Origin of the sequence: Williamsia sterculiae, assembly GCF_900156495.1 — a bacterium.
GTDB classification, from domain to species: domain Bacteria; phylum Actinomycetota; class Actinomycetes; order Mycobacteriales; family Mycobacteriaceae; genus Williamsia_B; species Williamsia_B sterculiae.
In genome coordinates this window covers 1-115,343 of sequence record NZ_FTNT01000001.1, presented here as the reverse complement: position 1 = coordinate 115,343, position 115,343 = coordinate 1, and the positions used below count along the sequence as shown (strand labels likewise).

Below are 115,343 nucleotides of genomic sequence, written 5' to 3'. Positions count from 1 at the left end.
TGGTGCTGGCCACCGGGCGGACACCGTTCGATGATGTCACGATCATCGACCCGACGGTCCCGGCCGGCTCCCGTGACCACCGTCCGGCCGGAGTACACGATCCAGTGGAACGTGCGACGGCCACCGGCGACAACGCCGCGTACGTGATCTATACCTCGGGTTCCACGGGGCGACCCAAGGGAACCGTCGTATCCCACCGCTCGGCGGCCAACCGACTGCTGTGGATGCGGGACCGATACCGGGTGGCGCCCGATGACCGCATCGTGCAGAAGACCCCCGCCGGATTCGACGTGTCGGTGTGGGAATTCTTCCTGCCCTTGCTGACCGGTGCGTGTCTGGTGGTCGCCGAACCGGAAGCCCACACCGATCCCGATCGCATCCGCGACCTCATCGACACCGAGGGCGCGACCATCGTCCACTTCGTTCCGTCCATGCTCGACGCCTACCTGACCGCGGTGGCCCACACCACCGACCATCCCACTCTGCGGCTGATCGCATGCAGCGGTGAGGCACTGGGCGCGGGCACGGCGATGCGCACGCTCACCGGCTTCCCGGCGGCCGAGTTGGTCAACCTCTACGGACCGACCGAGGCCGCGGTGGACGTCACCGCCTATCGGGTGACCGAACAGACCACCTCACCGGTACCGATCGGTGCGCCGATCGACAACACCACCGCTCATGTCCTCGATCACGCGCTGCGGCCCGTACCGATCGGCGCCCCCGGTGACCTCTACCTGGGGGGCATTCAGCTGGCCCGGGGATATCCGGGGTCACCTGCACTCACCGCCACCCGTTTCGTCGCCGACCCGCTGTCCGACGGCGGCGCCCGGCTCTACCGCACCGGTGATCGCGCATGTTGGGACAGTCGAGGCGACCTGGTGTACCTCGGCCGCGATGACGACCAGGTCAAGATCAACGGCCAGCGGGTCGAATTGGGCGAGATCACCGAGGCGCTCATCGGACTCGACGGCGTCGACACCGCCGCGGTGATCGCACGCGACGGGGTCCTCATCGGTTACGTGGTGGGCACACCACCCAACGGACATCCGGACTGGACCGACACCCTTCGTGACCACCTCGCGGTGACGCTGCCCCGACACATGGTCCCCACCCACCTGATCCATCTGACTGCACTACCGACCACGGCCAACGGCAAACTCGACCGCCGGTCGTTACCGGCGCCCACCGTCACCGACGACGACGAACCGGCTCGCGAGGGCACCGAGACGGTGATCGCAGAGATCTTCCGTGACGTCCTGGGCGCCGCGACTGTCGGCCGCGATCGCAGCATCATCGAGATGGGTGCGCACTCGCTGACCGCGATCCGCATCCTGACCCGGTTGCGGCAGCAGTTCGACGTTCGGATCCCGCTTGGCCACTTCATCACCGATCCGACCATCGCCGCGGCCGCCCGTCACATCGATGCCGTCACCGCTGACGAGGGTGCCACCCCGGTGCACACGGATGAGCAACCGTCGACTCGCGGGCAGCTCAGCTCGGGGCAGTTACGGATGTGGGCGGACTCCGTGACCCGCGGGCCCGATCCGACCTACAACATCCCGCTCGTATGGCGTCACTCCCTGGGCACCGACAGCGACGACGTCACCGATGTCCTCGACCGGGCGTTGCGCGACGTGGTCGAACGACATGAGATCCTGCGCACGATCTACCCGGCGGTCGAGGGCAGACCGACCACACGGGTGATCGACACCCCGGAACAGATCGTCGAGACCAGCGCCGAGACCGCCGAACACCTGGTCCGGATCCCGTTCCGCCTCGACCGCGACCTGCCCGTCCGAGGGTTCGTCACCGACACCCATGTCGTCGTGGTGATCCATCACATCGCCTTCGACGAGTGGTCGCGATCCATCTTCGAGGCCGACCTGCGCACCGCCTTCGCGGCCCGCAGCTCAGGTGATACCCCGACCTGGCCCGCACCGGCGCCGCAGTTCGCCGAGGTCGCACCCATCGACGACGAGGACCCCGCCGCCATCGAGGCCGCATGCCGTGCCGTGGCCGGACTCCCTGAATCCACTGACCTACCCGTCGACCGTTCCCGCCCGGACGGATTCGCCGCTCCGCGCCCCGGTGGGGTGATCGATGGCGTGCTCGACCGGTCGGCGACCGCCGCACTACGCAGGGTCGCAGCCGGAGCCGAGGCGACCATGGCCATGACCACCGCGACACTGGCCGCCGCCGCGGTCCACGCGGTCGGCGCCGGCGACGACCTGGCCCTCGGCGCGCCGGTGTCCCTCCGCGACCGCCCCGGGTCCGATTCCGCCATCGGATACTTCCTCAACTCACTCGTCCTACGGGTCGGTCTGGACGGCCACCCGACCTTCGACACCCTGCTGTCGCGGATGCGATCGGCGACGATCGGGGCATTCGACCTCGCACACGTACCGTTCGACCGGATCGTCGCCGCCACCGCAGCCGACCGAGCCCCCGGCGCCAGCCCTCTCTTCGACGTGATGGTCGTCCATCAGAACGCCGCCGACGACACCGCGACCTCGGTGTTCGGCGACAGTCGCATCGTGCCGGAGACCATCACCACCGCCACAGCGAAATTCGATCTACTGGTCGAGTTCACCGAGAACCCCGACACCGGGACCATCGGGATCTCCGTCGAATACGGTGCCGACGTGTTCGACCGGGACACCGTCGCGGGCTTGGTCGATCGACTGGTGCGGATCGCCGGTCAGGTGGGCGGCGCTCCCACGACGTCATTGGCCGAACTCGACACGCTCGACGCCGACGAGACCGACCGATTGCGGGAGTGGAACGACACCGCGGTACCCACCGACTCCGCGACCCTCGTCGATCTGCTGGACGCGCAGGTGCGGGCCACCCCGGACGCGTGTGCGGTCCGCGACGGGGAGTCCTCGCTGACCTTCGCCGAACTCGCCGCGCGCAGTACGGCACTGGCCGGCCGGTTGTGCGGGTTGGGCGCCGTGCCGGACCGGGTCGTCGGGGTGTGTCTATCGCGTTCGGTGGATCTACTGGTCGCCCTGATGGGGGTGGTACGTTCCGGCGCAGCGTATCTCCCGCTCGACCCGGATTACCCGGCCGAGCGCCTGCGTTTCACCGCCGACGACGCGCGGCCCGTCGCGGTCGTCGCGCAACGCGACATGGTCGGTTTCCTGCCCGCGGATGTCCCCGTCATCGATGCCGTGAGCACCACCCACAGCCCGGTGGCGACGATTGCACCGAGTCCCGACGACCTGGCCTATGTCATCTACACCTCGGGTTCCACCGGTCGACCCAAGGGCGTCGGCAACACCCATCGGGCCCTGGTCAGTCATCTGCGATGGATGCAGCGGGAGTACACACTCGACGCCGACGACGTCGTGTTGCAGAAGACACCGGCCGGATTCGACGTGTCGGTCTGGGAGTTCTTCCTCGCCGCGACCGTCGGCGCGTGCACCGTGATGGCCGAACCCGGGGGCCAGCGTGACCCCGGTTACCTGCACCGCACCATTCGAGAGAACCGGGTGACGACGATCCATTTCGTCCCGCCGATGCTCGAGGCTCTGCTCGCGGCCACCGACCTGTCCGAGTGCGGGTCGCTGCGTCGGATCATCTGCAGTGGTGAGGCATTACCCGCCGACGTGGCGCGCGCGACCCGGCGGGCCTTGCCCGGGGTACGGCTGGACAACCTGTACGGACCCACCGAGGCGGCCATCGACGTGACCCGCCATACCGTCGGCACCGATCCGGGCGCCATCGTCCCCATCGGTGGGCCGGTGGACAACACCGGATTGCGGGTCCTGGATCGTGAGCTGCGCGACGTCCCGGTGGGGGTGGCCGGCGAGCTGTACCTGACCGGCACCCAACTGGCCCGCGGATACCATCGGCGTCCCGGGCTCACCGCCGCGCGGTTCGTCGCGGATCCGCGCTCCACCTCCGGTGGTCGGATGTACCGCACCGGTGACGTCGCCCGGTGGAACCGCCGCGGTGAGGTCGAATACCTCGGTCGCAGTGACGATCAGGTGAAGATCCGAGGCCAACGGATCGAGCTCGGTGAGATCTCGGCCTCCATCGTCGCGGCGTGTCCGGCGGTGGACCAGGCTGTCGCCGTGGTCCGGGACGGACGCATCATCGCCTACACGGTCGGCTCGGCCGCATCGGACGAGGTGCTGGCCTCGATCGGTGGCCGGCTGCCCGAACACATGCTGCCGTCGGTGGTGGTACCGCTCACGTCACTGCCCCTCAGTCCCAACGGAAAGCTGGACCGTCGGGCCCTGCCCCAGCCCGCCCCTGTACAGCCGTCGGAGTCGCGGCCGGCCACCGAGGCCGAACGTCGCCTGCTGGAGGTGCTCGACCGCGAGCTCGGTCTGACCATGGGACCCACCGATGACTTCTTCCGCCACGGCGGGGACAGCATCAGTGCGGTGCTCTGGGCGGCAAAATCCGCATCGGCCGGCTTCTCCTTCGGCATCCGCGACGTCTTCGAACAACGTACGCCCGCCGCCCTTGCCGAACGGTTCGCGCCGACACCTCGCCGTCGGACGGACGCAACCGATTCCACGGACACCCCCGTGGCGGTTCCCCCGCCGGTGCAGGCGGCACGGAAAAGCCGTACGCCCGAGCAGACCTTCCGCGCCCAGGTGGCGGCCGACGGAGTGGCGGACACCGTGGATCTCGAGTCGGTGGAAACCGCTCTGCGCGAACAGCATGAGGGTCTCCGACTGGCCGTCGACACCCGACGACGCACGCTCTGGCGGGCACGGCTGGTGCCGCCACCCATCCCCGCCGCCGAACCCCTGGACTGGGCCGCCGGTCGTGGGTACTCGATCGACCTCACGACCACCGACGGCGGCGACCGCGTGATCGAGGTCGCGGTGCACAGCCACATCGGTGACCAACACGCCGCCGACGATCTGGCCCGGGCGGCCCTCGCCCTGATCCGCGGCGCGGACCGGTCGTCGGTCGCGCTGCATCACATGCCCACCTCAGAAGGAGCCGAACAGCATGCCTGACCAGTCGATCGGCACGTCGGACCCCGGGTCGGATCATGTTCGACCGGATCTTCTGCGGCTCAACGCCGCACAGACCGACATGCTCCTCGCGGAGCACGCCTCGCCGGACACCGGCCTGTTGGTCACCGGTTACGTGGTGGACTTCGATCTCGATACCGACCCGATCGTGTTGCACCAGGCCATCACCGCGGTCATCACCGAGTTCGAGCCCGCGCGGGGGCGATTCGAGGTGGACGCCGACGGCCACCCGTTCGTGGTGTCGAGCGGGATCACACCGGTCACCGACAACATCGACCTACGCGCCGACGCCGATCCGGACGGAGCAGCCGAGACGCTGATGACCGCAGATCTGCGGACCCCCATCGATGTCGGCGCCGACCCCCTGCTACGCAGTGCGCTGCTGTGGTTGCCGGACGGATATCGGTGGTATCTGCGTGCGCATCACACGATCATGGACGCTGCCGGAGCGATCCTGCTGGCCGAGGCGGTCCTCGCCGTGTATCGGGGTGGGCAGACCCCCCGGTGGGACTTCGCCTCGGTCGTCGCCGACGACGACACATATCGCGGGTCGGCGGACCTCGACGCGGACCGCCGCTTCTGGGCGGACCGGATGCGCGAGCTCGGCCCGCCGCTGACCCTGCTGCCCACCCCGCCGGTCCCCTCCGGTCGCGCTCATCGCCACGACGTCGACCTCGGTGTCGACACCACCCGCTCGATCGCCGATCTGGCGGGCCGACTCGGTGTCCGTCCCGCGCATCTGCTGTTGGCCGGGTACGCCGCTTACGTGCACCGGTGGACCGGTGAGCCGGTGGTCACGCTCACGGTGCCGACTGCGGCTCGAGCGACCCCGACGCTCCGGGCCACCCCGGGGATGGTGTCCACGAACCACCCCCTCACAGTGGGTGTCGACGCCGCCGACACCGTGGCCACCCTGGCAGGCCGCATCCGCGATCATCTGGACGAGGCACGGTCGCACCGTCGTTACCGGGGTGAGGACATGCTCCGCGATTTGCAGGCTGTCGAGGGTGGCAGTCGGGGCTTCTTCGGGCCCGGCGTCAACATCATCCTGGCCGAAGGGGAGTCCTCGCGGGCACCCGCGTGGCGGGCCCGACCCCTCGATGTCGGACCGTTCCGGGACCTGGAGGTGGTGGTCTCGGCGATCGGCACGGATCCGCCGACGGTGCTCACCACGCGCGGTGACGCCGCCATGACCGAGGAGATCGACAGCCACGGTGACACGCTGGCCGCGTTTCTGCGCGGCCTGCTCACCGAACCCGATGCCCCGATCGGTGAGGTGGACCTGCTGTCCACCTCCGCGCGGGAACGAATCCTGGAGCACTTCAACGACACCGACACCGACGTCGACCGCACACCGGTCATCGATCGGTTCACCGTCGCCGCGGCCATCGATCCCGCGGCGGTCGCGATCGTCGACGGGTCTCGGAGGATCTGTTACGCCGACCTCGAGCGGCGAGTGGACGAGTTGGCCGGTGCACTGCTCGACGCCGGACTACATGCCGAGGACGTCGTCGCTCTCGGCATGCCGCGATCCGCGGAGATGGTTGTCGCCCTTCTCGCGGTTCTACGGGCCGGTGGCGCCTTCGTCCCGGTGGACCCCGGGTGGCCGGCCGACCGTCGCAGCAAGGTGCTCACCGACGCGCGGGCCCGTCACGTCCTGGGCTCCCCCGACTGGCCGATCGACCTCGACGACTGGGCCTACGCCGGGGCGGGCACCGACGGTCGGCGGCCGGTGATCCGACCCGATCAGCTCTCGTACGTGATGTTCACCTCCGGGTCGACCGGTCGACCCAAGGGGGCGATGATCCGGCATGCCGCCATCGCCGAACGGTTGCAGTGGCAGGTAGACGACATTCTACGATTCGGCTCCGACGACGCATCGTTGTTCAAAGCACCACTGGCCTTCGACATCTCGGTCAACGAGATCCTGCTGCCCCTCGTCACCGGCGGGCGGTTGGTCGTCGCCGAGCCCGGTGGCGACCGCGATCCCCGCTATCTGCTCGACCTCATCGAGCGGGAGGGGATCACGTTCGTCTACCTGGTCTCCTCGATGCTCGACGCGTTGCTGCAACTCGATGACGGCGGGCGGATGGCCGGGTTGCGGCACGTCTGGTGTGGTGGGGAGGTGCTCACGCCGAACCTGTTCGCGCGGTTCCGGCGGGCGCTGGACACCACGCTCTACCACGGGTACGGACCGGCCGAGACGACCATCGGCGTGTCGCATGTGGTCTACCGCGACTCGAGCGATCGGATCGCGACCTCGATCGGTCGACCCAATCCGAACACGTCCCTCTACGTGCTGGACTCGCGACTCCGACCGGTACCCATCGGTTGCGGTGGCGAACTGTACGCCGCCGGTTCGCTACTCGGCCGCGGATATGTCTCCGCGCCTGAACTGACCGCCGCACGATTCGTCGCCGACCCGTTCGCGGCCGACGGCAGCCGCATGTACCGCACCGGTGACCTCGTCCGCTGGCGACCCGACGGTAGTCTCGACTTCCTGGGTCGCGCCGACAATCAGGTCAAGATCCGCGGTATGCGGCTGGAACTCGAGGACGTGGAAGCCGCGCTGAGTGCTCATCCGAGCGTCCGTCACGCGGCGGTCATCGTCATCAACCGGGGCGGTGACGACGCCCTCGCCGCCTACGCGGTACTCGACGGCCGCACCGACGACGCGGCTCCCGACCTGCGCGGGTGGCTGCGTGATCGGCTGCCCGAGTACATGGTTCCGGCACACATCACCGTCCTGGACCAGTTCCCGCTGACGGCGAACGGAAAGCTCGACCGCCGCGCCCTGCCCGAGCCCGCAACCACCACGTCGCGAGGAACGTCGGCAGACACGGTCGCACCTCGCACGGACTCCGAGCGACGACTCTGTGCCGTGTTCGCCCGGGTCCTCGGGCGCGATGACGTCGGTGTCACCGACGACTTCTTCACGCTCGGTGGACATTCGTTGATGGCCTTTCGATTGGCCTCGGCCATCGAATCGGAATTCGGGACCAGCGTTTCGCTGGCCACCCTGTTCGACGGGCGTACGGTGGCCGCGGTCGCGTCCACCGTCGAGCTCGACGGCAACACGGCCGGCGCGGAAACCGCTCCCGGCGACTTCCCGTCCGACACCACCGGACCCGTGTCCGCGGGTCAGCAGCAGCTGCTGTTCCTCGACGAGTTGTCCGGTCCCAGCACCGATTACCTGCTGGTCGCCGATCTCGACCTGCACGACCCGCTCGACGCCGACCTACTCCGTGCGGCGCTGCTCGACGTGACCACCCGACATCCTGTGCTGCGCACCGTCTACCCACGCAGCGACGGCAGGCGGGAACAGCGGGTCCTCGACCCCACCGACATCGGCGACCTCGTCGACGTGCACGATGACGTCACCGTCACCCCGTTCGATCTCACTGCCGACCTGCCCATCCGCATTGCCCTGGACAACGGCGCGACGCCGCCGAGGTTGCGGATCACACTGCACCACATCGCCTGTGACCAGGAGTCGGTGCCGATCATCCTCGCTGACCTCGCCGCCGCCTACACCCGGCGGCACGACGAGGAACCGACCGTCGAGCACGCGGAGAACCCGGCGGCCGATCAGGTGCAGTTCGCCCGTTGGCAACACCACCTGCTCGGCGGACCGGACGACACGACGTCGCGGGCGGCAACCGAACTCGACTTCTGGTCCCGCCGGCTCGCCGACGTGCCACCCATCGCCCCCCTGCCCCACGACTTCCCCCGACCCGAGGTCTCGACCGCACAGGGTGAACTTCTCACCGCCGCTCTGGCCGGGGACATCGTGGCGGGATTGCGGAAGCTGACCGATGACATGTCGGTGACGCCGCTGATGGCGTTGCACGCGGCGGTCGCGCTGTCGCTGGAGGCCTGCGGCACCGGTGACATCGTGGCCCTCGGCACCGCCGTCGACGGTCGCACTCACCATCAACTGGCCGGCACCGTCGGCTACTTCGTCAACACCGTCGTGCTGGCCACCCGGGTCGACGTCGATGACACCTTCACCGACGTGGTCCGACGGGTTCGACGCGACGACGTCGAGGCCTACGACCACCGCACAATTCCTTTCGAGCGCGTGGTCGAGCAGCTGGCGCCGCCCCGGCCGTTGGGTGTCAACCCCTTGTTCCAGGTGATGATCGCGCAGTTCGACGACCGGCCGCTGACCGCGGACTTCGCCGGAGACCTGGCCCGGTCGCGGTTCGGGGGCGGTGGGGTGTCCGCCAAGTTCGACCTCACCTTCGGTATCGGACGGACCCACGAAGGGACCGACGCGATCTCCCTCGTCTACGACACCGAGCTGTTCACCGACATCACCGCACAGGGACTGCTCGACGCGGTGCACATCGCCCTCGCCCACGGTGTACGGCATCCCGACGAACGGGCGTCGCGTCCCGTGCCGATCGCCGCGGCCACCGATGGACCGCTGCCCCTGGCCGCCGACCAGCGACGCCTCGTCAACGCGGACATCGGCCCCGAAGCCACGCTGCAGCACACCATCCCGGGCGGGAGTGCCGAACTCGTCTATCGGATGGCGAGTCGGAACGATGCGCTGCGGATGGTCCTCGACACCGCTGGTGCGGAGCCACGACTCCGGGTGCGGGACATCGCCGAGGTGATCGCCGACGATCCGCTGTCCCCGGTGACCGTCGACATCGAGAACCGGGGGTTCGTCGCCCGGCTCGCCGACGACGGCCTGCACCTACAGGTCCATCCCCTGCTCATCGATCCCGAGTCGTGGTCGCTGATGGGAATCGACAGTTCCGACGCCCGGTTCACCGACTATCTGCGAGGCGCCGCTGCGACGGCCGCCGACCTCGACATCGTCGAATCGGGTGAGATATGGCTCGATCAGGGAGATGCCGCGGCCGAGGCGCTGGAGAGTCGTCCCCGCGCCCTGCCCACCGTCGGCAGCACGACCGGTGACCAGCATGCCCCGATCACCCTGCGTCGACGTATCGACCGGCCCCGGGTGTCGCTCGATCTGACCGACACCACCACCGGTGCCCTCATCGCGCTGGCCCGTGCATTGCGCTCGGATGCGTCCGATTTCGCCGAACTGGTCGAGGTGGACGAACCCGACCGCGACCGTCGTCCGGGCCTCGTCGGTCACCTGCGCCGGCGGTATCCTCGCCTGCTCACCCCCGAGCTGGCCGGCTCCTCACTCGACGATGCCAGGGCGCAACGAGATTCCGGTGACATCCCGCATCCGTCCACATTCGACATCGCCGGGTTGGTCAGCCCGCACACCGAGGGGATCTTCGAGGAGTTCCCCGCCCCGACGGCGTCGTTGACCGTCAGTCATGGTGGTGCGGCGTTCCGACTGCCGACGTCGACCCCTGTCGACGCCGCACTGGTCGTCGACGCTGAGGCGCTCGAACTGGTGGTCACGGTGGCGGCACCGTCGTCACCCCACGCGGTCACCCATCTCGTCGACCGCTGGATCGACGAGTTCGCCATGCTCCTGCCCGAACTCGCACGACCGGAAGACCCCGCCGATCTGCTGCCCCGGTTGTCCGACGCCGAGATCAATCGGCTCGAGTCCGTGGTCGGGCCGGCCCGACGCGTCTGGCCACTCTCCCCGCTGCAGACCGGACTGCTGTTCCACCTGCAGGCCGCCGACGACTCGGACGTATATCTCTCACAGACCACCGTCGAGATCCGCGGCGCTCTGGACCGGGATCGACTGGCCGTTGCCGCCGACGCCGCCGCCGACGCCTATCCCAATGTCGCCGTGGCTTTCACCGAACTCGGCGGTCGCACCGTGCAGGTGGTCCCCGAGCGCACCGTCATACCGTGGACGTACGCCACCGGAACCGACCTGGATGCGTTCACCGCGGCCGAACGTGCCAAACCGTTCGACCCGCACGACCCTCCGCTGTTCCGCTTCGGTGTCCACACCGAAGGGCCGCACCGGCATCATCTCGTCTTCACCGCGGAACACATCCTGCTCGACGGGTGGTCGATCTGGCGCTTCCTGATGAGCGTGCTGGACTCGTACACCGACACGGCTGCCGCGCGGTCCCGCCCGGTGACGCCCTTCAGCACCTATCTGTCCTGGCTGCAAGGTCGCGATGTCGCCGAGGCCAAGGTGGAATGGTCCGAGTATCTCGGCGGCATCGAGGAACCGACGTTGGTGGCGCCGCGTGAACAGTCACTCGGTGCCACCACCGCCCGCGAGTCACGGGATCATCGGTTCCGACTCGAACCGGAACTCTCGCGACAACTGTTCCGGACGGCCGAGCAGACCGGGGTGACCCTGTCGACGGTCTTCGAGGTGGCCTGGTCGCTCACCCTGCGGCACATCACCGGATCCGACGATGTGAGTTTCGGGTCAGTGGTGTCCGGTCGACCCGCCGAGATCGACGGGATCGACACCACCATCGGCCTGTTGTTCAACACGGTGCCCACCCGCTTCGTCCTCGACCGCTCGGCGTCGATGACGCAGACGTTGCGGGACGCTCAGCAGCGCAAACTGTTACATCTGGTCCACCCGTATGTGACGCTGTCGGAGCTGTTGCAGCTCTCCGGTCACCGTGCCCTGTTCGACACGTTGTTCGTGTTCCAGAACACGCCAGTGTTGTCCCCGGACAAACCCTTCGGACCGCCCGGTCGGGAGATCTACGTCGACGACGTACGACTCGACGACGCCACCCACTACCCGATCACGGTGGTGGTGAATCCCGCCGATCCGGCGGTGTCGCTGCGGGTGATGTACCAGGCCGACGTCATCTCCGAAACCCGGCTGACCCGTTGGTTGGACACCTACACCCGGATCCTGACCGCCATTGCCGAACACCCCGACGGCGCGGTGAGCCGGCTCGATCCACTGTCCCCCGCAGATCGTCACCTGGTGCTCGACACCGTCAACCGGACCCGCCACGAGGTGCCCGAGGAAACCGTCTATGACCTGCTGAACGAGCAGGCCGTCCGATCGGCGGAGCACCCGGCCGTCCGCTCGGGTGCCACGATGCTGACGTATGCCGACCTCGTCGAGCGGGCCAACCGACTCGGACGGGTGTTACTCGCCCACGGCGCAGGCCCGGAACAACGGGTGGCCCTGCTGCTGCCGAGATCCGAGGCGATGGTGGTCGCCCTGTTCGCGGTGTTCGCCGCACACAGCGCATATGTCCCCATCGACGCCGAGCATCCCGCCGAGCGCATAGACCACATGGTCGACGCAGCCGAACCGACGGTGATCCTCACCGACTCGTCGCTGGTCGACCGACTACCCGCACATCTGCGTGACGATCCGCGGACCCTGTTGTTGGATCGGATCGACGATCAGCTTTCCGCGGTGTCCGGCGATCACGTGACCGACATCGATCGAGCCACACCGAGCTCACCGGATCAACTCGCCTACATCATCTTCACCTCCGGATCGACCGGTCGACCCAAAGGGGTGGCCGTGCCGTACCGCGGGTTGACGAACATGTACTACAACCACGCGGAGACGATCTTCACCCCCGTCTTGCGCGAGCAGGGTGGTCGACGGATCAAGATCGCGCACACCACCTCCTTCTCCTTCGACGCGTCCTGGGAGCAGTTGCTCTGGTTGTTGGCCGGCCACGAGGTGCACGTCATCGACTCCGACATGCGCCGCGACCCACCAGGGTTGTTGTCGTACTTCGACACCCAGCGCATCGACGCATTCGACGTGACCCCCACCTACGGGGATCTCCTGGTGGATTCGGGTCTGTTGAACCGACCTCGGTGTCGGGGACGCAACGATGCCGACGACACCGGTCTGATCTTCGTCTCCCTGGGCGGTGAGGCGGTCGGTGAGAAGCTGTGGACGGCCCTGCGTGACGCACCCGGGGTCGGCGGGTACAACCTCTACGGGCCGACGGAGTACACCATCAACGCTCTCGGCGCCGACGTCGCCGACACCGTCACTCCGAGTGTGGGACGGCCGATCTGGAACACGCGCGCCTACGTCCTCGACTCCACGCTGATGGCGGTCGGCCCGGACGGTGTCGGCGAGTTGTATCTCGCCGGCGCCGGGATGGCCCGCGGATACGTCGCGATGCCCGACCGCACCGCGGAACGGTTCGTGGCCTGCCCCTTCGGCGACCCGGGCGAGCGGATGTACCGCACCGGGGATCTGGTCCGCCGGTGCCCCGACGGCACCCTGGACTATCTCGGTCGTGCCGACGACCAGATCAAGATCCGCGGTCACCGCATCGAACCCGCCGAGATCGCGAACGTGCTCACCACCCGGCCCGGCGTCGCGCGGTGTGCCGTCGTACCGATGACCGGGCCGTCGGGAAGCCCCGAGCTCGCGGCCTTCGTCATCGCCGACGACGAGCAGACGGCGTCGGACGACTTCCTCGACGGCCTGCGGAGGATCCTGCGCGAGACGTTGCCGTCGTACATGGTGCCGGCGGCGGTGACCGCCGTGACGGAGCTCCCGTTGACGGTCAACGGCAAACTCGACGTCCGGGCCCTACCCGAACCGCGGTGGGCCGGAGCCGAGGGTGCCCACACCGAACCGGAATCCGCACTCGAACAGGCCATCGCCGACATCGTCGCCGATCTGCTCGGGGTCGATCAGGTCGGCCGCGACGACGATTTCTTCGTCATCGGCGGACACTCGCTGCTGGCCGCGCGACTGGCCGGGCGAATCGGGTCGGTGGTCGGACGGTCCCTGTCGATCCGGGACGTCTACCAGAACCCGACGCCGGCGGGGTTGGCCGCGGCGTCGCTGTCGTCGTCCGATGGCGGCTCGCTGCTCGCGCCCGTCCTGACCCTGCGGGAGGGATCCGGGCCGACGGTGGTGTGTTTCCAACCGGCAGGCGGATTGGCCTGGTCGTACATGGGATTGGTGCGCTTCCTGACCGGTGACGAATCGGTGATCGCCTTGCAGGACGCATACCTGACCGACGGCACGACCGAATCCGAGACCTTCGATGCGTTGGTCGACGATCAGTACCGGCGGCTGCGGGAGGCTGTTCCGTCTGGTCCGTACCACCTGCTGGGTTGGTCGTTCGGCGGCCAGCTCGCCCATGAGGTGGGTTCCCGACTGCAGGCCGCCGGCGAGGAGGTGCGGTCGCTGACCCTGCTGGACTCTTTCATCGTCGGTGACGTCGCCCCCGAACCGGATCCGGAGATCAGCGCGGCCTTCGCCGACCACGTACGGACGGATTCGCTGCTCTCCACTCTCGACACCGAGGTGCAGGACCGGTTGATCTCCACCCATCGCCGGCACCTGAGGTTGACGGCATCACAGCAGAGTTCCCGGTTCGGGGGTGACGCGTTGTTGATCTGCGCGACCGAGGGCCTCGACGCCGAGCTGGATCAGCAGCGTGTTCGCATGTGGTCCCAACGCGTGGACGGCGAATTGCGGGTCGAGCGGGTGGATCTCCCCCATCTCGCCCTCGGTGAGGCTCGTGGTTGGAATGCGATCGGTACCACCGTGGCCGACCACATCACCCGGGAGCCGGGAGGCAGCACGGATCGGCGGTGAACGAGATCAGGCATCGACGTCCCCATCTCGGTGCGGGCGCCGACGAACCAGCGGGATGACCAGGGGCGTACCGGACTCGGGGTCGGTGATGATCCGACACCCGAGTCCGAAGACGTCGTCGACCAGGTCTGCGGTGATGATGTCGCGTGGTGGGCCCTCGGCGACCACGGCACCGTCTTTCATGGCGATGATGTGATCGGCGTAGCGGCAGGCGTGGTTCAGGTCGTGGAGGACTGCGACCAGGGTGCGTCCACCCGCGGTGTTGAGTTCGGCACACAGGTCGAGCAGGTCTATCTGATGCGCGATGTCGAGGAATGTCGTGGGTTCGTCGAGCAGGATGATCGGCGTCTGCTGAGCGAGCACCATGGACACCCACACCCGTTGGCGCTGACCTCCGGACAGTTCGTCGACCAGCCGATGCGACAGGTCGGTCACCCCGGTGGCGGCCATGGCCTCGACGACCGCGGACTCGTCGGCCTCGGACCACTGCCGCAACAAGCTCTGGTGCGGATAGCGACCGCGCGCGACGAGGTCGGCCACCCGGATTCCGTCCGGGGCGATGGACGTCTGCGGAAGTAGACCGAGCTGGCGGGCCAGCGGTTTGGACTGATAGCTGCTGATGGCCTTCCCGTCCAACAACACCGACCCGTGCTGCGGGGCCAGTAGGCGCGACAACGCCCGCAGCAACGTGGATTTGCCGCAGGCGTTCGGTCCCACGATGATCGTGAACGCACCGTCGGGGATCTCGACGGTCAGCTTCTCGCTGATCACGTTCTTGTCGTAGCCGATGGTGACGTCGTCGGCGCGCAACCGCGCCGTGCGACCGGTATGTACCGGCCCGCCATGATCCGCCATCGTCGTGCGACCCTCCGCCGCTTGCTGATCTGATCGCTTCACTGTCGTCGCGCCTCCCTGGCCAGCAGCCATATCAGGTAAAGGCCACCGATCGCCACGGTGATCACACCTACGGGCAGTCGGGCCGAGAACGTCCGCGCGGCGATGAGATCACCGGCGGTGAGGATGACCGCACCCATCGCCCCCGCGGGCAGCAGCGTCACCCCGGCCGATCGGGTGAGGACACGGGCCAGTTGCGGTGCCGCGAGGGCGACGAAGGCGATCGGGCCGGCCACTGCCGTGGACAGGGCGGTCAAGGCCACGGCGATGACGATCATCGTCAGTCGGGTCGGCTCGGCCCGGACGCCCAGGGCCTGTGCGGTGTCGTCGCCCATTGCCAACACCGGCATCCGATGGGCGGCGAATGCCACCCCGACCGACAGGACCGCGGCACCGATGAGGGCCGGACGCGCCTGATCCCAGACGATCCCGTTGAGGGTGCCCGCACCCCAGGTACTCGCCGACATGGCGTTGGCCAGATTCGCCTTGAGGATCAACCAGGTGTTCACCGAGGCGAGTACGGCGCTGATGCCGATGCCCACGATGATGAGCCGAAACCCCTGCACCCCGCGCTTGAAGGCGAGCAGGTACACCGCCAGCGCGGTGGCCACCCCACCGATCAACGCACCACCGCCGATGGCGTAGTAACTGGTCTGGTTCAGCGTGAGGATCACGATCAACGCCCCGGTGTAGGCGCCGGTGTTGAAGCCGATGATGTCGGGGCTGCCCAGCGGGTTTCGGGTCAGGGATTGGAAGATGGCGCCGCTGATACCCAATGCCCAGCCCAGCACGAAGGCCATCAGCACCCGCGGCAACCGCCAGTGCAGGACGACGAGACTCTCCGCCTCATCGCCGTGACCGACCAGGGCGGCGAGCACTCGCCCCGGGGCGATCGGAAAATCACCGCTGCCCAACGCCACCACCGAGATCGCTGCCGCGGCGAGTACCAACAGGGCGACCACGAGCACGGTACGCAGATCCACCCGCGCCGAGAGTCTCGACGCCGTACGCACGGTGAGCAGGCGCCGACCGAAATCGACGGCGTCGCTCGATCGTGCGGTCACAACCCGCTCACGCGGGCTCGTCGGATCATGACGATCAGCACCGGTGCGCCCACGAAGGCTGTCACGACGCCGGCCGGCATCTCGCCCGGCCGCACGATCAAACGGCCGGCGATGTCGGCCAACAGCACCAGGATCGGTCCGCCGACCAGTGAATAGGCCATGATCCAGCGTTGATCCGTACCGACGATCCGGCGGGCGAGATGCGGGATCATCAGCCCGACGAATCCGATCGGCCCCGCGGCCGCTGTCGCCCCACCGCACATCAGGGTCACCGCGACCAGACCGAGTACCCGGGTGCGGGTGATGTTCGCACCCAGGGCGCGGGCGACGTCGTCGCCCATGGCCATCGCGTTCAGCGACGGTGTCACCGCAAAGGCCAGCAGCAGACCGACCATGACGAACGGGCTGATCGATCCCGTCAGCGACAGCGCCCGGTTGGCCAGCGAACCCGAACTCCACCACCGCATCTGCTCGAAGGCTTGCGGATCGAGCAGCGTCAGGCCACTGGTCACGCCGGTCAGCAACGCCCCGACAGCCACCCCGACAAGGGTCAACCGCACCGGGGTCGCTCCACCGCGGCCGCGGGAACCGAGAACGTAGACCACGACGGTGGCGATCACCGCGCCGAGGAAAGCGAACCACACCTGCGACAACATCCCGCTGAGGCCGAGGGCGCCCACGGCCAGCGCCACACAGAACGCGGCACCGGCGTTGACGCCGAGCAGACCCGGATCGGCGAGCGGGTTGCGGGTCATGGCCTGCATCAACGTTCCCGCCGCCGCCATCGCAACTCCCACGAGCACACCGAGAGCGGTTCTGCCGACGCGCAGGTCGTGGACGAGCAGTTGGTCGTGGACCGAGGGATCGTAGGCGAACAACGCATCCCACACGACCGGCAGAGCAATGTATTTGGTGCCCACGGCGATGCTCGACAGGCAGACGGCGAGCAGCACACCGACCCCGGCGACCCAACCCACGACTCGGGCGGAGTTCGCCAGCGCAGACGCCGACGCCCCCGTGGGCACCTCATGGTGCCCACGGGGCGCGCGGGAATCGACGACGTCCACGAGATCTCGGGGGAAGACGATGCTGCCCTAGGTGACCTTCTTGCTCTTCTCCAACGCATCGGCGAAGGCATTGATCGTCTTGGTGTAGCGGGGGTAGCTCTTGTTGGCGCCGTAGTCCCACAGCACCATCTGTTTCGCGTTCACCGCGGCACTCTGTTGGAACACCGGGAACTTCTGCCCGACGTCGGCGAGCTTCACGTTCGCCGAGTTCGCCACGTCGTGGTAAACGAACGCGAGGTCGGCGGCTTTCGGCGGGAAGGTCTCCCACGAATACTTTCGCCAATAACCGTCGTCGGTGCGGTCCGGCGTGAACATCTTCAGACCCCACCGCGTGTAGTCGCTGAAGTCGGGATCGGCCTTCGGGTCCAGCACGTAGGCGACCTCCAGTGGCCAGACCCCCATCCCGGTGACGTCCTGCCGTTCAGCGGCGACCTTCTTGAAGCGTTCGACGGCGGTGTCGAAATCAGCCTTGATCCGCTTCTGGTCGTCGCTGTTCTCGTTGACACCCAGCGCGGTGTCGAGCTTCTGGTAGTTCTCGATCGTCGCGGTCGTCGAGGTGGTGTCGAGGGTGACGCCCAACGTAGGCGCGATCTGGTCGAGCCGGTCGGCCTTCGACGAGTCGGACGCGGAGGTGAGCTTGCCGAACTGCTTGAATCGCGGGTTGTACTCACCGACGAAGAGATCCGGCTTGAGCGCCAGCACCTTCTCCATGCTGATGTCACCCCACTTCTCGCCCACCGCCTGCACGCCGTCGAGGTCGAGGCACTTGAGGATCGGGCTCACGCTCAGCGGCGTCGTCGACCAGATCCCCACCGGCTTGATACCGGCCGCGTACAGCGCAGCCGCCGACTCCTCGTCCGCGATGATGCGCGTCGGCTGCTTGTCCAGCTTGACCGTCTTACCGCGGCCGTCGGTGAACTCGAAGGATCGGTCGGCCCGCGCGGGCGGAGCGACCTTGTCGGAATTCGCGCAGGCTGCGGGATCGGCATTCAGATCGACAGGCTTCTGCGTGTCGGACTCGTCCGATCCACCACACGCTGTGGCGAACACCAGCACCACCGTTGTCATGACGGTCGCACCCAGTGTCCAGACCGGACGGCGCGTTGCTCGGGGTGTCTCACTCCGGGCCTGTTTCATCGAACTCCTCCGTCGTCGGCGACCAAACCAGGTGAGCGTACCCTAACCAATGTGCGCTGGGAAGCGCACGCCCGGGCGGTCGTCGGCGCGAAAGCAGTGCCCACCAAGAGGTTTTGTCACCACCGCCGCGCCATTGAGCCCGAATCGTCCCATTTGGACGGCAGCGCTCGCGATGCTATGAAGGTAAGCCTAAGCACATGCCCGGTCGGGTTCGGCAGTTCGACGAAAGGACACCATGCGCGTCGTCATGTTCGGCTACCAGACCTGGGGCCACAAGACCCTCGAGGCGCTGATCAAGTCCCGGCATCAGGTGGAATTGGTGGTGACACATCCACCGAGCGAACACGCCTACGAGACCATCTGGGCCGATTCGGTGGAGGATCTGGCCCGGTCGGAAGGTATCGATGTACACCTGGCCAAACGGCCGACCGACGAGCTCATCGCCCGGGTCACCGAGATCGCCCCGGACATCATGGTGGCCAACAACTGGCGCACCTGGCTGCCTCCCGAGCTGTTCTCGATACCGACACACGGGACGCTGAACCTGCACGACTCGTTGCTGCCACGCTTCACCGGGTTCTCGCCGGTCATCTGGGCACTGATCAGTGGGGCAACCGAGACCGGCCTCACCGCGCACCTGATGGACGACGACCTCGACACCGGCGGCATCATCGCCCAGCGATCGGTCCCGATCACCGAATCCTCCACCGGCACCGGCCTCGTCCAGGAGACCATCGACCAGATCCCCGAGGTGCTCCTCGACGCTCTCGACCGGATCGAGGACGGTACCGCGACCGTCACCCCGCAGGATCTGACGCAACGGTCCTTCTTCCACAAGCGCGCCGAGGTCGACAGCCTCATCGATTGGCACAAGCCCGCCGATGAGATCGAACGCTTCATCCGTGCCCTGCAGGACCCATACCCCAACGCCTACACCCACTTCCGGGGTGAACGACTTCGGGTCGTTCGGGCGCACGTGTCCCGCAGCATCTACGGTGGCACCCCAGGACGGGTGTTCATCGGCGAGGACGACGGCATGGTGATCGTCGCAGGCGACGAGGCCTACCGCGGCGGGTCGCCCGGGCTGGTGATCGACCGGCTCCGCACCGACGACGGCACCGAACATGGCGCGCTGGACTACTTCCGTCATGGCGGCGGGTATCTGACCGACCATCCGTGAGGTGCGAACTCAGGCTCCTGGTGAAAGTTAGGTGATGGTATCCTAACGACCATGCCGAAGAAGGTGTTCACACCGCGCGGCCCCCGCGCATTGTCCCTGGTGGTCGCTACGCTGTTGAGCGTCGGACTCCTTGCCGCCTGCGGGGGGAGTGACTCGTCCATGGCGTCGGGATCCACGACCACCGTCGCGCACAAATTCGGCGAGACCAAGGTGCCCACCGACCCGAAACGGGTTGTCACAGTGGGCTACAACGACCAGGACTTCACTCTCGCGCTGGGCGTCGTACCGGTGACGACCCGCTCGTTCTTCGAGTCGTACAACACGCTGCCGTGGGTCGAGAGGGAGACCCGCGGCAAGGGCGTAGCCACGATGCAGGGTGATAGCATCAACTTCGAGGAGATCGCCAAGGCCAAGCCCGATCTGATCCTCGCCATCTACGAGACGATCGACAGGAAGACCTACGACCGACTCTCGCAGATCGCCCCGACGGTGATCCAGTCCGACAAGTACAAGGACGAGGAGACGCCTTGGGACGTACAGCTTCTCACCACCGGCAAGGCGCTCGGCAAAGAGAGGGAGGCCCAGGGCCTCGTTGATCAGGTGAAGAGCAAGCTCGACGCGGCCACGACCGCTCACCCCGAGTTCGCGGGCAAGACTCTCGTGGTCGACTACGGACCGGAGAACGGTGGCCACTACCTGATCGGTGGGAACGACCCGCGGCGCGCACTGTTCGACGCCCTGGGATTCAAGGCGCAGGACACCGTGGGCGACCTCTCCGAGGAGAAGCTGTCGCTGCTCGACCGCGACATCCTGTTCGTGGAGGGCGCGACCAAGCAGGAGCTGATCTCCTCACCGGCGTTCTCGCGATTGACCGTGGTGCAGAAAGACCGTGCGCTATACACGAAGTTCGACTCTCCTCTCAGCGGGGCGCTGTCCTACAGCGGACCCGATGCGCTGCTGTACGCGATCGACGTGGTGGTGCCGCAGCTGAGCAACGCCCTCACCGGCAAACCGGTGGCTGATCTCGCGTCCGCCTGACCGTCGATCACCACGGTCACCCGAACTCGACGCCATTGTCACGCGGTGCGTCGTGCCTGGATCACCAACAGCCACACCAGGTACAGACCGCCCACCGACACGGTGACTGCGCCCACCGGCAATTGCGCCGGGGCCAAAGCGATCTGCGCCACGAGGTCACTGAGCAAGAGCAGGAACGCCCCCATCACCGCCGCCGAGCACATGCTCACCCCCGGTGCCCCGGTGAGTCGACGGGCCAGCTGCGGGGCGGCCAACGCGACGAAAGAGATCGGCCCGGCTGCCGCGGTGGCGACCGCCACGAACACCACCCCGATCACGAAGTAGGCCAGTCGCGCCCGTTCCGGCCGAACACCCAGGGCGCCCGCGGCGTCGTCACCCATCTGCAGGACGGGCAACTCGGTACCGACGGTGAGCAACGCGAGCAGCGCGACGCCCACACAGATGAGGACCGGGTACAGCTGCCCCCACTCCAGTCCGTTGAGCGTGCCCTGGTTCCAGATGGATGCGGTGATCGCCTGATGCAGCTTGATCCTGATGACGATCCATTGATTGACCGAGCTGAGTGCCGCCCCCACCGCGATGCCCACGATGATCAACCGAAATCCGGCGATGCCGCTCTTGTAAGCCAGCAGGTAGACCAACGCCGCCGTGATCAGGCCGCCGACCACCGCGCCGAGCGCGGTCAGGTAATAGTCGGCCCCGAAAGCGGCGATGGCCACCAGGGCACCCGTGTAGGAGCCGAAACCGAAGCCGATGACGTCCGGACTGCCCAGTGGATTGCGCGTGAGGGCCTGGAAGATGGCTCCCGAGATACCCAGTGCCGCACCGAGGACGAGGGCGAGCAGGATGCGTGGAAGCCTGAAATCCAGTACCACCACCCTGGTGAACGACGAATCCTGTCCGGTGATCACGTTCACCACGTCCATCGGTGTCACCGGATAGTCGCCGACACCGAGGGCGAGGACCGCCAACAGCATCGCACCGACGACCAACGCGGTGATGACCAGCACCGAGCGCAACGGCATCCGCGTCGAATGTCTCGGACCAGGACGGAGCACCCACTGCCTCCGGCCGAAGTCGACGGCGGTCACAGGCCGCTCGCATCGGATCGGCGGATCAGCCAGACCAGTACCGGCGCTCCGATGAACGCGGTGACGATACCGACCGGGAGCTCGCCGGGCGGGATGACGACCCGCCCGACGATGTCGGCGGCCAGCATCATCGACGGTGCCGCGACCACACAGTAGACGCATATCCACCGCCAGTCCGGACCGGTGAACCACCGCACCACGTGCGGCACCATCAGTCCGACGAAACCGATCGGTCCCGCGGCCGCGGTGGCCGCGCCGGCCAACAGGGTGACCGCGACCAGACCCAGTACCCGGGTGCGGGTCACGTTGCCGCCCATGGCGGTGGCCAGGTCGTCGCCCAGGGCGACGGCATTGAGCGAGCGGCCGACGTAGACCGCCAGCAGCACCCCCACCACGACGAACGGCAGGATGGTCCAGACCACCGACAACGGCCGCGCGTCGAAGGCACCCGCGTCCCAGAATCGCAGTGTGTCGAATGCCCGTGGGTTGCGCAGTCGGATGGTGTAGCCGATCCCGTCCATGACGGCCCCGATGGCGACGCCTGCCAGCACCACCCGGACCGGCGTCGCCTCCGTGCGTCCTGTCATCCCGACGAGGAACACGAACATCATGGCCACGAGTGCGCCGAGGAACGCGAACCAGATGTACGAGACCACCGACGTGAACCCGCCGAAGGCGATGGCCGCGACCACACACAGGCTCGCACCCGAGTTGATTCCCAGAATCTGTGTGTCGGCCAGTGGATTCCGGGTCACGCCCTGGATGAGTGCGCCACACAGTCCGAGCGCGACACCGACCACCACACCGAGCACTGTGCGCGGCACCCGCAGGTCGTGGACGATCCACTGATCACCGGTGTCGGTGAAATCGGTGAGCGCACCCCACACCGTGCCGAGCCCCACCGTCTGCGTGCCGACCGCCAGGCTGAGCACGCACATGACCGCGAGTACGACCACCGCGACCACCAGACCGACCGCGCGCCGCCGTGAGACGCGCGCGAGGTACCGGTGATCGGGGACCTCACCGTCGGCGAGTTCGTCTGTCGCCGTCGTCGCGACCACGGACAGTTCCTAGAGACCGGCGCGTTCGAGCGCCAGATCGAACTCCTCCGAAGCGATCTTGTCGCTCTTGCCGTCGGCCAGGGCCTGGGTGTACACGGCGACGAGTTCCTCACTGACCCGCTCGAACTTCGCGTCCCACTTCTCCGAGTCGAACCGCCAGTAACCGACGATGTCGAATTGATCGGCCACCCATCCGCACTCGCGCCGGAAGTACTTTCGGATGTCACGCGACGCACCGGATTCCGTCGCCGACCAGCAGTACCCACGTCCCTGCGGCTGCGCGAAGTCGCGCACCAGGTCGGTCAACGCACTGGCCGCATGACCGTTGCCGGTGCCGACCGAGCTGATCACCTCGATGCCGTCACGAGCGGGAAGGTAATCGAGATCCCTCTCGTCGGCCACCTCGACGATCACCGTCGCCCGGGCGTCGGCGGGGAGTCCTTCGACGATCCGGGCGACCGCGGGCAGGCCGGCGAGGTCCGCGACCAGCAGCTGCCAATCGGCATTCGGATCGGGGCGATACCAGCTGCGCGCGGTACTCAGTACCACCTGACCGCCGATCTGCACGCTGCGGGCCCAGTCACTGGCCACGCCCCGTTCGTGCAGCACCAGGTCGACGGTGAGCTGCTTGCGGCCGGGCCCGGCCGTTCGCACCGTGTAATTGCGACCTTGTGGAACGGTGTCGGGGTCGTAGTACTGCCACACGCCGTCGCGGCACTGCATGGCCGGCGGGGCCGCCGCGCCGGGTGCGGGAAACCACACACAGAGCGCCTCGTCGCCGACTCCGGGTAGGCCCAGATCGTCGACGAACGGGACGTCCAGCACGACCCGGCGTATCCGCGGCCCTGGATCGGAGATGGCGACAACGGCGCCGAAGACGGTTCCCATGCGGGGAAGGGTACCCTAATAAAGACTCCGGTCGAGCTGCCGGGTCGGGGGTCTGGCAGCTCAACCGGAATCATCTGGTTCATCGGCGTCGATCGTGGATGCGTTACACAACCCGCCGATGCCTTCTCGGCAACACGTGTCGGTGGTGGTCAGGCCTCCAGAATGGCGGTGACGCCCTGGCCGCCCGCCGCGCAGATCGAGATCAGTGCGCGACCGCCGCCACTCTCGTGCAGTTGTTTGGCGGCCTGGGCGACGATCCGACCGCCCGTCGCCGCGAACGGGTGTCCCGCCGCCAACGAGGAACCGTTGACGTTGAGCTTGGTCCTGTCGATGGAGCCCAACGCCCCGTCGAGACCCAGTCGCCCCTTGCAGTATTCCTCGGACTCGAAGGCGGCCAGGGTGCAGAGCACCACCGAGGCGAACGCCTCGTGGATCTCGTAGTAGTCGAAGTCCTGCAGGGTGAGGTTGTTGCGCTCGAGCAGACGCGGGATCGCGTACGTGGGGCCCATGAGCAGCCCGTCGGGGCCGTTGACGTAGTCCACGGCGGCGGTCTCGGTGTCGACGAGGTAGGCCAGCACCGGGTGCTTGTGTTCCTCGGCCCACTCGTCGGTGGACAACAACACCGCCGACGCACCGTCGGTCAGCGGGGTCGAGTTGCCCGCGGTCATGGTGGCGTCGCCGAGCGAGACCCCGAAGACCGGCTTGAGCTTGGACAACTTCTCGACGGTGGAATCGCCGCGCAGGTTCTGGTCCCGGGTGAGCCCGAGGAAGGGAGTGACCAGGTCGTCGAAGAAGCCGCGGTCGTAGGCCTTGGCCATGTTCTGATGACTGGCCGCGGCGATCTCGTCCTGCGCCTCGCGGGCGATGCCGAACTCCTTGGCCGTGATGGCCTGGTGTTCGCCCATGGACATCCCCGTGCGCGGCTCGCCGTTGCGGGGGATGTCGATACCGAGCTGGGTGGGCAGTTTGGCGACGGCCAGCAGCCGGTCGACGGTGGACTTGGCCCGGTTGACCTCCAGCAGCTGTCGCCGCAGGCCCTCGGAGACGCCGATGGGCGCGTCCGAGGTGGTGTCCACTCCGCCGCCGATGCCTGCCTCGTACTTGCCGGTCGCGATGCCGTCGGCCACCAGCGAGATCGCCTGCAGACCGGTGCCGCAGGCCTGTTGGATGTCGAACGCCGGGGTGTAGGCCGACAGCACGGACCCGAGTACCGACTCCCGCACCAGGTTGAAGTCGCGCGAGTGTTTCAGCACGGCGCCACCCGCGACCATCCCCAGCCGCTCACCCTGCAGGTTGAACCGGCTGGCCAGCCCGTCGAGGGTGGCGGTGAACATGTCTTGATTGGAGGCGCGGGCATAGGCCTTGTCCTGCCGGGCGAACGGGATCCGATTGCCGCCGAGGATCGCGACCGGCTTGGTGCTGCGGGTCTTGGGTGTGTAGGCCACGTGAGATCTCCCAGGGTGTCGTCGGGTACCTATAGCGTATTCTTACTCGCGAGTAAGTTCGTTGTCGAACCCGACCCTTCGAAGGAGTTGCGACATGTCGTCACCAGGAAACGCCGGGCTGTACTCGGCATTCGTCCACTCGGCCCCCGGTTCGTTCATCGCCAAGCAGGCGGGCCTGCCGATTCCGACGCCTCTGCGCCGGTACAAGCCGTCCGAACCCGCGCTGCCCGGGCCGGTGTTGCTCGGCGGGTCGGGACGTCTCGTCGAGCCGCTCCGGGAGATCCTGTCGTCTCCCGACTACGAGCTCATCCACAACGCGACCACCGGGAAGTCGGCCGACAAATACGGCGCGGTGGTGCTCGACGCGACCGGGATCACCTCCCCCGCCGACCTGAAGGAGCTGTTCGAGTTCTTCGGTCCGACGCTGCGGTCGGTCACCCCATGCGCCCGCTTCCTCGTCATCGGCACCACACCGGAACGCGTCAGCGACCCCGACGAGCGCGTCGCACAACGCGCCCTGGAGGGATTCACCCGGTCGCTGGGCAAGGAACTGCTCAAGGGCGCCACCGCACAGCTGGTCTACGTCTCGCCGGACGCCACGACCGGACTCAGCGGCCTGGAGTCGACGGTCCGGTTCATCCTGTCGGCCAAGTCGACCTACGTCGACGGCCAGGTGATCCGCGTGGGTGATGCCGACGCGACCGCCCCCGCCGACTGGGACAAGCCGTTGGCCGGGCGGGTCGCCGTGGTCACCGGTGCGGCCCGCGGCATCGGAGCCACCATCGCCGAGGTGCTGGCCCGCGACGGTGCGCACGTGATCGCCGCCGACATCCCCGCCGCCGGCGAGGCGCTCTCCCAGACGGCGAACAAGGTCAAGGGCACCGCCTTCCCGATCGACGTCACCGCCGAGGACGCCGGTGCGAAGCTGGCCGAACACGCTCTGGAACGTCACGGCGGTATCGACATCATCGTCAACAACGCCGGCATCACCCGCGACAAGTTGCTCGCCAACATGGATGCCGCTCGCTGGGATGCGGTGATCGGGGTGAACCTGATCGCGCCGCTACAGCTGGTGAACACACTGGTGGAGAAGGGCGCGCTGAAGTCGGGTGGAGCCGTGGTCGACGTCTCATCGATCGCCGGTATCGCGGGCAACCGCGGCCAGACCAACTACGGCACCTCCAAGGCCGGCGTCATCGGGCTGGTCGACGCCTACGCCCCGGTGCTCGCCGAGAAGGGCATCACGATCAACGCCGTGGCCCCCGGGTTCATCGAGACCGCGATGACCGCGGCCATCCCGCTGGCCACCCGCGAGGCGGGCCGGTTGATGAGTTCGCTGCAGCAGGGTGGTCAGACCGTCGACGTCGCCGAGACGGTGGCCTATTTCGCCAACCCGGCGTCGAGTGCGGTGACCGGCAACGTCGTCCGGGTCTGCGGCCAAGCGCTGCTGGGGGCCTGACGTGCCGAAGACCGTCGAGCTCACCAGCCTCCCGGGTGTGGTGGACCTGTATCCGCGGGCGGTGTCGGCGATGCTGCCGGTGATCGGTAAGCCCGGACGGGTACGCGCCGACGCCACCATCCCCGACACCGTGTTCACGATCGAGGGCCTGAAGGTCGATCAGCACAAGCTCGGCGACTACTGCCTGGCCACCGGTCAGCAGTTCGGCGAGACGCTGCCGCTGACCTACCCGTTCGTGCTGCAATTCCCACTGGCGATGTCGGTGATGGTGGCGTCCGACTTCCCCTTCGGTGCGGTGGGATCCGTGCACATCGGCAACACCATCCACCGGTACCGGCCGATCGGCGTCACCGAGCCGTTGAACATCCGCACCCACGCCGAGAATCTGCGCGAACACCGCAAAGGCATGTTGGTGGACATGGTGTCGAGGGTGAGCGTCGGAGGCGAGGTGGTCACCGAGCAGATCGCCACCTTCCTCAAACAGCAACGGACCAGCCTGTCCGACTCCGAACGCGGCCCGGCGCCGAAGTCTCACCGGCCACCGCCGCCGGACCGGGTGGTGTCGGTGGACCAGGGTCTGACCCGCCGCTACGCCGAGGCGTCCGGAGATCGCAACCCGATCCACATGTCGGGGATCAGCGCGATGGCGTTCGGCTTTCCCAAGGCCATCGCGCACGGGATGTGGAGCGCGGCCGCGGCATTGGCGAACCTCGAGGGGCAGGTGCCCGGGGACGTCACCTACGCGGTGCGCTTCGGCAAGCCGATCCTGCTGCCGTCCAGGGTGTACGAGTACACCACCCAGGTCGACGGCGGTTTCGACATCTCGCTGCTGGACCGCAAGAAGGGTTCCCCCTTCCTGACGGGTACTTTGCGGGGCTGACGCCCGCCCGGACCACGAAAACTGCGGGAGATCGGGTTTCCCGCAGTTTTCGTGATATCCCGCTGTTGCATCAGCGGTACATGACCGGAACTGCGGGAGATCGGTTCTCCCGCAGTTGTCGAGGGGTGCGGCGGAGGCCTGTCCGACGGCGCTCAGGCGTCGGCGGGTTTACGGTCACCGGCCAACCCGTGCCAGCCCATCCGGATCATCAGGTCCGTGGCGGCCTCGAGGCCGATGTCACCCTCGGAGATCCGGTCGGCGACGGCCTCGCCCGCACCCACCAACGCTACGGCCATCAACTCGAAGTCCGTGTCGTCGGCGTCGACGGTGGTACCGCGACGCAGCAGGTCGGCGACCATCTCGATCAGCCGCTGCCTGCTGTCGGCGACGAGTTTGGCGAAGTTCGCCTGCCCCTGCGCCACCCGGTACAGCACTCGCCACGATTCACGATTCTGATCGACGAAGGACAAGAAGCCGTGGATCACCGTGCGGGCCTGGTCCCGCTGTTTCAGGTGAGGGTCGAAACCACCGCTCATCGCCTCGATGAACCGGCCGGACTCGCGGGCCAGACAGGCGCTGAAGAGTTCTTCTTTGGAGCCGTAGTACAGGTAGAGCATCGGCTTGCTGATCTGCGCCTGTGCGGCGATGGCGTCCATCGACGTGTCGCTGAACCCGTTGGCCGCGAAAACCCCCACCGCGGCGTCGAGCATCTGCTGTTCGCGGATCGCCCGCGGGAGCCGTTTACTGCCTCCGGCCATCTGCCACCCCCGCTCCGGCCCGTACTGCGGACCACTGTCGATGTCGTCCTAACTTACCAGGCAGTAAGTTGCATCGGGGGGATCAGACGGTCAGCAGGTGAGGCCTTTGGCGGTCAGCACCCGTCGCACCGACGCGTCGACCCGGGCCTGCGACAAGCCGCCTGATCGAACGGCCGCCTGCAGCGAATCGAGCACGGCCGGGACCTGGTCGGTGCTGAGCCACAGCGCGACGTCGGCACCCGCGGTGAGGGCCAGTTTCACCGCCTGCACCACCCCGTACTTGGCGGTGATGGCGGCCATCCCGCTGAGGTCGTCGGTGAAGATCGGTCCGTCGAACCGCTTGCCGCCGTATCCGGTTCCCGACCGCAGCAGAGCCATCGCCTTGGGGCTGATGCTGGCCGGGGTGTCTGGGCCCGTGAGGCCGGGAACGATGAGGTGCCCGACCATGATCCCGCGATGGGCGTCAGCCTCCGTACCGGTCACCAGGGTCTTGTAGGGCATCAGATCGTCGCGGATCAGCTGCGGGAACGGCGGCGTCAGCACGGTGCCGGTGTGCGAATCACCCGACCCGTGGCCGTGACCGGGGAAGTGTTTGAAGACCGGCATGATCCCGGCGTCGCCGAGCCCTGTCGCGAAGGCATCGGCGTAGCGCGCGACGGTCTGCGGATCGTCGCTGAACGAGCGGTCGCCGATCACCTCATCGGCCGATTCGTCACTGACGTCGGCGTCGGGAGCGAAATCGACGGTGATTCCCAGGCGTTTCAGCTTCGCTCCGATCCCGCGAGCGGTGGCACGAACCTGGGCAGGGGATTGCGATGCCGCCAGTTCGCGCGCGGAGGGCGAGTCGACGCCCAGCGACCGCAGCCGCGACACCCGACCACCCTCCTGGTCGACGGTCACCATCAGCGGCAGTGGGGATGCCTTCTTGGCCGTCGCGAGGCCACCATTGGTCAGCATCGACCTGTCGGTGAAGCTGCCGACGAAGATCCCGCCGACGTGACTCTGCGCGACCACCGATCGTGCATCGGCGGCGCCGGACACGCCCACGGTCAACAGTTGAGCCAACTTGTCGCGGACGCTCATCGTGGCCATGGTCCGGCCGACGCAATCCACCGGCGCGGCCGCAGGGGTGGGACGCGGCGATGACGACGTGACCGACGACGACCGGGCCGACGACGCGACCGTGGACACCGGCGGCGTGCTCGCCGACCCCTGATCGGCACCGCTGCTGCATCCGGCCAGCGCACCCAGCACCCCCGCCGTCACGAGTAGCTGCAGCCGACGAAGGTGTCCCATAGCCATCGGGCCAGTGTCGCGCACGCCCGCACGCGCACACAATCGCTCCGGCGACTTCGATGTCACCGGGCGCGGTACGCGGTGGACAGGCACACGGCCCGGGCCATCGCGGTGGGCGCATCGTCCCGATCGTCACCGCGGCCGTGCGCGGCGAGGATGTCGGCGATGGAGTCGCCGGTGACCTGCCAGCCCTGATCCGTCAGGCACGTCTGCGCGTCGAACTCCGACGACTCGAACAACAGATCGGCCACGTCGACACCGAAATCGACGGTTGCGTCGGTGTCGAAGCCGGAGAGTTCGGTCCCCGCGGGCGCGGTGTCGAACACCAGGACGCTGCCGACGGGCGCGCTCGAGCTGATCGTCGACAACAGCCGCTGTTGGTCCGCTCCCCGCAGGTACGGCAACAACCCTTCGGCCAACCAGATCGTCGGCTCGGTCTCGGAGAGCCCCTCCTCGCGCAATGCCGTCAGCCAGTCGTCGCGCAGGTCGCATCCCACTCGCGTCGACGTCGACGCCGCCCCCTCCGCGGCGAGCACGGTGTCCTTGAACGCGACCACCGCCGGTTGGTCGACCTCGAAGACGGCCGTGCCCGGCGCCCACGGCAGCCGCGCGGCCCGTGCGTCCAGACCGCTCGCCAGGATCACCACCTGCCGGCATCGCTCGGTATTCGCGTCGACGACCGCCTCGTCGATCCGCAGCGTGCGTGCCGCCATCATGTCGACCAGGAAGTCGAGCATGCGCGCCATGGCCGGGTTGTCCCGCGCGGACTCGCCGATGGCGTCGGGCAGCAGGTCGGGCTCGCCCGCTGCCGCGACGAACTTCTCGGCGAACGGGTCGTCGATCAGCGCATCGGATCGACGGGACTCCAGCGCCCTCCCCAGAGCGACCAGCAACGCCGTCCGCCCGACACCCGACGTGATCGTCCAGTCATCATCATTTGTTCGCATACCTAACGATATCGGTTCGGCGGTCGTCGGAGCCACCATCACAAAACGGTCTACAAGGCCCCCGGCCACACCCGACGCGGTCATCATGGAATGCGACAGATGCCGCGATCGCGACTCAGGAGGCCCGCCATGGGCAGACCACAGTGCGACACCATCATGGTCGCCTACGACGGTGGACCCAACGCCGACCGCGCGATCGGGTACGCCGCGCACTACCTGTCCGCGACCACGTGTCACGTGGTCACCGCCTGGGAGACGGGTATGCAGCAGAGTGCGCGGTTGTCGACGTACTCCGGCGGCATGCAGCCGTTGCTCGACACCCGGTTCGATTCCCAGGTCGATGCCGCACTGCTGGCCGAGGCCGAGCAGACCAACGCGCGGGGTGTCGATCTTGCACGACAGGCGGGGCTGACCGCGACCGGCCGCATGGTCGAGGTGACGTCCACCGTCTGGGGCACCCTGGTTCACGCCGCCGACGATCTCGACGTCGATGTGCTGGTCATCGGGACGCGCGGCGCCTCCGGCCTCAAGGCCCTGCTGCGCAGCAGCGTCGCCGAACGGGTGCTCAAGCACTGTCATCGGCCGGTGCTCGTGGTCCCGGCCGGGTGTGGGGCGGTGGAGGAGACGGCCGGTCAGAACTGACCGCTCGCGGGTACCCCGGTTCCGGGACGCTCGGATGGTAGTTTCGTGACCGAACCGATCCCGACCCCCAGGAGCACCCCGCATGAAGAGCAATCGCCTCATCGCCGGAGCGATCGCGGGGATCCTCGGACTTGTCGTCGCCATCGCCGCGGTGTTCCTGGGCGGCTACCTGGCCACCGACACCAAGCCGTCGACCAGTGTGAACAGCTTCAACGCCGACAACGGCTTCGTGAAGGGTTCGGTCGACTACGGCACGCGTGACAATGCCGGAGTGAACAACTGACAGCTGCCTCCGACGAGGTGGTGCGTCCGGAGCGTCGGCTCTCGCGCCGCGGCTGTTCGATCATCATCGGTCTGACGCTGCTGGTCTCGTTCCTGCAGTCCCCCGGCCGGATCGCGGCCGACACCAAGCTCGACCTGACCGCCGACCCGGTCGGCTTCCTGTCGCGGGCCGCCCATCTCTGGTCGTCACAGGCACCTCTCGGCCAGGTACAGAACCAGGCCTACGGATACTTCTTCCCGCACGGCGCGTTCTTCGCCCTCGGTGACGTGGTCGGGCTACCCGGCTGGGTCACCCAACGGTTGTGGTGGGCGACGTTGCTCGCCATCGGGGTCATCGGGATCGTCCGACTGGCCGAGGCTCTGCGCATCGGGTCACCGGGGTCGCGGTTGTTCGCTGCGGCCGCCTTCGCGCTCAGTCCGCGGGTGCTGACCACTCTCGGATCCATCTCGTCGGAGACCCTGCCGATGATGTTGGCCCCGTGGGTGCTGGCCCCGGTGGTCAGTGCGTTTGACGATCCCGGCACCCGATTGTCGCTGCGACAGTTGGCGTTCCGGTCGTCACTGGCCGTCGCGTTGATGGGAGCGGTGAACGCGGCCGCGACGCTGGCCGCGGTGATGCCCGCGCTGATCTGGTGGCTGACCCGATGTCGCGGGCGGGGCCGGAACTGGCGGGTGTTCACCGGTTGGTGGGCGCTGGGCGCCGTGCTGGCGTGCGCGTGGTGGTTGGTGCCGCTGGTGATCCTGTCCCGGGTCAGCCCACCGTTCCTCGACTTCATCGAGTCGTCGCGGGTCACCACCGAGTGGACCTCGCTACCGGAGGTGTTGCGCGGCACCAGCTCGTGGACCCCGTTCGTGTCACCGGAGCGGGTGGCCGGGTCGGTGCTGGTGGGCCAACCCGCGGCGGTGGTGGTGACCGGGCTGCTGGCGACGGCCGGGCTGGTGGGACTGAGCATGCGTCGGATGCCGCATCGGGGGACGCTGGTCCTCGTCGCGGCGATCGGATTGTTGGCGTTGTGTTCGGGATTCGCCGGTGAGCTGGGATCTCCCGTCGCCGAACCCGTACGGCAGTTCCTCGACGGCGTGGGCGCACCGTTGCGCAACGTGCACAAGTTCGACCCGATGATCCGGATCCCGCTGGTGCTGGGGATCGCACACCTGCTCGCCCGGGCGCCGCTACCGGGATCGGTGCCGTGGCGTACCGCCGTGTCCGCCTTCGCGCGACCCGAGCGCCGCCCGGTGGTCGCCGTCGCGATCGCTCTCACCGTCGCACTGGTGGGTTCGGGATCGCTCGTCTGGACTGGTCATCTGGCCCCGCAGGGCAGCTATGACAGCGTGCCCGACTACTGGTCGCAGACCGCGCGCTGGCTACAGGATCGATCCACCGGCCCCGGCTCCACGCCCGCCACCCCGGCCCGCGCGCTGGTGGTACCCGGATCGCCGTTCGCCGATCAGGTCTGGGGGTTGACCCGCGACGAGCCGCTGCAGGGGTTGGCCGGCTCCCCCTGGGCGGTCCGCGACGCGATCCCGCTGGTGCCACCGGAGGCGATCCGCGCGATGGACGCCGTGGAACGCGACATCGCCGCCGGACGTGCGACGCCGGGTCTGGCCACCACCCTGGCCGGGCAGGGAGTCGCCTTCGTGGTGTTGCGGGCCGACCTGAGTCCGGCGACCTCCCGCTCGGCGCGACCACTGCTGGCGCAGCAAGCACTCGTGGGATCGCCGGGTCTGCACCGGGTGGCGCGGTTCGGCCCCGACGTCGGCCCGCCGCCGGTGCGCGGGTTCGTCGGTGACGACGGCCTGCGACCCCGGATGCCTGCCGTTCAGATCTTCGCGGTCGACGGGGTGGCACCGCGCACCGCGGGTGGTCCGGTGGTCGGTGATCTCGACACCATGCCCCGGGTCGACGGCGGGGCCGAGGCGGTGGCGCGGCGTGACGACCTGTTGGCCGCGGAGTCGGGTGCGAGCCGCCCCGATCCGGTGCTGATGAGTGCCGATGCCCGCGCCGCAGGCCTACCCCCCACCGGTCGCGGCGGACGCATCGTCACCGACACCCCGGTGGCGAGGGAGACCGACTTCGGCCGGGTCGACGACCACAGTTCAGCGATCCGGGCCCCGGACGACGCCCGGCAGACCCAGAACGCCGCACCCGATTACCCTGTTGCGGGACAACCGGATACGGCAGCGCAATGGTCACTCGACGGCACCCCCGGAGCGGTGTCGGTGTCGACGTCCGGATCGGCGGCCGACGCCACCCAACTGGGACAGACGGCGCCGGCGAACGCCGCGGCCGCGGCCTTCGACGGTAACCCCGGGACCGCATGGGTCAGTCGCGGGTTGGACTCGGCGGTCGGGCAGTGGATGCAGGTGAACTTCCGCGATCCGCGCCGCGACCTGTCCCTGTCGATCACCCCGGGCAAGGCCCTGGGTCCGGCCGTCACCGGGCTGTTGATCACCACCGAGGCCGGGACCACGGTGGCCCAGGGCATCTCACCGGGGAAGAAGACCACCGTCGCGGCCCCCAGCGGACCCACCCGGTGGGTCCAGGTCCGCGCGATCAGCACCGAGGACAACACCGCGGGCAATCAGTTCGCGATCGCCGAGCTCACCGTCCGGGATGCGTTGGCCGACCGCCCGCTGACCATCACCCATCGCACGGTGTTGCCGGAGCTGACGGCGGGCGAGCAGGTCTCGGGGTGGTTGCTGGGCCAGGACCTCGACGGTCGGGCCGCCTGCGTGGACGGCACCGACGAGACCCGTTGTTCCGGAGCGCTCTCGTTGATCGCCGAGGAGCCCGGCACATTCCGGAGGGTGCTGTCGGTGCCCGCGCCGACCACCGTGACGCCGCGGGTGGTGCTGCGGTCGGTGCCCGGTGGTGCGCTCGATGCATTGTTGCGGCAGCCGGACACGATGACCGCGTCGGCACCGGCGTTGGTCACCGATCCCCGCGGTAACGCGTCCGCGGCTGTGGACGGCGATCCGTCGACGGTGTGGACCGCACCGGACTCGTCCACGGTCCCGGGGGCCGGCGCCCCCACCGTGCGGATCGATCTCGACCACGTGCGACTCATCGATGGCGTGCGGATCCGTGTGCCCGCTGGTGCCTACCCGGCTCACCCCACCCGGGTCGCGGTGGATCTCGGTGACGGGCGGCAGGTGCGGACGATCCCGGCCGAGGGTGTGATCGCGCTGGCGCCGGCGCGCACCGACCACATCACCGTCACCGTGCTCGACTCGACCGATCTGGTGGACGTGAACAGTCTGGGGTTCGCCCGTCCCGCACCCGTCGGGCTGGCGGAGGTCACCCCCACCGGCCCGGACGGACCGGTACCGGTGGCATCACCCGACGCCCCCGTCACCATCGGCTGCGGCGCCGGTATCGGCCTGGCGGTGTCGGGACGGACGGTGCCGATGACGGTGACCACCACCCGGAGGGCGCTGCGCAAACAACAGCCGGTGGTGGCCACCCCGTGCGACTCGAATCCCGTACCGCTGGCCGCCGGGTCGCAGGAGCTGTCCGTGAACCCCGGAGCCGGGTTCACCGTGCAGGCGGTGTCCTTGCGCGCGGCCTCATCCCCGACGATCCCGTCCCCAGGTCAGGCATCGCCACCGGCCCTGCAGACCCCACCCACGCCGGTGACCGTGCGGTCATGGACCGCGGATCGGCGGGTGCTGGACGTACCCGCGACCGGCAACGACCGATTGCTGTGGTTGCCGGAGGCGCAGAATCCGGGATGGCATGCGACGGTGGCCGGTCGGGAACTCACCCCGACCGCGGTGAACGGGTGGCAGCAGGCGTGGGTGGTACCTGCCGGGGTGGGCGGCACGGTCACCCTCGACTATCCCCTCGACACGCCCTACCGGTGGTCTTTGCGGATCGGGCTGCCACTGGTGCTGCTGGTGATCGCCGGGGCATTCTGGCCGTCACGACGCGGTCGCGCGGCCCCGGTGTCGACCGCCGACCGGTCGACGGTGGGCCGGGGGGCGGCGCTGGTCGCGGTGCCCGTGGGGGCGTGGGTGCTGTGCGGGTGGGGCGGCCTGGCGGCGTCGTTGATCTCGGGCGGGGTGGTGCTCGCGTGTGTCCGGTGGGGACGTCCGGCATGGGTGAGCGGGTTGGTGGCCGCCTCGTCGTCCGCAGCGGCCGTGGCGCTGGCGACGGCACCGTGGGGCACGGCCGGATATGCCGGGTTCGCCTGGTGGAGTCAGTTACCGGCGCTGGTGGCGGTCTGCTTGGTCGGCTGGCGTGCGGCGGACGTCTCGGGTGTGATGGATGTCCGGGCGTCCGTGCGTCGATGGGCCTCCCGCTTGCTCAGCCACAGGCGCGCGGGTTCCTCGACCAGCCCATAGCTCGCCGCGGCGATCCCCGTGCTCAACAGAGCGGTGAGCACCCAGACCAGCGGCATCGAACCGTCGAACGGCACGATCCCGAACAGCGAGAACACCGCGGAGAGCATCACCAGATGCCAGATGAAGATGCCGTACGACCATCGGCCCAGGGCCTGCATGGCCGCGGAGTCGAGTAGGCGGTGTCGGGTGGTGGCGAGTACCAGTGGCGCCAGCAATGCGAAGGCGAGGACGGCACCGAGTGCGATCTTGCCGACGAAGGCGGCCGCCGACACCGCACCGAGTCCGGTCGGGCCGGCCAGCGGAGTACATGCGGCGGCGTAGGCGGCCACCGCGACCACCGCCATCGGTCCGCGTCGCGCGCCGAAGCGGACGAGCAACGTCGGACGTCGTCCGGAGTCGCGGGCCGCGACCACCTCGGCGAGTAGGACACCGGCGACGAACCAGGGCAGATGCCCCGGCAACCAGCCCATCGCGGACACGCCCGGTGTCAGCGGGAACATCTCCGAGATCGGGGCCCAGGCGAACGCGAGCAGCCCGACCACGAGCACCAGTGGCGTCCGCCATCGGGCGCGTGGTCCATGCAATCGGCGCATCGCGACGGCCGCGAACGGCAGCACCAGATAAAAGGACACCTCCACCGCCAGACTCCACATCTGGGTCAGACCCGCGGTGAGGGTGAGCGGGACATAGATCTGCGTCAGGGTGAGGTTGGCCAGCCAGACGGTGGAGCTGTCGCCCCGTGCGTCCGGTAGGAGCAGCAATGCCACCACGACCACCACCAGGTAGGCGGGCCAGATGCGGATGACGCGGTGCCGGGCGTAACGCAGCAGACCCGGCGCCCGCGTGCCCGGGGTTCCGTGTGCCACCTCGGCGTGCGGACGCCAGAGCAGGAAACCCGACAGCGCGAAGAACACGGCCACCGCGAGGTCCAGTCTGCCCAGTACGGGGCCGAGCACCGGGGTGCCGACCATCCCGGTCTGGAAGGCGACGTGTGTGGTCAGCACCCCGATCGCGGCAACCGCGCGCATTCCCTGCAGGGACGACACAAATCCGGCACCGGCGGCTGACGCAGACATCAGCGCCAATCTACCCAGCAGTTCAACTGTTAATGTCGCAGCAATCGAGTTCACACCGTCCGGCGGTTCCGACCGACCGACGGTTCACATCGACAGCCGACCGGCACGACGAGGGAGCGCACTGATGGCAGCAGGCCGATTGTCGGTCAAGGACTTGGTGGGCCCCGCGCTCATCTTCCTCGGCGTCCTGCTCATCGCATTGGCCATCGCCCTCCCCCTCTACTTCGTCGGGGTGTTCAAGAAGACGCCGATGGACTACGACCTCACCACCGTCGCGACGTCGGAGAAGATCGATGGCAGCGACGGCACCGACGCGCTGCCGGCGAAGCTGCTCAACCCGTGTTCGATCAAAGCCCGCAAGTCGGAGGTGTCGCCTGCCAACCTGACCCGCCAACAGCGGGTGGTTGCCGTGGAACCGGCCAGCGGAAGCAAGGTCACCCTGCAGGCCGGTCAATCGACACAGCTCAACCAGATCCAGAACGGCAACGACACCGTGTCGCCCACCGGAGACGGCACGGATGGTTCGTGCCCCGGGTCCTTGCTGGGTGCCACCGTCGACCGCGTCACCGTCGATCGGGAGACCGGTCGGCCGAACTCCGCGGGCGGCGGCAGTTCGGAGCTGCAGGTCACCCCGCCCACGTCGTCGGGGGATGCCGCACCCACGGTGTCGGTGCCCGACCGCACGGGCTTCCAGTACCGCTTCCCCTTCGACACCAAGAGGTCGAACAAGTACAAGTACTTCGATCTGACGACTCGCAGCGCCCACGACCTCAAGTACGTCGATTCGGCCGAGGTTCGCGGTGTGAAGACCTACCACTTCACCCAGGACGTGCCGGAGACGGATCTCAGCCAACTGCAGGACGCCAACGGCCAGCAGGTGCAGGGCACAGTGCTGAGCAAACCCGCGTCGTGGTTCGGCACGTTCAAGGGTGTCGATCCCAAACAGGAACTGCCTGCGACGTTGTTCTACCAGGCGACGCGCGACCTGTACGTCAATCCCGACACCGGGACGATCGTGAACATGGTCGAGCACGTGCAGGAGAACTACAAGTTCAGCGGGTTCAGCGACGACGCCCCGGCCGCGCTGAAGAACTACTCACTGACAAACCTCGATGCGAAGTTCGCCTACGACCAGAAGACACAGGAGGCGACCGCCAAGCAGGCGCGTGACCTCGACAGCCCACTGTCGCTGTGGGGTCGTTGGTTGCCGATCGTCGCCGCGATCCTGGGCGTGCTGGCCCTGCTGGCCGGTCTGTTCTTCCTGTTCCGCGGTGGTCGCGGCAACGGTGGCGGCCAGGGCCGATTCGGCCGGGTGGCGAGCGGTGGGCAGACCGCGGCGGTCACCGGGGCGGCGGGCGCTGGTGCGGCAGGCGCCGGTGCCGCGGTTGCGCACTCACGTCCTCATGACGACACCACCGTGGTGTTGGACAAGGGCCGGGACGTCCACGGTAATCCGGGTGCGCAGCAGAATCCGGACGTGTACCGCGCGGATCCGGATGCCACCCAGAACATCCCGCGTGTGACCGACGAGCACGGAGCAGACTGGGACTACCGGCACCCCGATCACGGCACCGGTCACGAATCCGACGACGACTGGCGTCCGCCGACGTCCTGAGGCTCGACGTCTCACGCTGCGCGGCGTCGCGTTCATCGTCACCGGCGCACTCTGTCGGTGCGACGCACATCGCTCGACGACCTCCCGGCGACGATGTAGATGCGGCCCGGCCCGTCGCCGACCGCGAGCTCCGCACCCCACACCGCAGCGTCCAAGGTGCGGGTGACGTAGACGTGGTTCGCAATTCGCTCGGCTTCGAAGTTCGACGGTCGACCCGCTGTCAGCAGGTCACCGATGCCGAGATCGGCCTTGGTCCCGTGCAGAAGCGCACCGGACTCGTCGAGATCACGCGCTGCGACCGGCGACTCCGCTTCCCGTGCCGCCTCGGCCCCCGGGCTCGGAAGCGATGCGGACGATGAGATCAGCCCGATGACGAGTGTCCTCGACGAGTGCCGCGTTCACCTCGTCCACGCGCATCACCCAGTCCCCCGCCTGCTCGGTGGTGTCACCGTACGACCGACGACGGGTCATCAGTCTCTCCCGCCGGTCGACGGGTGCGACGTCGAGGAACCAGGTCTCGTCCAGCAGCCCGGCTACCTCTGCCCACCCGAAGGCGTCGTACAACAAATAGTTCCCCTCGGTCACCACCAGCGGCGCGGACTGTGGCACGGGCACCGAACTGCCGATGGAGATCTCGCTTGACCGGTCGAACTCGGGCGCGTAGACGACATCATCGGACTGACCCCGCAACCGCCGGAGCAGTGCGATGTATCCGCCGACGTCGAATGTGTCTGGCGCTCCTTTGCGTTCGCGCCTGCCCAGGCGACGCAACTCGTCGTCGGAGAGATGGAATCCGTCCATACCCACCACCGCGACACGTCCATCGAGAGCGGTGCGCAGGGCTGCGCAGAGAGTCGACTTGCCTGCGCCCGGACTCCCGGTGATGCCCAGCAGTCGCCGTTCCCCGGTGGACGAGAGGTCGTGTGCCCGGTCGACGAGCTGTCCGATGTCCATCGTCGTCGGCGGGCCGGGCGGCGGATGACCGGTCATCGCGATCGACGTGGTGATCGTTCCGCGGCACCCCACATGGCAAGGTTCAGGGTCAGCGACGCCGACAGTGCCGCAGCCGTCACAGTCACCATCAGCAGCCCGAGCACGGTGTGCGCCACGGTCAGCACCGCGACGATCTCGAGAACCGCGACCGCCCACGGGATCACGCTCACCCGGGTGCGGTCACGGGCGATGGCACCCAGCAACCCCACCTGTAGCAACGCCAGCACCCCGCCCGCGAGCGCGAACAACCACAGTAATCCCGCGACCGGGCGGTACGCCTCGCCGACGAGCACCGGGACCAGCGGGCCGGCCACCGCGGCGCCCATCACCGACAGCGCGACCAGTGCACCGGTGAGCATGAGCGCGGTGCGCAGCGCCCGCCGGGAATCGACGGGATCGGCGAGCCGGGGGAAGAACACCACACCCACCGCCTGCGGCAACCAGAACGCCGCCTTGGTGGCGACTGTGCCCAGCGCGTAGACCCCCGCGTCGTGATCGGACAACACCGTCCGCGAGAGCAACAGATCCACGGAGGTGAGTACGGTCAACACGAGTTGTACCGACGATGCGGCCAGCACAGTGCGAACGGGAAGCGCGGAGGTCCGACCCCCGTGCAGATCCGATCGCAACGGCAACCAGAGCCCCACCGCCGCCATCACACCGCCGACCAGCATCGCCGACAGCGCACCAGTGGCGCCGGCGCCCAGCACCAGGCCGACGATCGCGGGTAGCGTGCGGGCGATGCCGACCCAGGCGACCACCAGCGCGAGCTCGGAGAACCGCTGCCGTCCTTGGTAGATGCCCTGACCCACCGCGATCGCGACCAGCACGGGTGCGGACGCAGCGGCCACGGCGGTGGCAATGAGCCCCGTGTGCGCGACCGCCGAGATGATCGGCACCGCCACGATCGCGGCGACGACCACCACACCGATGGTGACCGCACCGAGTCGCAGCACCGCCGTGACCTCCCGACCGCGCGCCACTTCGCGCGCGGTCACCGCCTGCAGAGCCAACGCCGGCACCCCGAGCAGCAACAGCGCCTGCAGCAGGACCGCGAACTGGCCGTAATCGTCGGGGGCCAGGAACCGACCGGCGGGGATGTGTACCAGGTAGGCGCACACGTTCGCGACCATCGTGCCCGCGGCGACCCGACCCAACGTCCGCGCACCGGTGGCGTGGGTGGTCGAGGTGGTCGCCATCGTCACAGTGTCCCATCGCCGGCAGGACAGATCCGCGGGGTGGCCAGGGCGCGGTCGAACCCGGCTGTTCGAGCGAGGGCAGATCGCGGGCGCGCGGCTGAAGCCACACGTCATCCGTCGATCGACGCTCTCTTCGGGATCCGCACCAGCAGGATGGTCATGACCGCTCCCACCAGAGCCAACACGACGCTGCACATGGAGGCGCCGGCAAGCGCTGTCGCGTAAGCGTGGACGCCGGCTCTCTTCCCTGGTCCCAGTACGGCGAAGAAAACGGTCCCGATGGCAGCGATGCCGATGGCACTCGAGAACTGCTGCGCTGTGGTCAGAACACCCGCTGCGGAGCCGGCGTGCTGGGGGCTGATCGTGGTGAGCACAACTCCGATGAGTGCCGGCACCGCGACGCCGTTACCGAAACCGATGAGGATCATCGGACCGATCAGCATGGGTGCCGACAGACGGACGTCGACCCCGTAGGCGACGATGATGAGAGCTGTCAGCCCCAGGATGACGATGGCGGTGCCGACAGCGATGACGACGGGGCCGTGCTGCACAATCTGCTTCTTGGCGAGCACGGATGCGACGGCGAACGCCATCCCCAGCGGAGCGAATGTCAACCCCGCCATCAATGGGCTGATACCCAGGCCGTTCTGCATGACCAGCGTCAGTGTGAACACCACGCTGAAGAATGAGGCGAACAAGGCGATCGAGGTACCCAATCCGAGGTTGAAGGCCCTCTCGGTGAACAGGCTCAGCGGGATGATCGGGCGCCCACCGTGGTGCTCCAACCTGCGTTCACGTACCACAGTCACGAGAAGGAGAGGGATCGACAGCGCAAGGCAGATCCATGTCCAAGGCGCCCAGTGCTCGCTTCGTCCCATCACCAACGGAACGAGTATCGACGTCAACGATGCGGTGATCCCCATCGCACCAAGGACATCGAACGACGCGGGACCGGTCGCTACGTGGTGGGGAAGAATTCTCAGTCCGAGTAGCACGGTCACGACGGCGATAGGGACATTGACCACGAAGATGACACGCCAGCCCAGACCCAGGATGTCGACATTCAACAACACCCCACCGAGTACCTGGCCGGCAACCGCTCCGACGCCCATCGTCACCCCGAACCAGGACAATGCCCTGGATCGCTCGACCGGCGGAAAAGCACGGGTGATCAGCGCGAGAACCTGCGGCACGAGTATCGCTGCGGTCGCCCCTTGAATCAGGCGGAAGGCGACCAGCTGAGCGGATGTCTGTGCGACCCCGCACAACAGCGAGGCCACACCGAACAGCAGCATTCCGATGAGGAACACGTTTCGGTGTCCATAGTGGTCTCCTAGTCGGCCTCCGGTGATGAGGCCGGCCGCGTACGTGAACGCGTAACCGCCGACGATCAACTCGAGTGACGCTTGGGATGCGTCGAGTTCGTGTTGGAGCACCGGCAGGGCGACGTTGACCACGTAGAGGTCGAATTGCGCCATGAACATCGCCACGAGCACCACCGGAAGCATCGACCAACGGTGCAGGTGACCTGAAGGACTGGGAGACGGCGAGGACGCGGGCACCGGTCCGGTAACCCGAGACGCTGAGTGGGGCGAAGTCGGCATCGGAACTCCAATAATGTTCGTCGAACGTCGTATTAACAGCACACGCTACCGCTCAGTACGATGGTTGTCGAACGGTTGTCGAGATCCCAGAGAGGTCTTCATGCGGACGCGGTTACGAGGGCAGATCGATCACCCATCGGTCGAGGAGATCGACCTGCTGGATGTTCTCCATGCGCTCTCGGATCCGACTCGGATGGAGATCGTCCTGACACTTCTGGAGGATGTCGAGCGGCCGTGCGGCACCTTCGATGTCGATGTTGCGCCTTCGACGCTGACCCATCATTTCCGCGTGCTGAGGGAGTCGGGCGTGATCCGTCAACGCGAAGAGGGCCGGAGGAAGTGGACCACACTCCGACTCGACGATCTGGAGTCGAGGTTTCCGGGTGTCATCCCCGCCATCACTCGCGCTTATCACGCTGACATCGAGAAGTCCTGACATCAGGAATCGGCTCACCACTTGACATCTGGTCCACGGCGACGGCACGACGGCTCGCCCGATACGGTGGCAACGATGAGCACACGGCGGCGGGTACCGATCATTCGGCGCGCTCGTCTGATCCTGGCTCTGACCGGCGCGACAGTCGCGACAGTGATCTTGTGGCCCGTCCTCGGTGGCGGTTACCTCCTGCACGCCGATGCGGTCTCGACCCCACGATCGTTCGTCACCGACACCGCTCTGGGTCTGGCCGACTCCGCCCCGCGTGCCGTGCCGCAGGACTGGTTGGTCGCGGTGGCGAGCGGGTTGGTCGACGGTGGTTGGGTGGTCGCCGGGATCACCTGGGTGGCGATCGCCCTGGGCGCGATGGGTTTCGGATGTCTGGCCGCGCGGGTACTGCCCGCCGCGGGGACCCCGGGTGCGGTGGCCGCGGCGGTGCTGTCGATGTGGAATCCGCTGATCGCCGAGCGGTTGTTGCAGGGTCAATGGAGTCTGCTCGCCGGTTATGCGGCCCTCGGTTGGCTGGGGGTGATCTCCCTCGACCTGCGCTCCGGTGAGGCGCGGTGGTCGTCGTGGGTGTCGTTGGCCGGGTGGTTGGCCGCAGCCGGGTTGACCCCCACCGGATCGGTGGTGGGCCTGATCGTCGTCGTCGCCCTGCTGGTGGTGCCCACGACGGCTGACGGCAGGCGCGGCACCGGTCTGACCGCGGTGGGGATCTGGGTGGTCTCCGCGATGCCGTGGATGCTGGCCGCAGCTCTGGGGGGTGCGCCGGCGACTTCCGACCCGGGTGCGGTGTCGGCCTTCGCGATCCGGGCCGAACCAGCCCTCGGCGCGGTCGGCGCCGCGCTGGGACTGGGTGGGATCTGGAACGCCGGATCGGTGCCGGCCAGCCGTACCGGCGCCTGGGCGGCGGTGGCCACCGCCTGCCTGTTGCTGCTGGTGGTGGCGGGGTCGACGGTGCTGTGGCGGCGGCGACGGATACCGGCGGTCCGCGCGTGTGCGGTGGTGGCTGTGGTCACGCTGGTCGTGGTGGTGGTCGCCGCGACCCCACCGGGCCTCTCGGTGCTGCGATGGGTGATCGACACGATCCCGGGCGCGGGACTGTTCCGCGACACCCAGAAGTGGCTGGGTTTGGTGCTGCCGCTGTACGCGCTGGCCGCGGCCGCAGGGGTGCAGTGGCTGGGCCGATGGGTGCCGCGCGGCGCCGCGCTGGTGCCCGCGCTGATGCTGATCGTGCTCCCGCTGCCGGATCTGGCGTGGGGGGTGGGCGGACAGCTTCGTCCGGTGCACTATCCCGCCGACTGGGCGCGGGTGGCCGCCACCGTTCCCGACGACTCCGGCGACGTGGCGGTGCTGCCGTCGGGTTCCAATCGTCGCTATGCGTTCACCGACCGGCGGGTGTCGCTGGACCCCGCTCCCCGGTTGCTGCGGGCGGACGTGGTGGCGACCGGTGAACTGTCGGTGGACGGCCGGGTGGTCGACGCGGCAACCGGGCGGGCGCGGCGGGTCGTCGACGCGCTGCGCGGCGGCGCACCGCCCGCGGTGTTGGCCCGGGAAGGCGTGGGCTGGGTGCTGGTGGAGACCGATCAGTCGCCGGTCACCGCACCGATGCGGCGCACGCTGGCCCAGGCCACGCCCGTGCTGCGAAGCAATGATCTGGCGTTGTACCGACTATCGGGCCCCGCCGACCATCGTGCAGGCACAGCGGCTCGCACCGCCATGTGGGTGGCGCACCTGGTGTGGCTCGCACTGCTGGCGGCAGGGGTTGTGGGTACCTGCCGAAGAACGCCATCACCGAGACGTCGGTCGGAGAGCGCGATAACCGATGCCGCGTAGACGTTGTCACCATCCGGCAGCAATGCGCGGGTCGAACGTGGCGTCGCCGATATGGGTGGCGTCGCATCCGACGTCCTCCACCGCACAACAACCGGTGGGCCGGGCCGGTCACCGCTGTCACCTCCGAAGCCCGGCGGAATAAACGGACCCCGGTCCGGTTATATCCCATGACCGACTTCACCAGCACCCGAGGAGGACGCTGTGCCCGCAATCTCCGCCGACACCCTGCACCTACCCCATCTCACCGCCGCCGACCCGGGTGACACCGAGCGTCCGGTCCACGCGATCACCACCGGCCCGCGCGGGTTCGAGGGCGAGGGATTCCCGGTGGTGCGGGCCTTTGCCGGCGTGTCCGCCCGCGACCTCGATCCGTTCGTCCACATGGACCAGATGGGCGAGGTGGAATACGAACCCGGCGAACCTCGAGGCACCGACTGGCACCCCCATCGGGGCTTCGAGACGGTGACCTACATGATCGATGGTCAATTTCAGCACCAGGACAGCCACGGCGGCGGCGGCGTCATCACCGACGGCGCCACCCAGTGGATGACCGCGGGCGCCGGCATCCTGCACATCGAGACCCCACCTGCCGAACTGGTGGAGTCGGGCGGAACCTTTCACGGTATCCAACTGTGGGTCAACCTGCCCGCCGCGGACAAGTTCGCCACCCCGGCGTACCAGAGCCTCGAGGGCGCACAGGCGATGTTGCTCACCAGCGCCGACGGCGGTGCGCTCATCCGGGTGGTGGCCGGTGACATCGACGGTCATCGCGGGCCCGGGGTCACGCGTACGCCCATCAACTTCGTCCATACCTCGATCTCGCCAGGGGCCGCGGTGTCGCTGCCCTGGGAACGCGACTACAACGCGCTGGTCTACGTCCTCAGCGGTCGCGGAACCGTCGGCCCGGCGGCACAGCCGGTCCGACAAGGACAACTCGCTCGGTTGGGACAGGGCGACCGGATCACCGTCCGGGCGGACGTGACGCAGGACGCGCACCGACCGGCCATGGAAGTCCTCCTCCTGGGCGGACGACCGATCCCGAACCGGTCGTCCAGTACGGTCCGTTCGTGATGAACACGAAATCCCAACTCGTCGAGGCACTCGAGGACTTCCAGGCCGGACGATTCGGCGTGATCCCGCCGGACGCACTGATGCCGCACACCACGGGTCGGTCGTGAACCGGCTCCGCGCCGGGGCGACGAGCCCGCATACGGAGGAGTAGACGGTGCCAACTCTTCTCGACAAGGCTGCCCCCGCGGCATGGGCTGCGGCCCAGTCCGTCTCGAGTGTCGTCCACGAGCAGGTCGCCGAACACGGATTGACCCGCGGCGAAACCGAACTGATCAACGTCCGGGCGTCACAGCTCAACGCCTGTGCGTTCTGCGTGGACCTCCATTCCAGACAGGCCAGACACGCGGGGATCGTGCAACAGAAACTGGATCTATTGCCGGCGTGGCGGGCCAGTGGCCTCTTCACCGACCGCGAATCCGCGGTCCTGGCCGTCGCGGAGGCGTCCACCATACTGCCCTTGACCGACGACGCTCGGGCCGACCTGCTGGCCGCACACCGGGTTCTGGGCACCGAGGCGTTCGTTGCGGCCGAATGGGTTGCCGTGGCGATCAACATGTTCAACCGCATCTCGGTGCTCAGCGAGCATCCGGTTCGCCCACGCGGACCCGACGACAAACCTGTGTGACACCACCCCAGACCACCCGCTCGCGGGCGCGAGTCGCGGGCGACCACCGAACGTGAGGATGACCGTGAACGACGAGACAGTCGACGTACGAGACCGCCCAGAGGAACAACGCTACGTACTCACCACCATCGAGTCCCGAGCCGCGGTGATCGGCGAAGAGATCTACACCGATCTGACCCCCGCCGCCGGACGCGCACAGCGTGTGTTGATCCACACCGGTGTGGACGATGCGTACGGCGGACGAGGGTTGGCATCCGTACTCGTCCAGCGTGTGCTCGACGACGTGATCGACCAAGGCCGCGACATCGTTCCCATCTGCCCCTATGTGGTGAGGTGGCTGTCCCGACACCCCGAGTACGCCGACCATGTGATCGAGCCGACGGAGGAGCATCGTCGCGCCGCGAAGGCACGTCGGCAGCAATCGTGACCGCTTGCGATAGTGATCGCGACCACCACTGCAGACCCCACGCACAGAGGAGCACCTGATGACCAAGCTCGCAGTGATCTACTACTCCGCCACCGGACACGGCACAACGATGGCCCAGGTCATCGGCGCAGCAGCCGAGGAACTCGGGGCCGAAGTACGTGTCCGGCACATCGCCGAGACTGTCGACCCATCGGTGTTCGACGGCAATCCGGCATGGAAGGCGAACTACGAGGCCACCGCGAATCTGCCCGCGGCCACCGGTGACGATATCGTCTGGGCAGACGCCGTCATCTTCGGGTCGCCCACCAGATTCTCCAACGTCGCCGCACCCTTCCAAGCCTTCCTCGACGGTCTCGGTGGCCTGTGGTCCCAGGGAAAGCTGGCCGACAAGGTGTACGCGGCCTACACTTCCAGCCAGACTCTGCACGGCGGCCAGGAGACCACGTTGCAGAAGATCTATCAGGTGGTCATGCACTTCGGCGGCATCGTCGTGGCGCCGGGATTCACCGACGGCAGCAAGTTCGTCGACGGCAATCCCTACGGCGTCAGCCACGTGACCGGGCCCGACAACAAGCAGCAGATCGACGAGACAACAATCACCGCACTGCAGCACCTGACCACGCGAGTGATCACCCTGGCCGCCAAGCTGACCGCCTGACGCGTCGTCCTCATGAAGCCGCCCCCTGTCATCCGACATGAATCCGTTGTGCCACCGGCAGCGCTGACCAGGCCGTTCCGGTGACCACGTCGCGCGTCATCCGGGCCGACGACCGGTATCACTGGTCCAACGAGTGGCTCGAGTCATGGCAGTCGTTCCCCATGGCGGGCAACTTCGATCTGCGGACGGGCGCGCACGGACTCCTCATGGTGCACAACGACGACATCGTTGAGTCCGGTGAAGGTCTGGATCGTCATCGTCACCAGGACGTGGAGGTCGTGACCTGGGTCGTGGAGGGTGCGCTCGAGCATCGCGACTCCGGCGGGAATACCGGAGTGCTGACCCCCGGCACCGTCCAGGTCATGTCGGCGGGTAGCGGAGTCGACCACTCCGAACGCAACGCAGCCGCGAGATCGACACACGAGCGGCTCCGCGTCATTCAGATGTGGGTACCGCCGGAGTACCCGGGCGGGAAGCCCGCGTACGCGGAGCGCGATGTCGCCTCGCTGCTGGCATCCGGTGAGCTGATCATCCTGGCGTCGGGCACCCCGGGTACAGACCCAGGCGTACCCCACATCCGAAACCCGTACGTCACGCTGCATGCGGCTCGATTGACCGGAGGCGCATCAATATCCTTGCCGGAAGCACGTTTCGGCCACATGTTCGTCGTCACGGGCCGGGTCGACGTGGACGGCGACCAGTTGAGTGCGGGAGACGCCCTACGGACCGTCGCGGCGGGTGCAGGCCTCACGGTCACGTCCCTCGACGACTGCGAACTACTGTTCTGGCAGATGAGCAGAGGGTTCGCCGGTCAGACCTGGGCCGCCACGCCTGCCGATGTCGAATCTCCCCATCGGGTGACGGGTGTGGCGCCATGACGACGGGACGACTGGAAGCGTTCAGCGACGGCGTACTGGCGATCATCATCACGATCATGGTTCTGGAGCTCAAAGCCCCTGAGGGAACTCGAATCACCGATCTCGGACATGCGACCGGAACCGGTCTGCTCACCTACCTGCTGTCCTTCGTCTACGTCGGGATCTACTGGAACAACCACCAACACACCTTCCAGCTCACCCAGAAGATCAACGGGAGAGTCCTCTGGGCGAATCTGGCCCTGCTGTTCTTCCTGTCGCTGCTGCCCTTCGCCACGACGTGGATGGACGACTCGGAGTTCGCGCGCACACCGGTCGTGTTCTACGGAGTCCTCCTGTTGCTCATCTCACTCGCCTACTTCGTCCTGCAGCGGGTCATCAAGACAGCCGAGGGTGACGACTCCGCACTGCGCGTCGCACTCGGTGGTGATCGCAAGGGCAAGATCTCCGTGGTGCTGTACATCGTCGGCATCGTCGCGGCGCTGGTGGTGACAGCCGCAGACGCCGGGGTGTGGATCGCACTGAGCCTGTTCGTCGTCGTCGCGATCCTGTGGATCATCCCGGATTCGAGAATCGATCGGTACTACAACGATCAGTGATCGCGGGCTTCTACCCGGTCAGAGTCCGCGCGTCCAGCGACGCCATCTCGCCGCGGCGGCCGACGCGACGACCGGCCTCCACCGCGGCGAACACCTCGACGAGCTCGTCGGCGGTGCGCCCCCAGGACAGGTCGGCCACCCGGTCGCGGGCGGCCTCGCCGAGTCTGCGGGCCGATCCCGGGTCGTCGACCAACACCGCGGTGGCCGTGCACAACTCGTCGACGTCATCGACCAGCAGGCCGGTCTCGCCGTCCACCACGGAGTCGGTGAGACCCCGCGAGTGCCGGTAACCGATGGTCGGCACGCCGTGCTGCGCGGCCTCGATGACGGCCAGCCCCCAGCCCTCTTTGCGCGACGGCATGAGATGGACGTCGGTGGTCGCGAGCAACCGGTGTTTGGTGACCTCGTCGACGTGACCGTGGAAGGTGACGTGTGCGCCGATGCCGTACTGCCGCACCAGTTCCCGGAGTCGCGGCGCCCACCATCCGTCGCCGACCACATCGAGGTGCAACCCCGGGACGGTGCCACGTAACCGTCGGACCACCTCCAGTGCGTCCTCGATCTGCTTGTGCGGCACCAACCGGGACACCACGCAGAGGCGATGCCCGGCACGCACCTCGTCGTGGGAGATGTGCGGCACCGGGTCGATCCCGTTGCGCACCACGGCGACCCGGTCCGCAGACACCCCCAGGTCGTGTAGCTCGACCGCCGACGGCGCCGAGACCGTCACATACTGATGGCGACGGTGCACCCACGGCGACAACCGGGATTCGACGAACCATCCGAGGTGTCGCAGCAGTGGGCCGGCGACCGGCCACTGTTCGCGGTGGCAGTGATGCACCAGCACCACCACCGGCGCGGGACTGACCAGTGCGGCGAAGAAGGGTATCCCGTTCTGGGTGTCGACCACGACGTCGGGTCGCACCCCGGCCAGCGGCCCGAAGCCCCATCGGGCGGCGACCATGGCCAGCAATGCCCGCGGGTAGACCCCGAGCCGACCGCCTCCGCGCGACACCCGGATGCCGTCACGCGTCTCGGTCGCGGGCGCACCGGGGTAAGCCGCCGTGCGCAGGGTGACACGCACCCCGCGGCGGACGAGTTCGGCGCCGACCCGCTCGAGGTAGCGTTCGCTGCCCCCGCCCTGCGGGTGGTCGGTGTCCCGCCAGCACAACAGCAGCACCGACCGAGGCAGACCCGTGGGCACCGCCGATGGAGCTCTCTGCACGCTGATGTCGTCCTTTCACGCCTGAGACGTCACCGCGAGGGTAGTCGGTGCGCCGCGCGGCACGTCGTGGCCGTGTGCCAGCCCGCCGCGGTGACCACTACAGTCTGGGCCGTGCGCAGCCTCGCGAAGTCGCCGATCGCCCGCCGGGCGACGCTGCGCCGCGCGGCCGGGTTGCTGAACGAGTTCCGTTACGAGCAGAGCGACCCGGACCGGTTCTACGGCGCACTCGCCCGGGACACCGCCCAGATGGTGGCCGACCTGTACCTGCCCGACTCGCTCGACGGTGCCGTGGTGCTCGACGTCGGCGGCGGCCCGGGGTACTACGCGGATCGTTTCGGCGACCTCGGGGCCACCTACCTGTCGGCGGAACCGGATCCGGCGGAGATGCATGCGGCGGCGCTTCCGCATCGCACCTCGGTGCGGGCCTCAGGGGTGGCGTTGCCGTTCGCGGACGGGTCGGTGGACGTCTGCCTCTCATCGAATGTCGCCGAACACACCGCCGACCGGTGGCGGATGGCCGCCGAGATGGTGCGGGTGACCCGGCCGGGCGGACTGGTGGTCATCAGCTACACCCTCTGGTACGGGCCGTTCGGCGGCCACGAGATGGGACTCACCCACTACGCCGGCGGGGACAGGGCGGCACGCTGGTACGCCCGACGTCACGGTCATCAGCCGAAGAATCTGTACGGGACGTCGCTGTTCCGGGTGACCGCCGCCGAGGGCCTACGGTGGGCGCGTACCGCCACCACCGCCCACCTGGTCGGCGCCTTCCCCCGCTACCTGCCGCGATGGATGTGGTGGGTGCTGCGGGTGCCGGCGCTGCGTGAGGTTGCGGCCACCAACCTGGTCCTGGTGCTCCGCGCATCCGACTGAGCGAGGGGACCCGACGCCACCCTCGCGGTCAACACTGGAACGGGCCGACGGCGTGCGTGGTCCTGGCGATCGGCAATCCGTCCCGGGTGATCTCACAGGTCATCGACCCCCGGACGACGATCCCGCGCATCACCGGGTCGCCGACCACCTGGACGGTCCGGGAGAACGGCAACGCCACCAGCGCCTCCACCCGGGTGGTGTCGCGGACCGAGTAGGTCAGCGCGACCACCGACGCGTCGCCGCTGAGGCGGTATTCCACCGTGCTGGTCTGGCCGCCTGCGGTGGTGGGCGCTTCGGTGCTCGGCTCCTGCGTGGTCTCGTCGGTGGTGGGTGTCTCGGTCTCCGTGGGTGTGTCGGTCTGGGTCGCGGTCATGGTGGGAGCGGTCGACGCCGTGGCGGTCCGTGCGTTGTCGTGGCCGCCGAAGGCGAGGAAGCCGACGGCCAGCGCGATGACCACGATGGTCGCCACCACGGCCAGGGCGATCCACAGGCCCTTGGACCCGCCGCCCTTCTTCGGGGGCTCACCACCCTGCTCCCCGTACCCCTGATCGGCGTAGCCCTGAGTGCCGTAGGTCGCGTTGTCGTACCCCCCGTACTGCGGCTCCGGTCCGCGACCGTAGGGGTCGGAGTAGTCGGCCTGCGAGTAGGCGCGGGTGTCGTCGTACCCGCCGCGCGGGTCCTCGTAGTGCGGGTTCCGGTACCCGGGACCCTGATATCGGGGCCGGTCGCCCTGATATCGGGCACCGGGATACGGCTGGTCCCCGTACTGCTCATCCCCGTGCTGGTCCGGGCGCTCGAACTGCCGCGTTCCGTCCGGGCCGGACGGCGGTCGTCCCTGACCGCCGCCCGGCGGGCGGGCCCAGTACTGCTCGTCGGGGTCCTCGTCGTCGCCACGGGTCATGCAGCGAGTTTAGACATCGGCGATGGCCTCCAGCGGCTTGGTACGGGCCGCCCGCACCGCAGGCCACAGGGCCGCGAGCACCCCCACCACGCCTGCCCCGATGAGCGTCACCACGATGAGCGTCCCCGGCAGGACCGGACTCCCCAGTCCCCAGTACTTGAGGGTTCGCACCAGGGCGTACCCGAAGCCCACACCGAGGACCACCCCCAGGACCGCCCCGAAGATCGCGATGAGTACGGACTCCAGATAGATGGTGCGCCGCACCTGCGACCGCGCCATCCCGATGGCGCGCAACATGCCGATCTCGCGTTTGCGCTCGATCACCGACAGCGCCAGCGTGTTCACGATGCCCAGCACGGCGATCACCAGGGCCAGCCCCAGCATCGCGTACAGCACCGTCAACATCTGGTCGATCTGCGACGACTGCTGCCCCTTGAACTCGGCGCGAGTCTGCACCTTGACCGTCAGGTAGTCCTTGGTGACGTCCCCGAGTCGGTCCTGCAGGGCCGCGGTGTCGGTACCCGGGGACGCCTTGACCAGAACGAACACCTCGGACCGGGACGCGGGCGGCATCAGTTGCTGGTACACCCCAGACCCCATCGCCCACGGATCGAGCAGGTTGTTGTCCTTGAACACCCCGGTCACCTTCACCGGTACGGTCGCGCCGGTCAGACTGGTGAAGTCGACGGTTTGGCCGAACTTCCACCCCTTCTCGGTGCCGGTGCGCTGGGAGATGATCATCCCGTCGGCGGGGATCTGCGCGGAGCCCTGCTCCATCTCCAGCGGCAGCGCGGACGCCAGGTCGCCCTGGGGTGCACTGCCGCCGACCAGCTTGCCGTCGACCTTGGCGCCCACGACGGCAAAGGACACGACGCTCCGCACGCCGTCGGTCTTGCGTACCGCGTCGACCACCGACGGGGCGAACCCGCTGCCCTGGTTACCGGCGACGATGAGGTCGGCCTTGAGACCGTTGTCGACCGCGGAATCGATGGTCCCCTTGAACGTCGAGCCCAGGGTGCCGATCACCGCGACCAACATCAGGCCCAGGGTGAGGGCGAACGCGGTCGCCGCCGTGCGGCGCGGGTTGCGGATGGCATTGGTGCGGGCCAGCTGACCGATCTTGCCGAACGGCCGGGCGAAGACCACCGCGAGGGCGGAGACCACCGGTCGCGACACCGCGGGCGCGGCGAACACCACCGCGAAGATCAGCACCAGGGCACCCAGCCCGACGGTCGCCGCCGGACCCTTGCCCTCTCCGGTGGCACCGACCACGACGAGGACCACACCGATGACCCCCAGTATCGCGCCGGTCACGGTGCGCCTGGTCAGCGAGGTCTGGCCGTCGGTCTGGCTCTCCCGCATCGCCTCCACCGGCGCCACCTTCGACGCCCGGCGGGCCGGGGCGTACGCGCTGAACATCGTGACCACCACCCCGACCACCAGGGTCGCGATCACCGCGGTGGGGGTGATCTGCAATCCCGTGCTCGGCAACCCGGTGGACCCCGTGACCGCCTTCAGAATCGCGGCGATACCGACGCCCGCGGCCAGCCCGATCACCGCGCCGAACAGTCCGACGATGAACGCCTCCAGCAGCACCGATCGGGTGACCTGACGCCTGCTGGCCCCGATGGCCCGCAGCAGCGCGAGTTCCCGCACCCGCTGGGCGACGATCATCGAGAACGTGTTGTAGATGATGAACGTCCCGACGATCAGGCCGATCGCGGCGAAGGCCAGCAGGATGTAGTTGAAGACGTCGAGGAACTGGTTGACGTTGTCCTTCTCGTCGGCGCGGACCTCGTCGCCGGTGCGGATCTTGTAGGTGTCGCTACCCACCAGCGCGGATACGCGCTGTTTCAACTGCTCGGCGGTGACACCCGGGGTCGCCTGCAGGTCGATGCCCTGGGAATGCGCGCCGTCGGTGAACAGGTCCCGGGCGACGGACTCCTGGAACTGCACGTTGGTGTAGCCACTGGAGTTCCCGGGCATCTTCGTGATGCCGACGATCGTGACCGTCAGAGGCGTGCCCACACCGCGGCTCAGTGCGACCTTGGTGGTCGACCCGACCCGCAGCCCGGCCTTCTCGGCGGCCGAGTCGTTCAGGGTGACCTCGGTCTCCGCCTCGGGTGCCCGTCCCTGGACCAGCACACTCTCGGTATCCGACAACCGTTGCTGCGGGGTCTCGAACGCCGAACCGATACTGGGTGCGCCACCGGTCTGCAGGGCCTTGCCCCGAGAGTCGGCGACGGAGAGCTGCCCACTGTAGGTGGGCAGGATCTTCGCGATGCCCACTTGCCCGGACTGCTGTTGCAGCTTCTGCAGCACGTCGTCGGGCACACCCAGGGAGTTCATCTCCTTGGGCGTGATCTCCGTGTCCACGCCGAGCGCGACCTTGTCGAAGATGCCGTCGAACGCCGTCGACACGGTGGAGGTGAAGATCATCGACCCCGCGACGAAGGCGGTGCCGAGTACCACCGACAGCACGGTGAGCACCAGGCGGAGTTTGTGCGCGCCGAGGTTACGGGTGGAGACCTTGCGCATGACCGAGCCGGTCACCGCGGTGCTGGCCATCACCGATCACCGAGCCTGATGGCGGCCGCTGAACGACTGCGAGCGCTCGGTGTCCGGCTGCTCCCCGGACAAGGGCTGCGCCGCGGGAGCGGCGGTCGGCGACGTGACCACCGGGCCGGGTGCGACGCCGGGCTCGTCGAGGTTCTTCATGTACTCGAAGATCTCGTCGGCGTTCGGTCGGATGAGCTCCTGGATCAACTGACCGTCGGCGAGGAAGACGACCCGATCGGCGAAGCTTGCCGCACGCGGGTCGTGGGTGACGATCACCACGGTCTGCGAGAACTCGTCCACCGCGGCCCGGAGGATGGCCAACACCTCACCCGAGGAGCGGGAGTCGAGGTTACCCGTGGGCTCGTCGCCGAAGATGATCTCGGGACGGCCGACCAGCGCCCGCGCGCAGGCGACGCGCTGCTGCTGGCCGCCGGACAGTTCGCTGGGTCGGTGGTCGAGACGATCGCCGATGCCGAGCCGGCCGATGACGGTGTCGAACCAGGCGTCGTCGACCGGACGGCCGGCGATGTCGTTGGGCAGGGTGATGTTCTCGCGAGCGGTCAGCGTGGGCACCAGGTTGAACGACTGGAACACGAAGCCGATGCGGTCACGGCGCAGCTTGGTCATCTGCTTGTCGTTGAGGTCGGTGAGGTCGACGTCGCCGATCAGTACACGTCCGCTCGACGCGGTGTCGAGCCCGGCCAGGCAGTGCATGAGGGTCGATTTTCCCGACCCGGACGGCCCCATGATCGCGGTGAACTGGCCGCGCCGGAACTCGATGCTGACCGACTTCAACGCCTCGACGACGGTGTCGCCGGAGCCGTAGACCTTGGACAGGTCCACCGCCCGGGCCGCTGTCGACGATGCCGACCCCGAATCCGACGATCCCGTGGGCGCGTGTGGTGCGCTCATGACTACCTTTCGTTCAGCGATCAATCCTCGAGCGATCAATCCTTCGGCGTTCTTCAGGTCTGCTGCCGATTGTCGGTGCTTCATCCCGGCGTCCAGTGTGCCCGGCGAATTGGCGGTGATCCGCTTGTGAGCGGTCGACTGCACGTCCCATCCTCACGGTTTGCTGGGAATGTCTCCATAGGGGGAATCCCTGATCTTCGCCCCGGTGGGCCCCGAGACCAGCAGAAACCAACGCACCCACGCCGTGTTCGGCATGGGTGCGTCGGCATCGAGACAGGACCTTTTACACGTGCGTCGCCTGGGTCAGAAGGCGACCGACAGGATGTGGATCTTGGTGTGCTGCGCCGGGTGGTTGAAGTTGTCGTCGCTGACCAACACCAGGGTGCGTTTGTTCTTGTTGATGTTCGGGCCCCACGTCATGCCCTCGACGTTGTCGGGAACCAGGTTCGGCAACGCCCCGACGTCGTAGATGAGGTTCTTGGGCAGCGCACGGGTGGCACCCGACGTGGCGCCGGTGATCCGGGCGCCGCCGTTGGTGGTGGTCCAGTAGATCTTCACACCGTTCCGCCGGGTCTTGGCGTCATAGCTGCGCTCGAGGACGAGGAAGTCGGTGTTGTTGATGGCCAGCAGCTCCGAGGCTCCGTAACCGGGGTCTGTCCGGTAGACGTACTCCGCGGTGCCCTTGCCCACGAACTGCAACAACCGCGAACCACCCGCGGGATCCTGCTGCAACGGGCCCTCGGTGAGTGTGCTGATCGTTCCGTTCGGGGACACCGCCAACCCCTCCAGACCGGCGTTGACCTGCAGACCGGTCTTACGTCCCGGGCGGTAGGCCACGGGCAGCGGTAGATCACGGACGAACAGACCCGGTGGGCGGATGATCCGGATGAAGGGGTGCGCGCCCTCGCTGCTGACCACCAGGTCGCCGCCACGTTTGCGGATGCCCTCCAGGTCGAACTGACCCGGGGCGAGCGGCATGTTGCCCGGCCCGAGGACGGTCCCGCCCCCGGTGAGCTGCAACGGACCGACCGGGCCGCCCAGGATTCCCTCACGGAGAAACGGGAGGTGCAGTTGGTAGTACCGCGCCGGACCGACGTCACCACTGCCGTCGGAGATCAGCACGAAGTTGCCGCCACCGACGTTGTCGATGCCGGAGATGCCACCGAACCGGAGGGGCCACGGGATCATGTCGTCGGGCAGGGTGACCGACTGCATGAACTTGGCCTTGATTGCCGCATCCGCCGGCGCGGACACGGCCACCGCAGATGACACCGACAGCGCACCGAGACCCGCCATGACCAGCGCCGACAGACGCTTCATTCGCATGGGAAGGATGTTACTGGTGTGACTGGTGTGGCGCTATTTCTGGCCGAGTCGTTGCTTCATCGCGGCCAATTCGTCACTGAGGCCGGTGGGCAGCTTGTCGCCGACGAACTCGAACCACGCGTCGATCGACGGCAGTTCCTCGCGCCATTCCTCGGGATTCACCGCCAGCGCCTCTGCGACGTCGGCCACGGCGACGTCGAGCCCCTCGAGGTCGAGCGCCTCCGGCGTGGCCACCGTGCCGATCGGGGTCTCGACGCCGTCGGCCTTGCCCTCGATCCGGTCGACAATCCACTTCAGGACGCGGCTGTTCTCCCCGAATCCGGGCCACAAGAACCGCTTGTCGTCGCCGCGGCGGAACCAGTTGACATAGAAGACCTTGGGCAGCTTGTCGGCATCGGCGTTCTTGCCGAGGTCGATCCAGTGCTGCAGGTAGTCACCGACGTGGTAGCCGAGGAACGGGAGCATGGCCATGGGGTCGCGGCGGACGGTGCCCACGGTGCCCTCGGCGGCGGCGGTCTGCTCGGAGCCCACGGTCGCGCCCATGAACACGCCGTGCAACCAGTCGCGGGCTTCGGTGACCAGCGGGACGGTGGTCTTGCGACGACCGCCGAACAGGATGGCCGAGATCGGCACGCCCTGCGGGTCGTCCCACTCCGGTGCCATGATCGGGCACTGGCTCATGGGGGTGCAGTACCGCGAGTTGGGGTGGGCGGCCGGACCGTCCGAGTCGGGGGTCCAGTCCTGACCGCGCCAGTCGATGAGGTGCTGCGGGTCGCCTTCGAGGTCCTCCCACCAGACGTCACCGTCGTCGGTGAGGGCGACGTTGGTGTAGATGCTGTTGCCGGACTCCAACGTCTTCATCGCGTTGGGGTTGGACGAGTAATTGGTGCCTGGGGCCACCCCGAAGAAGCCGAACTCGGGGTTGACGGCGTACAGCCGACCGTCCTTGCCGAACCGCATCCAGGCGATGTCGTCACCGAGGGTCTCGGCGCGCCATCCCGGGATGGTCGGCTGGATCATGGCCAGGTTGGTCTTTCCGCAGGCGCTCGGGAAGGCCGCAGCGATGTAGTAGGCCTTGTCCTCCGGGCTGATCAGTTTGAGGATCAGCATGTGCTCGGCCAGCCAGCCCTCGTCGTGAGCCATCGCGGAGGCGATCCGCAGCGAGTAACACTTCTTGCCGAGCAGCGCGTTACCGCCGTAACCGGATCCGAACGACCAGATCTCGCGATCCTCGGGAAAGTGGGTGATGTACTTGGTCGAGTTGCAGGGCCACGGCACATCCGTCTCACCCGGCTGTAGCGGAGCGCCGAGGGAGTGCAGCGCCTTGACGAAGAACCCGTCCTGACCGAGTGCCTCGAGCACCGCCGGGCCGACGCGGGTCATGATGCGCATCGACAGCACCACGTACTCCGAGTCGGTGATCTCGACGCCGAGTTTCGGGTCGTCGGCACCGAGCGGGCCCATGCAGAAAGGAATCACGTACATCGTGCGACCGCGCATGCTGCCGCGGTAGAGCTCGGTCATGGTGGCGCGCATCTCCGCCGGATCGACCCAGTTGTTGGTCGGGCCCGCCTGCTCCTCGGTGGCCGAACAGATGAAGGTGCGCGACTCGACGCGAGCAACGTCGGCGGGATCGGAGTGGGCCAGGAACGAGTTCGGCTTCTTCTCGTCGTTCAGCTTGGTGATCGTCTTGGAGTCGACCAGCTGCGCGGTCAACCGGTCCCATTCCGCGTCGCTGCCGTCGGACCAGACCACGCGCTCGGGCTCGGTGAGTTCGGCCACCTCGGCCACCCATGCCAGCAGTGCCGGGTGTCGCGTCGGAGCGCTGGCGGGATCCAGACCGGGAATGGTCGCTGAGGTCATGTGTCATCTCCTGAGTCGGCCCGACCAGACGCGCTCCCCCCGTGTGCCCGAGGCGCGCCGTCGGACTCGCCGGCGGTGGTTGGCTCAGGCTACAGCGGCCCGAAACATCTCCAAAAGCCAGGTGGAGACTGGTACAGCCCCTCCGGCGCCGTGGCGGTGCAGTCCGAATTCTAACGCAGATCATCGTCCTCCGACTCCATCGCAGGTCAGCGAACGATCGATCGGTACCGCACGTTCTGTCCGGGTTGTGAGGCAGACCCCAGTGTGATGCGGGCCTCAGTCCACCCGGCCGGCGGTCGAGATCACCCAGTCTCCGGTGGATGGGTCCAGACGACGTTGTTCGACGGCGCCGTCGGAGCGCAGTTCGGTGATCTCCTCGACCTCACCGTCGCGGTCGACGTCGGAGAAGACCGTGAGTCGCCCGGGACCCACACGGGTGATCGAGTCGGCCATCCCGTCGGCGTCGGTGTCGAGATCGGGCGGTCCGAGATCCCAGATCCGGTCGTTCTCGACCATCCACAGATTGGCCGATGGATCTGGATCGGTACTCGAGTCCCCGCCTGCGCCACCCTCCCACCCGTCGGACCAGGGTTCGGGTTCCGGCCAGCGGGCCGGTTCGACGATGTGATCGTCCATTCGTTCGTCCTCTCGATGACACCGCCAGTACGTCACCGGTTGTCGGGTCACCGGCGCGGGGGGTGCGAGGGTTGGACGCACCAGCGCGTCCCGTCGCTGCGGACCGCGGCGAGTCGATCGGATCGCCCACGGTCCCGTTCGGCGATCACCGCGGCCCGACGACGCAGCAGGTCGGCGACATCCGATTCGGGGACGTCCGGCTCGACGGCCCCGCCGACCACCGGTGCGGAGACGTCGACCTCGCACGCCGCGGCGCGCACTCTCTCCGCCCGCAGCCCGGGGTCCGCTCGCACGAAGTCGTCGCACCAGTCGACCAGCGCATCGATCCCCGACTCCCCGACCGCACCGGCCAACGCGGCGTCGGCCGACACCGCGAAGACCGGCAACTCGGAGTTCGGGTCGAGCGTCGCGCGGGCGACCCTGGTGATGGTCGGCCAGTTCCAGAACGCGTCGATCTTGGTGCAGACCAGGGCCACCACCCCGACGGTTCGACGTAACCGGGCCAGCAACGCCGACTCCTCCTCGTCGACGCGCGACGACGGGTCGAGCACCAGGATCGCGACCGCCGCGGGATCGCCGTCCCATTCCGCCACCGTCGGCGACCCGGTCGGCAGGTGGGACACCGCGCGGATGGCAGCGACCAAGGTGCTCACCCCGGACCGCGCCACCCCCGCGACCACGACCCGCGCAGGGATCTCACCGCGGGCCGCCACCCGACCACCTGCCAGGGCCACCGCCGCAGCGGTCACGCCACTCCCTGCAGGACGCACTCCAGTCGGTCACGGGCGTCCCGATCCTCCGCGGCCAGACGCTCCACCACCGTGCGGAATCGGTCCATCCGATGCTCGCCGACCGCCCACAGGCGGGCCGCGACGGCCGGCGTCAGACCGTCGAGACCGCTGATCCGATGCAGGCCGTTGGTCAGCGACGACGCCGAGCAACGTTCGGCACCCCGCTCGCGCACCGTCCGGACACACCAGTCGAGTCCGAACCGATCCACCCGACGTACCAGTTCCATCCGCAGCTCGCGCCGGTCCCCGACCACGAACCGCGCGGTCATCACCGGTGTCGGTTCATCCGATGCGGCGGCCGACAGGAGGCAGCGGTGGTCGTCGTCGCCGAGCCGCACGGTTGCCAACAGCGGGATCAGCGGGATCACCGGCCGCCCGAGCAGGTCGGCGCATCGCGCCGCCTGCTCCCGGGCGGCATCCCACCCGCCGAGGGTGTCCGCCTTGCCCAGCACGACCACCGTCCGGTTCGTCGGCATTCCGGCCAACGCCCGAAGGTCCACCGCGCGGACCGTGCCGACCAGCACGTAGAGCACGAGGTCCGCCGCGCCCACATCACCGCCGGGCCCGACCGCCGACACCTCCCATCGCATCCGGAGCGCCTCGACCAGGGTGTCGCGACCGGTCCCGGGTCGGCCGGCGACCGCGACACGGAGCGGCGCCGACACCGCACCGATCGCCGCCCGGAGAACCGCGTCACGGGGCGGGTCCAGGGTGATGTCGCCGACGGCCCACCGCAGCCGCGCCCCGGCATCGCCGAACGGTCCATCCACACCCCTGGCCCACCGCTGGACGGTCGCCTCCGCACTACCTGCACTCATCCCCTCGCCCTTTCCGCTCTTCGGCACCCCTCCCGCGACCTCCCCGTCGCGTCCCTCGGTCATGAGACGCGGCACACGACGGGTCGGTTCCCGAGGTCGCCGCGCGTAACGATTACCCATCGGCACCGGCCCGTCTTCGTCGTCGGCCGACAAATACGGGACCATGGCCAGGTGAACACCACCGACCACCACCCCTCGGGTGGGCAGCGTGGCGGTCCGAGCGCACCCGACGCTCCCGCCGAACGCGCCCGGCTCTACCCGCGGGTCACCAGCTTCCGGTCCCGACACGGAACCCTGACTCCCGCCCAGGAACGGAACTGGGAACAGTTGTGGCCGACGCTCGGCCGCGACGTCCCGTCGACGATCCCCACCGACCACGGGCCCACCCGCGCGACCGCCGAACCCCTCGACCTGCCCACCTGGTTCGGGCGCACCGCGCCGACGGTCATGGAGGTGGGCAGCGGGACCGGGACGGCGACCGCCGCGATGGCCGCCGCCGAGCCCGACGTCGACGTGCTCGCCGTGGAGGTGTACCGGCCCGGGATCGGCCAACTGTTGGGTCTCATCCACCGCACCGGGCTGACCAATGTCCGGATCGTCCGAGGGGACGCGGTGGTGGTGTTCACCGAGATGGTGGCGACGGCCTCGCTGACCGGCATCCGCGTGTTCTTCCCCGACCCGTGGCCGAAGTCGCGCCACCACAAGAGACGTCTGCTGACCGCCGGCATCTTGCTGCAGATGGCCGACGTGTTGATCGACGACGGCATCGTGCACATCGCCACCGACCACGCCGACTACGCCGAATGGATCGCCGCCGAGATCGCCGAACAGGACATCCTGGTCGCCGCGGCGCCCGACGAGGTGCCGTTCAGCCTGGACCGCCCGACCACCAAATTCGAGGGCCGCGCCGAACGCGAGGGCAGGGTGGTCACCGAGTTCGTGTTACGTCGCCGACCTCGAGACGAGGTCGGTGCACCAACCGAACCCAGCAACCCCGACATCAAGGAGACGCCGTGAATCTCGACACATCACCACGCGGCGGCCAGGACGTGGCGCAGACCATCTCGGGCAGCAGTCAGGCACCTCGAATGCTGCTGGTGTGGGACGCCCCGAATCTCGACATGGGTCTCGGTGCGATCCTCGGCGGCCGTCCCACCGCGGCCCATCGGCCGCGTTTCGACGCGCTGGGCCGCTGGTTGCTGGGCCGCACGGCCGAGTTGTCGTCGCAGAACCCCGGGCGGGACATCGAGGCCGAGGCGACCGTCTTCACCAACATCGCGCAGGGATCGGCCGAAGTGGTCCGGCCCTGGGTGGAGGCATTGCGCAACGTCGGATTCGCGGTCTTCGCGAAGCCGAAGGTGGGTGAGGACAGCGATGTCGACCCCGACATGCTCGACCACATCGCGCTGCGCAGGCACACTGTGGGACTGGCGGGGCTGGTGGTCGCGTCGGCTGACGGCCAGGCGTTCCGCGAGGAGCTCGAGAGCGTCGCCGCCGACGGGGTCCCGGTCACGGTCATCGGTTTCCGCGAACACGCCAGCTGGGCCCAGCTGTCCGAGGCCCTGGAGTTCATCGATCTCGAGGACATCGCGGGAGTGTTCCGCGAGCCGCTGCCGCGGATCAGTCTGGACACCCTGCCCGACGAAGGTGCGTGGCTGGCACCGTTCCGTCCCCTGTCGGCGCTGCTGTCCGGACGTCACCCGTGACCCCGGCCGACGACGCCCGGCCCGCCCGCGCGGCTATCGTCGGCCCCTGACCGCCACGACTCACTGACCGCCACGACTCATCGACCGCCACGACTCATCGACCGCCAAGACCCGCTGACCCGTGAGACCGTCCGGTTCGGGAACCACCGACCGAACGTACCGAGAGGAGCGCCCCGGAGTGTTCGGAGCGATCGGCGCATTCGTCTACCGAATGCGTTTTTCCGTCATCGCCGTGCTGATCGTCCTGATGGCCGGTCTCGGCATCTTCGGCCTCGGCCTGAGCAAGTACCTCAGCCAGAGCGGTTTCTTCGACCCACACTCGCAGTCGGTCAAGGGCGCGGAGTACGCCGATGCCACCTTCGGTCGCGACCACAAGTCGGACCTCATCATGCTCGTCACGGCCCCGCAGGGAACCAAGGTCGACGACCCGGCCTTCGGGGCACGGATCGAGAAGATCGTCACCGACCTGCAGGCCGCCCACCCCGACGTCGTCAACGCGCAGGACCCCGGGATCATCGACCCGTACAGCACCACGAGCGCGGTCATCCAGACCCAGGTTCGCGAACGGCTGTTCGACGCCTCGAAGCAACACGCGTTCGTGTCGATCGGTATCAAGGGTGACGACGACACGTCGATCCTGAACAACTACAAGAAGGTCGCCCCGTTCCTCGACGACGTACCCAAGAATTACGACCTCCAGGGCGCCACCGTCGAGTTCGCGGGTCTACAGCCCATCGCCGATGCGTTGGCCAACGGCATGGACGCGGACGTCCACCGCGCCGAGCTGATCGCCCTGCCGCTGGTCGCGATCATGCTGTTCTTCGTGTTCGGCGGGGTGGTCGCCGCCATCCTCCCGGTGCTGATCGGCGGTCTGACCATCGCGGGGTCGTTGGGCATCATGACCGCTCTGGCCCGGGCCACCGAGGTCAACGTGTTCGCCCAACCGGTGGTGACGCTGATCGGACTGGGCATCGCCATCGACTACGGGCTGTTCATCGTCAGCCGTTTCCGGGAGGAGATAGCCGAGGGGTACGCCACCGGTGATGCGGTCAGACGGACGGTGATGACCGCCGGACAGACGGTCGTCTTCTCCGCGTCGATCATCGTCGCGGCGCTGGCCTGTCTGTTGATCTTCCCGCAGGGTTTCCTCAAGTCGGTGTCCTACGGCGCGCTGGCGTCGGTGTCGCTGGCGGCCATCCTGTCGATCACCGTGCTACCGGCGATACTGGGTGTACTGGGCCCGCGGATCGACATGTGGGGGCTGGGTCTACGCCGGTTCCTCCGTCAGAACAAGACCCGCGAACAGGTGGAACGGGGGTTCTGGGGACGCCTCGCCGGATTCGTCATGCGGCACCCGATGAAGGTCGCGATCCCCACGGCCCTGCTGTTGCTGGCGCTGACCCTGCCGTTCGCGAACATCAAGTTCGGCGGCATCACCGAGAAATATCTCCCACCGGACAACACGACGCGGGTGGCCCAGGAGCACTTCGACAGGTACTTCCCCACCGAGCGCACCGAGGACATCAAACTCGTCGTCAAGCGTGACGCCAACAGCACCGACGCCAACGACGCCGTCCAGCAGATCGAGACCGAGGCCAACAAGATCCCCGGTTTCACCAAGCAGTTCAGTACCGACTCCACCACCGAGGACGCCGTGCAGATGTCGGCGGGGCTGATCGACCGCGACACCGCACCCGACGCGATCAAGGCGTTGCGCGGCATCGACACGCACGGGTTGACGATGTACGTCACCGGCACCCCGACGCTCACCCAGGACTCGATCGACGCGCTGCTCGACGAGCTGCCGTTGATGGTGGTGATGTTGCTGCTGGTGACCGGATTGCTGATGTTCCTGGCCTTCGGGTCGCTGGTGCTGCCGATCAAGGCCGCGCTGATGTCGGCGCTGGGTCTCGGATCCACACTGGGCATCCTGACCTGGATCTTCATCGACGGTCACGGGTCCGGGATCGCGAACTTCACCCCCGGTCCACTGATGTCGGCGGTGCTGGTGCTGATCATCTGCATCGTCTTCGGTCTGTCCACCGACTACGAGGTGTTCCTGCTCTCCCGGATGGTCGAGGCCAGACAGAAGGGGGCGACCACCACCGAGGCCGTGCGCAGCGGCACCGCGCAGACCGGGCGCATCATCACCGCCGCCGCCGCGATCCTGGTGGTGGTCACGGGCGCCTTCGGCCTCTCCGAGATCGTGATGATGAAGTACATCGCCTACGGCATGATCGCCGCGCTGATCCTCGACGCCACCATCATCCGCATGCTGCTGGTGCCCGCGGTGATGCGCTTGCTGGGAGACGACTGCTGGTGGGCTCCGCACTGGATGAAGGTGCTGCAGCGCAAGATCGGCCTCGGTGAGACGGTGCTCGACGACGAGCCGTCGCGCAAACACGGCGGTGCGCCGGCGAAGGTCAGCGCGGGACGACTGGTCGCCGAGGCCCCGACGTCGGCGTTCGGCGCGGCGGCGGCATCGTCAGCCACGGCAGTCGGGGCTGCCACGGCCGTCGGGTCTGCAGAGGGGCGGGTTCCGGCCGCGCAGGCCCGACGTGGTGACCGCACCGAGTCTCCGAGCGCCGGCCGACCGTCGGGGCCGGTGTACACCACCGAACGCCGAGCCGAGCCGAGCCGGATCCCGACCGGAGAAGAGCAGCGCGGCGTGCCGTGGGGTGGCCACGACGGTGCCACGTCGTCGGGTGAGGGTCGCGCCCCGCGTCGGGCCCAGCCCGTCCGGGGTGACGGTACCCGCCCGCCGGGACCGAACGGACCGCGTCCGTTCACACCCCGTCCGGACATCGACGGCGTGGCCGAGCGGACGCAACAAACACCCGGCACGAGCGGGCCATGGCAACGCCGTCCGCAGACCAGACGCCCCGACGACACCGGTTCGGGTCGTCGGCTGCCCCGCGAGTCGCGGCCCGACACCGGGGGATGGAGTCTGGGAGACAGCGGCATCCGACTGGCGCAGGCGGATGCGGCCGACCGCGCGCAGTCGGGGCGGACGGAACGTCCGTCCGGTCCGCGACCACGACCGCAGGCACCCGACCAGGGCGTCCGGCCCCCGCGTCGGGCGCCTGTCACCGACCTGAGCGACGAAGCGGATGGTCCCGACCTGAGTCCACGACCGCGGTCGTCGGATGGCCGCGGTGGCACCGCGCCTCGGGACGCCGACCGTCGCAGCGGCGACCCCCGCGGTGCCGAACAGCCGGTGGCCGACGACGGCAACACCGGTCGGCGGCACGACCGTGGTGACAGCAAGCAGATCAGCGTCCGTGATCTGTTGCGCCGCGGCACCCGAGACGACTGACCCGACGTTCGCGGAGAACGCCGGGTCGGTCGGTGACGGGGTCAGGCGCCGGTGACGCGATCGTCGGTCATCAACGTCCGGGCATAACCCGAGCCGACGCCGAGCAGGATGAGCCCGACGACGATGAACGCGACGACCCGGAACATCCCGTCGAGGGTCGCGAGGTCGAACAGGAAGAGCTTGGCCACCGCGGCCGCGGCCACGGTCAGCCCGGCACCCACCAGCAGCGGTCGTTCGGCCGTCCGACGACGCGACGCCCACAGCAGGCCGGCCGCGGCAGTGATGCCACAGATCGTCGCGGCCATGTGACCGGCGAGGAAGCCGCCACCGGTGCCACCCGTCGCGACCCCGACGGTCACCGTGAAGGCCGTCAGTGCGTATCCGCAGACCAGTCCGGCGGCCACCCACAGCAGCCGTCGGATCTCCACGTCGGTGTCCTCGGCCCGCGACCAGGTCCAGGCGATGACCACCGCGCTCGCGCCGATCAGCAGGGCCGCGATCGCTGTGGTGGCGGCATCCCCGGCCGAGGTGTCCACCGCCACGATGAGGTGGTCGAGCGGGGTCTGCGCGAGGAACGCCAATCCGCCGATCATCGCGAACCCGACGGCCACCAACCGCGCGAACAACTGATGACGACCCGCGACCGCCAGCACTGTCGCGAGGGCCGCCACCACCACGGTCAGCACCTGGCCGTCACAGGCCGCAACGGTGGCGAGCAGCACCGACGTCGCGGCCAGCACGATGAAGATCTGGCGCACCGGTTCGGTCATCCCGGTGACCGTGGTCTCCCCGAGCCGCTGGGCGATCAACACCACCCCGAGCAGCAGGATCGCGAGCACCACGTCCATCCCCGCCGCGACATATCGGTCCACCACCAGTGCGGACGCGAGCAACGGCAGCGTCCCCGCGACGGTCGCCAGCGCCAGCGTGACGCGTCGCCGGGTCTCGGGCATCAGCACCACCGCGGACACCACGGCCAGCAGGGCCGCCGTCGCGCACGCCGCGGCGACGGTCCACGTGTCCCCGGAGGCATCGGCGACCAGGACGATGGCCAACGGTGCGGTGGCCGCGACGATCCGGGCGATGTGCAGGAAGATCCAGTCCCGACCGAGCTGCGCCGGCAGCGACGCCGCGGCCAGCACGAGCAGGAAGGTCACGGCGGGCAGATTGATCCCGGCGGTCAGCACCGGGGCGAGGACGATCAGCGGCACCAGCACCAGCAGGCCGAGGTGTTCGGAGTCCCACCGGCGGGCCAGGGTCAACCCGGCGGCGGCGACCGCGGCGGACGCGAGCAGACCACCCCACCCCGGCAACCAGTCGTAGATCCTGGTGGCGGCGACGACGTCGAGGTAAGCGGTCGCCATTCCGGTGGCCGACAGCGCGATGGCCCCGATCCGGCCTCCGGCCCGCCCGTGCAGACGGATGCCCGCGGCGAGGAGCGCCGCAGCCAAGACCAGTCCGCCGGACACCCGTACCTCCGGACGCAGGATGCCCGCCTGTGCGGCGAGGACCAGCAGCAGCACCACCCCGACGAGGGTGACTCCCACGCCCACCACGGCCAACGCCTTCCCGACGAACCTGCCGTCGCGCAACCGATCGCGGAACGACGTCTTGGGTGGATGGGGCGGCATCGGCGCGCGGTGCGGCGGTCCGTACGGCCCCGCCGTGGGCCGAGGTCCACCGGCGATCGCCGAGGGTGACGGCGCCGGTCGCCAGGCCATCGGCTGTGGGCCCACCGCGCCCGGGGGCACCGATCCCTGCCACGCCGTGTGCGCACCCGCCGGACCCTGGGGAGCCCGGCCGGCGGGTGGTGGCGACCACGGCATCGGGGGGGCCGGCCACGGCGGCGGCGCAGCTGAGGGCTGGGGCGGCATCGGCGACGCGGCCCGCCTGACAGGTGGGTCACCGGCCGGAGCGGTGGCGCCGACATGCTCCAGGACGCGGTCGAGGACGGTCAGGTCGGCCGACGCCGCGGCCAGCCGTTCGGAGAGGGCGGCGAACTCGCCTGCGAGCCGGGCGACGACCGCCCGGTCGGCGGCGTCACCGGGTGCGGGGTCTGCAGATCCGTGATGAGTCATAGGTGAGGATCCTGCCGTCGCGACGCGGCCGGCGGATGCGTGCTATTACTCAGATCCCGACCCTCAGATCCCGACCCTCAGATCCCGGGCACGTCTCCGGTGTGTCCCCCATAGGTGGCGATCTTGTACTCCGTCGCCGCCAGCGACAGCGTCAGCTCCCGCAGTTGGCGACGGATCGTGTCGCGGTGCTCGAGCAGCATGTCCAATCGTTCCGGCACGGTCGTCTCACCGACGTCCACGAGTTCCACGTAATGCTGCAGATCACGCATCGGCATCCCGGACAGCCTCATCCGGGTCAGGAACACCAGGCGGCGCAGGGCCTCCCGGTCATAACTCCGATGTCCGAGCGAGTCACGGCCGACCTCGACCAACCCGAGACGTTCGTAGTAGCGCAGCGAATGTGCGGACACGTCGAGCAGTTCCGCGGTCTCGGCGATCGTCCACGGGCCGTCGTCCAGGTCGTCGTCGGCGTCGACGAGTCGATGAATCGCCTCCACCGATATCGGGCCGTCCAGATCGGGAATCGCGGCGAGTGCACGGGTCATCAGCTCGTCGATGGCCATCTAGCCCTCCTCACACCGGTCGCACGGACGCGGCCACGCCGGGGAAGTCGGCGTCTCGTGCCGTATCCGCCCATCGATCGAGGTCGGCCGCTGCACCGCTGTAGGCGAAGCCGAGGCGCTGTACTGCCTCCGCACCCAACGGTAGCCGTAGCGGGACATGATCGCCGTGGACCAGATCGACGATGATCGCTGCGGCCCGATCGGGATCGCCTTCCTGCACACCGTCGGCACCGAGCATGTCGGCGCGGACCGCGGCGAGGACGTCGGCGTAGATCTCCGACGACTCCGCCACCGACAGCACATCCGACTCGTTGAACGCCGTGCGGAACCGCGACGGCTCGACGATCATCACCCGGACACCGAACGACGCGATCTCCCACGCGAGCGCCTCCGACCACCCCTCGAGCGCGAACTTGCCCGCGCTGTAGGTCCCGACGCCACCGAACGACAGGCGGCCACCCTGGCTGCTCATCTGCACGATGGTCCCGCTACGCCGCGCACGCATGTGCGGGAGGACCGCCCGGACCAACTCCGCAGGTGTGAAGAGGTGCAGCGCCAACGACTCCCGTAGCTGTGCGTCCGGGATCTCCTCGGCCGCACCCACATACCCGCGTCCGGCGTTGTTGATCAGGGCGTCGATTCGACCGAACCGATCCAGGGCGGCGTCCACGACCGCGGGAACACCGTCGATGTGCAGGGCGTCGAACTCGACGACCGCGAGGAGATCAGCGAACTGCTCGGCGAGGTCGTCCATGGCCGCGGGACGACGCACCGCCGCGACCACGGCGTCACCTCTCCCCAGCGCGGTCTCGACGATGGACCGGCCGAAACCTCGGGTGGCGCCGGTGACGATCCAGGTGAACGGGTTGTCGTGCTCTGCTGTGGTCATGACCGCGACGCTAGGACTTCGAGCGCGCTCCAACGCAAGCCCCGATCAACGCGTCACCCGGGGGCAGTACTCTGCCCCCGGGTGACGGTGCCGATGCTCAGGCAGCGGCTTCCTCGGTGTTGCGCGAGTTGGTCAGCATGAGCGCACCGACCGTCGCGACCACCCCGACCAGCCCGGCGAGGACGGCGTACGTGATCCGCTCACCGTGGAAGAAGGAGTCGATCAGGCTGCTGCTCCACGCGCCGACGGGCAGCTGGGTGGTGACCAATGCGGCGATCAGCGTGCCGACCACCGCGTTCCCCACGCTGGTCCCGACCTCCTGAGCGGTGTCGTTGAGTGCGGTACCGATCGACGTGCGGTTGGCGGGCATGGCGTCGACCAGGGCGACCGCACAGATCGTCATGACGGTGCGCAGGCCGATCGTCATCACCACCATGCAGATCGCGATGGCGAGGTAACCGTGGTCGACTCCCCACGCCAGACCCGCGAGTGAGCCGCCCAGGCAGGCCGCGCCGACCAGGCACGCCACGCGGTGTCCGAACCGTGCGGCCAGCCACTCCGAGATCGGCGACGCGAGCAGCATGGTCACGATCATCGGGAGGTTCGCCAGACCGGCCTTCACCGGGCTCCAGCCGTAGGCGTATTGGAAGTGCAGGATCAGACCGAACATCACGCTGGCCATCGCGATCGAGGTGCCCATCTGGGCGATGGCCGCGCCGCGGACGGGGCCGCTGGTGAACAGCTTCAGATCCAGCATCGGCGCGGCGCTGCGACGTTCGTGCCAGACGAAGGCCACTCCCGCGACCACCGCACCGACGATCGAGCCGACGGTGAGTACCGACGACCACCCGTGGTCCACACCGCTGGTCAGCGACCAGCAGGCCAGGCCGATGGTGGCGATGCTGAGCACCGCGCCCGGGAGGTCCAGCCGGTCGGAGGTGAGGTCGGATCGGTGGTCGGCGGCCACGCCGAACCGGATGCCGATGCCGGCGATCAGGGCGATCGGCGCGTTGACCACCAGCAGCCATTCCCACGAGACGTGGGCCAGAGCGGTGCCACCGAGGATGGGACCCAGCACGAAACCGGCCATGCCGACGATGATCATCACGGTCATGGCGCGCATCCGGAGGGTCTTGTCGTCGAAGAGTCGGAACACGAGCGAGTTGGTGATGGGGGCCATCGCCGCGGCGGCGACACCGAGGGCGGCGCGCAGCGCGATCAGTTCCCCGGTGCTGGTGACCGCGAGAACCGCGAGGCTCAGCGCGCCGAACGCGCCCAGCCCGACCATGAGGACCCGGCGTCGGCCGAACCTGTCGGCAACCGATCCCGCGGTGAGCAGCAGCCCGCCGAAGGTCAGCGAGTAGGCACCGGTGACCCATTGCAGGCCGGTGGTGCCGCTGCCGAGGTCGCGACCGATCGTCGGCAGCGCGATCGACAGCAACGTGTTGTCGACCATCTCGACGAAGAACGCCAAGCACAGCGCGGCGAGTGGGATCCACGCCGCGGCGAGTGATGAATAGGTGCGCGACGGAGTGTCCGGCGCAGTGGTGGTGAGAGTCATGTCAGTCTCCTAGCGATCGAGTTGTCCTGACACTAGGAATCCGTGCTTACGTCTGTCTGTCATGGGCTGTCATCGCCGCGACAGCGGATGAGAGTCCAGGTCAGGGCACTGACTCAGATGTTGATGCCTCGTCGGAGAAGGGCTGTTCGGACGTCGTTCCCCTCGTGCGGGGTGGGCGGGCGAGCACCACGGTGAGCGCGGCCATGACCGCGACCAATGCGAGATCGACCCATACCACCGCCTGCGTGGCGTCCGCGTAGTCATCTCGGTCGGGATGTGGACCGAGAAGGGTGAAGAACGCGGTGCCGATCGTGGCCAGGCCGGCGGCACCGGCGAACTGCTGGACGGTGTTCAGCGTTCCCGAAGCCGCACCCGCCTGGTGCGGTTGCACGGTCGCAACCGTGGCGCCGATGACCGCGGGCAGGATGAGGGTATTGCCTGCGCCCAGCACCGCCAGCCCGGTGATCAGCCACGGAAGCGAAGTCTGTCCACCGAACACGTCGAGCGCGACGGCCAGCAGCAGCAGGGCGATGGCATCGACCAGGCAGCCGATCTGCACGGTGCGAGCGTGTCCGTGGGCTGCGATCAGCCGCTTGCCCACCATCGGGGCGAGGACTCCGCACACGGCCATGGGCCCGAACGACAGCCCGGCCTGCATCGCGCTCAATCCCAACCCCTGCTGGAAGAGCAATGTGAGCGCGAAGATCCCGCTGGTGAACGTGGCCATGAACGCAACGTTGACCAACAGGGCGACGTTGGTGACCGGCCGGAACAGGGTGAGATCAATCAGCGGATCCCTACCGCGCGCCGCGAGACGACGCTCATAACCGACGACGACGGCCAGCACCGGGACCGCGACGACCAGGCAGATCCAGGTCCACGCCGGCCACCCTTGCTCGCGCCCAAACGCCAACGGCGCCAACGCCAGCGATAGGGCAGCAGTCATCCCGACGAGTCCGATCGGGTCCAGACCCGTTTCGCGGCCGCGGGTCGCGTCGGACAGGACCCGTGCAGCGAGGACGACCACCACCAACCCGACCGGCAGATTGAGGAAGAAGATGACGCGCCACCCCCAGCCGAAGATGTCGGCGGAGATGAGCAAACCACCCAAGACCTGCCCGAACACGCCGCTGACGCCTGCGGTGACGCCGAACCACGCCAACGCCTTGGTGCGCTCGTCGGGTTCGAACGACGACATGATCAGGGACAACACCTGCGGCACCATCACCGCGGCGGCGGCACCCTGCAGTAGACGCGCGACGACGAGCTCGGTGGGGTTCCGCGCGAGTCCGCACAGCACCGAGGCGACGATGAATCCGGTCATGCCCAGCAGAAACATGCGGCGGTAGCTGAGCAGGTCGCCCAGCCTGCCGCCGGTGATCAGGCCGGCCGCGTAGGCGAAAGCGTATCCCCCGACCACCAACTCGAGCGCGGCATCACCGGCGTGCAGGTCGTCCTGCACCGACGGGATCGCGACGTTGACCACGTTGAGGTCGAATCCGTACATGAAGATCGCGGACAGGACCACCGGCAGCAGCAGCCGGGAACGCCTGGTGTGGTCCGGCATCGTCATTCCCTCCGTGGCATCACGCGCATGTCGACCGAGATCGACTATGTCGAATTTCATCGAACAGTATCGTTGGCATCGAACATGGGCAACCGATACTGTTGGTTCCGCGGGTTTCCACGCGGGACGGAGGTGCGAGCGAATGCTGATCGATGATGTGCATCCGGACCGGTCCAGTCTGCGTCTCACCACGGTGTTCGCGACGTTGGCCGATCCCGTTCGCATGCGTGCCGCCCAAACCCTGGCCCGTGTCGGCGAACTGGACTGCACCCGACTGCAGAACGAGGCCGGCCTGAACGTCAGCCGCAGCACGTTCTCGCATCATCAGAAGGTCCTGCGGGAGGCAGGAATCATCCAGGTTCGGGTCCGTGGTGCTCGCCGCCTTCTCAGTTTGCGCAGCGACGACCTCGACGCCCGGTTTCCCGGGTTGCTCGCCCTCGTACTCAGTGCCGGCGAGGAGAACGGCACAGCAGCAGGCGGGGCGAGCGTGGGCGACAACGGTTGATCATCGCGCGACCTCCGATGGGGTCGCGCCGCCCAACCGCGGCAGACCGCCCCTCAGTCCTCGGAATCCAACCCGTGCTCGATCGCATACCGGGTCAGCTCAACGCGGTTGGCCAGCTGCAGCTTGCGCAGGGTCGACTGCACGTGGTTCTCCACCGTCCGGTGGCTCAAGGTCAGCTTGGCCGCGATCTGCTTGGCGCTCAGCCCTTTCGCGACGTGCCGCAACACCTCGGTCTCCCGGTCGGTCAGGACCGACCGCGTGATGCCGTCCTCCTCCGGTTCGGCGGACATGCGGCGGAACTCGCCGAGCACCAACCCGGCCAACCCGGGTGTGTACACCGCACGCCCCTCGGCAGTGGCGTGCACGGCCGCGACCAACTCGGCCCGCGACGCCGACTTGACCAGATAACCACTGGCTCCCGACTTCACCGCCCGCAGCACGTCGTCACGCTCGTCCGACGCCGAGAGCACCAGCACCCGACTGTCCGGCGATCCCGCCAGCACCGCGAGGGTGGCATCGGCGCCGGATCCGTCGGGCAGTTGCATGTCCATCAACACCACGTCGGGCCGGACCGCCGTGGCCCGACGACCGGCCGCGCCCACCCCGTCGGCGGTGGCCACCACGTCGAACCCTTCGTCCTGCAGATCCCTGGTGACCCCGTCGCGCCACATCGGGTGGTCATCGACCACCATCACCCGCACCGTCACGTGTACTCCTGACTGTCATCCCACCGCCGTCACCGAACGAGCGGGATCGTGAACTCCCATTCAGTGCCCTGACCGGGCGCGGTGTCCAGCACCGCCCGACCACCGAGTGCCTCGACACGACCTACGATCGACGTGCTTACCCCGAGCCTTCCGTCGGCCGCGGCGGCGTGCAACCGCCCCGGCGCTATGCCCACACCGTCGTCGCGCACGGTGATTACCACCGACCCCGGGAGATCCTCCACCAGGACGAAGGCCTGCGCCCCCGTGCCCGCGTGCCGGGCGACGTTGTCGAGGGCATTGGTCACCGCGGCGTCGATCTCGGTGACCAGGGGCGCGGGCAGCACCACCGCGGTCGCCGGTGCGCTCACCGACACCGTCACTCCCTGGTGCCTCCGGATCGCCGCCACGAGATCGAGGTCGGCACCGTGGTTCGTCGTGGTGGTCGCGTCGGCTGCCAACAGGCGACGCAGCACCCCTTCCTGTTCGGCGGCCAGATCGGCCAGGTGGGTGGTAGGGCCGCCGAGTTCCCTTCCGCGCCGCGCGATCAACGCCAGCACCTGCAACACACCGTCATGCACCTGCCGGGAGAGTCGCTCGCGCTCCTCGGTGGCGGCGGCCAACCGCGCGGCACGACGGTGCGCCTCGTGGGCGCGCCGCGCGGTCGTCGCGGCCGCACCGATGGCCATCCCCACCCCGATCTCGATGACCCAGGCCGCATTCCGCCCGGCGTTCAGGTAGTCCCAGTTCACCGCCAACGGCCCCTTGGCCACCAGGCTCGCGACACTGATCAGCACACCCGCGGCCATTCCGGGCCAGACGCCACGCAGGATCGCCACCGAGATCACCGCGTTGGTCGCCCACAGCGTCGTCGGCCACGACTGGTTGTCCAGGGCCCAGTGATCCGAGGCGACCAGTTTCGTGGAGATCATCAACATCGCAGCGGCACCCACCTCGGTCCACACCCACCCGGTGCGTCGGGCGAACCCCTGCAGATAGCCGACCGCGCAGACCGCGGTCCATACGGTCAGGACGCCGAACAACACCCAACCGAGCGCCGGGCGCTCCAGGTCGTCGGTGACGATGATGTGGAACCCCAACGCGTACACATACGAGAGCACTCGGAACCCCTGGGCCGCCCGCCACAGTGGGCCCACCGGGTCGTCGTCCCATGGCATCTCGGGAGCGGCGACGGAGGACCCGCGAACCATCGCTCAGTCCCGGTCCGTCGGACGGTCCGATCCGCCTTGCGCCTCGTGGTCGCGTTCTCCACCACCGGGCTTCTCGCCCGGTCGACCCCTGTTCCCCGGTTCCTCGTCCCGCGGCTCCTCGTCCCTCGTCCCCTGATCCCTGTCGCCGCCAGGCTCCAACGGTCCGTGGACGCCCGGCGCGTCCATCTCGTCCCAGATCGGCTCGTCGGCAACCACCCCGTACATCGAATCCGGTTCTGGCTCGGCCGGGTCCGCGGGAACCGCCTCGTCGCCGCTGTCGAGTTCGGCGTAGAGCGACCGGACGGCGGTGTTGAAGAACGCGATCGCGGGCACGGCGAGTAGGCCACCGACGATGCCCGCGGTAACGATCCCCGCCGCGATACCCAACACCACCGCGACCGGGTGCAGTCGTACCGACCGACCCAGCAGAAACGGCTGCAGCACGTGACTCTCGATCTGCATCACCGCCACCACGATGGCCGTCGCGATGACCGCGGCGATCCACCCGTTGGTGATGAGGGCGATCAACACGGCCAGCGTGCCGGTGACCAGCGCGCCCACGATCGGGATGAACGCACCGATGAAGACCAGCGAGGCCAACGGCAACGCCAACGGCACCTGCAGAATGGCCAGGCCCACGCCGATACCCACGGCGTCCACCAGGGCCACCGCGACCGTGGCCCGCACGTAGCCGACAAGCGTGCCGAACCCGGCGACCCCCGCGTGCATCACCCGGGCCCGACTGCCGATCGGGATGACCTTGGTGCAGAACCGCCAGATCTGGCCGCCGCCGTAGAGGAAGAAGATCATCAGGAAGATCGTGAGCAGGGTGCCGGTCACGATCTCGGTGACCGTGGCCGCAGTTGCCAGCGCACCGGTGGTCACCTTGTCCTGGTTCTTCTGGATCACGTTGACCACGTCGTTGCCGATATGGTCCATCTGCTCCTGCGGAACGTTGAACGGGCCGTGTACCAGCCAGTCCTTCACGCTGTTCACCGTGTCGGTGACCTGCGCGGTCAACCGGGGCAGACCGTCGATGAACTGCTCGATGACGAACGCCAGGATCCCTGCCAGCACACCCATCGCGACCAGCAGGGTGATGATGACCGACAGGCTCCTCGGCACCCGGTGACGGTGCAACCAGTCGACGGCGGGCGCGAGGAATGCCGCCCCCAGGATGGCCAGCCCCACGGGGACGAGGACCTCGCCGAACTTCTGGTAGGCCAGGAACAGCACGTACAGCGCACCCATGATCACCAGCAGCCGCCACGACCACTCCGCGGCCGCCCGGACCAGCGGGTGCACCTTGGTGCGGTCGCTGTCGTGGTCGCTGCCGGTCATCACGTCGCGGATGCTGTGCAGCGCGGTCGTCACCGATCGATCGGCCGGGTCGGGATCCGCAGCGGCGGGGTGCCGGCGAGCGTGCGACGACTCGTCGATGTCCACGGCCCAACCCTAGCCCGCCCGCTCGCACGCGTTCGCCTCCTCGGTCGGACACCGCCGACGGATCCCGCGACCGCACTCGGCGACGGTTAGGGTTGCCGACATGACGGCAGAGCACGCCGACGCCGAGGGCGCCGGGCAGCACACCCGCCGTCGCCGGTTCTGGTGGGTGCGCTGGGTCGCCCTCGCGCTGGCCATCGCGGTACTGGCCGTGGAGGCCGTGCTGATCTGGCCGAGCCTGCAGGATGCGTGGCATCGCAAGGACAATCTGCGCGGCTGGTGGATCGTTCCGTGCATCATTGCCGCGGGTCTCTCGATGGACAGTTTCGCCCAGGTCCAGCGGGCACTGCTGCGCAGCGCCGGGGTGGTGGTCAAGCAGTGGAAGTCGTTGTCGGTGGTGTTGGCGGCGAACTCGGTCAGCCAGACCTTGCCCGGCGGTCAGGTGTTGGCGCCGGCGTTCACGTACCGGGAGACACGCAAATGGGGTGCCAGCCCCGTGGTCGCGTCCTGGCAGGTCGTCATGTCCGGGCTGCTGATGGGGGTGGGACTCGCGGTGCTCGGGCTGGGCGGCGCGCTGCTTGCCGGTGCCAAGACCAGCCCGTTCTCGGTGCTGTTCTCGGTGTTCGGGTTCATCGCCTTCGTCATCGTCGCCCAGTACCTGGCCGGGCATCCGGAGACGATGGAGAACGTCGGACTCCGACTGCTGCGCTGGTACAACGAGGCCCGTGACAAGCCCGAGGACCACGGGGCCACGCGGTGGGTCGAGATCATCGAACAGCTGCGCGCGGTACAGCTCACCGGGCGCGACGCCGCGGTGGCATTCGGCTGGTCGATCTTCAACTGGGCCGCCGACGTCGCGTGTCTCGCGTTCGCCTGCTACGCCGTCGGGGCACAACCGAGCATCTCCGGTCTGATGGTCGCCTACGCCGCGGGCAAGGCCGTCGGCACCGCCATCCCGCTGCTCCCCGGCGGACTCGGAGTGGTCGACGGTGTGCTGGTGCCCGCGCTGGCGTCGGCGGGTATGGGTGGCGGCGAGGCGGTGACCGCGGTGTTGTTGTACCGGCTGGTCAGCTACCTGCTGGTCGCGCTGATCGGGTGGTTGGTCATCTTCGCCAAGTTCCGTCGCGAGATCCGCAGCGACGACGACCCGGACCGGGAACATCGGGCCCGTGGGTCGTCGGGTGCGGACAGACCGGTTGACGACCCGCCGGATCGGCCGCACACGTCCGACTGACGGTCAGTCGACGCCCTCGACGATGCGGAAATCGCGCTCGACAGCGTCGGCGAGGACGGCCAGCGCGTCCTGATAGGCCGCACTCTCGCGCGCCGCGACGGCCTGCTCGTAGCTCTCGAACTCGACCACAACGGTGCGCTCGGCGATTCCTGCGTCGTACGCCAGAACCCGACCACCACGGACGATGGTCCGCCCGCCCGCGGCGGTGACGGCCCGAGCGGCGAGCTCGTTGTAGGCAGCCAGCTTCTCGGTGTCTGAGATGGTGGTGTAGGCGCTGATCCAGTAGCCCTTGGGCATGGAACCTCCGGTGTCGGGGTGATGTGCGGCTCCGCGCACGGCGGCGTGTGGCGCGATCAATACATGGATTCCGATGCATCGGCGAAGACGAATCGCGCCCGCCCAGGATGACTCATCGGACCACGGAACCAACAGCCGACGTCACATCCCGCAACAGCTAGGGTGGTCGCAATGAACGGACGATCAGCGGCGACCACAGTGGTCGCAGCCGGATGTGACGTCCTCGCCATCCTGGTCTTCGTGATCATCGGGCGGTTCAACCATCACGACGGATTGCGCCCCACCGGCATCCTCAGCACCTTCTGGCCGTTCGCGCTGGGCGCTGTGCTCGGGTGGTCGCTGTGTTACGTCGTCGCCCAGGTGCGTTCCAGCGACCTGCTGCACCACGACTTCCGACCCGAGTCCATCTGGGTGGACGGCATGGTCATCTGGGTCGCGACCGTGGCGATCGGGATGGTGCTTCGTCAACAGTTCGGGCAGGGCATCGCGATCAGCTTCGTCATCGTCGCGACGATCGTGCTGGGGTTGTTCCTGCTGGGCTGGCGCGGTGCCCGCATGGCAATGCTGCGCCGCCGCCTCAGCGGAGCCTGACAGCCCACCACCGCTCCGGGCGCGATTCACATGGTCCGGAAGTACTTTTGCGCCACCTGCAATGCTGCAGTTCCCGACTTGGCGCCGGTGCAGTAGACCACCACCACCTTGCCGCCCTGGAGGCCGACGAACCACCCCGGTCCCTGCGGACCGTTGGTGCCGACCAACGCGTTCAACCCGGGCGCCCCGGTCAGATCGCTCGCGTCACCGGTGGCCACGGTCTTGGCCATCGCAGCACGCACGGGGTTGAGCACCGACGGGTCGGCGGCACCCACCTTGCCGCCGGACACCACCGTCGGGGCGGTGCCGAAGAAGGTCGGCGCCACGGCGTCACCGCGCGCCACGGCAGCCCCGAATGCACCCATCTCGAGCATCGACACCCGACTGGATGCAGAGTCCAGCGAGACCTGGCTGGCCGGTGCGGCACCCTGTCCACCCTTGGGAGTCAGGCCCGGGACCATGTACCCGAGTTCCAGACCGAGACCATTGGCCAGCTGACGGGTCTTGTCCTTGTTGCCGCCCGCAGCGGCGTTGACCGCCGCGAACACCGGGTCCAGCGTGGTGCCGGGGGTGTAACGATCGGTGATCGTCACCTTCTCGTTCTGCGCGGCGGTGTTCTGCGCCGCCGCCACGACGCCACCGGTCTTCGCGTCCAGTACCAACATCGACGCCGCCTGCGCGACCTCGACCACCGAGTCACCGAGGGTGAGTTGCGCATTCGGGTCGAAACTGGTCGACAGCGACTTGGCCGCCGGACCCTGCGCACCGTCGAGTCGGATCGGTCGACGACCCGGATCCACCCGCTGCACCTCCCAACCGGAGGTCGCATCGCGCACGGTCTGCCAGTAGTCGGTCGCCGTCGCGGTCAGGGGCGTGTTGATACGACGGTCGATGACCAGCAGATCCGAGTTCTTCACCACCGACACCCCGGTGACGTCATCCGGATCGGAGTCGAGGACGGTCATGTCGGAGTCACGCAGGGAGACGACGGTCACCGGCTTACCCTGCGCCATGTCGAGCTGCGATCGAATCGTGCTCGTGGTGATCAGCGGCGCGATGGGCTTGAGCGTTGCGGCCAGTGCGCTCGCCGTCGCGGCGGGGTTCTTGACCCGCGCCGGATCCACCACGATGTCGTTGACCGGTTGCAGCGACATCCACGGCTGTCGGGTACTCGACAACAACGCAGGCGCCGGGCGGGCGTCGGTGCGCACCTGACGCAGGTACCCACCCGGGGGCAGGCCATCGGCGATCAACGACGGGTCCCACTGCACCCGCCACCCGGCACTCAGTTTGCGAGCTGACCCTTTGGTCCCGATGGTGAAGGTGCGGTCCTTGCCGAACTGCCAGCTGGTGGTGAGCGAGAAATTGGCGCTGCCGTCGGAGTACTCCACCGGATCCTGCACCGTGACCTGTACCTTCTGCGCACGCATGCTGGTCAGCGTCGACGTGTAGGCGTCGGTCGCCTGGGCCGGAGCCGAGGTCAGCGAACCCGCCTTGGTGGCGTCCTGCGCGCCGATCGCGTCCGCGAAGCGATGCAACGCCGCGGACAGCTCTGATTCCTTGTTGGAACCGAGGATGCCGCACGCGGCGACCGACGTCGCGGCCGTCAGCGCAACGACCACGATCAGCATCCACCGCGTCACCGTCAGACGCGCCCACACACCAGACTTCACAATCCCAATTTTCACTCTAGTCACATCACGAATAACAACAATGGGCTTCTCGGTTTGCTTACGGTCCGGTCTCGAATCAGACAGACCCGGTCGATCACCGCCCACGGTCGCACCACGCAGCTCACCGTACCGACGTTCCCTCGATCGACCGCCCATTCGGCGCCGGCGATCATCTCATCATGTGACCGTCACACCACGCCAGCGCCGAGCGACGTCTCGAGAAGGGACGTTGCTCACCCTGCGATGCACACACGCCGCGTGGTCACCCGCCGCACCTGGGAGAATCAGCTCATGTCGACCGACTCCCGTCGTCAGCCCCGGTATCGGGTGATGCGCTCCGTCGACCGCCCGGTCACCGAGACCGACTCGTCATGGACCAGGCACAGCTTCTCCTTCGGCGACCATTACGACCCCGCCAACACCCACCACGGACTCCTCGTGGTGCACAACGAGGAGTGGCTACCCCCGGGTGGCGGATACGACACGCATCCGCATCGTGACGCCGAGATCGTCACCTGGGTGCTCAGCGGAGAACTGGAACACGTCGACTCGACGGGTAACGCCGGCATCGTCCGGCCCGGAACGGCCCAGCGGCTGAGTGCCGGGTCGGGCGTCCGGCATTCCGAACGCAACGCCTCCACCATCACACCGGTGCACTTCGTCCAGATGCAGATGGTGCCCGACGATCCCGGCGGCGCCCCCGCCTACGGTCAGTCACCCATCACCGGCCGCCTCGTCGCCGGCGGCCTGGTGCCCGCGGTGTCCGGCTGCGATCCCGATGCCGCCGTCCTCCTCGGCGTACGGGACGCGACGATGTATGTGGCGCGACCCACCTCCGACCGCCCGCTGACCCTGCCATCGATGCGGTTCGGGCACCTCTTCGTCACCCGGGGCGGCGCGCTGGTCACCGGGTCGCAGATCGGGGAAGAGCACCTCGACGCCGGTGACGCGATCCGGATCGACGACGGCGGCGACGAGACCGTGAGGGTGGCACCGGGGGTCGACGTCGCCGAGGTCATCCTCTGGGCGATGCAGCGCCGCCTGGGCGAATGACGCCTCTCCACACAGCACCCGGCCCGCGACGGCGTCAGTCGATGGTCACCTCGGGCCACCGACTGCGCCACCGGGTGGCCTTCGCATCGAACGCCTCTCGGGACGCGCGGGCCACATTGTGTCGAATGATCATGGTGTTCATGTCGTCGAGGCCGAAGGGCGCGTAGACCGTGAGTTCTCCGTCGTCGGAGCGGGTGACCCCCACGGCGACGCAGGGCGCGACGAACTGGTCGATACCATCACGACTGTCCCGCAACGGCCGCACAGGGGAGTCCATGCCGAACTTGTCCGCGTACCAGTGGTGGACGCGGGCCTGGTTCCGGATCTGCACGTCTGCGCCGAACACCGCCGCCACCCGGTCGATCACGACTTGTTCCGCGGCTTCCGACAGGTCGGAGTCGTCGAAGTAGAGGACGTCGTAGTCGAGTATCCCGTGGTTGACCGGCCGTCTGGTTCGGACGTTCCACACCGTCTGCATCAGGGCCCCACCCGCCACGAACCAGTCCGGCAGGTCCAGCGCGGGCAGCTCGTCCACCAACCGGACGATCATCGGGTTCTGCCGAATCTCGTCGAGAAAGGTGGCAGTCGAGGACAGGGCGGTCGAGGACAGGGCATGGGATCGCCTCACCCCACCATCCTGCAGCATCGAGCCACCGCTGTCGGTTCACGGGTGGGAGAATCCGCCGACACCAGGCAGGATGGTCGGCGTGACCTCCACCGCATCCGCACCCACCGACAGCCCTCGCTCCGGACTCGACCTGGAGTTCGTCGACGACGCCGTGCGACCGCAGGACGATCTCTTCGAACACGTCAACGGGGTCTGGCTGGCCGGACACCAGATCCCCGCCGACCGCAGTCTCGACGGCGCGTTCCACGTCCTCCGCGACCGGGCCGAGCAGAACGTCCGCGAGATCGTCGAGGAGTGTGCCGCGGCGTCGCCGCAACCCGGCAGTGATGCCGCCAAGATCGGTGACCTGTACGGCGCTTTCATGGACGAGGAGCGCGCGGACACGCTCGGCATCGCTCCGGTACGCGACGACCTCGACGCCATCGCCGCAGTCACGGACCGGGCCACGCTCGCCGCCGAACTCGGTCGTCTGCAACGGACTGGCAGCGGCGGCCTGATCGGCTACTACGTCGACACCGACGCCAAGAACTCCGACCGCTACCTCGTACACCTCACCCAGTCCGGGATCGGTCTGCCCGACGAGTCCTACTACCGCCCGGACGAGAACGGCGACGACAAGCATGCCGAGACCCGCGCGAAGTACCACGACCACGTGCGGGCGATGTTCCGGCTGGCCGGATACGACGACGCGGAGCAGCGTGCCGACACCGTCGTGGACCTCGAGACCGCGATCGCGGCGAACCACTGGGACGTGGTGGCCCGTCGCGATGCCGAGAAGTCCTACAACCTGCGCACATTTGCCGATCTCACCGCTGACATCGACGGCTTCGACCTGGCCGCTTGGATCGGCGGGCTCGACGCCGCGTCGTCACCCACCTTCGACGAGGTGGTGGTCGGACAACCGTCCTTCATCTCCGGCACCGCGGCACTCTTCGCTGATCGGGATCTCGACGACTGGAAGACCTGGACCCAATGGCGGGTGCTGCATTCCGCCGCGCCCTACCTGTCGGCCGACTTCGTGAACGAGAACTTCGCGTTCTACGGCAACACCCTGACCGGAGCCGAGAGCATCCGCGACCGCTGGAAGCGCGCCGTCGGACTGGTCGAGGGCGCCATGGGATTCGCCGTCGGCAGGCTCTACGTCGAGCGGCAGTTCCCGCCAGAGGCCAAGGCGCGAATGGACCTGCTCATCGCGAACCTGATCGAGGCCTACCGCCGCAACATCAGCGAGCTGGCGTGGATGAGCCCGGAGACGCGTGAGAAGGCGCTGGTCAAGCTGTCCAAGTTCACGCCGAAGATCGGCTATCCGGCCGCCTGGCGTGACTATTCTGCGCTGCAGATCGACCGCGACGACCTGCTCGGCAACGTGCGTCGGGCCTCCGCGTTCGAGGAGGACCGGGAGTTCGGCAAGATCGGCACCCCGGTCGACCATGACGAGTGGTTCATGACCCCGCAGACGGTCAACGCCTACTACAACCCGGGGATGAACGAGATCGTCTTCCCCGCGGCGATCCTGCAGCCACCGTTCTTCGATCCCGACGCCGACGACGCGGTGAACTACGGCGGTATCGGCGCGGTCATCGGGCACGAGATCGGTCACGGCTTCGACGACCAGGGTGCCAAGTACGACGGTGACGGCAACCTGCGTGACTGGTGGACCGACGACGACCGCACCGAGTTCGCGACCCGCACCCGGGCACTGATCGACCAGTACAGCCAGTTCACCCCCGAGGGGTTGGATCCGCAGTACAAGGTCAACGGCGAGTTCACGATCGGCGAGAACATCGGCGATCTCGGCGGGCTGTCCATCTCGCTGGCCGCCTACCGCATCGCCACCGAGGGCACCGACGTACCGGTCATCGACGGACTCACCGGGTTGCAGCGGGTGTTCTTCGGCTGGGCTCAGGTGTGGCGCACAAAGACCCGCGAGGCCGAGGCCATCCGCAGGCTCTCCATCGACCCGCATTCCCCGCCGGAGTTCCGGTGTAACGGAGTCGTCCGCAACATCGATGCCTTCTACGACGCGTTCGACGTCACCCCCGGAGATGCGCTGTTCCTCGAACCCGAGGCACGGGTACGTATCTGGTGACAACCACCGACCGAGAGCCGGGAAGTCGACACAGGGGATCGCGAGGTGACGCAGGCGGATGGACGTACGCACGATGACCCATGCGGTCCCGGACAGACCGGACCTGTGGAGCTCGGAACACTGGCGGCTCAACTACTTCGAGAACCGCGCGGCCGAGCACGCGGAGACCGCAGGCGAGGACTACGCGGAACTGATCTCGGTGTCCGACGGTGAACCGGGTTGCGTCGCGACCATCACCTACCGTGTCGTGACGGCGGTCTGAGCCACGTCGGTCAGGATCCCCACGGCGATTGCGCGGCCGCGAGCTCCATTCGGGTGACACCGTCCTGCTGACGTTCGCGCAGCAATTCGCCGGCAGTGGAGTAGCGAGGCGCCGCGGCCTCGCTACGCGCGGCGTGCTCGACGATCGCGTCGACGAGTGACCGGACCATGCTCAGCCGGGGGTATTGGGCGTGGACGGCCCCGGCCCGGTCGCCGACGACCTCGGCCTGGCGACCGAAGTCGATCCCCACACCTTCTCGGGTGAGATAGGCCAGCAGACCGCGTCGCTCGGCGATGCCGGAGCTGGTGTGGATGGCGATGGCCTCCCACACCCGGTCCACCTGGGCAGCCGCGATGCCGTATTCGGTGAGCAGCTCCGCGGCGAGGTCAGCGCCCTCCACCTCGAAACGCTGGCGTCCGGGCGCGCGGCTGCCCGCCCCCAGATCGTGCATCACCGTCGCCGCGAATAACAGGGTCGGGTCGTAGTCAGCATCGCCGGTCACCTTGTCGTGGTCGGCGAGCAGCGTCGCCCACAGGAAGCTTCGGACGGAATGGTTGAACACCGAGGGATTCTCGGTCGATCTCGCCAGTTCCAGGGCGGCGACGGCTATCGGGTCGGTGGGGATCTCCGGGATGTCTGTCATGAGTATGAGCACACCACCGGGCGGTGAGCTCGAACAGTGGCGAAACGGTCGGCTTTCGCTTGAAAATGGTCACGTGAGTCATCAGGTGAGCGTGCTGGCCCTCCCGGGTGCACTGCCGCTCGACCTCGCGATACCGATGCAGATCTTCGGCCTCGACCCGAGGTACTCACTCACGGTCTGCGCAGACGAGGAGGCGGGCCCCGTCCCGTCGGGCGGCGTGGCGATCACGGAACTGGCACCACTGCGGTCGTTGACGACCGCGCAGACCGTGATCGTCCCCGGCACCGACGACCCCGCGGCGCGGGTCGCTGACCGAACGCTCGCTGGGTTGCGGGCGGCGGTCGAGCGGGGAGCGCGGATGGTATCCATCTGCACGGGGGTCTTCGCTCTCGCCGCGGCGGGGATCATCGCCGGTCGCACGGTGACCACGCACTGGCAGGAGGTCGAGCGACTGCAGTGCCTGTACCCCGACATCACGGTGGATCCGCGCCCGCTGTTCATCGACGACGGCGACATCTTGACCTCCGCGGGGGTGACCGCGGGTATCGATCTGTGTCTCCACCTGATCACCGCCGATCATGGATCGGCCGCCGCCAATCAGCGCGCCAGGGCCATCGTCGCAGCACCGCGGCGCACCGGCGACCAGTTGCAGTACATTCCCCCGACCCGACCGTCCGAGCGCGGACACGACCTCGCCGAACTGCGTGCGTGGATGGCCGGCAACCCCACCACGCGACACACTCTCGCCGATCTGGCAGCTCGAGTCCCCTGCTCGCCACGCACACTGGTCCGCACATTCGAGGCAGAAACCGGCCTGACACCCGCGCGATGGATGACCAGGATCCGGATCAATCTGGCCCGAGAGATCCTGGAGGCGACCGACCTGCCCGCCGAAAGGCTCGGTGAGCGCACCGGACTGGGGTCGCCCGCGGCGACGCGCGCCGCGTTTCGGCGAGCGTGTGGCGTGAGCCCCGAACACTATCGGCTCACCTTCGCCACGGCTTTCACCGAGCCGCCACCACAAAATTCGTGACCAACGCGGTGTTCGAGTCGTTCCGTGCCAGCGTCGCGGCGCACTTCCGCGAACACCACGACGTCACCTTCTACGCCGATGCCCTCGGGTACTCCCCACGCACGCTTTCGCGTGCGACGCAGGACGCCACCGGTCGCAGTGCGAAGTCCTACATCGTCGAAAGGTTAGTGCTCGAGGCCAAACGACTCCTGGCCCACGACCAGGTCACCGCCGCCACCTGCGCGCGGATCCTGGGCTTCGACGACCCGTCCAATTTCTCGGTGTTCTTCCGGAACGCCACGGGGTCACGACCCGGGGTGTGGCGGGCGACGACGGTCTCCGCGTGACTACTAGGCCGGTTAGCCTGTCTCACGAGATCCGGGGTTCCGGATTCGGCGGCACTCACCCACCACCCAGGAGCCACAGGCTATGTCCCCCTCGATCAACACCCTTCTCCGATGAGCGACCGGCAGGTCGACCGGTTGGTCAACTACAGCGACGCCGTGGTCGCGATCGCCGTCACCCTGATCGCCTTACCGCTGGTGGACGAGGCGCGGAGCGGCGGCGGGACCGCGGAGTTCTTCGCCCACAACCAGTACGCACTGATCGCTGCCGCAACCAGTTTCATCGCCATCACGGTGCTGTGGGGTGCGCACCATCGGGTCCTCGACGGGGCTCGCGAGGTGAGCGTCGGGTTGGTGTACGTCAATGCGGCGTGGCTCGCGTCGGTGGTGTTCGTGCCCATCGCCACCGTGCTCGATGTCAGTACCGGCGGTAACGACCGGCTCAGCCTGGCCGTCTACGTCATCACCGTGCTGGTCTCGGTCGTCGCACTTCGCGGCATTGATCTCATCCTCGCCGACCAGCACCCCGCCGACCAGCGGCCGCCGAACCGTGTGGTGCGAACCGCGATCCCCATCGGTCTGGTCACCGCCGCACTCGTATTGGTGCTGGTCGTTCCTGCGCTCTACCTGTTCCCGTTGATCCTGTTGACTCTCGAACGCCCGTTGCTCGCCCTGGCTGGACGTCCGCACCGATCCGGCGGCCGCGTCACACCGGTGTGATCCGCCGACCGCGATGGCACGTCGGTCGTACCCGCCGATCCCGCACAGACGGCACCACGTCAACCGCCCCGGTCTATCATGGGGTCCCCGCTGGAAACCGGCTTGCGACAGCGATACGCAATCCCGGGAGAACGCGTCGGATGAAGAGACCGGAGACAAGTGGATTCACCGCAGGACGAGATTCAGAAGACCGCGACCGCCGAGATCACGGTCGCGTTACCCGCGCGGATGGCGTCCGTCGCCCGGTTACTCCGTCAGGAGAGCAGAGACAGCCCGACGATCCTGCGCGCGATCTCCGCCTCGGCGGTGCAGTCGATACCCGGGGCCGAATACGCGAGCGTGACCCTGGTGGGCGACGACTCCGAACTGGCGAGCTCCGCCATCGTCGGCGATCTCGCCGCTGAGTCCGATCGGTTACAGGCCGAATTGAACGAGGGCCCGTGCATCCGAGCCGCCCTCGACTCCGACACGATCAGTATCGAACGGATGGCCACCGAGACGCGGTGGCCGGAGTTCTCCGCACGCGCCGCCGAGATCGGCATCGGTTCGATGCTCTGCTTCTGCCTCTACGTCGAGGGTGACAACTTCGCCTCACTCAATCTGCACAGCAGTGCCACCGAGGCTTTCGACGATGACTCCCGTTCGGTGGGTGGCCTTTTCGCCGCGCACGCCGCCATCGCGTTGTCCACCGTGCGTGAGAAGGAAAGGGTGCGAGCGTCGCTGACCCAACGCGACCTCATCGGTCAGGCCAAGGGGATGATCATGGAACGTTTCCGCCTCGGCCACTCCGATGCCTTCGAACTCCTGGCTCGACTGTCCCGCGAACGGGGGGTGACCTTGTCGGCGGTCGCTGCGCAGATCATCGAGGCGGGTCCCGGCGCCTGATCGCTGCCCGCACCGCATCGTGGCCCTTCGTCGATTCATCAACGGCGACCGACCGGGCGCGTTAGCGTCGAGGGATGACGATCGCCGACCACCCCGTCGAGGGACGATCCGGTTTCAGCTCGTTACGGGCGGGCGGCCTGCACTGGGATTCGTTTCCACTTCGACTGTTCGCCAAGGGTAACGCGAAGTTCTGGAATCCCACCGACCTCGACTTCGGTCACGACGCGGCCGATTGGGCCGGACTCGACGACCATCAGCGGCGCAGCTCCACCTACCTCTGCGCGCAGTTCATCGCGGGTGAGGAGGCGGTGACCGAGGACATCCAGCCGTTCATCGCGGCGATGGCGGCCGAGGGGCGGTTCGGTGACGAGATGTACCTCACCCAGTTCTGCTTCGAGGAAGCCAAGCACACCCAGGTGTTCCGGCTGTGGATGGACGCGGTGGGTTTGACCGCCGACCTGCACCCCTACGTCGCCGAGAACCCGTACTACCGCGAACTCTTCTACCACGAGCTGCCCGAGTCGCTGCGGTTGCTGAGTTCGGATCCCAGTCCACGCAACCAGGTACGCGCCAGCGTCACCTACAACCACGTCATCGAGGGCAGCCTCGCGTTGACCGGCTACTACGCATGGCAACGTGTGTGCACCGAACGCGGAATCCTGCCGGGTATGCAGAACCTGATCCGGCACATCAGCGATGACGAGCGCAGGCACATGGCCTGGGGCACGTTCACCTGCCGCCGCCACGTGGCCGCCGACGACTCGTTGTGGAACACGATCGGCGAGCGGTTCGGCGAGCTGATGCCCATCGCGCTGGCCATGATCGAATGGGTCGACGGCCGCTTCGATGAGCCGCCGTTCGGCATCGACAACACCGAATTCCTCTCCTACGCGGCCGGCCGGGCACAACGCAGGTTGTCGGCCATCGAGTCCGCCCGCGGTCGCGACGTCGCCGAGATCGACCAGGACTACTCGCCGGAGGTACTGGAGGACACCTTCGGCTCCGAGGACGAGGCCGCTTTGCGCTCCTGACCGGTAACGCCAGGTGGACTGCCTTCGGCAGCTATGCTTATATGTACGGGTCGTCCATATAAGTCGAGGAGGTCCTCGTGACCGCATCACACGCTCCCGCATATGCCGGCCGGGTCGCACTGGTCACCGGAGGTAGCGGCGGTATCGGCGCCGCCGTCGTACAACGATTGGTCGCCGACGGATACTCCGTGGGTGTGCACTATGCGGGTCATCGCCCCAAGGCCGAAGCTCTGGTCGAGTCGATCACCGCGTCGGGTGGTTCGGCGATCGCCGTCAGTGGTGATGTGGCCGACGAGGAGGCCATGGGAGCCGTCTTCGATCAGCTCGAGGAGGCGTTCGGCGGTGTCGACGTCGTGGTCAACACCGCGGGCATCATGACGCTGTCCCCGATCGCGACCATTGACCTCGACGACCTGGATCGCATGTATCGCACCAACGTCCGCGGCACGTTCGTCGTCTCCCAGCTCGCGGCGACCCGCATCCGCTCGGGTGGGGCGATCATCAACTTCTCCACCACGGTCACCCGGACCAGCTTCCCCACCTACGGCGGTTATGTGGCCACCAAGGGCGCCGTGGAGGCGATCACCCCGATCCTGGCCCGTGAGCTGCGCGGCCAGGACATCACCGCGAACACCGTCGCCCCCGGTCCGACCTCGACGCCGCTGTTCCTCGACGGCAAGGACGAGGAGACCATCAACCGGCTCGCCGCGGCTCCCCCGCTCGAACGACTCGGCACCCCCGAGGACATCGCCGAGAGCGTGGCCTTCCTGGCCGGACCGGCGCGCTGGGTCAACGGTCAGGTTCTCTTCGCCAACGGCGGACTCGCCTGACCCGGGCGACGGCGGCACCCAGGACATGGCGAACGACATCGACGGCGCTCCCGTCGCCCGACACGGACGCGGACGTCGGCCGGCCGATGAGGTGCGCGCCGACGTTCTGCACACCGTCGGCGATCTGTTGTTGCGGCGCGGTCTCACCGGGCTGACGTTCGAATGTGTCGCGCGCGAGTCGGGGGTCAGCAAGACCACCCTCTACAAGTGGTGGCCGTCGCTCGGTGCACTCGCGCTCGACGGCTACTTCCACGGTGTCCAGGACACGCTGGCCTTCCCCGACACCGGTGACGTCCGCGCCGACGTCACCACCCAGCTGCACCAGTTCCTCGGCCTGATGACCACCACCCCTGCCGGTCGTCTGTTGGCGGAGCTGATCGGCCGGTCGCAGACCGATCCGGACCTGGCCAGGGAGTATCGCAGGCTCTACTCGTCGGGTCGCAGACAACTCGCCGCCGACCGGTTCCGTATCGCACAGCGAGCAGGACAGATCCGGTCTGAGATCGATGTCCGGGTGGTGATCGACCAGTTGTGGGGTGCGATGTACCACCGGCTGCTCGTACCGGATGAACCCGTCAACGCCGACTTCGTCGATGCGCTGATCGAGAACGTGTTCGCAGGCATCACACCGGCACGACCATGAGCTCGCGCACCGCGCCCTAGCCTGAACACATGGACCGGGACCGCGACCAGGACGGCAGACCGCGTAACGCACGGCCTCGCGACGGACTGGGCAGGCCGCTGCCCTACGGCGTGGAGGGTGTTCCGCGACAGCCCGAGGGTGTCGTCCGCACCCCGCAGCAGACGCTGCACGATGCCCAGCGCCTGCTCGACGCCGGCCGGCCGTTCCACGCCCACGAGGTGTTCGAGGACGCGTGGAAGTCCACCCGCGACAACGGTTCCGCCGAGTCGGGGTTGTGGCAGGCATTGGCACAGTGGGCGGTCGGTCTCACCCACCGCATGCGCGGTCGGCCCGTCGGCGCCGCACGCCTGCTGGACCGGGCGGCAGCAGGTCTCGACCCGTATCGCGCGGATCCGCCGTACGGCATCGACGTCGGCGCGCTGGCCGACTGGGCGCGCACACCGGACATCGGCGCACCGCCCCGACTGCAGACAGCCGACGGCCCGACTCCCTGAACAGGGAGCCGGGCCGTCGGGGTCCGCGTCAGGCGATCAGTACTTCTCGCCCGCCTTCGCCTTCTCGACCAGCGAGGTCGGCGGCACGAACTGCTGCCCGTAGCGGGCCGCGAGTTCGTTGGCGCGGTCGACGAACCCTTGGAGTCCACCCGAGTACTGGTTGATGTACTGGATGACACCACCGGTCCACGGCGGGAATCCGATGCCGAAGATCGAGCCGATGTTGGCGTCCTCCACCGAGGTCAACACGCCCTCGTCGAAGCATCGCACGGTCTCCAGCGCCTCGGCGAAGAGCATGCGCTCCTGCAGGTCGATGAAGGGGACATCTCCGCTGCCCGATTTGAACTCGTCGCGCAGACCCGGCCACAGACCGGTGCGCTTGCCGGCGTCATCGTAGTCGTAGAAGCCCTTGCCGTCCTTCTTGCTGGTGCGGCCGGCCTCGACCAGGCGGTCGATGACCTCGTAGGACCCGTGGTCGGGGAAGTCCTTGCCCTCGGCCTTGTACCCCTCTTCGGTGGCCTTACGGATCTTCTGCATCAGGGTCAGCGTCAGCTCGTCGGACAGCTGCAGCGGCGGGGCCGGGTAACCGGCCTGCGAGCCGGCCTGCTCGATCCGGGCCGGCTCCACACCCTCACCGACGGCGGCGATGGCCTCGTTGATGAAGGTGCCGATGACCCGGCTGGTGAAGAAGCCGCGGCTGTCGTGCACCACGATCGGGGTCTTGCGAATCTGCAGCGTGTAGTCGATGACCTTGGCCAGCACCGCATCCGAGGTCTTCTCTCCGCGGATGATCTCCACGAGCGGCATCTTGTCGACCGGCGAGAAGAAGTGGATCCCGATGAAGTCCTCGGGTCGATTGACACCCTTGGCCAGCCCGGTGATCGGCAGGGTCGAGGTGTTGGAGCCGAGCACCGCGTCCGGCTCGACGATGTCCTGGATCTCGCCGAACACCTGGTTCTTGACCTCGACGGACTCGAAGGCCGCCTCGATCACGAAGTCGACGCCCTTGAAATCCTCCGGCTTGTCGGTCGGGTGGATCCGCGCGAGCAGCTCGTCCGACTTCTCCTGGGTGGTCTTGCCGCGCTTGAGCGCCTTCTCCTCCAGGGTGACCGAGTACTGCTTACCCTTGTCAGCCGCCTCCTGGGTGACGTCCTTGAGCACCACATCGATGCCTGCCTTGGCCGAGACGTAGGCGATCGCCGCACCCATCATGCCGGCGCCGATGACGCCGACCTTCTTGGCGGTGTACTTCTCGAAACCGTCCGGACGGGAGCCACCGTTGTTGATGTGCTGGAGGTCGAAGAAGAACGCCTTGATCATGTTCTGGGCGACCTGCCCGGTGACCAGCGAGACGAAGTAACGGGTCTCGATCGCGTCAGCGGTGTCGACATCGACGTAGGCACCCTCGACGGCCGCCGCCAGGATGGCTCGCGGTGCGGGCATCGGCGCACCCTTGATCTGCTTGCGCAGCAACGACGGCATGGCCGGCAGGATCTGCTGCTTGGACAGCCGCGCCGGATCACCACCGGGGATCTTGAATCCCTTGACGTCCCAGGGCTGCGTGGCCTCGGGGTTGGCCTTGATCCACTCCTTGGCCGCGGGCAGCAGCTCCTCCACGGAACCGACCACCTCGTCGACGAGGCCGATCTCCTTGGCCTTGGCCGGCTTGAAGCGGTTGCCCTGCAGCAACACCGACATCAGCGCCGTCTGCACACCGAGCAGACGCACAGTACGGGTGACGCCACCGCCACCGGGCAGCAGACCCAGCTGGACCTCGGGCAGGCCGAGCTGGTTGCCCTTGACGTCCGCGGCGATGCGGTGATGGGTGTGCAGCGCCAGCTCCAGGCCACCGCCGAGGGCGGCCCCGTTGACGGCCGCGACCACCGGCTTGCCCAGGGTCTCCAGTCGGCGCAGCGACTTCTTCATCGCGTTGGTGCTGTTGGTGATCTCCAGCGCGATGTCCTCCTTGGGACGATCACCCTGGTCGGCGGTCATCTCCTTGAGGTCGCCGCCTGCGAAGAAGGTCTTCTTGGCCGAGGTGATCACCACGCCGGTGATGGAGTCCTTCTCGGCCTCCAGCCGGTCCACGATCGGGCCGATCGACTCCAGGAAGAGTGCGTTCATCGTGTTCGCACCCTGGTTGGGGTCGTCCATGGTCAGCACGACGACGCCGTCGGCGTCCTGCTCCCAGTTGAACAAGTTGTCGCTCATGTTGTCTCAGTAATCCTCTGTCGAAGTGGAAGGTGCGGCGATCAGACGCGCTCGATGATGGTCGCGACGCCCATGCCGCCGCCGATGCACAACGTGATCAGGCCGTAGCGGCCACCGCTGCGCTCGAGTTCGTCGACGACGGTGCCGAGGATCATCGCGCCGGTCGCACCGAGGGGGTGTCCCATGGCGATGGCACCGCCGTTCACGTTCACCTTCTCGTGCGGGATCTTGAGATCCTTCATCCACTTCAGGACCACCGCGGCGAAGGCCTCGTTGAGTTCGAACACGTCGATGTCGTCGACGGTCAACCCGGCCCGCTTGAGGACCAGTTCGGTCGCCGGGGTGGGGCCGGTCAGCATGATGGTCGGGTCGCTGCCGGTCTGCGCGGTCGCGACGATGCGGGCACGCGGGGTCAGTCCGGCCTTCTCACCGGCCTCCTTGCTACCGATGAGCACAACGGCCGCACCGTCGACGATGCCGGAGCTGTTGCCACCGGTGTGCACGTGGTCGATCTTCTCCACGTCGTGGTACTTCTGCAGGGCGACGTCGTCGAAGCCGCCCATCTGGCCGATGCCGTCGAACGCGGTGCGCAGCTTGCCGAGACTCTCCACGGTGCTGCCCGGACGACGGTGCTCGTCGTGATCGAGCAGGGTGACACCGTTGATGTCCTTGACCGGGACCACGGACTTGGTGAAGTAGCCGGATTCCCATGCCTTGTCGGCGCGCGCCTGCGACTCGGCGGCGTAGGCGTCCACGTCCTCGCGGGAGAAGCCCTCGATCGTGGCGATCAGATCGGCGCCGATGCCCTGCGGGGCGATGTGCAGGTCATAGCTGGTGGTGGGGTCCTCGAACATCGCGCCACCGTCGGAGCCCATCGGTACGCGCGACATCGACTCGACACCGCCGGCGATGACCAGGTCATCCCAGCCGGAAGCGATACGCGCGGCGGCGAGGTTGGTGGCCTCGAGGCCTGATGCGCAGAACCGGTCGATCTGGGTACCGGGGACACTCTCGGGCAGCCCGGCGACCAGCGCCGCGGTCCGCGAGATGACCGAACCCTGCTCACCGACCGGGGACACCACACCGAGGATGACGTCGTTGATGTCGGCGGGGTCGATGTCGGGGTGACGGGCTTGCAGTTCCTTGATCAGGCCTGCGACCAGGTCGACCGGCTTGACGCTGTGCAACGAACCGTTGCGCTGCTTGCCACGAGGCGTGCGGATGGCCTCGTAGATGAATGCTGACTCGGGCACGAGGGATTCCTTTCGGCAAATCGTGCGGCCCTGTGAGCGGGGCCTGGTTGACGACATCCGGGCCACGTGGACCCGGGGTCGCGTGGACCGGCGATCGGAGTCGGTACACAGGCGCGCGAACATACGCACCTCCACATCCGACAGGCTAACGCGCAATAACTCGAAGCGCCATACCTCGAGGTCAACCGGCATCGCACTGGCGCAATCGTGCGCTAACCTCGACTCACCATGACAACCCGACCCGACACCCCCACCCGGTCAGACCGGGGCGGACGGACCCGGCCCGACCGTCGGGAGCAGCTGATCGACCACGCGGCCGAGCTGTTCCTCGACCGCGGATACGGTCAGGTCTCGGTTGCCGACATCGCCAAGGCCGCCGGGGTGACCGGGCCGGCCGTCTACCGACACTTCCCCGACAAACAGGCGCTGCTCGTCGCCGCGATCGCCGCGGGCGTCGCCGACCTCGAGCGCTGCACCGAACGCGCCACCGACCCACCCCAACAACCCGCCGAACTCATCACCGTGATCAGCGGCCTCGCGGTCCGCAAACACGCGACGGCGCTGTTGTGGCGGGGGAACAGTTCCTTCCTCACCGACGAACAGAACCAGCACGTCGCCGCTCGGACCCGCGCCATACTGCGGCGCTGGTCGGCCGTCCTCTTCGTCGACCGTCCCGAGCTGACCGATCGTGACATCGCCCAACTGGCCTGGTCGATCCTCAGCGTCACCGGAAGCCTGTCGGTGCACGCAACCCGGGTGCCCACCGCCCGGGCACGACCGGCACTTGCCGAGATCATCGCCAGACTCGCCGCCCTCACCCCGTCGTCGGCGCCCGTGTTGCCACTGTCGCTCACGCCCGTGGAGACCACCGATCGGCGCGGAGAGATCCTGGACGCGGCGGCGCGCCTGTTCGCCGCCCGCGGATTCGCGTCGGTGGGTGTCGACGACATCGGCGCGGCGGTCGGGATCACCGGGCCGAGTGTGTACAAGCACTTCCCGTCCAAGGCCGAGATCCTGGTGAGCATCGGGCGACGCAGCGCAGCCCGCCTGGAAGCCGGCGCGATGGCCGCTCATGCGGCCGACGCCACGCCCGCGGAGGTACTGTCCCGGCTCGCCGATTCCTACGTCACCGTGCTGACCAGCACGCCGGACCTCTCCGTCGGCTTTGCCAACCGACCCGTTCTGCGTGGTCTGGGGGCACGTGATCTGGTTGCCGTACAGCGTGATTACGTCACGCGGTGGATCGACCTGCTCGACGAGGCGCACGGCGACCTCGGCCGTCCGGTCGCAGCGGTGACCGTTCATGCGGCGCTGACCATCGCCAACGACGCCGTGCAGATGGGACGTAACGCCGATCGCGACGATTTCCCCGCTCAGCTGGCCTACCTTGTCAAGGGTGCCCTCGGAATCGCCTGATCGCGACACTCCCGACCCGACCTGTGCTCGGTCCCAGGCCGCCCGACCCGATCCGGCCGAACGCCGATTCACCAAGAACGACGCGGTAGCCGAGTTCGGTGTCACCGAAGAATTCGGCGACCGGGTCTGGAACGCCTTCGGCTTCCCCGCCGCCGATCCCGACGAGCCCGTGCTGACCAGGGCCGAGATGGACGCACTCGCGATGCTGATGACGGCCGAGTACGTCAGCGGTGACAACGCCACCGCCGCCGCCCAGGGAGCGGAGATCGCCACCGCCCGGGTGGTGGGACAGGCCATGTCCCGTCTCGCCGACTGGCAAGCGGCTCGGATTCGCGACGTGGACGCGGACCCCAGTGTCGACGTCGACGCCGCCGCGATGATCGACAGCCTGCAGGTCATGCAGAACATGGTCTGGCGACGTCATCTCGACTCGGCGATGCGCAATCTGGGCGGAGCCACGGACACGGCGACCGAATCCGTCGTCGGCTTCGTCGACATCGTCGGATACACGGCTCTGTCCCGACGTATCGGGATGAACAAACTCAACGACCTCCTGCAACGCTACGAGGGTGCGGTCACGGAGATCGTCGTCTCCCACGACGGTTCGATCATCAAGACCCTCGGTGACGGAGTGCTCTTCTTGATCGACGTCGCCGAGGACGCACGGGCGAACATCGCCGCGGCCGTCGGACTGGAACTTCTCGACATGACCGAGAAGCTCGACCTGCCACAGGTTCGGGTGGGTCTGGCGCTGGGACCTGTGTTGCACCGCTACGGCGACGTCTTCGGCGAGGCGGTGAACATCGCTGCTCGACTGTCGAGTTCGGCGCGACCGGGTGCGATCCTGGTCGACTCCACCCTGGGTGAGGCCATCGACGACCCACGCTTTCACACCCGATCCATCGCCCCGTTGTCGGTGCGCGGGTACAAGCGGCTACGGGCCATGACCTTGCACTGGAACCGCAAGTTCGACGGTGGCACCGAGCAGGATTCGACTCCCGGGTCGGGTGACGACGCCCACGATTGACGGAGGCGGCAGCCGTCGGTGACGAGCGCGGGCGGTCGCCATCGGGGCGTCGGGCGTCAGTCCGGCCTGTGCCGCCGGACACACGAATCACCTGGCCACGAGGGTTCGAATCGTCGTGAATGCATGAATTGTCCGGCCGCGGCGTGCGCGTATAGGTTCTGGACACATCCATTCGTCGACTGTCGAACCCACGAGTTCGCAGACCCACAAAGATCCGGAACCCCATGTCCGCTGGAACGTTTACGCCGTCGCACCCGCCTGTGACGCATCAGATCCCGCTACAGGATCTGCCGATCGTCCAACGCCCGAGGTACGGACGACTGTTGGCGGTCGTCGTCGTGGGCATCCTGTTGGCCCAGTTCGTGGTCGGGGCGATCACCAATCCGCGTTTCGACTGGCCCACCTTCGGGGCGTTCTTCTTCAGCACCACGGTGTTGAAGGCCCTCTGGCTCACCGTCCAGCTGACCGTCTACGGCGCGGTGCTGGGATTCGCCGGCGGTGTGGTGCTGGCCGTCATGCGCCAGTCGCCGAACCCCCTGCTGCGCGCGACCAGTTGGTCGTTCATCTGGCTGTTCCGGTCCATTCCGCTGCTGGTCCAGATCCTGTTCTGGGGTTTCCTCGGTGCCCTGTACACCCACCTGGGATACGGCATACCATTCGGCCCGGTGTTCGGGGAGGCCGCGACCAAGGACCTCATCGGTCCGATGTCCGCAGCCGTCATCGGACTGTCGATCCATCAGGCCGCGTATGGCGCCGAGATCATCCGGGCGGGCCTGTTGTCGGTGGACGAGGGACAGCGCGAAGCCGCCGCCGCGCTGGGGATTCCCGCCCGCAAGCAGTTCACCCGAATCGTCTTCCCCCAGGCGATGCGCACCATCGTGCCCCCTGCGACCAACGAGATCATCGGATTGCTGAAGGGCACATCGGCGGTGTTCATCATCGCACTGCCGGACCTCTTCTATCAGGTTCAGGTCATCTACGGACGCAACGGTCGCATCATCCCCCTGCTGATGGTCGCGGTCGTCTGGTACGTCATCCTCACCGGTCTGCTGTCGGTCGTACAGTTCTACGTGGAGCGCTACTTCGCGAAGGGTGCCCACCGCGAGCTTCCGCCGACACCCATCCAGCGGTTACGCGTGCGTTGGAACCATCGGCGGCCTCTGCGCACCTCGCCGACACGGGCGAGCCAGGTATGAACACAGTCAAAGCCTCACCGCTGCTGGAGATCCGCGCAGTGAGCAAGTCTTTCGGCGCCGACGTCGTGCTCGATGACATCGATCTCACGGTCGGCCGGGGTGAGGTGGTCGCGATCATCGGCCCCTCGGGCTCCGGCAAGTCCACATTGCTGCGGGCCATCAATCATCTACACCCGCCCACCAGTGGGTTCGTGCTCCTCGACGATGAGCTCATCGGCTTCCGGCGTGGCAACCGCGTCCTGCACAGGTTGTCGCCCTCGGAGCTGCTCCGACAACGCACTCGTATCGGGTTCGTGTTCCAGGACTTCAACCTGTTCCCGCACCTCAGCGCCGCGGAGAACGTGATGGAGGCACCGATCTCGGCACTGCACCGCAGCCGCGACGAGGCCGCTGCGCAAGCGAAGGAGCTGCTGGGTCGCGTCGGCCTCACCGATCGCGCCGACGCCTATCCCCGTCAGCTGTCCGGTGGCCAGCAACAACGCGTGGCCATCGCCCGCGCGCTGGCGCTGGATCCCGAGCTCATCCTCTTCGACGAACCCACCTCCGCACTGGACCCCGAGTTGGTCGACGAGGTGCTGCAGGTGATCATCGAGCTGGCCCGCACCGGCAGAACCCTGCTCATCGTGACCCACGAGATCTCCTTCGCCCGCAGGGTCGCCGACACCGTCGTGTTCATGGACGGTGGACGCATCATCGAATCCGGAACTCCCGCAGCAGTTCTGGACAATCCGGACAACCGCCGTACCCGCGACTTCCTGAGCCGCGTGGTGTGATCACCGACAGAGAGCAGCCGATGACCCGAATGACGAGATCCGCCAGATCACCACGCCATACCCTCATCCGGGTGGTGTCCGTGACGGTGGCCGTGCTCACCATGATCACCGTGGCCGGGTGCTCGACGCCGGACAACGACGACACCACCCACCAGGTCACCAACGCAGCCGGTGAGAAGCTCAACCTCACCGCGCAGCAGAACCGGATCGTCCCCGCCCGCGACGACGCCATCGCCGCCACCGTGCCCAAGGCGATCCGCGATCGCGGCACCCTGATCATCGGGCAGGGCTCGGGAACCGGAAATCCTCCCTTCACCTTTCCCGCCACCAACGACGACAACGTGTGGATCGGTGACGAGGTGGACATCGCGACCCTGGTCTCCGGTGTCCTGGGACTCAAGCCCGATTTCCGTCGATCCTCCTGGGAGGGCCTGTTCCTCGGGATCGACAGCGGCGGTAGCGACGTGGGCTTCTCCAACATCACGGTCACCGAAGCCCGCAAGGAACTCTACGACTTCGCGTCCTACCGTACCGACGAACTCTCGCTGATCGTCGGAAAGGATTCGACCCTGACGTTCCACGACTATCACGATCTGAGCGGCAAGACCGTCGGGGTGGGATCCGGCACCAACCAGGAGAAGATCCTCGTGGGTTACGCCGACAAGCTCAAAGCCGAGAGCAAGCCGACCATCACCATCAAGTACTACCAGGACACCACCGGTGTCTGGTCGGCACTGACGTCGGGACAGATCGACGGATATTTCGGGCCCAACCCGATCAACTCCTTCCACGATGCCCAGGTGGCGGGCACACCCAACGCCACCAAGATCGTCGGACACGTGTCCGGTGCCGGTGAGGGACTCACCGGTCTCATCGCCGCCACCACGAAGAAGGGCAACCCGATCATCGGCCCGGTGCAGGCCGCACTGAACAAGGTCATCACGTCCGGTGATTACGAGAAGGTCCTCAAGCGTTGGAATCTGGACGCCGAGAAGGTGCCGTCATCACTGCTGAACCCACCCGGTCTACCGAAGACGTCATGACGCCCGGCCCGGGCTCGGGGGTCGCCGCACTGCGTTTCGTCGCCGTGGGGCAACACGACGAACTCGCCCGACCGCTGCTCGCAGAGCTGGCGCACGAGTACGGCACCCGCTACGAGAAGAGCGTCGCCGAGATGCACCGAGAACTCGTCGACCACCCGGTCACCGAGTTCGCCCCACCGCACGGCGCACTGGTGATCGCACTTCGCGACGATGTCCCGGTTGCGGGGGGCGCCTTTCGACGCGTCGACGGGCAGACCGCCGAATTGAAACGCATCTGGACTGCGGCGCACAGTCGTCGCCGTGGACTCGGTCATCAGGTTCTCGTGGAGTTGGAGCGGCGAATCCTCGAGTTGGGGTACCTGCGGATCCGGCTGACCACCGGATGGCGCCAGCCCGAGGCGGTGGCTCTGTATCTCGCCGCCGGTTACACCCCGCTCTTCGACCCAGCCGCGTATCCGATCGCCCGGACCGCACACGCGTTCGTCAAGGATCTGGTGGCCGCGCCCCGGCAGTCGGATGTACCTGCACCTCGGACGCCTTGACGACCAGGAACACCTCGTTCCCGGCCGCCAGTCCCAGATCGTCGACCGCGGCCCAGGTGATCTCGGCGCGTAGTTCCGTATCGCCTGCGCGACAGTGGGCTACGGCGCGGTCTCCCGCCGGGACGATCTCGGTCACCGACGCCGTGATCACGTTGCGCGGGCTGCCCGCGGTCGGGTGCTCGACGTACACACCGACCGCCGCAGGGGCGAACACGGCGGTCGCGCCCCCTCCACGCGCCGGCACGTCGTGCGGGGCCGGCGTTCCGGAGATGCCGACACCGGCGGCCTCGACCCGCTCCCCGTCCCAACGGCCGACGATCAGATTGAGGCCGGCGAGTCGTGCGGTGAAGTGATCCACCGGGGAAGCGAGCACCTCTCGGGTCGGTCCAGCGGCCACGATCCGGCCGGCATCCATGACCACCACTCTGTCGCAGAGCATCACGGCATCGACGATGTCATGGGTGACCAGAACAGTCGTCCGATCTCGATCTGCGAGGACCGGTCGCAACAGGCCCCGCACCCGGGCCGCGACCTCCACGTCGAGCGCACTGAACGGCTCGTCGAGCAACAACAGCTGCGGTTCGGCCGCCAGGGCGCGTGCGAACCCGACCCGCTGCGCCTGGCCACCCGACAACTGCGCGGGCTTTCGCTCGGCGAACTCGGCAACCCCGGTCAGCTCCAACCAACGATCGACCCGCTCGCGGATCACCGGCCGCGAGAGATGCTGTGCGGCAGGCGCGAAACCCACGTTCCGCCGTACGGTCAGATGCGGGAACAACCGCGCATCCTGCGCCAACAGCGCGACCCCACGTCGGTGCGGCGCGACGAATTCTCCGTCACCGACCAGCACTCGGTCCCCCACCACGATGGACGAGCCCGGGTCCGGTCGCAGCAGACCGGCCAACATCGCCAACAGCGTGCTCTTCCCCGCCCCGTTGGGCCCCAGCACCGCGACGGTCTGCCCCCGGTCGAGGGTCAGGTCGACATCCAGCACCGGGACGGTGGAACGGACGTAGGCGCGCAGCCACGATGTCACAGCGCGGCACTCCGGGAGCTCTGTCGCGAATGCACCGCGACCACCACCACCAGAGCGATGACCACCGACACCAACGACAGCGGTAAGGCTTCCTGGGGATCGTTGATCTGCGCGACGTAGATCGCCAGCGGCGCCGTCTGCGTCACGCCCGGAGCGTTGCCCGCGAACGTGATGGTCGCGCCGAATTCGCCCATGGCTCTGGCGAAGGCGAGCACGAGGCCGGCCAGCAATGCCGGGACGGCCAACGGAACGGTGACCGTCCACAATGTGCGACTCGGTCCGGCACCCAGAGTGGCCGCCACCTGCTCGTAGCGAGTTCCGCTGACCCGTAATGCCCCTTCCACACTGATGACCAGGAACGGCAACGCGACGAACGTCTGAGCCAGCACCACCGCCGTGGTGGTGAATCCTATCTCGATCCCGAACGCGGACAGCTGTTTCCCGACCAGCCCCAACCGCCCGAACGTGTAGAGCAGCGCCAACCCACCCACCACCGGCGGTAACACCAACGGCAGCAACACCAGTGACCGCAGCACCCGCACCACCCAGCCGTTGTGCCGGGCGAACACCATCGCCATCGGCACGCCGAGCACCACACACAGCGCGGTGGTCATGGCCGCGGTCCGCAGGGACAATTCCAGCGCCTGCAGCGACGACTCCGACGTCACCGACGTCCAGAATTCACCCCACGGGGTCTTGCCGATGAGCGCCAGGGGCGGCAACACGATCAGCAGCACGCCGACCGCGGCAGGGACATAGAGCCACGCCGGGACCCGGCCCACACCGGATCTGGCGTGTCCCGATCGTGCCATGCGCGCCATCAGGAGATCACGGAGCGCCGAATCCCGCCGCCTTGAGCACCGATTGACCCTGGTCGCCGAGAACGGCCTGCTCGAACTGGCTGGCGACGGGCGCGCTCTTGGACGCCTTGACCGTGGCGATCGGGTACTTGTTCACCACCTTGGCGAAGGCCGGGTCGTTCACCGTGGCGACCTTGGCCCCCGCGGCCTTGGCATCGGTCACGTACACCAGGCCCGCGTCGGCTTGGCCCGCCGTGACCTTGGTCAACACGGCCGTCACCGACGCCTCCTCGCTGACCGGCTTGACGTCGATCCCGGTGTCCTTCTCCACCTCGGCGGACGCATTGCCGCACGGTTGGGCCACCTGGCACAACACCGTGGTGACACCGGGTTTGTTCAGATCGGCGAACGACCGGATGCCCTTGGGATTACCGGGTGCGGTGACGATCACCAGGGTGTTGGTGGCAAAGATCTTCGGGGCGTCGCCCTGATCACCGAGCTTGGTCATGTTCTTCTCGTCCGCGCTGGCGAACACGTCCGCCGGGGCGCCCTGTTTGATCTGGTTGACCAGCGTCGACGAACCGTCGAAGGAGAGTTTCACGTCGACACCGGGGTGCGCCTTCTCGAAGTCACCCGCGATGGTGGTGAAGGTGTTCTTGAGGGAGGCGGCCGCGAACACGTTCAGCGTGGTCGACGACGACGCACGCGACGATCGCGCCGCTGAACCAGATGCGCTCGTACCCCCACCCGACGTGTCGTCCGACGAACACCCCGCGACCATCACGGTTGCGGTGGTTGCGACACCGGCCAGCGCCAGCACAGTCTGTTTCCTCATCATCCGTCCCTTTTGGTCTCGACCATCACCGTGGTCGCCTTGACCACGGCCGTTGCCACCATCCCGGGCACGAGCCCGAGTTCTCGCACGGCGTCGGTGCTCATCAGCGACGTCACCTCGTGTGCACCGCACTGCAGCACCACCTGCGACATCACCGGATCCGACCGCACCTCGACCACCAGCCCGACGAAGTTGTTCCTGGCCGATCGCTCGACGCCGATCTCGTCGTCCAACGGTGCCTTCGCCCGGGCGCGCACGAGCTCGACCACGTCGGCACCGGCGAGGACCGTGCGTCCGGCGGCGTCCACCTCGGTCGGCACCTGCCCCGCCGCGATCCACCGACGGACGGTGTCGTCACTGACCCCCACCAACTCCGCCACCCGCTTCACCCGCAACAGGGTCGGCTCCGCATTATCGGACACAACCGCGAATATTAGCCGCAGCTGAGCGTCGGCGGTCGACCAACGGTGATCGGAGAGCGTCGGTGCGATCCGGCCGATGAGTTTCACCGCGCCGACGTGTCCATACCCGTGGCAAGCGATCCCGACCGCCGATCCACCACCCGCACCGAACTGGAGTTCTGATGACCCCGTCGTCGCACGACCAGCCGCCCATCGGCAGGAAAACACATCGCACGGTGTCGGTGGCGGACCGTAAGGTCGCCACCATGAACGATTCGTCCCCCGCGCTCGAGGCGATCGACCTGGTCAAGAACTTCGGCGAGCAGACCGCGGTGGACGGAGTCAGCTTCAGCGTGCCCGCCGGTTCCGTGCTGGGTCTGCTCGGACCCAACGGTGCGGGCAAGACCACCACGGTGCGGATGATGACCACGTTGTCGCTACCCACCAGCGGTACCGCCCGGGTCGCCGGTCACGACGTGGTCTCTCACCCCGAGCTGGTCCGGCGCAACATGGGCCTGACCGGCCAGGCCGCGACCGTCGACGAGCTCCTCACCGGCCGCGAGAACATCCGATTGATCGGGGGACTGTACGGCGTCGGCAAGCGGGACCTCAAGAAGCTCGGCGACCAGTTGCTCGAGCAGTTCTCGCTCACCGACGCCGCCGACCGACCGGTGAAGTCGTACTCGGGCGGTATGCGACGCCGCATCGACCTGGCGGTGAGCCTGTTGACCGCCCCGCCGGTGTTGTTCCTCGACGAGCCGACCACAGGTCTCGACCCGCGCAGCCGCAACGAACTCTGGGATGTGCTGCGCAATCTGGTCAAACAGGGCACCACCCTGTTGCTGACCACGCAATACCTCGAAGAGGCGGACCAGCTCGCCGACAACATCGTGGTCATCGACAAGGGTCGCACCATCGCCGAGGGCACCCCGCACCAGCTGAAGGAACAGGCAGGTAAGGCCAGTCTCGTCATCACCGTGTCCCATCCCGACGACCTCCGCGCCGCCGAGGGACTGTTGCGCAAGACCGGCGCGGAGGTGCATGTCGACGCGGACGCCCGACGGCTCAGTGCACCCGCCGACGGGTTACGGGACATGACCCGCGTCGCCGGCTGGTTCACCGACAGCGGTATCGAGGTCGACGACATCGGCCTGTCCCGCCCGAGTCTCGACGACGTGTTCCTGTCCCTCACCGGGCACACCGCCGAGGACGGTCCTGGGGACGACCGATCCGACGACGACACCGATTCCGACATCACGGCCAGGGAGGCCTCGGCATGACCACCACCACCGCGCGGGCCACCGCCGACCTGCACCGTCCGGCGATCGCGCAGACCAATCTCTGGCAGCAGTCACTGATCATGGTGCGCCGTAACCTCATCCACACCAAGCGTCAACCGGAGATGCTGTCCGACGTGACCGTGCAGCCGGTGATGTTCGTCCTGCTCTTCGCCTTCGTGTTCGGCGCGTCCATCACCAACACCGGCGGCGCCTCGTACCGGGAGTTCCTGCTGCCCGGGATCATGGGACAGACCATCGCCTTCACGGCGTTCGTGGTCGCCACCGGCATCACCGCCGATCTCGAGAAGGGCATCATCGACCGCTTCCGATCGCTGCCCATCTCGCGGTCGTCCGTGCTCATCGGGCGGAGTATCGCCAGCCTGCTGCACTCGTCCATCGGCATCGTGGTGATGGCGGTGACCGGTCTGGCGATCGGTTGGCGCATCCACACCAACGTGGGTGAGGCGATACTGGCCTTCGTGCTCGTCCTGCTGTTCGGCTTCGGCATGATCTGGTTCGGCATCCTGATCGGCTCGCTGATGCGCTCGGTGGAGGCGGTGAACGGTGTGATGTTCTCGACGCTCTTCCCGGTCACCTTCCTGTCCAATGCCTTCGTCCCGACCGGCCCCATGCCCACCTGGTTGCGCGTGATCGCCGAGTGGAATCCCATCTCGGCGCTGGTGCAGTCGATGCGGGTGCTCTGGGGTAACGGCCCCGATGCCCCCGCGGGCGCGCAGTTTCCCCTGCACCATCCGGAGCTGTTCACCGCGGGGTGGTCCGTGCTGCTCACCCTGGTGTTCGCGCCGTTCGCGTTGCGCGCCTATCGTCGCCGCACCACCGACTGAGGACGGGCGTCGGACACCCGCACCTGACGGTTGACCGCCAAAGCCGCTCAGCCGTGCACTCTTTCGTCGCTCGATGACCCCGCGCGGAGTGTGTACCATCGGTGGCCCACCGAGGAGAGGAGTACGAACATGAGCGCAGACGCACGCATCGGACAGGTTCGCAACGACTCGGTCGACGGGGTGGATCAGCCCTACGATGAGGCCGACCGCGTCGAGCAGTTGACCGAGGTCTCCGACGACGACGCGGGCACCGACGAGTACGGCTTCACCAGCCATCGCGAGGACTGGAGCAGCTGAGCGTGGCTCAGTCGCCGGTGAGGGCCAGTGCTTCCAGCGGATCGCTGTAGACCGCGTCCAACGACACCGCGCCGGCCGCCTGCTGCTGCACGGTCGCCCCGGACCGCGACACGCGCATGTCGCGGGTCGGGGTAGCCGACACCTCGCGCACCGACTTCGCCACTGTCGCCAGCGTCGATGGCGAGTCGGTGAAGGCCTGTCCACCCAGGATCACGTGATCAGGATTGAAGAGATCGGCCACCAACCCGACGGTGCGGCCCAGCACTTCCGCGCGTTCGGTGAGGATCTCACGGGCCGTGTTGTCACCCAACCGGGCGGCCTCGTGCACGTCCTCGATTGATTCCACCGACATCCCCGCGGCCTCTGCCGCCTCCACGATGCCGGTGTCGCTGACGGTGTTCTCCAGCCGACCGGTGTGACGCGGATCGAGTAGTCGGGTGGCGCCCACCGGGAAATGACCGATGACCGGCGGACCACTGGTCGGCGTGTAGACGGTGCCGCCGACGGTGAATGCGATGCCCACCATCTCGCGGGCGTAGAAGTACAGGAAGCTGCCCGCCTCCACCACCTGCGGCGATGTGGGGTTCACCACGAGTTCCGCAGCGGCCATCGCCTCCACATGCGAGGCCACGGACACGGGCAGTCCGAGGGTCTCCGCCAACACCTTGCCCACCGGGGCGTTCTCCCAGCCCAACCGGGGGTGATCGACCGAGCCGTCGGGATGTACTCGACCACCGATGGCGACACCCGTCCACAGCAGTCGCTTTCCCGGCCATCGCGCGGCGAACCGGCGGGCCGACACGCCGATCGCGGTCAACACCTGTTCGGGGCTGTCACCCGCCGGGGTGGCGATCTGGATCGCGCCGACCACCCGGTGCAACAGGTCATGGGTGGTGATGGAGGTGACCTTGTAGCCGATGTGGACGCCGACGGTCAGGAACCCGGCAACGTTGAGTTCGAACGGCAGGCGTGGCCTGCCGATCGCGCCTGCGGGGGCCAGGTCAGCCCGTTCCCGCAGCAGTCCGGCCTTCAACAGGGCGCTGACCTGGCGGTTGACCGTGGAAATGCTCAACCCCGACTGTTCGGCCACCGTGTCGCGAAACACCGGGCCGTTGAGTCGTGCGGTTCGCAGCACCACCGCAGACGGCCGGGACGACAGATGTAGCTGCGGCGTCGCGATGTGAATCGTGGGTGTCCTCTTCGTCAGCGGCCGAGTGGTACCGACCGAACCGACCCCGACGGTGCGAGGTCGTGGCCGCGTGCGCGGAACCGACCGTGATGTCGTCGTGAGGTGATCGAGTGTGGTGCTCATGAAGTCCTCGTTGCTCGAGCTCCGGCATGGTTGAGCCGGGTCCACCCGTACGCGGGCGAAAGAATCGAATGTCTGGGTCGGGTCAGAGCATTCGGCAACACAGGACACGGGCGAAAGGCAGGCGGCATCCCAACGCGGTGGTCACATAGGTGACCTCCGGTGGTGTGCACATCTGACCCGCCATGAGGCAAACGTAGCAACGCCGCACACCGACCGCAACGCCGGGCGAGGGAGATCAACCGGCCGCGACGTGCGCGTATACCGCTGCTGGCAGAGCGTATCGCCATCGTGGGCACCGACGACGATTTCGGCTCACCGCGATTCGAACCCTGGGTTGGACTTGGTCCCGCGATGACACTTGCGGACGACCCCTGTCCACCGGCCCCGTGAGGCCGTCCCGGCGACGAAAGGCCCGTGCAGTGTCATTGCACTACCACTGGTTCCTGCCCACCTACGGCGACTCCCGCAACCTGATGGCCGGTGGCCACGGCAGTTCGATGTCGGGTGATCGACCCGCCGATCTGCGTTACCTCAAGCAGCTGGCGGGTGCGGCCGAGGTGAACGGATTCGAGGCGGTGTTGACCCCCACCGGCCTGTGGTGTGAGGACGCATGGTTGTCCACCGCGATGCTCATCGAGAGCACGGACACGCTGAAATTCCTGGTCGCGTTCCGACCCGGGCTCACCAGTCCCACCCTGGCCGCGCAGATGGCCGCGACATTCCAACGGCTCTCCGGTGGACGACTGCTGCTCAACGTGGTCACCGGGGGTGAATCCAGCGAACAACGTGCATTCGGCGACTTCCTGTCCAAGGAAGGACGCTACGAGCGGTGCGGAGAGTTCCTCGACATCGTTCACCAGCTGTGGACCGCGTCCGACCCGGTGACGTACCACGGCAAACATCTGCGGGTGGAGGAGGCGTCGCTGGTGCGCACGCCTGATCCACTCCCGCCGGTGTTCTTCGGCGGCTCGTCGCCCGCTGCGGGCACGGTTGCCTCCCGGTTCGCCGACACCTACCTGACCTGGGGTGAGCCACCCGAGGCCGTGGCCGAGAAGGTGAACTGGATTCGTGGGCTCGCCGAGACCGAGAACCGCACCCTGGACTACGGGATCCGATTGCACGTCATCGCCCGCGAGACCAGCGAGCAGGCGTGGGCCGAAGCCGACCGATTGCTCGGCGCATTGGATCCCGAGACTGTGGCCAACGCCCAGGCCAACCTGGCCCGTTCGGAGTCCGAGGGCCAGCGGAGGATGCGTGAACTCCACGGTGGCGGCGCGGCATTCGCCGGCAGCGCGGACGCACGCACCCTGGAGATCTACCCCAATCTGTGGAGTGGTGTCGGCCTGGTGCGTGGTGGAGCCGGTACCGCGCTGGTCGGTTCGTACTCCGAGGTGGCCGACCGCATCGAGGAGTACGCAGGACTCGGCCTCGATCACTTCATCCTGTCCGGATATCCGCACGTCGAGGAGGCGTACCACTTCGGCGAGGGAGTCCGTCCCGAGCTCGCCCGACGCGGACTGGCCACGCCGTTACACGCCGACGCCGGACCAAGCAGCGGCGCTTTTCTGCCGAATCTCAAGTCCGCCAGCGCTTCCTGACCGACCCACAGCCTCGAGAGGATCGACGATGAGCACAGAGAAGATCACCGACAACGTACAGTTCGCCTACTGGGTGCCCAACGTCAGTGGCGGGCTGGTGACCAGCACCATCGATCAGCGCACCAGCTGGGACTTCGAGTACAACAAGCGATTGGCCCAGACCGCCGAGCGGAACGGTTTCGACTACGCGCTCTCGCAGGTCCGCTACATGGCGTCGTACGGAGCCGAGTACCAGCACGAGTCGACGTCGTTCTCACTCGCGCTGCTGCTTGCCACCGAACGGTTGAAGGTCATCGCCGCCGTCCACCCCGGGCTCTGGCAGCCGGCGGTGCTGGCCAAATTCGGTGCCACCGCCGATCACCTGTCCAACGGACGCTTCGCGGTGAACGTCGTCTCCGGTTGGTTCTCCGGCGAGTTCCGCGCGCTCGGCGAGCCCTGGCTCGAACACGACGAACGCTACCGTCGCAGCGCCGAGTTCCTCGAGGTACTCCGGAAGATCTGGACCGAGGATCACGTCGACTTCGGCGGCGACTTCTACCGGATCCGTGATTTCACCCTGAAGCCGAAGCCGTTGAACACCCCGCAGCGGCCGAACCCCGAACTGTTCCAGGGCGGTAACTCGACGGCTGCCCGGAGCAACGGCGGTCGCTATGCCGACTGGTACTTCTCCAACGGCAAGGACTTCGACGGGGTGACCGAGCAGCTCGACGACCTGCGCGCGGTGGCCCGCGCCCACGACCGCGAGGTCCGCTTCGGGCTGAACGCTTTCATCATCGCCCGCGACACCGAGCGTGAGGCCCGCGACACCTTGCGGGAGATCGTCGAGAAGGCGAACACCGAAGCGGTGGAGGGCTTCCGCGATTCGGTCAAGCAGGCGGGCAAGTCCACCTCGGACGGCAAGGGCATGTGGGCCGATTCCTCGTTCGAGGATCTGGTGCAGTACAACGACGGGTTCCGCAGTCAACTGATCGGGACGCCCGAGCAGGTCGCCGAGCGCATCGTGGCCTACAAGAAGCTGGGCGTCGACCTCATCCTCGGCGGCTTCCTGCACTTCCAAGAGGAGATCGAGTACTTCGGCGCGAAGGTGCTCCCCTTGGTCCGTGAACTCGAGGCGAGCAGCACGTCGGCGAGCGTGTCGTGACCGATACCGTCGAGACGGTCGTCGATCCCGGTACCGCCGCGCGTATCCGCACGGCGGACGAGGCCATCACCGCGGCGACCCGTCTCGCCGGCTCGTTCGCCCGGGGAGCGGCCGAGCGCGACCGCGACCGGGTGCTGCCGTACCCGGAGACCGACGAGCTGGCGGCCGGCGGGTTGTTGGCCATCACCGTCCCGGTGGAGTTCGGCGGCGCCGACCTACCACCGTCGGTGGTCGCCGAGGTGTTCCGGATCCTGGCCACCGCCGACCCCAACATCGCGCAGATTCCGCACAGTCACTTCGTATACGTGAACCTGCTGCGGTTGGCCGCAGATCGCGAGCAGCAGCAACGCTTCTTCACACAGGTGCTCTCCGGTGGCCGGATCGCCAACGCACAGTCGGAACGCGGAGGCAAGACCGTCGCCGACATCGCGACTCGTATCACCCAGCACAGCAACGGCTTCCATCTGGACGGCGAGAAGTTCTACTGCACCGGTTCACTGTTCGCCGACACCCTCGCGGTGTTGGCACGGTTGGACGAGCCTGCCGGTGACCTCGACATCGGCGAGTACATCGCCTTCATCCCCGCCGACTCGGCGGGAGTGGAGATCGTCGACGACTGGACCGGGATGGGTCAACGCACCACCGGCAGCGGCACCATCCGTTTCGACGGCGTGGATGTGCGACACGAAGACCTGGTGTCACGAGCTCCCGCAGTGTCCGCTCCGGCGGGGTACGGCGCGTTCGCACAACTCCTGCACGTGGCCATCGACGCCGGCATCGCCCGTGGCGCGCTCACCGCCGCGGTCGAGTTCGTGCGAACCAGGTCCCGGCCCTGGTTCGAGGCGGAGGTCGATCGGGCCGTCGACGACCCGCTGCTGGTCCAGCGCTTCGGTGAGTTGGCGGTGTCGGTCGGCACGGCCGAGGCCACCCTGGCCGCCGCGGGTCGCGCCGTCGACGCCACCCTGGAGGGCACCGGTTCCGCCGCCGACGCGTCGCTGGCCGTCGCCGTGGCAAAGGTCGTCGCCGATCGATCGGCCAACGAGGTCTCCTCGGCACTGTTCGAGGTCAGTGGCACCCGCAGCGCCGGAGCTGATCTGGGCCTGAACCATTTCTGGCGAAATGCACGTACCCATACGTTGCACGATCCGGTGCGCTGGAAATACCAACACATCGGGCGCAGCGTGTTGCGGGACGAGGATCCACCACGACACGGGGTCATCTGACAGGGCGATCACGGCCGATGGCATCCGGGGTCTTGGGGTGTCTGTCCCCGGCGCCGGGCTCCCACGAAAACTGCGGGAAGTCCGGTTTCCCGCAGTTTTCGTCAACCGGACCATGGGCTAGGACTGCCGGACCAGTTGCAGGGGTGTGGGACTGATTGACCGCCTCCGAATGCGGCGAGTCGGGCGTACTCTCTGAGCCATGACGGTGCAGACCGACCACAGATCTGAACCACGCGATGTGAACGACGCGGAGTTCTTCGCGATCGTCGAGCCGTTCCGACGCGAGATCCAGGCGCACTGCTATCGGATGATGGGGTCGTTCCACGACGCCGAGGATCTCGCCCAGGAGACGTTCATCCGTGCCTGGCGTGGCTACGCGAGGTTCGACGGACGCGCGTCGATGCGGACGTGGTTGTACAAGATCGCCACCAACACCTGCCTCACCGCCCTGCAGTCCAGCCAGCGACGACCGCTTCCCTCGGGCCTCGGTGGTGACGCGTACGACCCCACCGCACCGCTGCTCGAGGATCACGAGGTCCCCTGGCTCGAGCCCTACGCCGGGGGTGACGAGATCGCACCCGCCGACAACGCCGACCCGGCCACCGTGGTCGGTTCGCGGGAGTCGATCCGATTGGCCTTCATCGCCGCGTTGCAGCATCTGCCCGAGCGTCAGCGCGCGGTCCTGGTACTGCGGGATGTGCTGCAGTGGCGGGCCGCCGAGGTCGCCGACACCCTGGGCCTCTCGGTGCCGACCATCAACAGCCTGCTGCAGCGCGCCCGCGAACAGCTGAAGCGAGCCGACGTCGATCAGGAGGCGGTGGTCGAACCCGACGAGGCGACCCAGCGCGAGATGCTGCAGCGATACGTCAACGCGTTCTACGAATACGACGTGGACGCGATCGTGTCCATGTTCACCGACAAGGCGATCTGGGAGATGCCCCCGTTCACCGGGTGGTACCAGGGTCCCGACTCCATCGGCGCTCTCATCCGCGGCAACTGTCCAGCAGAGAAACGGGGCGACCAGATACTGCTGCCGACGATCGCCAACGGCCAACCCGCGTTCGGGCTGTACATGATCGGTGCGGACGGGGTGCACCGCCCATTCCAACTGCAGGTGCTCGACATCGACCCGGCGAGCGGCAAGGTGCGCCACGTCGTCGCCTTCTTCAGCGAGAACATCCTCGACGACTTCGCCCGCTTCGGGCTGCCGCCGACGCCTCCTCCCGTCGAGTGAGCGCCCGGCGCCGTCGAGCTCGACCTGGGGCAGGAGGCGCCCGCTCCCGAATCGGTGATCGGCTGCTCGTCGGGACCGTCTCGCTGACCGATTCCGCCCATCCGCCGGTGGCAGGGCGAAGTAGCTGTCACCACCGGCCCGGTCGACCCTGGTGATGGTGGCCCGAAGGCGCCTCATCTGGTGGCGGTCGAGCCGAAAAACTCTGTGCACCTGCACGTCTGTTGTCCACTCGAACCCGCACCCGATGATCGAGATGTAATGTCGGTCACACGGACGTGGTGGCTGTGTCGCCGCCTGTCCGTCGCCGCGGAGCAGCCCCGCGCCGAAATCCCGAGTCGAGTGAGGTTCTGTGTACCCAATGCATGGCAGTGAGCGCTTCGATGGCTGAGCGTGGTGCGGTTCCTCGGGTGTCGCCGGTGCGGCGGGGGTTTATGCGGGCGGTGACGGGGTTGTTCAATCCGTTGCGTCCGGATGATTACGTGGAGATGATCAATCCGTTGTGGACGACGCGGGAGTTGCGTGGTCGGGTGGTGGAGGTGGAGTCGGAGGGGTCGTCGGCGGCGACGGTGTGGATTCGGCCGGGGTATGAGTGGCCGGGTCATTTGCCGGGGCAGTATGTGCGGTTGGGTGTGGTGGTGGATGGGGTGTTTCATTGGCGGGCGTATTCGTTGACGTCGGATCCGGATCCGCGTGATGGGTTGATCAGTGTGTCGCCGAAGTTGGTGCCGGATGGGACGGTGTCACCGTTTTTGGTGCAGCGGTTGCGGCCGGGTGAGATTGTGCGGCTCGGTGAGATCGAGGGTGTGTTCACGTTGCCTGATCCGTTGCCGTCGAAGTTGTTGTTCGTCAGTGCGGGTAGTGGGATCACTCCGATCATGAGTATGTTGCGGGCGTTGGATCGGCGGGATCGGATGGCTGATGTGGTGGTGATCCATTCGGTGCGTGAGCGTGAGCAGTTGATGTTCGCTGATGAGTTGGATGATTTCGCGGATCGTCATGACGGGTTTGATCTGCATGTGCGGGTCAGTGGTGATGACGGGCGGATGTCGGTGGCCGATATCGAGTCGTGGTGTCCGGATTGGTCGCAGCGGGAGGCGTTGTGTTCGGGGCCGTCGGAGTTGTTGGACGATCTCGTCGAGTTCTGGGACACCCACGATGTCGCGGAGCGGATTCATCTGGAGCGGTTCCAGCCGGTGATCGGGGGGGATCCGGGTGAGGGTGAGGGTGGGGTGGTGCGGTTCGCCAAGTCCGGGGCCGAGGCCACGTGTGAGCCGGGGCAACCGATCTTGCAGGCCGGGGAGGATGCGGGGTTGGAGTTGAAGTTCGGGTGTCGGATCGGGATCTGTCATACGTGTACCGGGGTTCTGGATGCGGGGCAGGTGCGGGATCTGCGGACCGGGGAGGTGTCCTCGCCGCAGGGCCAGGCCATCCGGATCTGTGTGCATACCGCTGAGGGTGAGGTCACCGTCAAACTGTGACCCCTGCCCGGGGCCTGTAGTACAACAATTATTTGGGAGAACACATCATGACCACACATGCCACTGACCGCACCGACACGACTTCCTACGGTGGGGATGGTGATCGTTCGGGGGCGCGGGTGTACGGGGTGGGCCCGGATGGGCAACCGCATCCGTTGGCGCATTTGTCTGATGAGGACATCGAGTTGTTGGGCAAGGAGTTCGACGCGATCCATGACGATGTGTACGCCGACCTCGGTGATGGTGATCGGCGGTACATCAAGTCGGTGATCGCCGCGCAACGACAGTTGGCGGTGTTGGGTCGGGTGGTGTTGCTCAACTCGCGGTCCACCCCGGCGTGGGTGGTGGGCACCGCGTGTCTGGGGATGGCGAAGATCCTGGAGAACATGGAGATCGGGCACAACGTGATGCACGGTCAGTGGGACTGGATGAACGACCCCGACATCCATTCCTCGGTGTGGGACTGGGACACCGCCTCCACCGCGGAAGCGTGGAAACATTCCCACAACTATGTGCACCACACCTACACCAACATCCGCGGTAAAGACAAAGACCTCGGCTACGAGATCATGCGGATCGACCCCCACCAACCCTGGTCACCGGTGTATCTGCTGCAACCGTTCTACAACGTGGTGTTGATGGCGTTTTTCGAGTGGGGCGTGGCCGTACACGACCTGGACATCGAAGCGATCCGCCGCGGCGACAAACCCGCCGCCGAGATCATCCACGACCTGAAAGGCATCGCCGGCAAAGCCCGACGCCAGATCGTCAAGGACTACCTCGGCTGGCCCGCCGTGTCGGCGGCAGCGTTCCTCGCCACCCACACCCTGACCGGTGGGCGTCTCGATCAACCCGCCACCTCCCGGACCGGGCGGCTGCTGCGTACCGTCAACCGTCGAACCCACCTGGGCCCGGTCACCCTGCTCGCCGCGGCCGCCGACCGGGTGTTACCCGGCGCCGAGGACACCTTCCTGCGGACCGCGGGCGCCGATTTCGTGGCCAACCTGATCCGCAACGTGTGGTCGAACGCGATCATCTTCTGCGGCCATTTCCCCGACCAGGCCTACACCTTCTCCCAGGACGAGACCGCAGACGAGACCCGCGGCGGCTGGTACGCCCGGCAACTGATCGGCGCCGCGAACATCGAGGGCTCCCCCCTGTTCCACATCATCTCCGGCAACCTCGGCTACCAAGTCGAACACCACCTCTACCCCGACATGCCCTCCACCCGCTACGCCCAGGTCGCACCCCGGGTCAAAGACATCTGCCAACGCTACGGACTGCCCTACAACACCGGACCCTTCCACCGCCAATGGGCACAAGTCCAACGCACCATCCTGCGCCTGGCCCTACCCGGCGGACACCCCCGACCCAAACCCGGCCCCTACCACCGACCACCCCACTCCGCACCCACCCCCACCCGACCCAGCGAAGCCACCCACTCCCGCAACCGCATCCCCCACCCCAACCCCGACACCAACCACCCCACCACCGGACCCGAACACCCCAACACCAACAACGCCACCCACGTCACACCCCCACCCCGCACCTAAACCACCACCACAAGGTGGGG

The 115,343-nt window shown here is 67.7% G+C and carries 92 protein-coding genes and 4 pseudogenes (1 of these 96 running past the window's edge); 52 read left to right on the top strand and 44 right to left on the bottom strand.

Going from position 1 to position 115,343, the window contains the following annotated elements:
- The 3 genes and pseudogenes from BW971_RS00470 to BW971_RS22190 form a co-directional block, all read left to right on the top strand.
- Positions 1–4,979 carry the 3' portion of a non-ribosomal peptide synthetase gene (locus tag BW971_RS00470; protein ID WP_159441806.1) on the top strand. 4,753 nt of this gene lie to the left of the window's left edge, so only the last 4,979 of its 9,732 coding nucleotides appear in the window; its start codon lies beyond the left edge, outside the window; the stop codon is at positions 4,977–4,979.
- Positions 4,972–8,109, top strand: a pseudogene (locus BW971_RS22305) (amino acid adenylation domain-containing protein); the annotation flags it as partial. The gene BW971_RS00470 and the pseudogene BW971_RS22305, both read left to right, overlap by 8 nt.
- An 18-nt stretch (positions 8,110–8,127) precedes the next feature.
- Positions 8,128–14,466 (top strand): amino acid adenylation domain-containing protein, encoded by a 6,339-nt coding sequence (locus BW971_RS22190; protein ID WP_456119717.1) that lies wholly within the window; start codon positions 8,128–8,130, stop codon positions 14,464–14,466.
- Positions 14,467–14,472: 6 nt separating this feature from the next.
- On the opposite strand, the gene BW971_RS00460 is transcribed toward BW971_RS22190, so the two are convergent.
- The 4 genes from BW971_RS00460 to BW971_RS00445 are packed head-to-tail and all read right to left on the bottom strand — an operon-like array spanning position 14,473 to position 18,559.
- Entirely contained in the window at positions 14,473–15,321 is an 849-nt protein-coding gene (locus BW971_RS00460; protein ID WP_076475564.1) for an ABC transporter ATP-binding protein, read from the bottom strand.
- Between the two features lie 38 nt (positions 15,322–15,359).
- On the bottom strand, positions 15,360–16,424 hold the full coding sequence (locus BW971_RS00455) for a FecCD family ABC transporter permease (protein WP_076475562.1): 1,065 nt from the start codon (positions 16,422–16,424) through the stop codon (positions 15,360–15,362).
- Positions 16,421–17,491, bottom strand: a complete 1,071-nt coding sequence (locus BW971_RS00450) for a FecCD family ABC transporter permease (RefSeq protein ID WP_143690133.1) — start codon at positions 17,489–17,491, stop codon at positions 16,421–16,423. Before BW971_RS00450 ends, BW971_RS00455 begins: the two co-directional genes overlap by 4 nt.
- Before the next feature lie 27 nt (positions 17,492–17,518).
- Complete coding sequence (locus BW971_RS00445) at positions 17,519–18,559, bottom strand: ABC transporter substrate-binding protein (RefSeq protein ID WP_076475560.1); 1,041 nt, start codon at positions 18,557–18,559, stop codon at positions 17,519–17,521.
- A 304-nt stretch (positions 18,560–18,863) separates the two neighbouring features.
- Here BW971_RS00445 and BW971_RS00440 point away from each other — a divergent pair, with 304 nt between their 5' ends.
- Both BW971_RS00440 and BW971_RS00435 read left to right on the top strand, forming a co-directional pair.
- Positions 18,864–19,808: a methionyl-tRNA formyltransferase gene (locus BW971_RS00440; RefSeq protein ID WP_076475558.1), complete on the top strand. Its 945-nt coding sequence runs from the start codon at positions 18,864–18,866 to the stop codon at positions 19,806–19,808.
- 51 nt (positions 19,809–19,859) lie between these two features.
- Positions 19,860–20,846, top strand: coding sequence for an ABC transporter substrate-binding protein (locus tag BW971_RS00435; RefSeq protein ID WP_076475557.1), 987 nt, complete (start codon positions 19,860–19,862; stop codon positions 20,844–20,846).
- Between the two features lie 38 nt (positions 20,847–20,884).
- On the opposite strand, the gene BW971_RS00430 is transcribed toward BW971_RS00435, so the two are convergent.
- From BW971_RS00430 to BW971_RS00415, 4 genes are all read right to left on the bottom strand, one after another.
- Positions 20,885–21,937, bottom strand: a complete 1,053-nt coding sequence (locus BW971_RS00430; protein WP_076475555.1) for a FecCD family ABC transporter permease — start codon at positions 21,935–21,937, stop codon at positions 20,885–20,887.
- Complete coding sequence (locus BW971_RS00425) at positions 21,934–22,998, bottom strand: iron chelate uptake ABC transporter family permease subunit (protein WP_076475553.1); 1,065 nt, start codon at positions 22,996–22,998, stop codon at positions 21,934–21,936. The genes BW971_RS00430 and BW971_RS00425 overlap by 4 nt, the downstream gene beginning before the upstream one ends.
- Positions 22,999–23,007: 9 nt before the next feature.
- Positions 23,008–23,886 (bottom strand): siderophore-interacting protein, encoded by an 879-nt coding sequence (locus BW971_RS00420; protein ID WP_076475551.1) that lies wholly within the window; start codon positions 23,884–23,886, stop codon positions 23,008–23,010.
- Positions 23,887–24,035: 149 nt separating this feature from the next.
- Positions 24,036–25,331, bottom strand: coding sequence for an acetyl-CoA C-acetyltransferase (locus BW971_RS00415; RefSeq protein ID WP_076475549.1), 1,296 nt, complete (start codon positions 25,329–25,331; stop codon positions 24,036–24,038).
- Positions 25,332–25,425: 94 nt separating this feature from the next.
- Between BW971_RS00415 and BW971_RS00410 the strand changes: the two genes are divergently transcribed.
- Both BW971_RS00410 and BW971_RS00405 read left to right on the top strand, forming a co-directional pair.
- Positions 25,426–26,790: a 3-oxoacyl-ACP reductase gene (locus tag BW971_RS00410; protein ID WP_076475547.1), complete on the top strand. Its 1,365-nt coding sequence runs from the start codon at positions 25,426–25,428 to the stop codon at positions 26,788–26,790.
- A 1-nt stretch (position 26,791) separates the two neighbouring features.
- Complete coding sequence (locus BW971_RS00405; RefSeq protein ID WP_076475545.1) at positions 26,792–27,670, top strand: MaoC/PaaZ C-terminal domain-containing protein; 879 nt, start codon at positions 26,792–26,794, stop codon at positions 27,668–27,670.
- Positions 27,671–27,822: 152 nt separating this feature from the next.
- Here the strand turns inward: BW971_RS00405 and BW971_RS00400 are convergent, their stop codons facing one another.
- The 3 genes from BW971_RS00400 to BW971_RS00390 all read right to left on the bottom strand — a co-directional run bounded on the left by BW971_RS00400 (position 27,823) and on the right by BW971_RS00390 (position 30,671).
- A complete protein-coding gene (locus BW971_RS00400) occupies positions 27,823–28,428 on the bottom strand; it encodes a TetR/AcrR family transcriptional regulator (RefSeq protein ID WP_076475543.1) in 606 nt (201 codons plus the stop codon).
- 90 nt (positions 28,429–28,518) lie between these two features.
- A complete protein-coding gene (locus BW971_RS00395; RefSeq protein WP_234974125.1) occupies positions 28,519–29,730 on the bottom strand; it encodes a glycoside hydrolase family 3 N-terminal domain-containing protein in 1,212 nt (403 codons plus the stop codon).
- A 56-nt stretch (positions 29,731–29,786) separates the two neighbouring features.
- The gene (locus BW971_RS00390; RefSeq protein WP_076475539.1) at positions 29,787–30,671 is read right to left on the bottom strand and encodes an SAM-dependent methyltransferase; all 885 of its coding nucleotides are present in this window, start codon (positions 30,669–30,671) and stop codon (positions 29,787–29,789) included.
- 129 nt (positions 30,672–30,800) lie between these two features.
- Here BW971_RS00390 and BW971_RS00385 point away from each other — a divergent pair, with 129 nt between their 5' ends.
- The 3 genes from BW971_RS00385 (at position 30,801) to BW971_RS00375 (ending at position 35,939) form a co-directional block, all read left to right on the top strand.
- Positions 30,801–31,313, top strand: a complete 513-nt coding sequence (locus BW971_RS00385) for a universal stress protein (protein WP_076475537.1) — start codon at positions 30,801–30,803, stop codon at positions 31,311–31,313.
- 82 nt (positions 31,314–31,395) lie between these two features.
- Complete coding sequence (locus BW971_RS00380; protein WP_076475535.1) at positions 31,396–31,596, top strand: DUF2613 domain-containing protein; 201 nt, start codon at positions 31,396–31,398, stop codon at positions 31,594–31,596.
- A 20-nt stretch (positions 31,597–31,616) separates the two neighbouring features.
- Positions 31,617–35,939, top strand: coding sequence for an alpha-(1->3)-arabinofuranosyltransferase (locus BW971_RS00375; protein ID WP_076476234.1), 4,323 nt, complete (start codon positions 31,617–31,619; stop codon positions 35,937–35,939).
- Between the two features lie 62 nt (positions 35,940–36,001).
- Here BW971_RS00375 and BW971_RS00370 read toward each other — a convergent pair.
- A pseudogene (locus BW971_RS00370) lies at positions 36,002–36,967 on the bottom strand (acyltransferase family protein); the annotation flags it as partial.
- 172 nt (positions 36,968–37,139) lie between these two features.
- Here BW971_RS00370 and BW971_RS00365 point away from each other — a divergent pair.
- Positions 37,140–38,630 (top strand): cell envelope lipid trafficking protein PgfA, encoded by a 1,491-nt coding sequence (locus BW971_RS00365; RefSeq protein ID WP_076475531.1) that lies wholly within the window; start codon positions 37,140–37,142, stop codon positions 38,628–38,630.
- Between the two features lie 50 nt (positions 38,631–38,680).
- Here BW971_RS00365 and BW971_RS20785 read toward each other — a convergent pair.
- The 4 genes and pseudogenes from BW971_RS20785 to BW971_RS00345 form a co-directional block, all read right to left on the bottom strand.
- A pseudogene (locus tag BW971_RS20785) lies at positions 38,681–38,893 on the bottom strand (NAD(+)--rifampin ADP-ribosyltransferase); the annotation flags it as partial.
- Between the two features lie 22 nt (positions 38,894–38,915).
- Complete coding sequence (locus BW971_RS00355; RefSeq protein WP_076476232.1) at positions 38,916–39,620, bottom strand: nucleoside/nucleotide kinase family protein; 705 nt, start codon at positions 39,618–39,620, stop codon at positions 38,916–38,918.
- Positions 39,617–40,822 (bottom strand): lipopolysaccharide biosynthesis protein, encoded by a 1,206-nt coding sequence (locus BW971_RS00350; RefSeq protein WP_076475529.1) that lies wholly within the window; start codon positions 40,820–40,822, stop codon positions 39,617–39,619. Before BW971_RS00350 ends, BW971_RS00355 begins: the two co-directional genes overlap by 4 nt.
- Positions 40,823–40,932: 110 nt before the next feature.
- The gene (locus tag BW971_RS00345; protein WP_076475527.1) at positions 40,933–42,330 is read right to left on the bottom strand and encodes an MFS transporter; all 1,398 of its coding nucleotides are present in this window, start codon (positions 42,328–42,330) and stop codon (positions 40,933–40,935) included.
- A gap of 196 nt (positions 42,331–42,526) precedes the next feature.
- Between BW971_RS00345 and BW971_RS00340 the strand changes: the two genes are divergently transcribed.
- The 8 genes and pseudogenes from BW971_RS00340 to BW971_RS00305 all read left to right on the top strand — a co-directional run bounded on the left by BW971_RS00340 (position 42,527) and on the right by BW971_RS00305 (position 48,953).
- Entirely contained in the window at positions 42,527–42,862 is a 336-nt protein-coding gene (locus tag BW971_RS00340; protein WP_076475525.1) for an ArsR/SmtB family transcription factor, read from the top strand.
- A gap of 75 nt (positions 42,863–42,937) precedes the next feature.
- On the top strand, positions 42,938–44,698 hold the full coding sequence (locus BW971_RS00335) for an MmpA family trehalose lipid delivery protein (RefSeq protein WP_076475523.1): 1,761 nt from the start codon (positions 42,938–42,940) through the stop codon (positions 44,696–44,698).
- A 201-nt stretch (positions 44,699–44,899) separates the two neighbouring features.
- Positions 44,900–45,876: pseudogene (locus BW971_RS00330) on the top strand (pirin family protein).
- A gap of 47 nt (positions 45,877–45,923) precedes the next feature.
- A complete protein-coding gene (locus BW971_RS00325; protein WP_076475521.1) occupies positions 45,924–46,394 on the top strand; it encodes a carboxymuconolactone decarboxylase family protein in 471 nt (156 codons plus the stop codon).
- Between the two features lie 64 nt (positions 46,395–46,458).
- The gene (locus tag BW971_RS00320; protein WP_076476230.1) at positions 46,459–46,821 is read left to right on the top strand and encodes a GNAT family N-acetyltransferase; all 363 of its coding nucleotides are present in this window, start codon (positions 46,459–46,461) and stop codon (positions 46,819–46,821) included.
- Between the two features lie 58 nt (positions 46,822–46,879).
- Positions 46,880–47,479, top strand: coding sequence for an NAD(P)H:quinone oxidoreductase (wrbA, locus tag BW971_RS00315; RefSeq protein ID WP_076475519.1), 600 nt, complete (start codon positions 46,880–46,882; stop codon positions 47,477–47,479).
- An 80-nt stretch (positions 47,480–47,559) separates the two neighbouring features.
- Entirely contained in the window at positions 47,560–48,357 is a 798-nt protein-coding gene (locus BW971_RS00310) for a pirin family protein (RefSeq protein WP_076475517.1), read from the top strand.
- Positions 48,354–48,953: a TMEM175 family protein gene (locus BW971_RS00305; RefSeq protein ID WP_076475515.1), complete on the top strand. Its 600-nt coding sequence runs from the start codon at positions 48,354–48,356 to the stop codon at positions 48,951–48,953. Before BW971_RS00310 ends, BW971_RS00305 begins: the two co-directional genes overlap by 4 nt.
- A gap of 10 nt (positions 48,954–48,963) precedes the next feature.
- Here the strand turns inward: BW971_RS00305 and BW971_RS00300 are convergent, their stop codons facing one another.
- Positions 48,964–50,178 (bottom strand): glycosyltransferase family 4 protein, encoded by a 1,215-nt coding sequence (locus BW971_RS00300; RefSeq protein WP_076475514.1) that lies wholly within the window; start codon positions 50,176–50,178, stop codon positions 48,964–48,966.
- Between the two features lie 111 nt (positions 50,179–50,289).
- Here BW971_RS00300 and BW971_RS00295 point away from each other — a divergent pair, with 111 nt between their 5' ends.
- The gene (locus tag BW971_RS00295) at positions 50,290–51,051 is read left to right on the top strand and encodes a class I SAM-dependent methyltransferase (protein WP_076476228.1); all 762 of its coding nucleotides are present in this window, start codon (positions 50,290–50,292) and stop codon (positions 51,049–51,051) included.
- 28 nt (positions 51,052–51,079) lie between these two features.
- On the opposite strand, the gene BW971_RS00290 is transcribed toward BW971_RS00295, so the two are convergent.
- The 8 genes from BW971_RS00290 to BW971_RS21775 form a co-directional block, all read right to left on the bottom strand.
- Entirely contained in the window at positions 51,080–51,952 is an 873-nt protein-coding gene (locus BW971_RS00290) for a hypothetical protein (protein ID WP_076475512.1), read from the bottom strand.
- A gap of 9 nt (positions 51,953–51,961) precedes the next feature.
- Positions 51,962–54,490, bottom strand: a complete 2,529-nt coding sequence (locus BW971_RS00285) for an ABC transporter permease (RefSeq protein ID WP_076476226.1) — start codon at positions 54,488–54,490, stop codon at positions 51,962–51,964.
- A 36-nt stretch (positions 54,491–54,526) separates the two neighbouring features.
- Entirely contained in the window at positions 54,527–55,423 is an 897-nt protein-coding gene (locus BW971_RS00280; RefSeq protein ID WP_083709194.1) for an ABC transporter ATP-binding protein, read from the bottom strand.
- A gap of 303 nt (positions 55,424–55,726) precedes the next feature.
- Positions 55,727–56,749 carry an esterase-like activity of phytase family protein gene (locus tag BW971_RS00275; RefSeq protein ID WP_076475510.1) on the bottom strand — a complete coding sequence of 341 codons (1,023 nt, stop codon included), beginning with the start codon at positions 56,747–56,749 and terminating at the stop codon, positions 55,727–55,729.
- 33 nt (positions 56,750–56,782) lie between these two features.
- Positions 56,783–58,612 (bottom strand): phosphoenolpyruvate carboxykinase (GTP), encoded by a 1,830-nt coding sequence (locus BW971_RS00270; RefSeq protein WP_076475509.1) that lies wholly within the window; start codon positions 58,610–58,612, stop codon positions 56,783–56,785.
- 276 nt (positions 58,613–58,888) lie between these two features.
- Entirely contained in the window at positions 58,889–59,248 is a 360-nt protein-coding gene (locus tag BW971_RS00265; protein WP_076475507.1) for a DUF6802 family protein, read from the bottom strand.
- Between the two features lie 47 nt (positions 59,249–59,295).
- Positions 59,296–59,997, bottom strand: a complete 702-nt coding sequence (locus BW971_RS00260; protein WP_076475505.1) for a GTPase domain-containing protein — start codon at positions 59,995–59,997, stop codon at positions 59,296–59,298.
- The gene (locus tag BW971_RS21775) at positions 59,994–60,920 is read right to left on the bottom strand and encodes a hypothetical protein (protein ID WP_234974121.1); all 927 of its coding nucleotides are present in this window, start codon (positions 60,918–60,920) and stop codon (positions 59,994–59,996) included. The genes BW971_RS00260 and BW971_RS21775 overlap by 4 nt, the downstream gene beginning before the upstream one ends.
- Before the next feature lie 108 nt (positions 60,921–61,028).
- On the opposite strand from BW971_RS21775, the gene trmB reads away from it, so the two are divergent.
- From trmB to BW971_RS00240, 3 genes are all read left to right on the top strand, one after another.
- Entirely contained in the window at positions 61,029–61,874 is an 846-nt protein-coding gene (gene trmB, locus BW971_RS21770; protein ID WP_234974120.1) for a tRNA (guanosine(46)-N7)-methyltransferase TrmB, read from the top strand.
- Positions 61,875–61,945: 71 nt separating this feature from the next.
- Complete coding sequence (locus BW971_RS00245) at positions 61,946–62,563, top strand: NYN domain-containing protein (protein ID WP_234974198.1); 618 nt, start codon at positions 61,946–61,948, stop codon at positions 62,561–62,563.
- A gap of 178 nt (positions 62,564–62,741) precedes the next feature.
- A complete protein-coding gene (locus BW971_RS00240) occupies positions 62,742–65,879 on the top strand; it encodes an MMPL family transporter (RefSeq protein ID WP_076476220.1) in 3,138 nt (1,045 codons plus the stop codon).
- Between the two features lie 41 nt (positions 65,880–65,920).
- On the opposite strand, the gene BW971_RS00235 is transcribed toward BW971_RS00240, so the two are convergent.
- The 5 genes from BW971_RS00235 to BW971_RS00215 form a co-directional block, all read right to left on the bottom strand.
- A complete protein-coding gene (locus BW971_RS00235; protein ID WP_076475502.1) occupies positions 65,921–67,957 on the bottom strand; it encodes a proline-rich domain-containing protein in 2,037 nt (678 codons plus the stop codon).
- A gap of 77 nt (positions 67,958–68,034) precedes the next feature.
- Positions 68,035–68,520, bottom strand: coding sequence for a MerR family transcriptional regulator (locus BW971_RS00230; protein WP_076475500.1), 486 nt, complete (start codon positions 68,518–68,520; stop codon positions 68,035–68,037).
- A 10-nt stretch (positions 68,521–68,530) separates the two neighbouring features.
- Entirely contained in the window at positions 68,531–69,409 is an 879-nt protein-coding gene (locus BW971_RS00225; protein ID WP_076475499.1) for an SDR family NAD(P)-dependent oxidoreductase, read from the bottom strand.
- Positions 69,410–69,506: 97 nt separating this feature from the next.
- Entirely contained in the window at positions 69,507–70,970 is a 1,464-nt protein-coding gene (locus BW971_RS00220; RefSeq protein WP_076475497.1) for an MFS transporter, read from the bottom strand.
- A 100-nt stretch (positions 70,971–71,070) separates the two neighbouring features.
- Positions 71,071–72,537, bottom strand: coding sequence for an MFS transporter (locus tag BW971_RS00215; RefSeq protein WP_200799331.1), 1,467 nt, complete (start codon positions 72,535–72,537; stop codon positions 71,071–71,073).
- 142 nt (positions 72,538–72,679) lie between these two features.
- Here BW971_RS00215 and BW971_RS00210 point away from each other — a divergent pair, with 142 nt between their 5' ends.
- The gene (locus BW971_RS00210; protein ID WP_083709124.1) at positions 72,680–73,042 is read left to right on the top strand and encodes an ArsR/SmtB family transcription factor; all 363 of its coding nucleotides are present in this window, start codon (positions 72,680–72,682) and stop codon (positions 73,040–73,042) included.
- A 53-nt stretch (positions 73,043–73,095) separates the two neighbouring features.
- Here the strand turns inward: BW971_RS00210 and BW971_RS00205 are convergent, their stop codons facing one another.
- Genes BW971_RS00205 through BW971_RS00195 form a run of 3 tightly spaced genes read right to left on the bottom strand, consistent with a single transcriptional unit; the run spans position 73,096 to position 76,298 of the window.
- Positions 73,096–73,734, bottom strand: a complete 639-nt coding sequence (locus BW971_RS00205) for a response regulator (RefSeq protein WP_083709191.1) — start codon at positions 73,732–73,734, stop codon at positions 73,096–73,098.
- A 44-nt stretch (positions 73,735–73,778) separates the two neighbouring features.
- Complete coding sequence (macS, locus tag BW971_RS00200; protein ID WP_234974119.1) at positions 73,779–74,957, bottom strand: MacS family sensor histidine kinase; 1,179 nt, start codon at positions 74,955–74,957, stop codon at positions 73,779–73,781.
- A gap of 3 nt (positions 74,958–74,960) precedes the next feature.
- Entirely contained in the window at positions 74,961–76,298 is a 1,338-nt protein-coding gene (locus tag BW971_RS00195) for an AI-2E family transporter (protein ID WP_076476214.1), read from the bottom strand.
- Between the two features lie 205 nt (positions 76,299–76,503).
- On the opposite strand from BW971_RS00195, the gene BW971_RS00190 reads away from it, so the two are divergent.
- A complete protein-coding gene (locus BW971_RS00190) occupies positions 76,504–77,634 on the top strand; it encodes a lysylphosphatidylglycerol synthase transmembrane domain-containing protein (RefSeq protein ID WP_076475491.1) in 1,131 nt (376 codons plus the stop codon).
- Positions 77,635–77,637: 3 nt separating this feature from the next.
- On the opposite strand, the gene BW971_RS00185 is transcribed toward BW971_RS00190, so the two are convergent.
- Positions 77,638–77,931, bottom strand: coding sequence for a DUF1330 domain-containing protein (locus tag BW971_RS00185; RefSeq protein ID WP_076476212.1), 294 nt, complete (start codon positions 77,929–77,931; stop codon positions 77,638–77,640).
- A 171-nt stretch (positions 77,932–78,102) separates the two neighbouring features.
- Between BW971_RS00185 and BW971_RS00180 the strand changes: the two genes are divergently transcribed.
- Complete coding sequence (locus BW971_RS00180; protein ID WP_076475489.1) at positions 78,103–78,522, top strand: DUF3054 domain-containing protein; 420 nt, start codon at positions 78,103–78,105, stop codon at positions 78,520–78,522.
- 26 nt (positions 78,523–78,548) lie between these two features.
- On the opposite strand, the gene BW971_RS00175 is transcribed toward BW971_RS00180, so the two are convergent.
- Positions 78,549–80,195 carry an NTF2-like N-terminal transpeptidase domain-containing protein gene (locus tag BW971_RS00175; protein WP_234974118.1) on the bottom strand — a complete coding sequence of 549 codons (1,647 nt, stop codon included), beginning with the start codon at positions 80,193–80,195 and terminating at the stop codon, positions 78,549–78,551.
- Between the two features lie 291 nt (positions 80,196–80,486).
- Between BW971_RS00175 and BW971_RS00170 the strand changes: the two genes are divergently transcribed.
- The gene (locus BW971_RS00170; RefSeq protein ID WP_076476208.1) at positions 80,487–81,248 is read left to right on the top strand and encodes a pirin family protein; all 762 of its coding nucleotides are present in this window, start codon (positions 80,487–80,489) and stop codon (positions 81,246–81,248) included.
- A gap of 34 nt (positions 81,249–81,282) precedes the next feature.
- On the opposite strand, the gene BW971_RS00165 is transcribed toward BW971_RS00170, so the two are convergent.
- The gene (locus tag BW971_RS00165) at positions 81,283–81,876 is read right to left on the bottom strand and encodes a nucleotidyltransferase family protein (RefSeq protein WP_159441805.1); all 594 of its coding nucleotides are present in this window, start codon (positions 81,874–81,876) and stop codon (positions 81,283–81,285) included.
- A gap of 70 nt (positions 81,877–81,946) precedes the next feature.
- On the opposite strand from BW971_RS00165, the gene BW971_RS00160 reads away from it, so the two are divergent.
- Positions 81,947–83,965 carry a M13 family metallopeptidase gene (locus BW971_RS00160; protein ID WP_076475487.1) on the top strand — a complete coding sequence of 673 codons (2,019 nt, stop codon included), beginning with the start codon at positions 81,947–81,949 and terminating at the stop codon, positions 83,963–83,965.
- Between the two features lie 58 nt (positions 83,966–84,023).
- Positions 84,024–84,227 carry a hypothetical protein gene (locus tag BW971_RS00155; RefSeq protein ID WP_076475485.1) on the top strand — a complete coding sequence of 68 codons (204 nt, stop codon included), beginning with the start codon at positions 84,024–84,026 and terminating at the stop codon, positions 84,225–84,227.
- Between the two features lie 10 nt (positions 84,228–84,237).
- On the opposite strand, the gene BW971_RS00150 is transcribed toward BW971_RS00155, so the two are convergent.
- Positions 84,238–84,870 (bottom strand): HD domain-containing protein, encoded by a 633-nt coding sequence (locus tag BW971_RS00150; protein WP_076476205.1) that lies wholly within the window; start codon positions 84,868–84,870, stop codon positions 84,238–84,240.
- A gap of 73 nt (positions 84,871–84,943) precedes the next feature.
- Here BW971_RS00150 and BW971_RS00145 point away from each other — a divergent pair, with 73 nt between their 5' ends.
- The 8 genes from BW971_RS00145 to BW971_RS00110 all read left to right on the top strand — a co-directional run bounded on the left by BW971_RS00145 (position 84,944) and on the right by BW971_RS00110 (position 90,829).
- Positions 84,944–85,903: a GlxA family transcriptional regulator gene (locus BW971_RS00145; protein WP_200799330.1), complete on the top strand. Its 960-nt coding sequence runs from the start codon at positions 84,944–84,946 to the stop codon at positions 85,901–85,903.
- Positions 85,900–86,229, top strand: a complete 330-nt coding sequence (locus tag BW971_RS00140) for a helix-turn-helix domain-containing protein (RefSeq protein ID WP_200799329.1) — start codon at positions 85,900–85,902, stop codon at positions 86,227–86,229. Before BW971_RS00145 ends, BW971_RS00140 begins: the two co-directional genes overlap by 4 nt.
- A 111-nt stretch (positions 86,230–86,340) precedes the next feature.
- Positions 86,341–86,946 (top strand): TMEM175 family protein, encoded by a 606-nt coding sequence (locus BW971_RS00135; protein ID WP_076475483.1) that lies wholly within the window; start codon positions 86,341–86,343, stop codon positions 86,944–86,946.
- A 159-nt stretch (positions 86,947–87,105) separates the two neighbouring features.
- Positions 87,106–87,831 carry a GAF and ANTAR domain-containing protein gene (locus BW971_RS00130; protein ID WP_327199968.1) on the top strand — a complete coding sequence of 242 codons (726 nt, stop codon included), beginning with the start codon at positions 87,106–87,108 and terminating at the stop codon, positions 87,829–87,831.
- A gap of 74 nt (positions 87,832–87,905) precedes the next feature.
- Positions 87,906–88,862, top strand: a complete 957-nt coding sequence (locus BW971_RS00125; RefSeq protein ID WP_076475481.1) for a R2-like ligand-binding oxidase — start codon at positions 87,906–87,908, stop codon at positions 88,860–88,862.
- Positions 88,863–88,939: 77 nt separating this feature from the next.
- Entirely contained in the window at positions 88,940–89,692 is a 753-nt protein-coding gene (locus tag BW971_RS00120) for an SDR family oxidoreductase (protein ID WP_076475479.1), read from the top strand.
- A gap of 25 nt (positions 89,693–89,717) precedes the next feature.
- Positions 89,718–90,335, top strand: a complete 618-nt coding sequence (locus tag BW971_RS00115) for a TetR-like C-terminal domain-containing protein (RefSeq protein WP_076475477.1) — start codon at positions 89,718–89,720, stop codon at positions 90,333–90,335.
- A gap of 29 nt (positions 90,336–90,364) precedes the next feature.
- Positions 90,365–90,829, top strand: a complete 465-nt coding sequence (locus BW971_RS00110; protein ID WP_076475475.1) for a DUF309 domain-containing protein — start codon at positions 90,365–90,367, stop codon at positions 90,827–90,829.
- A gap of 36 nt (positions 90,830–90,865) precedes the next feature.
- Here BW971_RS00110 and BW971_RS00105 read toward each other — a convergent pair whose 3' ends face one another.
- Both BW971_RS00105 and BW971_RS00100 read right to left on the bottom strand, forming a co-directional pair.
- Entirely contained in the window at positions 90,866–93,040 is a 2,175-nt protein-coding gene (locus BW971_RS00105; RefSeq protein ID WP_076475473.1) for a 3-hydroxyacyl-CoA dehydrogenase NAD-binding domain-containing protein, read from the bottom strand.
- 41 nt (positions 93,041–93,081) lie between these two features.
- Positions 93,082–94,293 carry an acetyl-CoA C-acetyltransferase gene (locus BW971_RS00100; protein WP_076476199.1) on the bottom strand — a complete coding sequence of 404 codons (1,212 nt, stop codon included), beginning with the start codon at positions 94,291–94,293 and terminating at the stop codon, positions 93,082–93,084.
- 228 nt (positions 94,294–94,521) lie between these two features.
- Between BW971_RS00100 and BW971_RS00095 the strand changes: the two genes are divergently transcribed.
- The 6 genes from BW971_RS00095 (at position 94,522) to BW971_RS00070 (ending at position 100,290) form a co-directional block, all read left to right on the top strand.
- Positions 94,522–95,709: a TetR/AcrR family transcriptional regulator gene (locus tag BW971_RS00095; protein WP_076475471.1), complete on the top strand. Its 1,188-nt coding sequence runs from the start codon at positions 94,522–94,524 to the stop codon at positions 95,707–95,709.
- Positions 95,690–96,736 (top strand): adenylate/guanylate cyclase domain-containing protein, encoded by a 1,047-nt coding sequence (locus BW971_RS00090; RefSeq protein WP_076475469.1) that lies wholly within the window; start codon positions 95,690–95,692, stop codon positions 96,734–96,736. Before BW971_RS00095 ends, BW971_RS00090 begins: the two co-directional genes overlap by 20 nt.
- Positions 96,737–96,960: 224 nt before the next feature.
- Positions 96,961–97,932: an amino acid ABC transporter permease gene (locus tag BW971_RS00085; protein WP_076475468.1), complete on the top strand. Its 972-nt coding sequence runs from the start codon at positions 96,961–96,963 to the stop codon at positions 97,930–97,932.
- On the top strand, positions 97,929–98,705 hold the full coding sequence (locus BW971_RS00080) for an amino acid ABC transporter ATP-binding protein (RefSeq protein ID WP_076475466.1): 777 nt from the start codon (positions 97,929–97,931) through the stop codon (positions 98,703–98,705). The genes BW971_RS00085 and BW971_RS00080 overlap by 4 nt, the downstream gene beginning before the upstream one ends.
- 71 nt (positions 98,706–98,776) lie before the next feature.
- Positions 98,777–99,748, top strand: a complete 972-nt coding sequence (locus BW971_RS00075) for a transporter substrate-binding domain-containing protein (RefSeq protein WP_234974116.1) — start codon at positions 98,777–98,779, stop codon at positions 99,746–99,748.
- Positions 99,745–100,290 carry a GNAT family N-acetyltransferase gene (locus BW971_RS00070; RefSeq protein ID WP_076475465.1) on the top strand — a complete coding sequence of 182 codons (546 nt, stop codon included), beginning with the start codon at positions 99,745–99,747 and terminating at the stop codon, positions 100,288–100,290. Before BW971_RS00075 ends, BW971_RS00070 begins: the two co-directional genes overlap by 4 nt.
- Here BW971_RS00070 and BW971_RS00065 read toward each other — a convergent pair.
- From BW971_RS00065 to BW971_RS00050, 4 genes are read right to left on the bottom strand one after another with little or no spacing between them, the layout of a single operon-like run.
- Complete coding sequence (locus tag BW971_RS00065; protein ID WP_076475463.1) at positions 100,232–101,326, bottom strand: sulfate/molybdate ABC transporter ATP-binding protein; 1,095 nt, start codon at positions 101,324–101,326, stop codon at positions 100,232–100,234. The genes BW971_RS00070 and BW971_RS00065 overlap by 59 nt on opposite strands.
- A complete protein-coding gene (locus BW971_RS00060; protein WP_076476195.1) occupies positions 101,323–102,138 on the bottom strand; it encodes an ABC transporter permease in 816 nt (271 codons plus the stop codon). Before BW971_RS00060 ends, BW971_RS00065 begins: the two co-directional genes overlap by 4 nt.
- Before the next feature lie 16 nt (positions 102,139–102,154).
- Entirely contained in the window at positions 102,155–102,961 is an 807-nt protein-coding gene (modA, locus tag BW971_RS00055) for a molybdate ABC transporter substrate-binding protein (protein WP_076475462.1), read from the bottom strand.
- Entirely contained in the window at positions 102,961–103,383 is a 423-nt protein-coding gene (locus BW971_RS00050) for a TOBE domain-containing protein (protein WP_076475460.1), read from the bottom strand. The genes modA and BW971_RS00050 overlap by 1 nt, the downstream gene beginning before the upstream one ends.
- A 245-nt stretch (positions 103,384–103,628) precedes the next feature.
- Between BW971_RS00050 and BW971_RS00045 the strand changes: the two genes are divergently transcribed.
- The 3 genes from BW971_RS00045 to BW971_RS21415 all read left to right on the top strand — a co-directional run bounded on the left by BW971_RS00045 (position 103,629) and on the right by BW971_RS21415 (position 105,784).
- A complete protein-coding gene (locus BW971_RS00045; protein WP_076476193.1) occupies positions 103,629–104,642 on the top strand; it encodes an ATP-binding cassette domain-containing protein in 1,014 nt (337 codons plus the stop codon).
- Complete coding sequence (locus BW971_RS00040) at positions 104,639–105,487, top strand: ABC transporter permease (RefSeq protein WP_076475458.1); 849 nt, start codon at positions 104,639–104,641, stop codon at positions 105,485–105,487. The genes BW971_RS00045 and BW971_RS00040 overlap by 4 nt, the downstream gene beginning before the upstream one ends.
- Positions 105,488–105,616: 129 nt before the next feature.
- The gene (locus tag BW971_RS21415) at positions 105,617–105,784 is read left to right on the top strand and encodes a hypothetical protein (protein WP_159441804.1); all 168 of its coding nucleotides are present in this window, start codon (positions 105,617–105,619) and stop codon (positions 105,782–105,784) included.
- A 7-nt stretch (positions 105,785–105,791) separates the two neighbouring features.
- Here BW971_RS21415 and BW971_RS00035 read toward each other — a convergent pair whose 3' ends face one another.
- On the bottom strand, positions 105,792–107,096 hold the full coding sequence (locus tag BW971_RS00035) for an ROK family transcriptional regulator (RefSeq protein WP_143690132.1): 1,305 nt from the start codon (positions 107,094–107,096) through the stop codon (positions 105,792–105,794).
- Positions 107,097–107,515: 419 nt separating this feature from the next.
- Between BW971_RS00035 and BW971_RS00030 the strand changes: the two genes are divergently transcribed.
- From BW971_RS00030 to BW971_RS00005, 6 genes are all read left to right on the top strand, one after another.
- Entirely contained in the window at positions 107,516–108,694 is a 1,179-nt protein-coding gene (locus BW971_RS00030; protein WP_076475455.1) for an LLM class flavin-dependent oxidoreductase, read from the top strand.
- A 28-nt stretch (positions 108,695–108,722) separates the two neighbouring features.
- Positions 108,723–109,835: a dimethylsulfone monooxygenase SfnG gene (gene sfnG / locus BW971_RS00025; protein WP_076475453.1), complete on the top strand. Its 1,113-nt coding sequence runs from the start codon at positions 108,723–108,725 to the stop codon at positions 109,833–109,835.
- Positions 109,832–111,058, top strand: a complete 1,227-nt coding sequence (locus tag BW971_RS00020) for an SfnB family sulfur acquisition oxidoreductase (RefSeq protein ID WP_076475451.1) — start codon at positions 109,832–109,834, stop codon at positions 111,056–111,058. The genes sfnG and BW971_RS00020 overlap by 4 nt, the downstream gene beginning before the upstream one ends.
- Positions 111,059–111,257: 199 nt before the next feature.
- Positions 111,258–112,292, top strand: coding sequence for a sigma-70 family RNA polymerase sigma factor (locus tag BW971_RS00015; RefSeq protein ID WP_076475449.1), 1,035 nt, complete (start codon positions 111,258–111,260; stop codon positions 112,290–112,292).
- 380 nt (positions 112,293–112,672) lie between these two features.
- Positions 112,673–113,770, top strand: a complete 1,098-nt coding sequence (locus tag BW971_RS00010; RefSeq protein ID WP_076475448.1) for a ferredoxin reductase — start codon at positions 112,673–112,675, stop codon at positions 113,768–113,770.
- Between the two features lie 47 nt (positions 113,771–113,817).
- Positions 113,818–115,323 carry a fatty acid desaturase family protein gene (locus BW971_RS00005; RefSeq protein ID WP_083709120.1) on the top strand — a complete coding sequence of 502 codons (1,506 nt, stop codon included), beginning with the start codon at positions 113,818–113,820 and terminating at the stop codon, positions 115,321–115,323.
- The last annotated feature ends 20 nt before the right edge of the window (positions 115,324–115,343 follow it).

What these genes read in the sequence shown, in the direction of transcription:
- BW971_RS00460 (WP_076475564.1), bottom strand. Translation starts at nt 15,321, where the DNA reads ATGGCGGATCATGGCGGGCCGGTACATACCGGTCGCACGGCGCGGTTG.
- BW971_RS00445 (WP_076475560.1), bottom strand. Translation starts at nt 18,559, where the DNA reads ATGACAACGGTGGTGCTGGTGTTCGCCACAGCGTGTGGTGGATCGGAC.
- BW971_RS00440 (WP_076475558.1), top strand. Translation starts at nt 18,864, where the DNA reads ATGCGCGTCGTCATGTTCGGCTACCAGACCTGGGGCCACAAGACCCTC.
- BW971_RS00435 (WP_076475557.1), top strand. Translation starts at nt 19,860, where the DNA reads ATGCCGAAGAAGGTGTTCACACCGCGCGGCCCCCGCGCATTGTCCCTG.
- BW971_RS00420 (WP_076475551.1), bottom strand. Translation starts at nt 23,886, where the DNA reads ATGGGAACCGTCTTCGGCGCCGTTGTCGCCATCTCCGATCCAGGGCCG.
- BW971_RS00410 (WP_076475547.1), top strand. Translation starts at nt 25,426, where the DNA reads ATGTCGTCACCAGGAAACGCCGGGCTGTACTCGGCATTCGTCCACTCG.
- BW971_RS00400 (WP_076475543.1), bottom strand. Translation starts at nt 28,428, where the DNA reads ATGGCCGGAGGCAGTAAACGGCTCCCGCGGGCGATCCGCGAACAGCAG.
- BW971_RS00395 (WP_234974125.1), bottom strand. Translation starts at nt 29,730, where the DNA reads ATGGCTATGGGACACCTTCGTCGGCTGCAGCTACTCGTGACGGCGGGG.
- BW971_RS00390 (WP_076475539.1), bottom strand. Translation starts at nt 30,671, where the DNA reads ATGCGAACAAATGATGATGACTGGACGATCACGTCGGGTGTCGGGCGG.
- BW971_RS00385 (WP_076475537.1), top strand. Translation starts at nt 30,801, where the DNA reads ATGGGCAGACCACAGTGCGACACCATCATGGTCGCCTACGACGGTGGA.
- BW971_RS00380 (WP_076475535.1), top strand. Translation starts at nt 31,396, where the DNA reads ATGAAGAGCAATCGCCTCATCGCCGGAGCGATCGCGGGGATCCTCGGA.
- BW971_RS00365 (WP_076475531.1), top strand. Translation starts at nt 37,140, where the DNA reads ATGGCAGCAGGCCGATTGTCGGTCAAGGACTTGGTGGGCCCCGCGCTC.
- BW971_RS00355 (WP_076476232.1), bottom strand. Translation starts at nt 39,620, where the DNA reads ATGACCGGTCATCCGCCGCCCGGCCCGCCGACGACGATGGACATCGGA.
- BW971_RS00350 (WP_076475529.1), bottom strand. Translation starts at nt 40,822, where the DNA reads ATGGCGACCACCTCGACCACCCACGCCACCGGTGCGCGGACGTTGGGT.
- BW971_RS00345 (WP_076475527.1), bottom strand. Translation starts at nt 42,330, where the DNA reads ATGCTTCCGGTGGTGCTCGTGGCGATGTTCATGGCGCAATTCGACCTC.
- BW971_RS00340 (WP_076475525.1), top strand. Translation starts at nt 42,527, where the DNA reads ATGCGGACGCGGTTACGAGGGCAGATCGATCACCCATCGGTCGAGGAG.
- BW971_RS00335 (WP_076475523.1), top strand. Translation starts at nt 42,938, where the DNA reads ATGAGCACACGGCGGCGGGTACCGATCATTCGGCGCGCTCGTCTGATC.
- wrbA (WP_076475519.1), top strand. Translation starts at nt 46,880, where the DNA reads ATGACCAAGCTCGCAGTGATCTACTACTCCGCCACCGGACACGGCACA.
- BW971_RS00305 (WP_076475515.1), top strand. Translation starts at nt 48,354, where the DNA reads ATGACGACGGGACGACTGGAAGCGTTCAGCGACGGCGTACTGGCGATC.
- BW971_RS00290 (WP_076475512.1), bottom strand. Translation starts at nt 51,952, where the DNA reads ATGACCCGTGGCGACGACGAGGACCCCGACGAGCAGTACTGGGCCCGC.
- BW971_RS00285 (WP_076476226.1), bottom strand. Translation starts at nt 54,490, where the DNA reads ATGCGCAAGGTCTCCACCCGTAACCTCGGCGCGCACAAACTCCGCCTG.
- BW971_RS00280 (WP_083709194.1), bottom strand. Translation starts at nt 55,423, where the DNA reads ATGAGCGCACCACACGCGCCCACGGGATCGTCGGATTCGGGGTCGGCA.
- BW971_RS00275 (WP_076475510.1), bottom strand. Translation starts at nt 56,749, where the DNA reads ATGCGAATGAAGCGTCTGTCGGCGCTGGTCATGGCGGGTCTCGGTGCG.
- BW971_RS00270 (WP_076475509.1), bottom strand. Translation starts at nt 58,612, where the DNA reads ATGACCTCAGCGACCATTCCCGGTCTGGATCCCGCCAGCGCTCCGACG.
- BW971_RS00265 (WP_076475507.1), bottom strand. Translation starts at nt 59,248, where the DNA reads ATGGACGATCACATCGTCGAACCGGCCCGCTGGCCGGAACCCGAACCC.
- BW971_RS21775 (WP_234974121.1), bottom strand. Translation starts at nt 60,920, where the DNA reads ATGACCGAGGGACGCGACGGGGAGGTCGCGGGAGGGGTGCCGAAGAGC.
- BW971_RS00245 (WP_234974198.1), top strand. Translation starts at nt 61,946, where the DNA reads ATGCTGCTGGTGTGGGACGCCCCGAATCTCGACATGGGTCTCGGTGCG.
- BW971_RS00235 (WP_076475502.1), bottom strand. Translation starts at nt 67,957, where the DNA reads ATGACTCATCACGGATCTGCAGACCCCGCACCCGGTGACGCCGCCGAC.
- BW971_RS00230 (WP_076475500.1), bottom strand. Translation starts at nt 68,520, where the DNA reads ATGGCCATCGACGAGCTGATGACCCGTGCACTCGCCGCGATTCCCGAT.
- BW971_RS00225 (WP_076475499.1), bottom strand. Translation starts at nt 69,409, where the DNA reads ATGACCACAGCAGAGCACGACAACCCGTTCACCTGGATCGTCACCGGC.
- BW971_RS00220 (WP_076475497.1), bottom strand. Translation starts at nt 70,970, where the DNA reads ATGACTCTCACCACCACTGCGCCGGACACTCCGTCGCGCACCTATTCA.
- BW971_RS00215 (WP_200799331.1), bottom strand. Translation starts at nt 72,537, where the DNA reads ATGCCGGACCACACCAGGCGTTCCCGGCTGCTGCTGCCGGTGGTCCTG.
- BW971_RS00210 (WP_083709124.1), top strand. Translation starts at nt 72,680, where the DNA reads ATGCTGATCGATGATGTGCATCCGGACCGGTCCAGTCTGCGTCTCACC.
- BW971_RS00205 (WP_083709191.1), bottom strand. Translation starts at nt 73,734, where the DNA reads ATGGTGGTCGATGACCACCCGATGTGGCGCGACGGGGTCACCAGGGAT.
- macS (WP_234974119.1), bottom strand. Translation starts at nt 74,957, where the DNA reads ATGGTTCGCGGGTCCTCCGTCGCCGCTCCCGAGATGCCATGGGACGAC.
- BW971_RS00195 (WP_076476214.1), bottom strand. Translation starts at nt 76,298, where the DNA reads ATGACCGGCAGCGACCACGACAGCGACCGCACCAAGGTGCACCCGCTG.
- BW971_RS00190 (WP_076475491.1), top strand. Translation starts at nt 76,504, where the DNA reads ATGACGGCAGAGCACGCCGACGCCGAGGGCGCCGGGCAGCACACCCGC.
- BW971_RS00185 (WP_076476212.1), bottom strand. Translation starts at nt 77,931, where the DNA reads ATGCCCAAGGGCTACTGGATCAGCGCCTACACCACCATCTCAGACACC.
- BW971_RS00180 (WP_076475489.1), top strand. Translation starts at nt 78,103, where the DNA reads ATGAACGGACGATCAGCGGCGACCACAGTGGTCGCAGCCGGATGTGAC.
- BW971_RS00170 (WP_076476208.1), top strand. Translation starts at nt 80,487, where the DNA reads ATGTCGACCGACTCCCGTCGTCAGCCCCGGTATCGGGTGATGCGCTCC.
- BW971_RS00160 (WP_076475487.1), top strand. Translation starts at nt 81,947, where the DNA reads ATGGTCGGCGTGACCTCCACCGCATCCGCACCCACCGACAGCCCTCGC.
- BW971_RS00155 (WP_076475485.1), top strand. Translation starts at nt 84,024, where the DNA reads ATGGACGTACGCACGATGACCCATGCGGTCCCGGACAGACCGGACCTG.
- BW971_RS00150 (WP_076476205.1), bottom strand. Translation starts at nt 84,870, where the DNA reads ATGACAGACATCCCGGAGATCCCCACCGACCCGATAGCCGTCGCCGCC.
- BW971_RS00135 (WP_076475483.1), top strand. Translation starts at nt 86,341, where the DNA reads ATGAGCGACCGGCAGGTCGACCGGTTGGTCAACTACAGCGACGCCGTG.
- BW971_RS00125 (WP_076475481.1), top strand. Translation starts at nt 87,906, where the DNA reads ATGACGATCGCCGACCACCCCGTCGAGGGACGATCCGGTTTCAGCTCG.
- BW971_RS00115 (WP_076475477.1), top strand. Translation starts at nt 89,718, where the DNA reads ATGGCGAACGACATCGACGGCGCTCCCGTCGCCCGACACGGACGCGGA.
- BW971_RS00110 (WP_076475475.1), top strand. Translation starts at nt 90,365, where the DNA reads ATGGACCGGGACCGCGACCAGGACGGCAGACCGCGTAACGCACGGCCT.
- BW971_RS00105 (WP_076475473.1), bottom strand. Translation starts at nt 93,040, where the DNA reads ATGAGCGACAACTTGTTCAACTGGGAGCAGGACGCCGACGGCGTCGTC.
- BW971_RS00095 (WP_076475471.1), top strand. Translation starts at nt 94,522, where the DNA reads ATGACAACCCGACCCGACACCCCCACCCGGTCAGACCGGGGCGGACGG.
- BW971_RS00085 (WP_076475468.1), top strand. Translation starts at nt 96,961, where the DNA reads ATGTCCGCTGGAACGTTTACGCCGTCGCACCCGCCTGTGACGCATCAG.
- BW971_RS00080 (WP_076475466.1), top strand. Translation starts at nt 97,929, where the DNA reads ATGAACACAGTCAAAGCCTCACCGCTGCTGGAGATCCGCGCAGTGAGC.
- BW971_RS00070 (WP_076475465.1), top strand. Translation starts at nt 99,745, where the DNA reads ATGACGCCCGGCCCGGGCTCGGGGGTCGCCGCACTGCGTTTCGTCGCC.
- BW971_RS00060 (WP_076476195.1), bottom strand. Translation starts at nt 102,138, where the DNA reads ATGGCACGATCGGGACACGCCAGATCCGGTGTGGGCCGGGTCCCGGCG.
- modA (WP_076475462.1), bottom strand. Translation starts at nt 102,961, where the DNA reads ATGAGGAAACAGACTGTGCTGGCGCTGGCCGGTGTCGCAACCACCGCA.
- BW971_RS00045 (WP_076476193.1), top strand. Translation starts at nt 103,629, where the DNA reads ATGAACGATTCGTCCCCCGCGCTCGAGGCGATCGACCTGGTCAAGAAC.
- BW971_RS00040 (WP_076475458.1), top strand. Translation starts at nt 104,639, where the DNA reads ATGACCACCACCACCGCGCGGGCCACCGCCGACCTGCACCGTCCGGCG.
- BW971_RS21415 (WP_159441804.1), top strand. Translation starts at nt 105,617, where the DNA reads ATGAGCGCAGACGCACGCATCGGACAGGTTCGCAACGACTCGGTCGAC.
- BW971_RS00035 (WP_143690132.1), bottom strand. Translation starts at nt 107,096, where the DNA reads ATGAGCACCACACTCGATCACCTCACGACGACATCACGGTCGGTTCCG.
- sfnG (WP_076475453.1), top strand. Translation starts at nt 108,723, where the DNA reads ATGAGCACAGAGAAGATCACCGACAACGTACAGTTCGCCTACTGGGTG.
- BW971_RS00015 (WP_076475449.1), top strand. Translation starts at nt 111,258, where the DNA reads ATGACGGTGCAGACCGACCACAGATCTGAACCACGCGATGTGAACGAC.
- BW971_RS00010 (WP_076475448.1), top strand. Translation starts at nt 112,673, where the DNA reads ATGGCTGAGCGTGGTGCGGTTCCTCGGGTGTCGCCGGTGCGGCGGGGG.
- BW971_RS00005 (WP_083709120.1), top strand. Translation starts at nt 113,818, where the DNA reads ATGACCACACATGCCACTGACCGCACCGACACGACTTCCTACGGTGGG.